This window comes from Mycobacterium paraterrae (assembly GCF_022430545.2).
In the GTDB taxonomy this organism is placed as follows: domain Bacteria; phylum Actinomycetota; class Actinomycetes; order Mycobacteriales; family Mycobacteriaceae; genus Mycobacterium; species Mycobacterium paraterrae.
Genome location: NZ_CP092488.2, coordinates 854,571 through 967,968, shown reverse-complemented (window position 1 = coordinate 967,968; position 113,398 = coordinate 854,571). Strand labels below are relative to the sequence as shown.

At 65.5% G+C, this 113,398-nt stretch carries 108 protein-coding genes, 1 tRNA gene, 2 pseudogenes and 1 riboswitch (1 of these 112 running past the window's edge); of the genes and pseudogenes, 58 read left to right on the top strand and 53 right to left on the bottom strand.

Annotation, left to right across the window (positions count from 1 at the left end):
* Window positions 1-39: 39 nt before the first annotated feature.
* The 12 genes from MKK62_RS04505 to MKK62_RS04450 all read left to right on the top strand — a co-directional run bounded on the left by MKK62_RS04505 (window position 40) and on the right by MKK62_RS04450 (window position 10,731).
* Window positions 40-1,332 (top strand): amidohydrolase family protein, encoded by a 1,293-nt coding sequence (locus MKK62_RS04505; RefSeq protein WP_240262173.1) that lies wholly within the window; start codon window positions 40-42, stop codon window positions 1,330-1,332.
* Window positions 1,333-1,400: 68 nt separating this feature from the next.
* Window positions 1,401-2,579 (top strand): acyl-CoA dehydrogenase family protein, encoded by a 1,179-nt coding sequence (locus MKK62_RS04500; RefSeq protein WP_240263826.1) that lies wholly within the window; start codon window positions 1,401-1,403, stop codon window positions 2,577-2,579.
* Window positions 2,580-3,338: an SDR family NAD(P)-dependent oxidoreductase gene (locus MKK62_RS04495; protein ID WP_240262175.1), complete on the top strand. Its 759-nt coding sequence runs from the start codon at window positions 2,580-2,582 to the stop codon at window positions 3,336-3,338. It begins immediately after the preceding gene.
* Entirely contained in the window at window positions 3,338-4,549 is a 1,212-nt protein-coding gene (locus MKK62_RS04490; RefSeq protein WP_240262176.1) for a CaiB/BaiF CoA transferase family protein, read from the top strand. The genes MKK62_RS04495 and MKK62_RS04490 overlap by 1 nt, the downstream gene beginning before the upstream one ends.
* On the top strand, window positions 4,546-5,361 hold the full coding sequence (locus tag MKK62_RS04485; protein ID WP_240262177.1) for an enoyl-CoA hydratase/isomerase family protein: 816 nt from the start codon (window positions 4,546-4,548) through the stop codon (window positions 5,359-5,361). The genes MKK62_RS04490 and MKK62_RS04485 overlap by 4 nt, the downstream gene beginning before the upstream one ends.
* Window positions 5,354-6,499, top strand: a complete 1,146-nt coding sequence (locus MKK62_RS04480) for a thiolase family protein (protein ID WP_240262178.1) — start codon at window positions 5,354-5,356, stop codon at window positions 6,497-6,499. The genes MKK62_RS04485 and MKK62_RS04480 overlap by 8 nt, the downstream gene beginning before the upstream one ends.
* Window positions 6,500-6,511: 12 nt before the next feature.
* Window positions 6,512-7,660 carry an acyl-CoA dehydrogenase family protein gene (locus tag MKK62_RS04475; RefSeq protein ID WP_240262180.1) on the top strand — a complete coding sequence of 383 codons (1,149 nt, stop codon included), beginning with the start codon at window positions 6,512-6,514 and terminating at the stop codon, window positions 7,658-7,660.
* Window positions 7,661-7,752: 92 nt separating this feature from the next.
* Window positions 7,753-8,358 (top strand): TetR/AcrR family transcriptional regulator, encoded by a 606-nt coding sequence (locus tag MKK62_RS04470; protein ID WP_240262181.1) that lies wholly within the window; start codon window positions 7,753-7,755, stop codon window positions 8,356-8,358.
* The gene (locus MKK62_RS04465) at window positions 8,355-8,861 is read left to right on the top strand and encodes a hypothetical protein (RefSeq protein ID WP_240262183.1); all 507 of its coding nucleotides are present in this window, start codon (window positions 8,355-8,357) and stop codon (window positions 8,859-8,861) included. Before MKK62_RS04470 ends, MKK62_RS04465 begins: the two co-directional genes overlap by 4 nt.
* A gap of 101 nt (window positions 8,862-8,962) precedes the next feature.
* Window positions 8,963-10,246, top strand: a complete 1,284-nt coding sequence (locus MKK62_RS04460; RefSeq protein WP_240263827.1) for a cytochrome P450 — start codon at window positions 8,963-8,965, stop codon at window positions 10,244-10,246.
* Window positions 10,243-10,431, top strand: coding sequence for a ferredoxin (locus tag MKK62_RS04455; RefSeq protein ID WP_240262184.1), 189 nt, complete (start codon window positions 10,243-10,245; stop codon window positions 10,429-10,431). Before MKK62_RS04460 ends, MKK62_RS04455 begins: the two co-directional genes overlap by 4 nt.
* 63 nt (window positions 10,432-10,494) lie before the next feature.
* Window positions 10,495-10,731: a DUF1330 domain-containing protein gene (locus MKK62_RS04450; protein ID WP_240263828.1), complete on the top strand. Its 237-nt coding sequence runs from the start codon at window positions 10,495-10,497 to the stop codon at window positions 10,729-10,731.
* A 19-nt stretch (window positions 10,732-10,750) separates the two neighbouring features.
* Here the strand turns inward: MKK62_RS04450 and MKK62_RS04445 are convergent, their stop codons facing one another.
* From MKK62_RS04445 to MKK62_RS04405, 9 genes are all read right to left on the bottom strand, one after another.
* A complete protein-coding gene (locus MKK62_RS04445) occupies window positions 10,751-11,131 on the bottom strand; it encodes a hypothetical protein (protein ID WP_240262185.1) in 381 nt (126 codons plus the stop codon).
* Between the two features lie 168 nt (window positions 11,132-11,299).
* A complete protein-coding gene (locus tag MKK62_RS04440) occupies window positions 11,300-11,497 on the bottom strand; it encodes a ferredoxin (protein ID WP_240262186.1) in 198 nt (65 codons plus the stop codon).
* On the bottom strand, window positions 11,494-12,699 hold the full coding sequence (locus tag MKK62_RS04435; protein WP_240262187.1) for a cytochrome P450: 1,206 nt from the start codon (window positions 12,697-12,699) through the stop codon (window positions 11,494-11,496). Before MKK62_RS04435 ends, MKK62_RS04440 begins: the two co-directional genes overlap by 4 nt.
* A gap of 99 nt (window positions 12,700-12,798) precedes the next feature.
* Complete coding sequence (locus MKK62_RS04430; protein ID WP_240262188.1) at window positions 12,799-13,590, bottom strand: NAD(P)-dependent oxidoreductase; 792 nt, start codon at window positions 13,588-13,590, stop codon at window positions 12,799-12,801.
* Entirely contained in the window at window positions 13,587-14,405 is an 819-nt protein-coding gene (locus MKK62_RS04425) for an NAD(P)-dependent oxidoreductase (protein WP_240262189.1), read from the bottom strand. The genes MKK62_RS04430 and MKK62_RS04425 overlap by 4 nt, the downstream gene beginning before the upstream one ends.
* On the bottom strand, window positions 14,405-15,232 hold the full coding sequence (locus tag MKK62_RS04420) for an alpha/beta hydrolase (RefSeq protein ID WP_240263829.1): 828 nt from the start codon (window positions 15,230-15,232) through the stop codon (window positions 14,405-14,407). Before MKK62_RS04420 ends, MKK62_RS04425 begins: the two co-directional genes overlap by 1 nt.
* A 38-nt stretch (window positions 15,233-15,270) precedes the next feature.
* Entirely contained in the window at window positions 15,271-16,932 is a 1,662-nt protein-coding gene (locus MKK62_RS04415) for a thiolase C-terminal domain-containing protein (protein WP_240262190.1), read from the bottom strand.
* Window positions 16,914-17,210 (bottom strand): ferredoxin, encoded by a 297-nt coding sequence (locus MKK62_RS04410; RefSeq protein ID WP_240262191.1) that lies wholly within the window; start codon window positions 17,208-17,210, stop codon window positions 16,914-16,916. The genes MKK62_RS04415 and MKK62_RS04410 overlap by 19 nt, the downstream gene beginning before the upstream one ends.
* Window positions 17,207-18,496 (bottom strand): NADH-ubiquinone oxidoreductase-F iron-sulfur binding region domain-containing protein, encoded by a 1,290-nt coding sequence (locus MKK62_RS04405; protein WP_240262193.1) that lies wholly within the window; start codon window positions 18,494-18,496, stop codon window positions 17,207-17,209. The genes MKK62_RS04410 and MKK62_RS04405 overlap by 4 nt, the downstream gene beginning before the upstream one ends.
* A gap of 45 nt (window positions 18,497-18,541) precedes the next feature.
* Between MKK62_RS04405 and MKK62_RS04400 the strand changes: the two genes are divergently transcribed.
* Window positions 18,542-19,009, top strand: a complete 468-nt coding sequence (locus tag MKK62_RS04400) for a hypothetical protein (protein WP_240262195.1) — start codon at window positions 18,542-18,544, stop codon at window positions 19,007-19,009.
* Window positions 19,010-19,014: 5 nt separating this feature from the next.
* On the opposite strand, the gene MKK62_RS04395 is transcribed toward MKK62_RS04400, so the two are convergent.
* From MKK62_RS04395 to MKK62_RS04380, 4 genes are read right to left on the bottom strand one after another with little or no spacing between them, the layout of a single operon-like run.
* Window positions 19,015-19,881 carry an alpha/beta fold hydrolase gene (locus tag MKK62_RS04395; RefSeq protein ID WP_240262196.1) on the bottom strand — a complete coding sequence of 289 codons (867 nt, stop codon included), beginning with the start codon at window positions 19,879-19,881 and terminating at the stop codon, window positions 19,015-19,017.
* A gap of 15 nt (window positions 19,882-19,896) precedes the next feature.
* Window positions 19,897-20,310, bottom strand: coding sequence for a Rieske (2Fe-2S) protein (locus tag MKK62_RS04390; RefSeq protein ID WP_240262198.1), 414 nt, complete (start codon window positions 20,308-20,310; stop codon window positions 19,897-19,899).
* A complete protein-coding gene (locus MKK62_RS04385; RefSeq protein WP_240262199.1) occupies window positions 20,311-21,456 on the bottom strand; it encodes an amidohydrolase family protein in 1,146 nt (381 codons plus the stop codon).
* A 41-nt stretch (window positions 21,457-21,497) separates the two neighbouring features.
* Entirely contained in the window at window positions 21,498-22,589 is a 1,092-nt protein-coding gene (locus MKK62_RS04380; protein ID WP_240262201.1) for an amidohydrolase family protein, read from the bottom strand.
* Between the two features lie 322 nt (window positions 22,590-22,911).
* Here MKK62_RS04380 and MKK62_RS04375 point away from each other — a divergent pair, with 322 nt between their 5' ends.
* Together MKK62_RS04375 and MKK62_RS04370 are read left to right on the top strand one after the other, a co-directional pair.
* Window positions 22,912-23,922, top strand: a complete 1,011-nt coding sequence (locus MKK62_RS04375) for an acyl-CoA dehydrogenase family protein (protein WP_240262202.1) — start codon at window positions 22,912-22,914, stop codon at window positions 23,920-23,922.
* Window positions 23,906-25,084 (top strand): acyl-CoA dehydrogenase family protein, encoded by a 1,179-nt coding sequence (locus MKK62_RS04370; RefSeq protein ID WP_240262203.1) that lies wholly within the window; start codon window positions 23,906-23,908, stop codon window positions 25,082-25,084. The genes MKK62_RS04375 and MKK62_RS04370 overlap by 17 nt, the downstream gene beginning before the upstream one ends.
* A gap of 2 nt (window positions 25,085-25,086) precedes the next feature.
* Here the strand turns inward: MKK62_RS04370 and MKK62_RS04365 are convergent, their stop codons facing one another.
* From MKK62_RS04365 to MKK62_RS04345, 5 genes are read right to left on the bottom strand one after another with little or no spacing between them, the layout of a single operon-like run.
* Window positions 25,087-25,518, bottom strand: a complete 432-nt coding sequence (locus MKK62_RS04365; RefSeq protein WP_240262204.1) for a hypothetical protein — start codon at window positions 25,516-25,518, stop codon at window positions 25,087-25,089.
* Window positions 25,519-25,560: 42 nt separating this feature from the next.
* Window positions 25,561-26,916: a cytochrome P450 gene (locus MKK62_RS04360; RefSeq protein WP_240262208.1), complete on the bottom strand. Its 1,356-nt coding sequence runs from the start codon at window positions 26,914-26,916 to the stop codon at window positions 25,561-25,563.
* Complete coding sequence (locus tag MKK62_RS04355; RefSeq protein ID WP_240262210.1) at window positions 26,913-27,116, bottom strand: ferredoxin; 204 nt, start codon at window positions 27,114-27,116, stop codon at window positions 26,913-26,915. The genes MKK62_RS04360 and MKK62_RS04355 overlap by 4 nt, the downstream gene beginning before the upstream one ends.
* An 8-nt stretch (window positions 27,117-27,124) precedes the next feature.
* Complete coding sequence (locus MKK62_RS04350; protein WP_240262211.1) at window positions 27,125-27,997, bottom strand: mycofactocin-coupled SDR family oxidoreductase; 873 nt, start codon at window positions 27,995-27,997, stop codon at window positions 27,125-27,127.
* A gap of 41 nt (window positions 27,998-28,038) precedes the next feature.
* Entirely contained in the window at window positions 28,039-28,740 is a 702-nt protein-coding gene (locus MKK62_RS04345; RefSeq protein WP_240262212.1) for an SDR family NAD(P)-dependent oxidoreductase, read from the bottom strand.
* 256 nt (window positions 28,741-28,996) lie between these two features.
* Here MKK62_RS04345 and MKK62_RS04340 point away from each other — a divergent pair, with 256 nt between their 5' ends.
* The 10 genes from MKK62_RS04340 (at window position 28,997) to MKK62_RS04295 (ending at window position 41,360) form a co-directional block, all read left to right on the top strand.
* Complete coding sequence (locus tag MKK62_RS04340) at window positions 28,997-30,514, top strand: aldehyde dehydrogenase family protein (RefSeq protein ID WP_240262213.1); 1,518 nt, start codon at window positions 28,997-28,999, stop codon at window positions 30,512-30,514.
* Complete coding sequence (locus MKK62_RS04335) at window positions 30,514-31,722, top strand: CaiB/BaiF CoA transferase family protein (RefSeq protein ID WP_240262214.1); 1,209 nt, start codon at window positions 30,514-30,516, stop codon at window positions 31,720-31,722. The genes MKK62_RS04340 and MKK62_RS04335 overlap by 1 nt, the downstream gene beginning before the upstream one ends.
* 149 nt (window positions 31,723-31,871) lie before the next feature.
* Complete coding sequence (locus MKK62_RS04330; RefSeq protein WP_240262216.1) at window positions 31,872-32,684, top strand: MlaE family ABC transporter permease; 813 nt, start codon at window positions 31,872-31,874, stop codon at window positions 32,682-32,684.
* 16 nt (window positions 32,685-32,700) lie between these two features.
* Entirely contained in the window at window positions 32,701-33,567 is an 867-nt protein-coding gene (locus tag MKK62_RS04325) for an MlaE family ABC transporter permease (protein WP_240262217.1), read from the top strand.
* A 12-nt stretch (window positions 33,568-33,579) separates the two neighbouring features.
* A complete protein-coding gene (locus MKK62_RS04320) occupies window positions 33,580-34,767 on the top strand; it encodes an MCE family protein (RefSeq protein ID WP_240262218.1) in 1,188 nt (395 codons plus the stop codon).
* A complete protein-coding gene (locus MKK62_RS04315) occupies window positions 34,764-35,807 on the top strand; it encodes an MCE family protein (protein WP_240262220.1) in 1,044 nt (347 codons plus the stop codon). Before MKK62_RS04320 ends, MKK62_RS04315 begins: the two co-directional genes overlap by 4 nt.
* Entirely contained in the window at window positions 35,807-36,925 is a 1,119-nt protein-coding gene (locus MKK62_RS04310) for an MCE family protein (protein WP_240262221.1), read from the top strand. Before MKK62_RS04315 ends, MKK62_RS04310 begins: the two co-directional genes overlap by 1 nt.
* A complete protein-coding gene (locus MKK62_RS04305; protein ID WP_240262222.1) occupies window positions 36,922-38,346 on the top strand; it encodes an MCE family protein in 1,425 nt (474 codons plus the stop codon). Before MKK62_RS04310 ends, MKK62_RS04305 begins: the two co-directional genes overlap by 4 nt.
* Window positions 38,343-39,653, top strand: a complete 1,311-nt coding sequence (locus MKK62_RS04300) for an MCE family protein (protein WP_240262223.1) — start codon at window positions 38,343-38,345, stop codon at window positions 39,651-39,653. The genes MKK62_RS04305 and MKK62_RS04300 overlap by 4 nt, the downstream gene beginning before the upstream one ends.
* Window positions 39,654-41,360: an MCE family protein gene (locus MKK62_RS04295; RefSeq protein WP_240262225.1), complete on the top strand. Its 1,707-nt coding sequence runs from the start codon at window positions 39,654-39,656 to the stop codon at window positions 41,358-41,360.
* Window positions 41,361-41,384: 24 nt separating this feature from the next.
* Here MKK62_RS04295 and MKK62_RS04290 read toward each other — a convergent pair whose 3' ends face one another.
* The 3 genes from MKK62_RS04290 to MKK62_RS04280 form a co-directional block, all read right to left on the bottom strand.
* The gene (locus MKK62_RS04290) at window positions 41,385-41,912 is read right to left on the bottom strand and encodes an Rv2253/PknI dimerization domain-containing protein (protein WP_240262227.1); all 528 of its coding nucleotides are present in this window, start codon (window positions 41,910-41,912) and stop codon (window positions 41,385-41,387) included.
* Between the two features lie 100 nt (window positions 41,913-42,012).
* Window positions 42,013-42,633: an Rv1363c family protein gene (locus tag MKK62_RS04285; protein WP_240262228.1), complete on the bottom strand. Its 621-nt coding sequence runs from the start codon at window positions 42,631-42,633 to the stop codon at window positions 42,013-42,015.
* A complete protein-coding gene (locus MKK62_RS04280; protein WP_240262230.1) occupies window positions 42,630-43,355 on the bottom strand; it encodes an Rv1363c family protein in 726 nt (241 codons plus the stop codon). The genes MKK62_RS04285 and MKK62_RS04280 overlap by 4 nt, the downstream gene beginning before the upstream one ends.
* A 192-nt stretch (window positions 43,356-43,547) precedes the next feature.
* Here MKK62_RS04280 and MKK62_RS04275 point away from each other — a divergent pair, with 192 nt between their 5' ends.
* Complete coding sequence (locus MKK62_RS04275) at window positions 43,548-43,913, top strand: hypothetical protein (protein WP_240263830.1); 366 nt, start codon at window positions 43,548-43,550, stop codon at window positions 43,911-43,913.
* Between the two features lies 1 nt (window position 43,914).
* On the opposite strand, the gene MKK62_RS04270 is transcribed toward MKK62_RS04275, so the two are convergent.
* Together MKK62_RS04270 and MKK62_RS04265 are read right to left on the bottom strand one after the other, a co-directional pair.
* Window positions 43,915-45,015: an NAD(P)H-dependent amine dehydrogenase family protein gene (locus tag MKK62_RS04270; RefSeq protein ID WP_240262232.1), complete on the bottom strand. Its 1,101-nt coding sequence runs from the start codon at window positions 45,013-45,015 to the stop codon at window positions 43,915-43,917.
* A gap of 30 nt (window positions 45,016-45,045) precedes the next feature.
* Complete coding sequence (locus MKK62_RS04265) at window positions 45,046-45,831, bottom strand: spirocyclase AveC family protein (protein ID WP_240262234.1); 786 nt, start codon at window positions 45,829-45,831, stop codon at window positions 45,046-45,048.
* Between the two features lie 172 nt (window positions 45,832-46,003).
* On the opposite strand from MKK62_RS04265, the gene MKK62_RS04260 reads away from it, so the two are divergent.
* Together MKK62_RS04260 and MKK62_RS04255 are read left to right on the top strand one after the other, a co-directional pair.
* Entirely contained in the window at window positions 46,004-46,657 is a 654-nt protein-coding gene (locus tag MKK62_RS04260; protein WP_240262235.1) for a TetR/AcrR family transcriptional regulator, read from the top strand.
* A gap of 16 nt (window positions 46,658-46,673) precedes the next feature.
* A complete protein-coding gene (locus tag MKK62_RS04255) occupies window positions 46,674-47,876 on the top strand; it encodes a cytochrome P450 (protein ID WP_240262236.1) in 1,203 nt (400 codons plus the stop codon).
* 18 nt (window positions 47,877-47,894) lie between these two features.
* Here MKK62_RS04255 and MKK62_RS04250 read toward each other — a convergent pair whose 3' ends face one another.
* A complete protein-coding gene (locus MKK62_RS04250; RefSeq protein ID WP_240262237.1) occupies window positions 47,895-49,190 on the bottom strand; it encodes a cytochrome P450 in 1,296 nt (431 codons plus the stop codon).
* A 205-nt stretch (window positions 49,191-49,395) separates the two neighbouring features.
* Between MKK62_RS04250 and MKK62_RS04245 the strand changes: the two genes are divergently transcribed.
* Window positions 49,396-49,986 carry a TetR/AcrR family transcriptional regulator gene (locus MKK62_RS04245; protein ID WP_350355746.1) on the top strand — a complete coding sequence of 197 codons (591 nt, stop codon included), beginning with the start codon at window positions 49,396-49,398 and terminating at the stop codon, window positions 49,984-49,986.
* Between the two features lie 5 nt (window positions 49,987-49,991).
* Here the strand turns inward: MKK62_RS04245 and MKK62_RS04240 are convergent, their stop codons facing one another.
* Window positions 49,992-50,411 (bottom strand): Rv2576c family protein, encoded by a 420-nt coding sequence (locus tag MKK62_RS04240; protein ID WP_240262239.1) that lies wholly within the window; start codon window positions 50,409-50,411, stop codon window positions 49,992-49,994.
* A 227-nt stretch (window positions 50,412-50,638) separates the two neighbouring features.
* Here MKK62_RS04240 and MKK62_RS04235 point away from each other — a divergent pair, with 227 nt between their 5' ends.
* Genes MKK62_RS04235 through MKK62_RS04220 form a run of 4 tightly spaced genes read left to right on the top strand, consistent with a single transcriptional unit; the run spans window position 50,639 to window position 54,089 of the window.
* On the top strand, window positions 50,639-51,829 hold the full coding sequence (locus tag MKK62_RS04235; protein ID WP_240262240.1) for an amidohydrolase family protein: 1,191 nt from the start codon (window positions 50,639-50,641) through the stop codon (window positions 51,827-51,829).
* A gap of 43 nt (window positions 51,830-51,872) precedes the next feature.
* Window positions 51,873-53,276, top strand: coding sequence for a FadD3 family acyl-CoA ligase (locus tag MKK62_RS04230; protein ID WP_240262241.1), 1,404 nt, complete (start codon window positions 51,873-51,875; stop codon window positions 53,274-53,276).
* Window positions 53,277-53,281: 5 nt separating this feature from the next.
* Window positions 53,282-53,902, top strand: a complete 621-nt coding sequence (locus tag MKK62_RS04225) for a fatty-acid--CoA ligase (RefSeq protein ID WP_240262242.1) — start codon at window positions 53,282-53,284, stop codon at window positions 53,900-53,902.
* Window positions 53,903-53,912: 10 nt separating this feature from the next.
* Complete coding sequence (locus tag MKK62_RS04220) at window positions 53,913-54,089, top strand: (2Fe-2S)-binding protein (RefSeq protein ID WP_240262243.1); 177 nt, start codon at window positions 53,913-53,915, stop codon at window positions 54,087-54,089.
* Here the strand turns inward: MKK62_RS04220 and MKK62_RS04215 are convergent.
* Complete coding sequence (locus MKK62_RS04215; protein WP_240262244.1) at window positions 54,086-55,741, bottom strand: alpha-keto acid decarboxylase family protein; 1,656 nt, start codon at window positions 55,739-55,741, stop codon at window positions 54,086-54,088. The two genes, MKK62_RS04220 and MKK62_RS04215, sit on opposite strands and share 4 nt — an antisense overlap.
* 67 nt (window positions 55,742-55,808) lie before the next feature.
* Between MKK62_RS04215 and MKK62_RS04210 the strand changes: the two genes are divergently transcribed.
* The 5 genes from MKK62_RS04210 to MKK62_RS04190 all read left to right on the top strand — a co-directional run bounded on the left by MKK62_RS04210 (window position 55,809) and on the right by MKK62_RS04190 (window position 59,380).
* Entirely contained in the window at window positions 55,809-56,255 is a 447-nt protein-coding gene (locus MKK62_RS04210) for an SRPBCC family protein (protein ID WP_240262246.1), read from the top strand.
* Window positions 56,252-57,325 carry a CaiB/BaiF CoA transferase family protein gene (locus MKK62_RS04205; RefSeq protein ID WP_240262247.1) on the top strand — a complete coding sequence of 358 codons (1,074 nt, stop codon included), beginning with the start codon at window positions 56,252-56,254 and terminating at the stop codon, window positions 57,323-57,325. The genes MKK62_RS04210 and MKK62_RS04205 overlap by 4 nt, the downstream gene beginning before the upstream one ends.
* 40 nt (window positions 57,326-57,365) lie before the next feature.
* A complete protein-coding gene (locus tag MKK62_RS04200; RefSeq protein WP_240262248.1) occupies window positions 57,366-57,821 on the top strand; it encodes an SRPBCC family protein in 456 nt (151 codons plus the stop codon).
* Between the two features lie 60 nt (window positions 57,822-57,881).
* Window positions 57,882-57,952: transfer RNA gene (locus MKK62_RS04195), tRNA-Cys, on the top strand.
* 417 nt (window positions 57,953-58,369) lie between these two features.
* Window positions 58,370-59,380: a GGDEF domain-containing protein gene (locus tag MKK62_RS04190; protein WP_240262249.1), complete on the top strand. Its 1,011-nt coding sequence runs from the start codon at window positions 58,370-58,372 to the stop codon at window positions 59,378-59,380.
* Between the two features lie 34 nt (window positions 59,381-59,414).
* Here MKK62_RS04190 and MKK62_RS04185 read toward each other — a convergent pair whose 3' ends face one another.
* Window positions 59,415-60,845, bottom strand: a complete 1,431-nt coding sequence (locus MKK62_RS04185; RefSeq protein WP_240262250.1) for a WS/DGAT/MGAT family O-acyltransferase — start codon at window positions 60,843-60,845, stop codon at window positions 59,415-59,417.
* A 49-nt stretch (window positions 60,846-60,894) separates the two neighbouring features.
* Between MKK62_RS04185 and MKK62_RS04180 the strand changes: the two genes are divergently transcribed.
* Window positions 60,895-61,344 carry an SRPBCC family protein gene (locus MKK62_RS04180; RefSeq protein ID WP_240262252.1) on the top strand — a complete coding sequence of 150 codons (450 nt, stop codon included), beginning with the start codon at window positions 60,895-60,897 and terminating at the stop codon, window positions 61,342-61,344.
* Here MKK62_RS04180 and MKK62_RS04175 read toward each other — a convergent pair.
* Window positions 61,316-62,485 (bottom strand): pyridoxal phosphate-dependent aminotransferase, encoded by a 1,170-nt coding sequence (locus MKK62_RS04175; protein ID WP_240262253.1) that lies wholly within the window; start codon window positions 62,483-62,485, stop codon window positions 61,316-61,318. The two genes, MKK62_RS04180 and MKK62_RS04175, sit on opposite strands and share 29 nt — an antisense overlap.
* Window positions 62,486-62,716: 231 nt before the next feature.
* On the opposite strand from MKK62_RS04175, the gene MKK62_RS04170 reads away from it, so the two are divergent.
* Window positions 62,717-63,928 carry an acetyl-CoA C-acetyltransferase gene (locus tag MKK62_RS04170; RefSeq protein ID WP_240262254.1) on the top strand — a complete coding sequence of 404 codons (1,212 nt, stop codon included), beginning with the start codon at window positions 62,717-62,719 and terminating at the stop codon, window positions 63,926-63,928.
* A 2-nt stretch (window positions 63,929-63,930) separates the two neighbouring features.
* Window positions 63,931-66,075 (top strand): 3-hydroxyacyl-CoA dehydrogenase NAD-binding domain-containing protein, encoded by a 2,145-nt coding sequence (locus MKK62_RS04165; protein WP_240262255.1) that lies wholly within the window; start codon window positions 63,931-63,933, stop codon window positions 66,073-66,075.
* Window positions 66,076-66,111: 36 nt separating this feature from the next.
* On the opposite strand, the gene MKK62_RS04160 is transcribed toward MKK62_RS04165, so the two are convergent.
* Both MKK62_RS04160 and MKK62_RS04155 read right to left on the bottom strand, forming a co-directional pair.
* Window positions 66,112-66,699, bottom strand: coding sequence for a class I SAM-dependent methyltransferase (locus tag MKK62_RS04160; RefSeq protein ID WP_240262257.1), 588 nt, complete (start codon window positions 66,697-66,699; stop codon window positions 66,112-66,114).
* A gap of 59 nt (window positions 66,700-66,758) precedes the next feature.
* Window positions 66,759-67,058 (bottom strand): hypothetical protein, encoded by a 300-nt coding sequence (locus MKK62_RS04155; protein ID WP_240262258.1) that lies wholly within the window; start codon window positions 67,056-67,058, stop codon window positions 66,759-66,761.
* Window positions 67,059-67,278: 220 nt separating this feature from the next.
* Between MKK62_RS04155 and MKK62_RS04150 the strand changes: the two genes are divergently transcribed.
* Window positions 67,279-68,268 carry an LLM class F420-dependent oxidoreductase gene (locus tag MKK62_RS04150; RefSeq protein WP_240262260.1) on the top strand — a complete coding sequence of 330 codons (990 nt, stop codon included), beginning with the start codon at window positions 67,279-67,281 and terminating at the stop codon, window positions 68,266-68,268.
* On the opposite strand, the gene MKK62_RS04145 is transcribed toward MKK62_RS04150, so the two are convergent.
* The 4 genes from MKK62_RS04145 to MKK62_RS04130 are packed head-to-tail and all read right to left on the bottom strand — an operon-like array spanning window position 68,265 to window position 71,114.
* A complete protein-coding gene (locus tag MKK62_RS04145) occupies window positions 68,265-68,558 on the bottom strand; it encodes a putative quinol monooxygenase (protein ID WP_240262262.1) in 294 nt (97 codons plus the stop codon). The genes MKK62_RS04150 and MKK62_RS04145 overlap by 4 nt on opposite strands.
* A 2-nt stretch (window positions 68,559-68,560) precedes the next feature.
* Window positions 68,561-69,553 carry an ABC transporter substrate-binding protein gene (locus tag MKK62_RS04140; RefSeq protein ID WP_240262263.1) on the bottom strand — a complete coding sequence of 331 codons (993 nt, stop codon included), beginning with the start codon at window positions 69,551-69,553 and terminating at the stop codon, window positions 68,561-68,563.
* A 38-nt stretch (window positions 69,554-69,591) separates the two neighbouring features.
* Window positions 69,592-70,323, bottom strand: a complete 732-nt coding sequence (locus tag MKK62_RS04135) for an ABC transporter ATP-binding protein (protein WP_240262265.1) — start codon at window positions 70,321-70,323, stop codon at window positions 69,592-69,594.
* Entirely contained in the window at window positions 70,320-71,114 is a 795-nt protein-coding gene (locus MKK62_RS04130; RefSeq protein ID WP_240262267.1) for an ABC transporter permease, read from the bottom strand. Before MKK62_RS04130 ends, MKK62_RS04135 begins: the two co-directional genes overlap by 4 nt.
* 167 nt (window positions 71,115-71,281) lie before the next feature.
* Between MKK62_RS04130 and MKK62_RS04125 the strand changes: the two genes are divergently transcribed.
* The gene (locus tag MKK62_RS04125; RefSeq protein ID WP_240262268.1) at window positions 71,282-71,701 is read left to right on the top strand and encodes a Zn-ribbon domain-containing OB-fold protein; all 420 of its coding nucleotides are present in this window, start codon (window positions 71,282-71,284) and stop codon (window positions 71,699-71,701) included.
* Between the two features lies 1 nt (window position 71,702).
* Window positions 71,703-72,848: a thiolase family protein gene (locus MKK62_RS04120; protein WP_240262269.1), complete on the top strand. Its 1,146-nt coding sequence runs from the start codon at window positions 71,703-71,705 to the stop codon at window positions 72,846-72,848.
* 33 nt (window positions 72,849-72,881) lie between these two features.
* On the opposite strand, the gene MKK62_RS04115 is transcribed toward MKK62_RS04120, so the two are convergent.
* Together MKK62_RS04115 and MKK62_RS04110 are read right to left on the bottom strand one after the other, a co-directional pair.
* Window positions 72,882-74,531, bottom strand: coding sequence for a DNA repair helicase XPB (locus MKK62_RS04115; RefSeq protein ID WP_240262271.1), 1,650 nt, complete (start codon window positions 74,529-74,531; stop codon window positions 72,882-72,884).
* A 30-nt stretch (window positions 74,532-74,561) separates the two neighbouring features.
* Window positions 74,562-76,811 carry a helicase-associated domain-containing protein gene (locus tag MKK62_RS04110; protein WP_240262273.1) on the bottom strand — a complete coding sequence of 750 codons (2,250 nt, stop codon included), beginning with the start codon at window positions 76,809-76,811 and terminating at the stop codon, window positions 74,562-74,564.
* An 86-nt stretch (window positions 76,812-76,897) separates the two neighbouring features.
* Between MKK62_RS04110 and MKK62_RS04105 the strand changes: the two genes are divergently transcribed.
* Window positions 76,898-77,098 (top strand): hypothetical protein, encoded by a 201-nt coding sequence (locus MKK62_RS04105; RefSeq protein WP_240262275.1) that lies wholly within the window; start codon window positions 76,898-76,900, stop codon window positions 77,096-77,098.
* A gap of 27 nt (window positions 77,099-77,125) precedes the next feature.
* Here MKK62_RS04105 and MKK62_RS04100 read toward each other — a convergent pair whose 3' ends face one another.
* A complete protein-coding gene (locus tag MKK62_RS04100) occupies window positions 77,126-78,127 on the bottom strand; it encodes a transglycosylase family protein (protein ID WP_240262276.1) in 1,002 nt (333 codons plus the stop codon).
* 10 nt (window positions 78,128-78,137) lie between these two features.
* Window positions 78,138-78,320, bottom strand: a riboswitch (cyclic di-AMP (ydaO/yuaA leader).
* Window positions 78,321-78,606: 286 nt separating this feature from the next.
* The gene (locus MKK62_RS04095; protein ID WP_240262277.1) at window positions 78,607-79,020 is read right to left on the bottom strand and encodes a YccF domain-containing protein; all 414 of its coding nucleotides are present in this window, start codon (window positions 79,018-79,020) and stop codon (window positions 78,607-78,609) included.
* A 155-nt stretch (window positions 79,021-79,175) separates the two neighbouring features.
* Between MKK62_RS04095 and MKK62_RS04090 the strand changes: the two genes are divergently transcribed.
* From MKK62_RS04090 to MKK62_RS04080, 3 genes are all read left to right on the top strand, one after another.
* Window positions 79,176-79,586 carry a cold-shock protein gene (locus tag MKK62_RS04090; RefSeq protein WP_067332259.1) on the top strand — a complete coding sequence of 137 codons (411 nt, stop codon included), beginning with the start codon at window positions 79,176-79,178 and terminating at the stop codon, window positions 79,584-79,586.
* A gap of 100 nt (window positions 79,587-79,686) precedes the next feature.
* Window positions 79,687-80,691, top strand: a complete 1,005-nt coding sequence (locus MKK62_RS04085) for a glutathione S-transferase family protein (protein WP_240263831.1) — start codon at window positions 79,687-79,689, stop codon at window positions 80,689-80,691.
* A gap of 16 nt (window positions 80,692-80,707) precedes the next feature.
* Window positions 80,708-80,872 carry a hypothetical protein gene (locus tag MKK62_RS04080; protein ID WP_240262279.1) on the top strand — a complete coding sequence of 55 codons (165 nt, stop codon included), beginning with the start codon at window positions 80,708-80,710 and terminating at the stop codon, window positions 80,870-80,872.
* Between the two features lie 4 nt (window positions 80,873-80,876).
* Here the strand turns inward: MKK62_RS04080 and MKK62_RS04075 are convergent, their stop codons facing one another.
* Window positions 80,877-81,359, bottom strand: coding sequence for a DUF2771 domain-containing protein (locus MKK62_RS04075; RefSeq protein ID WP_240262281.1), 483 nt, complete (start codon window positions 81,357-81,359; stop codon window positions 80,877-80,879).
* Entirely contained in the window at window positions 81,356-83,092 is a 1,737-nt protein-coding gene (locus tag MKK62_RS04070; protein WP_240262283.1) for an MFS transporter, read from the bottom strand. Before MKK62_RS04070 ends, MKK62_RS04075 begins: the two co-directional genes overlap by 4 nt.
* Before the next feature lie 88 nt (window positions 83,093-83,180).
* On the opposite strand from MKK62_RS04070, the pseudogene MKK62_RS04065 reads away from it, so the two are divergent.
* A pseudogene (locus MKK62_RS04065) lies at window positions 83,181-83,960 on the top strand (DUF3027 domain-containing protein); the annotation flags it as partial.
* A gap of 191 nt (window positions 83,961-84,151) precedes the next feature.
* On the opposite strand, the gene MKK62_RS04060 reads toward MKK62_RS04065, so the two are convergent.
* Together MKK62_RS04060 and MKK62_RS04055 are read right to left on the bottom strand one after the other, a co-directional pair.
* Window positions 84,152-84,607, bottom strand: a complete 456-nt coding sequence (locus MKK62_RS04060; RefSeq protein ID WP_240262285.1) for an SRPBCC family protein — start codon at window positions 84,605-84,607, stop codon at window positions 84,152-84,154.
* A gap of 8 nt (window positions 84,608-84,615) precedes the next feature.
* On the bottom strand, window positions 84,616-84,882 hold the full coding sequence (locus MKK62_RS04055) for a DUF2530 domain-containing protein (RefSeq protein ID WP_240262287.1): 267 nt from the start codon (window positions 84,880-84,882) through the stop codon (window positions 84,616-84,618).
* Between the two features lie 107 nt (window positions 84,883-84,989).
* Between MKK62_RS04055 and MKK62_RS04050 the strand changes: the two genes are divergently transcribed.
* The 3 genes from MKK62_RS04050 to MKK62_RS04040 all read left to right on the top strand — a co-directional run bounded on the left by MKK62_RS04050 (window position 84,990) and on the right by MKK62_RS04040 (window position 86,623).
* Entirely contained in the window at window positions 84,990-85,421 is a 432-nt protein-coding gene (locus tag MKK62_RS04050; RefSeq protein WP_240262289.1) for an Rv0880 family HTH-type transcriptional regulator, read from the top strand.
* Window positions 85,418-86,236, top strand: a complete 819-nt coding sequence (locus tag MKK62_RS04045; RefSeq protein WP_240262291.1) for a TrmH family RNA methyltransferase — start codon at window positions 85,418-85,420, stop codon at window positions 86,234-86,236. Before MKK62_RS04050 ends, MKK62_RS04045 begins: the two co-directional genes overlap by 4 nt.
* A 120-nt stretch (window positions 86,237-86,356) precedes the next feature.
* The gene (locus MKK62_RS04040) at window positions 86,357-86,623 is read left to right on the top strand and encodes a DUF2537 domain-containing protein (RefSeq protein ID WP_240262293.1); all 267 of its coding nucleotides are present in this window, start codon (window positions 86,357-86,359) and stop codon (window positions 86,621-86,623) included.
* Here MKK62_RS04040 and sepH read toward each other — a convergent pair.
* Window positions 86,620-87,405 carry a septation protein SepH gene (sepH, locus tag MKK62_RS04035; protein WP_240262295.1) on the bottom strand — a complete coding sequence of 262 codons (786 nt, stop codon included), beginning with the start codon at window positions 87,403-87,405 and terminating at the stop codon, window positions 86,620-86,622. The genes MKK62_RS04040 and sepH overlap by 4 nt on opposite strands.
* A gap of 122 nt (window positions 87,406-87,527) precedes the next feature.
* Window positions 87,528-88,646, bottom strand: coding sequence for a phosphoserine transaminase (serC, locus tag MKK62_RS04030; RefSeq protein ID WP_240262297.1), 1,119 nt, complete (start codon window positions 88,644-88,646; stop codon window positions 87,528-87,530).
* A 197-nt stretch (window positions 88,647-88,843) separates the two neighbouring features.
* Here serC and MKK62_RS04025 point away from each other — a divergent pair, with 197 nt between their 5' ends.
* Both MKK62_RS04025 and MKK62_RS04020 read left to right on the top strand, forming a co-directional pair.
* A complete protein-coding gene (locus tag MKK62_RS04025) occupies window positions 88,844-89,887 on the top strand; it encodes an AurF N-oxygenase family protein (RefSeq protein ID WP_240262299.1) in 1,044 nt (347 codons plus the stop codon).
* 5 nt (window positions 89,888-89,892) lie between these two features.
* Window positions 89,893-91,584, top strand: a complete 1,692-nt coding sequence (locus MKK62_RS04020; protein ID WP_240262300.1) for an FAD-dependent oxidoreductase — start codon at window positions 89,893-89,895, stop codon at window positions 91,582-91,584.
* Here the strand turns inward: MKK62_RS04020 and MKK62_RS04015 are convergent.
* Both MKK62_RS04015 and MKK62_RS04010 read right to left on the bottom strand, forming a co-directional pair.
* Window positions 91,581-92,718, bottom strand: a pseudogene (locus MKK62_RS04015) (citrate synthase 2). The gene MKK62_RS04020 and the pseudogene MKK62_RS04015 sit on opposite strands and share 4 nt — an antisense overlap.
* A gap of 73 nt (window positions 92,719-92,791) precedes the next feature.
* Entirely contained in the window at window positions 92,792-94,039 is a 1,248-nt protein-coding gene (locus MKK62_RS04010) for an HNH endonuclease signature motif containing protein (RefSeq protein ID WP_240262302.1), read from the bottom strand.
* A gap of 77 nt (window positions 94,040-94,116) precedes the next feature.
* Here MKK62_RS04010 and pdxH point away from each other — a divergent pair, with 77 nt between their 5' ends.
* Entirely contained in the window at window positions 94,117-94,776 is a 660-nt protein-coding gene (gene pdxH / locus MKK62_RS04005) for a pyridoxamine 5'-phosphate oxidase (protein ID WP_240262304.1), read from the top strand.
* Here the strand turns inward: pdxH and MKK62_RS04000 are convergent.
* Complete coding sequence (locus MKK62_RS04000; protein WP_434085070.1) at window positions 94,773-105,524, bottom strand: BTAD domain-containing putative transcriptional regulator; 10,752 nt, start codon at window positions 105,522-105,524, stop codon at window positions 94,773-94,775. The genes pdxH and MKK62_RS04000 overlap by 4 nt on opposite strands.
* A gap of 182 nt (window positions 105,525-105,706) precedes the next feature.
* Between MKK62_RS04000 and MKK62_RS03995 the strand changes: the two genes are divergently transcribed.
* Window positions 105,707-106,999 (top strand): citrate synthase, encoded by a 1,293-nt coding sequence (locus tag MKK62_RS03995; RefSeq protein ID WP_240262307.1) that lies wholly within the window; start codon window positions 105,707-105,709, stop codon window positions 106,997-106,999.
* 55 nt (window positions 107,000-107,054) lie between these two features.
* Here MKK62_RS03995 and MKK62_RS03990 read toward each other — a convergent pair whose 3' ends face one another.
* Together MKK62_RS03990 and MKK62_RS03985 are read right to left on the bottom strand one after the other, a co-directional pair.
* Window positions 107,055-108,572, bottom strand: a complete 1,518-nt coding sequence (locus MKK62_RS03990; RefSeq protein ID WP_240262308.1) for a phytoene desaturase family protein — start codon at window positions 108,570-108,572, stop codon at window positions 107,055-107,057.
* Window positions 108,573-108,575: 3 nt separating this feature from the next.
* Window positions 108,576-108,824 (bottom strand): DUF2630 family protein, encoded by a 249-nt coding sequence (locus MKK62_RS03985; RefSeq protein ID WP_240262309.1) that lies wholly within the window; start codon window positions 108,822-108,824, stop codon window positions 108,576-108,578.
* A gap of 31 nt (window positions 108,825-108,855) precedes the next feature.
* Between MKK62_RS03985 and MKK62_RS03980 the strand changes: the two genes are divergently transcribed.
* On the top strand, window positions 108,856-109,218 hold the full coding sequence (locus MKK62_RS03980) for an FKBP-type peptidyl-prolyl cis-trans isomerase (protein ID WP_240262310.1): 363 nt from the start codon (window positions 108,856-108,858) through the stop codon (window positions 109,216-109,218).
* A 4-nt stretch (window positions 109,219-109,222) separates the two neighbouring features.
* On the opposite strand, the gene MKK62_RS03975 is transcribed toward MKK62_RS03980, so the two are convergent.
* The 3 genes from MKK62_RS03975 to MKK62_RS03965 form a co-directional block, all read right to left on the bottom strand.
* Window positions 109,223-110,566 carry a HAMP domain-containing sensor histidine kinase gene (locus MKK62_RS03975; protein WP_240262311.1) on the bottom strand — a complete coding sequence of 448 codons (1,344 nt, stop codon included), beginning with the start codon at window positions 110,564-110,566 and terminating at the stop codon, window positions 109,223-109,225.
* Between the two features lie 13 nt (window positions 110,567-110,579).
* Complete coding sequence (gene prrA, locus MKK62_RS03970) at window positions 110,580-111,290, bottom strand: two-component system response regulator PrrA (protein ID WP_240262312.1); 711 nt, start codon at window positions 111,288-111,290, stop codon at window positions 110,580-110,582.
* Window positions 111,291-111,403: 113 nt separating this feature from the next.
* Window positions 111,404-112,543 carry an FAD-dependent monooxygenase gene (locus tag MKK62_RS03965; protein WP_240262313.1) on the bottom strand — a complete coding sequence of 380 codons (1,140 nt, stop codon included), beginning with the start codon at window positions 112,541-112,543 and terminating at the stop codon, window positions 111,404-111,406.
* Window positions 112,544-112,644: 101 nt separating this feature from the next.
* On the opposite strand from MKK62_RS03965, the gene MKK62_RS03960 reads away from it, so the two are divergent.
* Window positions 112,645-113,196, top strand: coding sequence for a TetR/AcrR family transcriptional regulator (locus tag MKK62_RS03960; RefSeq protein ID WP_240262314.1), 552 nt, complete (start codon window positions 112,645-112,647; stop codon window positions 113,194-113,196).
* Here the strand turns inward: MKK62_RS03960 and MKK62_RS03955 are convergent.
* Window positions 113,182-113,398, bottom strand: the final stretch of a protein-coding gene (locus tag MKK62_RS03955; RefSeq protein ID WP_240262315.1) for a carboxyl transferase domain-containing protein. Its footprint extends 1,268 nt past the window's final position; only the last 217 of its 1,485 coding nucleotides appear in the window; its start codon lies beyond the right edge, outside the window — the gene reads right to left on this strand; the stop codon is at window positions 113,182-113,184. The two genes, MKK62_RS03960 and MKK62_RS03955, sit on opposite strands and share 15 nt — an antisense overlap.

Below are 113,398 nucleotides of genomic sequence, written 5' to 3'. Positions count from 1 at the left end.
GGTGGGCCCCGAAACGCCCCCGACGGAGAGGACCGGGCAGTGAACAAAGACGACATGATCCTGATCAGCGTCGACGACCACACGGTCGAGCCACCCGACATGTTCAAGAATCACCTGCCGAAGAAGTACATCGACGATGCGCCGCGGTTGGTGCACAACGAGGACGGGTCCGACACCTGGCAGTTCCGCGACACGATCATTCCGAATGTCGCGCTCAACGCGGTCGCCGGTCGTCCCAAAGAGGAGTATGGAATCGAGCCGCAGGGCCTCGACGAGATCCGCCCCGGTTGCTACAACGTCGACGAGCGGATCAAGGACATGAACGCCGGCGGAATCCTCGCGTCGATCTGCTTCCCGTCCTTTCCCGGTTTCGCCGCGCGCCTGTTTGCCACCGAAGACCGGGACTTTTCTATCGCGTTGGTGCAGGCCTACAACGACTGGCACATCGAGGAGTGGTGCGGCGCCTACCCGGCCCGCTTCATCCCGATGGCGATCCCGGTGATCTGGGATGCCGAAGAGTGCGCCAAGGAGGTGCGACGGGTCGCCAAGAAGGGTGTGCACGCGCTGACCTTTACCGAGAACCCGGCAGCGATGGGCTACCCCAGCTTCCACAACGAGCACTGGAAGCCACTGTGGGAAGCGCTGGTCGACACCAACACGGTGATGAACGTCCACATCGGATCCTCGGGTCGGCTGGCGATCACCGCCCCCGACGCGCCAATGGATGTGATGATCACGCTGCAGCCGATGAACATCGTCCAGGCGGCCGCGGACCTGTTGTGGTCGCAACCGATCAAGGATTACCCGGACCTGAAGATCGCGCTGTCCGAAGGCGGCACGGGGTGGATCCCGTACTTCCTCGAGCGTGCCGACCGGACCTATGAGATGCACTCGACGTGGACGCATCAGGACTTCAAGGGCAAGCTGCCCAGCGAGGTGTTCCGCGAGCACTTCCTGACCTGCTTCATCAGCGACAAGGTCGGTGTCGCCCTGCGCAACGAGATCGGCATCGACAACATCTGCTGGGAGGCCGACTACCCGCACAGTGACTCGATGTGGCCGGGAGCGCCGGAGGAGTTGTGGGATGTGTTGTCGCTGAACAACGTGCCCGACGACGAGATCAAGAAGATGTCGTACCAGAACGCGATGCGCTGGTACTCCTTCGACCCGTTCAGCCACATCACCGAGGCCCAGGCTACCGTCGGGGCGTTGCGCAAAGCCGCTGAAGGACATGATGTTTCGATCCAGGCGCTGTCCAAGCACAAGCACGAGACCGCCAGCTTCGCGGACTTTGCGGCCAACGCCAAGGAACTGACCGGCAACAAGGACTGACACGCCACCGGTCCCTCTTGCCGGTGCCGAATTGATTCGAAGGAGATTTAGCAGTGGCCGGCGGTGGGATGAGCTTCGAGCTGACCGATGACCAGGAACTGATCCGCAAGTCCGTCGCCGAGTTGGCGACGAAGTTCGACGACCAGTACTGGATGGAAAAGGATCTCGCGCACGAGTTTCCGCAGGAGTTCTACGACGCGATAGCTGCGGGCGGCTGGCTGGGTATGACGATCCCCGAGGAATACGGCGGCCACGGACTCGGGATCACCGAGGCGACGCTGTTGCTCGAGGAGGTGTCGCGGTCGGGTGCGGCCATGAACGGCGCCAGCGCGATCCACTTGACGATCTTCGGCATGCAACCGGTCGTCAAGCACGGTTCGGAGGAGCTGAAGGCCAGGACGCTACCGCGCATCGTCAACGGCGACCTGCATGTGTGCTTCGGCGTCACCGAACCCGGCGCCGGCCTTGACACTTCGCGTATCACGACGTTCGCCAAGCGCGAAGGCGACAACTATCGGATCAACGGCCGCAAGGTCTGGATCTCCAAGGCGTTGGAGTCCGAGAAGATTCTGCTGCTGACTCGCACCGAGACGCCGGCCGACTTGGAGAAGCGCGGCGCGAAGAAGACGGACGGCATGACTCTGTTCCTCACTGACCTCGACCGTGACCGCGTCGACATCAGACCGATCAAAAAGATGGGTCGCAACGCGGTCAGTTCCAACGAGGTGTTCATCGACGACCTGATCGTGCCGGTCGAGGATCGTGTCGGCGAGGAAGGCAAGGGATTCAAGTACATTCTCGACGGCCTCAACCCCGAGCGGATGCTGATCGCCGCGGAGGCGCTAGGCATTGGCCGCGTTGCCCTGGACAAAGCCGTCAAATACGGCAACGAGCGGGTCGTTTTCAACCGACCGATCGGCATGAACCAAGGCCTGCAGTTCCCGCTGGCCGACTCGCTGGCCCGCCTCGACGCCGCGGAACTCGTACTGCGTAAGGCCACCTGGCTCTACGACAACGGCAAACCCTGTGGGCGTGAGGCGAACACCGCCAAGTACCTGTGTGCCGACGCCGGGTTCGGGGCGGCCGATCGGGCACTGCAGCTACACGGCGGGATGGGCTACTCGGAGGAGTACCACGTGTCGCGCTACTTCCGCGAGTCGCGGCTGATGAAGATCGCGCCGGTGAGCCAGGAGATGATCTTGAACTTCCTCGGCGAGCACGTGCTGGGAATGCCGAGGAGTTACTGAATGTCGTCGCTATTCGACCTCAGCGGGCGCTCGGCGCTGGTTACCGGGTCGGGCACCGGCATTGGTGCCGCCGTCGCCGCAGCGCTGGCCGCGGCCGGGGCCGCTGTCCTGGTCAGTGACGTCGACGCCGACGCCGCTTCGGCTGTCGCCGAACGCATTTGCACGGCCGGTGGTAACGCTGAGAGCGTGGCGCTCGACGTGCGCGACCGGTCGGCTGCCGAGGCTGCGGTGGCGCAGGCCGCCGCACTGTCCGGAGGCGTGCTGAACATCCTGATCAACAACGCCGGGGTGACCGCACCCGGGATGTTCGCCGACCTCACCGACGAAAGCTTTTACAAGGTAATCGACATCCACCTGATGGGCGCGGTGCACTGCGCCCAGGCCGCGCTGAAGTCGCTGCCCACCGACGGCACCGGGCGCATCATCAACGTCGTCTCGTCGGCCGGGATCACCGGCACGCTCGGTCAGGTCAACTACTCCGCTGCCAAGGCCAGCATCATCGGATTCACCAAGTCGTTGGCGCGCGAACAGGCACGCAACAACATCATGGTGAATGCGCTTGCGCCGCTTGCGGCGACGCGTATGACCGAGACCATCCGCACCAACGAGAAGTTTGCGGCCAACATGATGAACCGCATCCCGTTGAAGCGCTGGGCCGAACCGGAAGAGGTTGCCGGCGCCTTCGTCTTCTTCGCCTCCGACGCCGCGTCTTACATCACCGGTCAGGTGTTGCCGGTCGACGGCGGCATGGTCATGTGATGCCCGAGCAGCAGGGGCCGCTGACGGGCATCACTGTGGTGGCCCTCGAGCAGGCGGTCTCCGCGCCGATGTGTACCAGGGTGCTGGCCGACTTCGGTGCGCGAGTCATCAAAATCGAGAATCCCAAAGGCGGCGATTTCGCCCGTTACTACGACGAGGTCGTCAACGGCCTTGCCGCGCATTTCGTGTGGGCGAACCGCGGTAAGGAGTCGGTCACCCTCGACCTGAAAACCGAGGCGGGGCTGGACATCCTGCACCGCCTGCTCGACCGTGCCGATGTCCTGGTGTCCAATTTGGCGCCCGGTGCGGTCTCACGGCTCGGAATATCGGCCGCCGATCTCGAACAGCGCCACCCGAATGTCATCGCGGTCGAGATCGACGGCTACGGACCCGGTGGACCGCTGTCGCACAAGCGCGCGTACGACCTTCTGGTGCAAGCGGAATCGGGCACGTGCGCGATCACCGGCTATCCGGGCATGCCGGCCAAGCCCGGCCCGGCGATGGCCGACATCAGCACAGGGCTGTACTCGGCGCTGTCGATTCTGGCGTTGCTGTATTCGCGCGACGCCCAGTCGGCGCCGGCGTCGCATGGAAACACGGTCGGGCTCAGCCTCTTCGACACCATGATGGAGTACATGGGCTATCCGCTTACCTACACCCAGCATTCCGGTGTCGACCAGCAACCGTTGGGTGTGGGTTCGCCGGCGGTGGCGCCCTACGGCGCGTATCGCACCTCGGACGGTCAGACGGTGGTCCTGGGAACCACCAACGACGCCGAGTGGCAACGGCTTTCACGCCAGATCATCGGACGCGAGGATCTCGCCGATGACCCGCGGTTCGCCAACAATTCCGGTCGCTGCGCGCATCGCGGTCTCCTCGACGAGGCTATCGGCGCCTGGTGTGCACAGCACGACCTGGACCATGTGCAAAAGACCGCGGACGATGCCGGCATCGGCAATTCTCGCTACAACCTACCCAGCGAAGTGCTGGAGCACCCGCAGTTGAAGGCGCGCGACCGCTGGCGTCGGGTCGACACGCCCGCCGGCCCGATCCAGGCGTTGTTACCGCCACCGGTGATCGCTGGTTACCAGGCTCCGATGGGTGCGGTGCCCGGGCTGGGACAGCACACCGATGCGGTACTCGCCGAGCTCGGCATCGACGACATTCAAGGTCTGCGAGATCTAGGCGCCGTCGGACCGGCGTACTCATGAGCGGCGGCGCCGAAGACTCGGCACTGCTGTGCAGTGATCGCGACGGGGTCCGGACGCTGACCCTGAACCGGCCGCATCGCAAGAACGCGATCAACCGGGAGCTGTGGATCGCATTGGCGCAAGCTCTCATTGATGCCGACCGGGACGTCGGCGTGCGCGTTGTTGTGCTCACCGGGGCCCAGGGAGCATTCTGCTCTGGCGCTGACATCTCGGCGCCGGACGACAGCCATCCCGTCCATAAACTGCAACGCCTGACCGACGTCGCCCTGGCATTGCACGAATTGTCCAAGCCCACGATCGCGAAGGTCAACGGCGTGGCGGTCGGCGCGGGCTGGAACTTAGCGCTCGGGTGCGACTTGGTGGTGGCCAGCCCCAATTCGTCTTTCTCGCAAATCTTTTCCAAACGCGGGCTATCGGTCGATCTCGGCGGTTCGTGGCTGCTGCCGAAGATCGTCGGCCTGCAACAGGCCAAGCGTCTGGTGTTGCTGGCCGAGACCATCGACGCTGCGGAAGCCCAAGCGCTGGGACTGGTGACCTGGACGGTCCCGGCCGAGGAGATCGACCTCTTCGTCGACGGGATCGCAGACCGGCTGGCCTCGGGGCCGCCGATTGCGTTGGCGCACAGCAAGGCACTGCTGAACGAGGGGTCGGACAGGACTTTGCGCGACGCACTGGCTAACGAGGCCCGTGCCCAGGTCGGTAATTTCGCCACAGTCGATTCGGCGGAGGCGTATGCCGCTTTCGCGGCGAAGCGCGACCCGTCGTTCACTGGGCAGTGGGCGGTTAACAGAGCGGAGCAGAACAATGCGTGAAACGGTCATCGTCGAGGCGGTTCGGACACCCGTCGGCAAGCGCAATGGTGGGCTGTCGGCGATGCACGCCGCGGACCTGTCGGCAGTGGTCCTCAACGAACTCGTCGAACGCACCGGTATCGACCCGAACGTCATCGACGACGTGGTCTGGGGCTGTGTGTCGCAGGTCGGCGACCAGTCCAGCAACATCGGGCGGTACGCGGTGCTGGCCGCCGGCTGGCCCGAACACATTCCGGGCACGACGATCAACCGCGCGTGCGGCTCCAGCCAGCAGGCGCTCGACTTCGCGGCGCAGGCGGTGATGTCCGGCCAGCAGGACGTGGTGGTGGCCGGCGGTGTCGAGGTGATGAGCCGGGTGCCGCTCGGGTCGGCCCGGGCCATTGGCCAACCATACGGTCCCAAAGTCCTTGCACGATACGATGATTTCTCGTTCAACCAAGGCATCTCGGCGGAGATGATCGCCAAGAAATGGGGCTTTTCCCGCGCCCAGCTCGACGAGTATTCCGCGCTGTCCCACGAACGCGCCGCGGCCGCGCAGGACAACGGCGCCTTCACCAGTCAGATCGCCCCGGTCTTTGTCGACGACACCGCCGTCACCGCCGACGAAGGTATTCGGCGCGGCACGTCGGTGGAGAAGCTGGCCGGTCTCAAGCCGGCTTTTGACGAGGCGGGTGTGATCCATGCGGGCAACTCATCACAGATATCCGATGGCGCAGCCGCTTTGCTGGTGACGACGTCGGACATCGCGGTGGAGCTCGGCCTGACGCCGCTGGTCCGATACAACGCCGGCGCGGTGACCGGCGCCGACCCGGTGCTGATGCTGACCGGTCCGATCCCAGCGACCGAAAAAGTCCTGGCCAAGGCCGGCGTGTCGATCGACGACATCGGCGTGTTCGAGGTCAACGAAGCTTTCGCCCCGGTTCCGTTGGCCTGGCTGGCGGAAACCGGCGCCGATCCGGAGCGGCTGAACCCCCTCGGTGGCGCCATCGCCTTAGGCCATCCGTTGGGCGCATCGGGTGCGGTGCTGATGACTCGAATGGCGCATCATATGCGCGACAACAACATTCGTTACGGGTTGCAGACCATGTGCGAAGGCGGCGGCACCGCCAATGCCACCATTGTCGAACTCGTCGCCTGACAAGGGGACGTCGTGCGTAGGGACCTGTTCACCGAAGACCACGAGGCGTTTCGCGAACTCGCACGCGATTTCATCGAGAAGGAGGTCGTGCCCGCCTACCCGGAATGGGAGAAGGGCGGCCGCATGCCGCGCGACGTCTTCGAGAAGATGGGCGCCCTCGGGATGCTCGGCATGGCCATCCCTGAGGAGTACGGCGGCGGGGGCATGCCCGACTACCGCTACAACGTCGTGCTGCAGGAGGAGGCGGCCAAGGCGCTGGTGACGCTGTCCACGGTCCGCACCCAACTCGAAGTGATCCTGCCGTACTTCCTGCACTACGCGAACGAAGAGCAGCGCAAGCGCTGGTTCCCCGGCCTTGCCGACGGCACGCTGCTGACCGCCGTCGCGATGACCGAACCGGGCACGGGCTCGGATCTGGCTGGTATGCGCACGACGGCCGTGCGTGACGGTGACCACTGGATCGTCAACGGCGCCAAGACATTTATCACCGGCGGCATGCAGGCCGACCTCGTCATCGTGGTGGCCCGCACCTTCACCGATCCCGACAACCGCCGCAAGGGCCTGACGCTGCTGGTCGTCGAAGACGGCATGGAAGGCTTCACTCGCGGCCGCGAGCTGGAGAAGATGGGCTGCAAAGTCCAGGACACCGCCGAGTTGTCGTTCGTCGACGTCCGCGTCCCGGCTGAAAACGTGCTCGGCGAGGAAGGCGAGGCGTTCGGCTACCTCGGCCACAACCTTCCGCAGGAACGCCTGACGGTCGCGGTCGGGTCGGTGGCACAGGCCCGCTCCGCGATCGCCGCGGCGATCGCTTACACCAAGGACCGCAAAGCTTTTGGTCAGCCGGTCGCGTCGTTCCAGAACACCAAGTTCGAAATGGCCGCCTGCTCAACCGAAGTCGAGGCCGGCCAGGCGATGCTGGACAGGGCCGTCGCACTGCACGTCGAGGGCGAGCTGTCGGCCGCCGACGCGGCGCGGGTGAAATTGTTCTGTACCGAGATGCAGGCCCGGGTGGTGGATCGCTGCCTGCAGCTGTTCGGCGGCTACGGCTACATGATGGAGTATCCGATCGCGCGCCTGTACACCGATGCACGGGTGGCGCGGATCTACGCCGGCACCAGCGAAGTCATGAAAGTCATCATCGCGAAGTCGCTCGGCCTCTAGCCCGCCGAAATTACATCGACTGAGACCCTTGTCACACCCGGCCCAACCAACCTACTGTGTGTTCAGTTGGTTGGTTGGGACGAAGGAGTCCGGTGCCCGAGACACGGCCGTATGACTCGCTGCGGGCCAAAGGCGAGGATCGCAAACAGCGCATCCTGGCCGTGGCGCAGCGGTTGCTGACCCGCAACGGGTGGCGCAACACGACGCTGGCCCAAATCGCCGGCGAGGCCGGGGTCAGCCCGGCGGGCCTGCTGCATCACTTCGAATCAAAAGAGCAGCTGTTGCACGCCGTCCTCGACATCCGCGATGCCGACGACGACTCACATGCCGACCGGGCCGGCGACCTCATTTCGGAGCTCGCCGCGGTGGCCGACCGGTTCTACCGATCGCCCCAGCTGGTCGGCACCTACAGCGTGCTGCTGGCCGAGAACGTCGACCCTGACGCGCCGCTGCACGACCGCCTGGTCGCGCGCTACCAAAGCGCGACCGACATCATCACCGAACTCATCCGGCGAGGTCAGCGAGCCGGCCAGTTCCGCATGGACATCGATGTGACCGTCAAGGCAACGCAAATCCTTGCCTTCATCACCGGAATGGAGACGACATGGCTGATCAATCCGTCGATACCGCTGACCGAGGTCTTCAAGGAGTACTCGGAGTCGTTGGCGCGGGACCTGGCGCCGCCGACCCCGGAGTGAGATACCGGCTCGACGTCGTCGCGGGTGACGTCGCCGACGTCGTGAGATTCGCCGGTGGCTGGCTGTTCGACAGGGCGATGGCCGGTTGGGACGTGACCGTGCTGGTCGCCGATTATCCCGACGACCGGCCCCTGCAGATCCTCGGCGTGCAAACCCTCGATCTCGAGTACGCGCTCGCGAGCGCCGGTCACCGGCCACCCCCGCAGACCCTGGCCGCGGCGGCCGACCTGTTCGACTGCGATCCGCGGGTGAGGCAGGGCGTGCTGCAGGCGCTCGACCAGGGCGCCACCGAGGTCACGCTGTGGGGACGGACGTGGCCGGTCGAGCTGGACTCGCACATCGACCTGGTCGAGCACCGGCTCAGCGCGGCAGCTCAAGCGTTCAAGGGGCAGGCGCTCGCGGCAGCCGGGCTATCGGGCACCGACGTTGGCAGCATCGAACTATTTCGTAGCCGGGTGGTGTCGAGCCCATCGGCGCAGGCCGATCTCATCCCGGCGGGCTGAGCCGCGCCCGGACCCGCGTTGACGTCGCGGCATGCGCTATGGAAACCTAATATCCATCTATGAGAGGCGCATTCTCACTGGCGAGATTGGAACGGTGCGACATGGTGAATGACTTCACCGAAAAGGATTTCTTCCGCGGCAGCGATCTGATTGCGGATCCCTACCCCTACTACGAGGCGCTTCGGCAGCAGTGCCCGGTGACGAAGGAAAAGCACCACGACGTCACGATGGTGACCGGCTGGGAAGAAGCCTGCGCCGTCCTCAACGACCCCGACACGTGGTCCTCGTGCAACTCGGTGACCGGACCGTTTCCCGGGTTTCCGGTGAGCCTCGACGGCAAGGGTGACAGCGACATCACCGAGCTGATCGAACAGCATCGGGACGAGTTGCCGTTCAGCGACCAGTTGCCGACTCTCGATCCGCCGACCCATACCAATCACCGTTCGCTGCTGATGCGGCTGATCACACCCAAGCGCCTCAAGGAGAACGAGGACGCCATGTGGGTGCTGGCGGACCAGGCTCTCGACGGCTTCCTGGCGCCCGGCCGCGGCGAGTTCATCAAGGGCTTCGCCAGCCCGTTCACTCTGCTCGTGATCGCCGACTTGCTGGGTGTGCCGATGGAGGATCGGGACAAGTTCGTCAACGGCATCCGCGATCACTCTGGCGGTGGCGTCGGCGGCACCGGTAAGGAGTCACTGGCTCACAGCCCGCTCGAATTCCTTTACGGCCTGTTCTCCGACTACGTCACGGACCGCCGCGCCAAACCCCGTGAGGACGTGCTCACCGGACTGGCCACCGCGACCTACCCGGATGGCTCGACGCCCGACGTCGGAGACGTGGCTCGCGTTGCAGCCAACGTGTTTTCGGCCGGACAGGAAACGACCGTACGTCTGCTGGGCGCGTCATTGCAGACGCTTGGCGAGCGCCCGGACATCCAGGCGCAGCTGCGCAAGGACCGCAGTCTGTTGCCGAATTTCATCGAGGAGTCGCTGCGCCACGAGAGCCCGGTCAAGGGCGACTTCAGGATGAACCGGCGGCCGGTGACCGTCGGCGGAGTCGACCTGCCCGCCGGAACCACGGTGATGATCGTGCAGGCCGCCGCCAACCGCGACCCACGCCGGTTCGACGACCCCGCCACGTTCGACCCGGCCAGAAAGAATGCGCGGCAACATATTTCGTTCGGCCGCGGAATCCACAGCTGCCCCGGGGCACCCCTGGCGCGCGCGGAGACGCGGGTGGCGCTGGAGCGGCTGCTCGATCGGACATCCGACATCCGGATCAGCGAAGAACACCATGGGCCGGTCAATGACCGTCGCTACCAATATGTTCCGACCTACATCCTGCGCGGGCTGACCGAACTCCACCTGGAGTTCACGCCCGCATGAAGGTATGGGTAGACGACCAGCGCTGTCGCGGCCACGGGATGTGCCTCACGCTGTGTCCGGAGGTATTCAGTCTCACCGACGACGGCTACGCGGTCGCCGTCGATTCGGAAGTACCCGCGGACTTGGAATCGGCCACCCACGAAGCCATCCAATGCTGCCCCGAACAAGCCATCAGCGAGAAATAGGAGAACCCAGCTGTGCCAAAGGGATACGTCATTCTCACCGAGGCCGTCAAAAACCCGGAAGGCATGAAGGCCTACGCCAAGGCGGCCGGTGGGGCGATGGGCGGGGTCAACGTCCTGGCCGTCGACACCAAGCCGACGACCTTGGAAGGCACCTGGCATGGCGACCAGACCGTGGTGCTGGAGTTCGACTCGGTGGAGGCGGCTCAGGCGTGGTACGAGTCGGACGCCTACCAGGCCGCGGCGAAGCTGCGCCAGGCCGCGGCCGACTGCAACGCCGTCATCATCTCCGGATTCGCCTGAGCTGCAACCGTTACGTGCGTCAGTACACGCCGATCTCGTCGCAGATAGGCGGGATGATGATCAACGCTCCGCGAGGCGTGCAGAAGGGGTGTGGCGGCTTGGGCGGCGGGGGTGGCGGCGGCGTCAGCATCGGCGCCGGGATGTCGGCCGAGATGAAACTGTCCAACGGATTTCCATGAAGGTCGACGATCCGGACGTTGCCCTTACCGAACGGCACCTCGTACCAGGTGTGGCACACGCCCATATTCCACTGAATGTTGCTGAACGGCAGTGCCTGCCCGGGACACCAGGAATGCGGCTGCGCGGCGAAGGGATCGGCTTGGGCGACCCCAGTAACCAGCCCCGCGCCGGCGACAGCCAGGCTGCCCGCGAGCAGTGATCCGGCGATTGCTTTCTTCATAACGGTTCCTTTCGTTTGCATGACACGAAAGGTAAAAGCGACCGCTTGATGAATCCTTAATGTCGTCGGTAGCTCGCGAGACTGGGGGCACCTCCCGCTTGCGGGGGACAGCCATGGCTGTGGACAGGGCCAGCACAACGACCCGGGCTTCTGTTCGGCGGCAGGGATTTACTCGCTGATCGAGATGGCCTGTCGCGGGCATTGACGAATCGCGTCGAGCACCCGGTCTTCGTTCTCGGGCGTGACTTCGTCCTGCAGGATCGTCAACGTGTCGTCGTCCTCGAGCCGGAACGCTTCTGGCATGACACCCATGCAGACGCCGTTGCTCTCGCACAGACCCCAGTCGACTTCGATCTTCTTCGTCATCGCATCACCTTCACCGGGACATTCAGCCAACCCGCTACGTTTTGCATGGTGACGCGCTTGCAGCCGTCCCACTGCACCTCGTAGCGGGGCATGAAGTCGAGCAGCTTCTCCAGCGCGACACGGCTTTCCATTCGGGCCAGCGCGGCGCCCAGGCAACTGTGAATGCCGTAGCCCAGACCGAGGTGTTGTGCCTCGGTCTGGTCGCGGTCGATGTTGAAGGTTTCGGCGTCGGTGAACGCGTCCGGATCGCGGTTGGCGGCTGCGTTCATCACGAACACCGGCTTGCCGGGTGGAATTGTGCCGCCGCTGGTGTGGGCCTCTTTGAGGGTGTAGCGGACGTTGTACTGCACCGGCCCTTCGTAGCGCAGTAGCTCCTCGATGGCCGCCGGTACTTTGCTGCGATCGTCCAATAGCTTCTGCCACTCGCCGGGGTTACGGGCGAAAATCACTGCGGCGCTACCGATCAGCTTGGTGACCGTCTCGGCGCCCGCGCCGCCGAGCAGGGTGGCGAAGCTGGTGATCTCGATGTCGTCCAGGCGACGCATCGTTCCGTCCTCACCGGGAATCTCGGCCGCGATCAGCCGGCTGATCATGTCGTCTTGCGGGTTCTGCCGACGTTCACCGATCAGCCCGTAGTAGTACATCGCGGTGTCGACGTTGGCTTGCATGCCGGCTTCGCTGGTTTCGATCTGGCCCGGCTCGCGACTGAGGCTGATGTCGATCCAGTGCCGCACCTGCTGGCGGTATTCCTCTGGCACCCCGGCCATCCTGGTGATGACCTCGACCGGGAACGGACCGGAGAAGTCCTGCACCACGTCGAAGTTGTCGGGATCGACCGCGGACAGATACTTGTCGGTCACCTCGTGCACGTCGTCGAGCTGCGACTGGATGGCGCGCGGCGTGAAGGCCTTGTTGAGCAGGCTGCGCATGGCACGGTGGTCCGGCGGATCCATGAAGATGATCGACCGCATTTCCGGGGACAGGCCCTTGCGCACCATGGCCAGGTCGCAACCCCGGCTCGACGAGTACGTCTCATGGTCCTTCAGCGCGGCGGCGACGTCTTCATGACGCGTGATGGCGTAAAAGTCTTCCTTCTCGTCGTAATAGAGCGGGGCGTCCTCGCGCATTCGGCGATAGATGTCGAACGGGTTTGTGAAGAACTCTTCGGAGAACGGATCGAAGACAACCTTTGTCTTGGTCATGACACCCTCCTCACCGCCCACTGAGCGGCGTACAGCGTTACGACGGAATGCTCGACTGTAACGCTAACGGTAGACGCTTCGTCGCGGGCCGGAAAGGTCTTATCCGGGCCGCGGAATTGCGAAGTCGATGATGTGGTCCAAGGCACCGAGGTCGCTGCCCAACTCCGACGCGATCTGCCTGATCACCGCGACGTCCTTGCCGACGAATTCGCCTGCGGTCGCGATGAATGCCGTCACCGATCCGCTCGCCGCGGCGATGTCGAGCACCCGGCTCGCTGCGCTGCCGTGCCGGAGCGCGGTGAGCAGGTCGGATTCATCGACGCCGAGCCGTGACGCCAACCCGACGGCGGTGGCCAGCAGCCCGATGTGGGCGGCAAACAACGCGTTGTTGACCAGCTTCACGTTCCGGCCGGCGCCCAGCGGTCCGACGTGCAGGATCGGGTTGCCGTAGCAGCCCAGCACGGGCCGGATGTTGGCCACCGCGTCGTCGGCGCCGCCGACGAACAACGTCAGTTGTCCGGTCGCAGCGTTGTGGGGTCCACCGCTGACGGGAGCGTCGACCACTTCGATGCCACGCTCGGCGATGGCCTGGGCAGTGCGCGGGCTTCCGGTGGTGTGCAGCACCAGGGTGGACCCGCGCGGCATCGATGCGGTCAGGTCACCCGCCAGGCAGACGTCGCGGACCTGGTCGTCGCTGAACAGGCAGACCACCACCACCTCTGCCGCGGCGCAGACGGCGGCGATGTCGTCGACCGCGTCGGCGCCCAATTCGGTGATCGCCGCGCGCTTCTCGTCGGATCGGCCCAGCGCGCTCACCTCGTGGCCGGCGTGCGCCAGGCGGCTGATCATCGGGCGGCCCATTCGTCCCGCGCCGATGAATCCGATTCTCACCGTGGGTGTTCCATGAGCACCAGCGTGGCGTCTGCGGTGTCCAGCACGACACCGCCAGCCGCGTTTGCAGTGTCCGCGACGTCGGCGATCAGGCGGACGTCTTTTTGCAACAGCGAGCCGGCCATGGCGGCCAGCCGAGCCAAGCCAGCGGTATCGCCGCCGAGAACGTTGAGCGCGAAACTGTTTCCGCTGCCGCGAGAAATCACCTCGGTGAGCCGCCCGGGCCGGACGCCGAGCGCTTCGCCGAGCGCCAACATGGTGGCCGCGGTGCCTAAATTGGCGGTGAACAACAGGTTGTTCAGCAGCTTGGTGGTCTGCCCGGAGCCCAGTGCGCCCAGGTGCACGATCGGGTCGGCGTAACTGGCGAACACCGGACGACACCGTTCGACGACCTCGTCCTCGCCGCCGACCATGACGAGCAGCTTGCCCTCGGCCGCCGCGGGCGCGCCGCCGCTCACCGGAGCGTCGATCACCGAAACGCCCTGTGCATCAGCCTTTTCGGCCAACTCGCGGCACGTCGCCGGATGCACGGTGCTGTGCACGGCGATCACCCCACCCGGTTTGAGCCCGGCCAGCACCCCGCTATCACCAGTGACGACGTCGACGACGTCGGCATCGCCGACCACGCACAGGCAGACCAGGTCGCTCGCGGCGGCAAGCTCGGCCGGTGATTCGGCAACCGAGGCGGCAGTGTCAGCGAACGGCTCGAGAGAAACCGCTCGGCGCGCCCACAGCGTGGTCGGGAATCCGGCTTCGACGATTCGTCTCGCCATTGGGGCGCCCTGGCTGCCAAGGCCGATGAACCCGACGTCCATCAGTGCGTCCCCACGGTGTTCACGCATTGGTCGGCAAACGCGAAAACCGTTGAATGGTAGGCCGCGGCAGTGTGGCCGACGCTGATGTTGTGGCCCGCACCAGCTTGCTCGTTGATTTCAAACCGCGGCGCCTGGGTGAACAATGAGGCGATCTCGGCTTGCGCGTCGGCATCGCACTGCCAGACCTTCTCGTGTTCGGCAATGCTGAATTGCACGGGAATCCGCACGTTCGGGGCCAGCGACGGGAAGTCCTGACGAGCCCAGTTCGATACCATCTTGTCTTCGTAGGGTGGTGCACCCGGGTAAACGGTTGCACCACGAAGCATTTCGGCCGGGTACAGCTCCGGTGGATGCCATAACAGTTCGCGCATCCCGGACGGGCGGTGCTCACGGGTCGCGGTCTTGAGAATCTCTCGCGCCGCGGGATGGTAGCGCCGGCCGGTGCCGGCCAGCTCCATGCCGATCAGCCCGGCGCGCTGCTCGTCGGATCCCTCCGCGGCCATGCGTATGGCGAGTTCACAACCCCCGGAGTGTGCCATCAGGAAAAGGCCAGCGCCGCGAGGCCTTTCACCTAGAACCTTGTCCACCACCCCGTAGGTCAGCCGTATCCGCTGCTTGGGTTCCGCGACCGCATCGGGGTAGGCGGCGGAGCTGCCGTAACCAGGTCGGTCGATCGCCACCACCGTGAATCCGTGCTGGGCGCCGCCGCGCAGCAGCGACAAGTCGGGGTGACCGGGGCAGTCGAAATACAATGCGGTGGTGCCTCCGCCGTGAATCGCGACGATCACCGCCCGCGGGTCCGGCACCTCTGCCACCAAAGCGGACATCGGCACGCCGTCCACGATGACCAGCCGCGGCTGCACGGTCACCGATCGGCCCGCAACAGCATTACCCCGCTCGGCGTCAGACCGCCGCTGCTGACCACACCAACGCGGGCATCGGCGACCTGTCGTTCCCCGGCCTCGCCGCGCAACTGGGTGATCGCTTCATGCATGAGGCCCATGCCGTGGGTGCGGCCGTGCGACAGCTGACCGCCGTGGGTATTGAGCGGCAACTGGCCCTCGCGAGAGATGTTCTTGCCGCCATCCAGAAATTCTTTCGCCTCGCCGATGCCGCAAAATCCGAGCGCTTCGATCCACGACAGGCAGTTCATTGTGAAGCCGTCGTAGAGTTCGGCCACGTCGACGTCGCTTGGCGTCAGAGAGGTGCGCGACCACAGGTGTGCGGACTGACCCAGCACCTGTGGCTCGTGGGTCAATGTGCTTTGATCCCAATCGATTCGCTCGATGATCTGGGTGCCGACGGCCTCGACGTAGACCGGCGGCTTGGCGGTGTCTTGTGCGGCGTCGACTGCCGACACGATCACCGCGACGGCGCCGTCGCACGGTACGTCGCAGTCGTACAACCCGAACGGCGAGGTGATGGGACGCGCACCGAGGTAGTCGTCCATGGTCATCGGTGTGCGGTACACCGCTGTCGGGTTGAGTTCGGCATTGGCGCGCTGGTTCAACGCGATCCAGCCCAACGTCTCCTTCGTTGTGCCGTAACGGTGGAAGTGACGCTGGGCGTTCTGCGCCAACGTGTGTGCCGCCGAGGTGGCGCCGAACGGCATGAGCCAGTCGGCGCGGCGGCCGCCCGACGGGACGATCTTGCCCTGCTTCATCTGTTCGTTGAACGTGGCTTCCCACAGCGTCCGGAAGCACAGCACGTGACGGGCCAACCCGCCCGCGACGGCGAGCATCGCGGCGATCACCGAACCACCGGGGCCGAAGGTCTCCATGCCACCGTTGTGCCACACCGGGCGGATGCCCATCGCGGCTTCCAACGTGGTGACTCCGCCCTCGGTGAAGCCACCGAAAAAGCCGCCCCCGGGATACGTTGAGAGACCGTCGATGTCGTCGATGGTCAGCCCGGCGTCGACGATCGCTGCCTCGCAGGCCGCGACGGTCAGCGACAGCGGCGGCACCATCAACCGCCGCCCGATCTCCGACATGCCGATGCCGGTCAGCGCCACCTTGTCTTCGAACTTGTCGGCGGTCAGCATGGGTCGGACGTATTCGCCGAAGCGCTGCGGCTCGATCTCGTCGACAGGCAATTCAGCGGGCTCGGCGCCCGCGACGAGACGGAATAGGGGCAGCCAGACATCGTCGTCCTGCTCGAAGACCACCTCCACCTGCTGGCCCAACTCGAGTTGTGCGGGATCACAGTCGATGATGTTGGTGGTCAACCGAACTCGGGGGTCCTCGGCAATCGCGACCTGCGCGACGACATACGGTGCGGGCAGGCCGGGCAGGCTGAATCGCTCGTTGAGCGTGAACCCGGCCAGGGTCGCGCGACCGGACACGGCCCGAACACCGAGGTTGTGCGATCGGCAGTATCGGCAGACGGGTGCGGGCGGGTGGATCAGTGCACTGCAGTCGGTGCATTCCTGCAGCCGCAGCTTCCCGTCCGCGCCCGACTTCCAAAAGAACTCGTTGTCGTCGGTGAGCAACGGCAGCGGACGTCCGGTCAACGGGTGAACCCCCACTCCGCTTCGTTGTCTTCGGTTTTCAGGTGCTCGGCAGCATCGTCGGCGCCCACCGAACGCTGATGCGGCTCGGTGTCACGGTGCTCGCCCCATTCGGTGATCGCATGCACCGGGCAGTCCAGCAGCGCCCGCATCACGGCATCGCGATCGCCTTCGGTGACATCGCCGGAGCCTTCCAGCGATGCGTATCCCCAGTCGTCGAGGGAGAAGTACTCCGGCGCGTGCTTGGCGCACAGGCCGAACCCGTCGCAGATCGTGCGGTCCAGACGAATCCTCACAGCGCCTCCACCTGGTAGGGGCGCTCAGCCGTGAATGCGCCCGATTGGCATGTCGCACAAGCGTTGTCGAGGTGGGCCTGAACGAGGTCGGGAAAGTGCGCCAGCAGGGTTGCGGCGATGTTAGTGGCAGCATCCAGCGTTGCGCATGCGCCGCGCCCGCGCAGCACGACCGACCAGCGGCGCAACCGGGCCACGTCCTCGACGGTGGCGACTCCGTCGCGTAACGCGCCGGCGACCGCGGCCATTGCCGCGGTCCCGTTGAAGCAGGAGCCGCATTGTCCGGCGTTCTCGCGGTCGAAGTAGGCCAGCACCGAGGCCGCGACGGCGAGCGGGCAGTCGTCGGTGATCACTGTGACCGCGCCGTTGCCCAGACCGCTACCCAGGTCGCGCAACGTCTCGTGGTCCAGCGTGATATCGAGCACGGTGCGGTCCAGGAGGCCGGCGAAGTAGCCGCCCATCAGCACGCCGCGCACGGAGTCGGTTGAAACACCGTGTAGTGCAAGCAGGTCAGTGAACGGCAGGCCGTGAGGCACCTCGTACAGCCCAGGCGGACGGCTCGCTCCGGTCACCGTCAGCAGGAAACTACCCGGGGATGCGGACGTCCCCAGCGAACGGAACTCCGCGGCCCCGTTGCGCTGCACGAACGGCAGGGCCGCCAGCGTCTCGACGTTGCTCACCAGCGTCGGCAGGCCACCGACACCTTCCTGAAAAGGCCGCGGCGGCTTGTCGGTCGGTTTGGCTGGGCCCCCGTTGAGCGCCCGGACGGCAGCCGTTTCCTCGCCCGCGACGTAGCCGGACTCGACCATGCGCACCTCTACGCTAATGCCGCCGAACACATCGGGTCCGAGCTCGGCCAGGGCAGCTTCGACGCTGTGCGCCGACTCCGCATCGGACACATAGGCATACGTACGGTCGGCGGCAACCATCAACGCCGCAAGCCGCAGACCATCGACGATCAGGTGCGGACGATGCCGTAGCAGCCATCGGTCCTTGATCGAAGCCGGTTCTCCCTCTTCGCCGTTGGCGACCACGGCGGCGCCACCCGCGGCCCGCCCATTGTCGCGGACGGTGCGCGCCTTCACCGCGAAAGGAAAACCGGCGCCGCCACGACCGAGGAGGCCGCTTGCCTCGACCTCGTCGAGCAGTTGATCGGTCCCCGCGAGCGGCTGGTACCCGCCCGTCGCGTGGTAGGCGGCGCGATCTTCTCGGTCCCCGACGGTCAGCAGGCGCGGTGTGAATCCCGCTGACGTGCCGAGGGTGATCGCCGGTGCGGCGCTGGTCTCCATCAGTGGACCCCCGAGGTTTCAGCTGATCGAGTTAGGCTTGCCGACATGCGAACCGCAGTCGCGCGCGTCAACGTCGACCCCGACAATGCGCTGACTCCGTTGCAACTAACCGAGGGCATGGCGGCGCTCCTCAACTATGTCGGTCGCGACGGCGTCACCGAGAAGGACCTCGGCGCGATGCCCGCCGGTCGCCGTGAGGTGGAGTTGTTGATCAGCTCTGAAGACGCAGAATCCGCCATGCAGTCGGCGATTGACCTGTGTAGCAAAGCGTTTGGCACCGAACCTGCTGCGGGGGTGGTCACCTTCGTCAGCCGGGGGACCGATGACGACGCGCACGGCGTCCTGGCCGGGTTCGGCCTCAGCGGTGACATCGTCCGCACACCGGGCGACGACGGCTTCGACATCGTCGACGTGACGTTGCGCGAAGACGACCTCGACCGCATCCCGGAAAGCCGGGTCCACACGGCGCTCGAGGCGTCGCTGAACTGCGAGGTCCGCATCCACACGGTGTAGCTGCATCACGACCCCAGGAACTTCAGGATGTCCGGCGCCGCCTGCACCCATGTGTCGAACATGTTGAAGTGCTTCACTTTGCCCTGCGCCCGTGCCTCGGACGCGCGTTCCCAGGCGTCCTCCGGCCACGGCGGGTCGATGAGCGTGGATCCCTTGATCAAGCAGCTGACTTCCAGCGACGTCCGTTTCGGGTGATCCAAGTCGTTCTCCCCGCCACGAATGATCAACGTGGGGACCTTGATTCGGTCGAACATCTCGTCGTCGACACCGGGAATTGTCTGACCCGGCTTGGAAACGAACGCGTTGAGCCAGCGCAGCATCAACTTGAGGAACTCGCCGGAGTCGAACGCGAGCAAGCGCTTCTCGTTGGCCGGATTCTCCTCGATGCGCTCGCGCCATTCCGGAACCTGGACCACGCCGTCCATACCGGTGCCGCGCACGGCCAGGATGCTCGGGATGATGTAGTACGAGCCAAGCACGAACGAGCCGTAGATGCCGCCGACGATGTTCCACACCACCAGCTTCTGCACCAGTTCGGGGTAGAGCATCGTGGTCAGCATGGAATCCCTTGCGCCGCCCGATCCGCCGGCCAGGATGCACCGGTCGAATCCCAGACCCGTCACCAGCTTGTGCAGCGTCTCGGCGCGCATATGCGATTCGCTCTGCCCATAGAACTGGACGTCCGATGCGCCGCAGTTCGGCCTGTCCCACAACAACACCCGGTAGCCGCCGGCCACCAGCGCTTCGGCCAGCGGGCGCAGCCCGGGAATCTCCTTGCTGAACCTGCCGCCGGGGGTCAGCGCGATCAAATTACCGGAATCACCGAGGATTTCGTAGACGACATTGCCACCGTTAACCTCGATCGAAGCCACAGATTCTCCTATCGATCAGGCCTGTACCAGGACGTCGTTGCCGACGACTCGTACCGGATAGGTGCGGATGCTCCACTCCGGCTTGACCGCGGTCGTGCCGGTCGCCAGCTCGAAACCCCATTGGTGCCAAGGACAGTAGATGTACTCCTTATCACGCACCATCACCGCGTCCCCCGGCGCGGTCTCGTCCACGACCGTGAGTCCGCGTGCCCGACCCGAACACAGCGGACCGCCCTGATGCGGGCAGTAGTTGGCGATCGCGTAGAAGGTTCCGTTGACGTTGTACACACCGACGCCGTGGCGGCCGATCGGGACCAATTTGTGCTTACCTGAGGGGATTTCGTCGACGGTTGCCACGACGTGCTCACGGCCCTGGGCGAGTCTGGGCTGGCCCAGCGGTGAATCGGGCCGGGTGGTTTCGTCAGGCACTCAGAGCACCCGGACCTGGCCCTCGAGGACGGGAACCGTCTCTGGAAGGTGGTATGTCGCAATGCCGTTCTTGTACATGACCGCATCCCGCGCGTGCTTGGGCAGATGCTTGACCAGCCAACGCGGGTCATCGAAGGTCCAGTGCGGGTAATCCGACGAGAACAGCAAGATCTTCTCGCACTCCATCCATTCCAGCGCCCGGGTCAACTCCGTCTTGTCCTCGGGGTAATCCAGTGGCTGCGTGGTGAACTTGATGTGCTCCTTGACGTACTCCGACGGCTTGCGCTTGATGTCGAGCCATGACTTGCGCGCGTCGTAGATCGCGTCCATCCGCCACATCAGCGGCAGGATCCAGCTGAACGCATGCTCGACGAACACGATGCGCAGCGTCGGGAACCGGTCGAAGACGCCGTCGAAGATCAGGCTCATCACCTGGTTGGCGGCCAGCAGGGAGTACGTGACCATGAAATCGTGGTTGTAGCTCGGATAGCCGACCGGGGGAGCCGGCAGCTCCTCGAAGTGACTGCGGGACAGGTGGCAGCTCACCGGCATGTCGTGCTTGGTGGCGGCGGCCCAGATCGGATCGTATTTCGGGTTGCCCCAGGGCGGCCGCGGCTCGGCCTTGATCAAAATCTGCGCCATGTAAGGATGGCCCGCCCACTTCTCGATCTCGCGCACCGACTCCTGGGGCTCCTCGATGGCCGCGCAGATCGAGCCGCGCCACCGCTCGTGCCAGTTGTTGTGGCTGTCGAGCCAGTGGTGAGCCTGCCATTCGTTCAACGCGGCCGACATTGCGTGCTGCGCCTCGGGCAGTCGCGCCGGGTAGGCCGCGGGCTCGAGGATTGCGATATCGGCTCCCGCTTCCATGATCAGCTGCCGGAAAGCCATATCCGGGTCGCTGCAAGCGAATTCACCGTCCGGAGGGAAGGCGTCGGTGCGCATCGCGTAGCTGTGCGCGTAGTCCGGGGCGTCGTAGTAGATCTGCTCACCGACTTCGCGGTTGAGGAAGTATTTGCTGCGCCACGGCTCCGGGATGTACTGGATCAGCTCGCCGCGTCGCGGTGCGGGGTGGACATCGGAGTCGACGCAGCGAACGGCGATGCGCTCCGCGGCCGGAACGCGCTCCTGCGAATGGGTCAGCGTCATATCGATCTCCTCGCTCTCCGGCGGTTCTGTCTATTCTGCGACTAGCCGGCCGCGAGATCGGCCGAAACGTCGATCCCGTACAGGTTGGCCGCGTTGCGCCAGCACACCTTCTCCCGTTGTTCGGAAGACAGCGCCTTGGGCAGTCTGTGGATGTCGCCGCATTGCCAGTGCGGGTAACTGGAGCCGAACATCACCATGTCGTCCTTGCCGGTGAAGCCGAACCACTCACCGGCGAAATCGGTGTCGCCGGGCCCGTCGAGGCTGCCTTGCACGAAATAGATGTGCCCGGGCAGATAGTCGCTCGGGATCTTTGGCGCCCATGGCGTCTGTTCGAGGTGTGGACGGCCGAAGGTGTCCATCCGCCAGATGAATGGCGTGATGAAGTCGGCGGCGCCGTCGCCCCAGACGAATTTCAACGTGGGAAAACGTTCGAAGACGCCTTCGGCGATCATGTTCATCTGGTGATACAGGTAGTTCAGCGCCATGAAGCTCACGTAGTGCTCGTAGACGCGGGTGTTGCCGTTCGGTGTCGGCGGATTGGCGATGCCCGAACCGACCTCGATGTGCGCCGCGACCGGCAGACCGGCATCAGCGGCGGCTTCCCACAACGGCCAGAACTGCGGCTTGCCGTACACCTCACGCGACTGCAATGGGACGCCGATCTGGACGACGCGCGGGTGCGAGCGCCACTTCTGGATCTCTTTGAGTGACCCCGCGATGTCGTCGGGGTTCACCCGGATGGTGCCGCGGAATCGATCGCCGAATTCGCTGTGCTCCAGCCACTTCGACACCATCATCTCGTTGTGTGCGGCGTGCAGCGCGGTGCCCAGGTGGCGGTCCGGCATGATGCCGCGTGCCATCGGGTGCAACACGGCGACATCGACGCCGCGGTTCGAAAACAGTTCGTTACCAACGAAATCCGGGTCAGAGCCTGGGTACTGGCGTTCCGGGCCCCGGGTCTTCGGGGCGTATTCGCCGCCCGGAGCGCCATACCAGTCCATTTCGTAGTCCGGAAAGCCGCGGCTCTTGAACGGCTCACGCAGAACGGAGCGCAGTTCTTTGTTTGATGAGAAGAAGATGTGCACGCTGGCGTCGATCAGTGGTGTGCGCGTCCCGTCTGGGTGCTCGATCACCTGAACCGCCTTCCGCGAGTGGACCGACTGCGTCCCGTCTGCTAGCCAAACTAACATCGCCGTTCACCGCTATTCAACGGGTTTCCCGTAAGCATTTCGATTACCCATCGTTCCTGATAGGAGCCGCATTCGGGATGTGCAGATGTGAGCGATGTTCTTGCTCAGCGATAATAGCATTCTCACTGCTAATCGACGGCGATCGGGACGCCGGCCGCCTACTCGACAGCCTGGATCGTGATCCGGCGAAGCTCGGCGAGATTGTCACTGTGCTATTAAGAGAATAATATTCTCACAGCACGTTGACGATCTAAGGAGTGGCGGAATGCTGCTGGAATTCGACGCTGATCAGCGGCTCTGGCAGGAAACCGTCCGGGACGCCGTCGGCAAGCAGTGCCCACCGGCGCTGGTCAGGGCAATCGCCGAGGACGGCGTCGACCCGGCGCCGGTTTGGAAGGCCTACGTCGAGCACGGCTGGACCGACATGAGCGACCCCGATAACGCCGTTGAATTGGCCATCGTTCTCGAAGAGCTCGGGCGCGCCACCGACCCCACACCGTTCCTGGCGACAATGACCCAATTCGCGCCGCTGGCCGGCGATCGCTTCGACCCGCAGGCGTCCGGGACCGCCGTCTACACCGGAATCACTGTGCACCGGGATGGCGAGGACTGGGTTCTGGACGGCACTGCCCGGCACGTGCTTGACGGCGACCGGGCCCAGTGGCTTGCCGTGGTGACCGATGCCGCGGTGTTCATCGTCAACGCCGACGACGCGGGAGAGCGGCTGTCTCGGCGTCGCAGCGCCGTACTCGACCCCGTGCTGCATATTGCGGACCTGACCTTCAACGGACTGCGGTTGCCGGATTCCGCGCGGGTGCGGGTCGACACCGACCGCGCTCACCACGTCGCGCTGATGGGTATGGCGATGACGATGGTCGGTGCCTGCCAACGCATTCTGGACCTGGTCCTCGACCATGTGCGCAGCCGGCACCAGTTCGGGGTGCCCATCGGATCGTTCCAGGCCGTCCAGCACAAGGCGGCAGATATGCATGTTGCGATCGAACGCGCCCGAGCGCTTGCCTACTATTCGGCGCTGACCATCGCCGGTGACGACCCGCGACGTCGACTGGCCGCCGCGATGGCGAAAGCGGGTGCGGGCGAATGTCAGTCGCTGGTCTTCCGACACGGCTTACAGCTGTTCGGCGCGATGGGATTCACCTGGGAGAACGATCTGCAATTCGCCCTGAAGCGGGCCAAGGCCGGCGAGCTCATGCTGGGCGGTACCGCCGAGCACCGCGCAAGAGTCACCGAGGAGTACCGTGCAGCTCACCTTTGATCCCGATGTCGAGGCGTTCCGCGACGAGTTCGTCGCCTTCCTCGACGAGCACGCTCCCGCCGCCGCGGCCGAAGCCGTCGAGCGGCCGAAATCGGTGTCGCACATGCCGGATTGGGCGCGTCGCTGGCAGCGCCTGTTGTTCGACCACGGGTGGTTGCTGCCCACCCAGCCACCGGAATTCGGCGGCCGTCATGCCACCGTTCTGCAGCAGTATGTGTATTTGGAGGAGCTGTGCAAGCGGCGGATCTACCACAGCTTCAACCCCCAGGGCGTCAATATCGTTGCCGCATCGCTTATTTCGTTCGGTAGCGACGAGCAGAAGCAGCGCTGGGCGGTGCCGATTCTGCGTGCCGAGATCACCGCGTCGCTTGGCATGAGCGAACCGAGTGCCGGATCCGATCTGGCCTCGCTGCGGACGAAGGCGGTGCTCGACGGCGACCACTTCGTGGTCAACGGCCAGAAGGTCTGGACGTCGGGCGCTCACGACGCCGACGTGCTGTTGACCTTCGTGCGCACCGACCCAGATGCGCCGAAGCACAAGGGGATCAGCGCACTGGTGATCCCCACCGACACCCCAGGCGTCACCCGCCGCCCGTTTGCCGACATCTGTGGCCAGGACAACCTCGACTTCAACGAGGTGTTCTTCGAAGACGTGAAGGTGCCGGCGGAAAACCTCGTCGGGCCGCTGAACCAGGGCTGGGGTGTCGCCAACGGCTCACTGGGACACGAGCGCACGATGATGTGGCTCGGCTTTGCTGATCGGCTGGACAACGTCATCACCGACTTCCACCCGTCGAACTCCCTCGAGCGTGACCAGTACGCCACCGCGATCATGGACCGACAGGCGCTTCGCTTGCTCGGATCGGTGGCGCTGGCACGAGCAGCCCGAGGGGAGGAGGACGTGCCTGCGCTGTCGGTGCTCAAGCTACTCGGCTCGGAAGCCGAGCGGCAAGCATGCGAAAACGCTTTGTCCGCAGCGGGATCCGGCGGTCTGATCCATCCGGCGCTCACCGGACCTTACGAGCCGATGAACCTCGACCATTACTTTGGCAGCTGGTTCGAGCGCTATGCCCGCAGTTTCTCCGGAACCATCGCCGGTGGGACCTCGGAGATCCAGCGCAACATCATTGCTCAGCGGGTACTCGGCCTGCCGTCTCGCTGACTTTATTCACGGACGAGGTTGAACGGCCAGCTGGCGGTGCCGCCCGGGCCGTTGCCGCAGCTCTTGTCATAGGTGGACGTCACCGAACCGCTGAGGGATACCGCGTCCCAGGTGTAGACGTCGTGTGAGGGCAGGAAGTAGACCAGGCAACGCACACCGTCGGGGACGTCGACGGTCATGGTGTACGTGCCGTTCGCCAGGTGTGCTTCGGAATACCACGGGGTCGCTTGGCCATTGGGCCTGGGCTGGGCCTGGTCCCGGAGGCAGTCGTCAGGGTGACCGGGCTCGCATGGACGCAACGCCCAGATCCACGAGTGACCGGGGTCGCGCGGGCTCTCCACCCGGTAGTTGCCATACGGCATGTGGGCATGCGCCACCGGCGACAGTGTCACGCTCGCCGCCACCAAAGCGCCGCTCAACGCCAACGACTTCACCTCGTGCCCCTTTGCGTCCGTGGGCCGAATATAGGCCGATTTTCAGTCGATGACCGCGGTTTCCTTGCGCTCGGTGATCGGGCGGGCCAGTTCCTGCTCGTCGCAGATCCTCTGCAGCTTCTCCAGCGTCTCGTCCAAGCCCGCGCCCAACCGCTTGCCGGGGGTGAAGGTAGCCGGCAGGTGGCGCATGCCCTGGATGACGCCGATGGTCTCGTAGTGCACAGTGCCCTCGGGGTCGCACTCGTAGTCCGGCATCCGGTCCAGCACCGCGGTCAGCATCGACTTGAACACCGTCCGCGCGACGTTCGAGCCGATACAACGGTGCACTCCCAAGCCAAAGCTGAAATGCCGGTTGCCTTTACGGTCGAGAATGATTTCGTTGGGTTCGTGGAACACCGAGGGGTCGCGGTTGGCCATCGCCCACGAGATCCACAGCCGCTCACCCTCTTTGAACTGCGTCCCTTCGAGTTCGACGTCGTCGGAGAAGGTGCGGCCGTCGCCCGGGGCGGGCGTGTAGTAGCGCAGGAATTCCTCGGTGGCGGAATCCAGCAAGGTGTCCCGCTCGCGGCTGAGGCGCTCGCGTTCGTCGGGATGCTGCGACAGCCACTCCATCGAGTGCGCGGTCAGCGCGGTGGTGGTGTCGAATCCACCTCCGATCACCAACCCGAGGTTCCCGAGGATTTCTATGTCCGGTGCGGGCTCACCGTCGATGCGCATCTGCAGCAGTCCGTTGACGATACCGGGACGGGGATTCTCCCTGATCTCAAGCATGTTGGTCAGAAGATCCAGCCCCATCTGCCGGTGCATGGCGACGACCTTGTCGATGTCGGGAGAATGCTCCGGGGTGTATACCGATGCGTGCACCGGTTCGCTGTAGATCGCCCAGTTCTTCAGCGGGATACCGAGCATCGCCAGTGTCAGCACCGCGGGCACGATGTTGGCCAGGTCGTCAACAAAGTCGATCCGGCCTTGCTCGATCTTCTCGTCGAGACACGCGCGGGTCACGTCGTCGATGAACGGTACCCAGCGCTTGACCGCGGCCGGTGACAGGTACGGGTTGAGTACGGTGCGGTAGATCCGGTGCTCGGGCTCGTCCATCTCGAGGATGCCGCCGCGCACACCGCTCGCTCGCTTGGCCTTCGGGATCGAAATGCCTTGATAGCCCTTGCGTTCTCCGTTGACGTCGTGGTCGTTGGACACGACCGGGCAGCGGGCGAGTTCGAACACCGCCTGGCTGCCGCCCGCCACCCAGTGGCCGTCATAGGTGTCGGTCCACGCAACCGGGCATTTCTCGTGGATCTCTTCGGTGATCTTCTCGAACTGCTCCCGATACTCCGGGGTGTGCCGGTCGAAGTGGTAGCGGTTCTTCTTGCGCTCGATATCGTCGTCGACGGTCATGCGCTCGTCTCCGTGATGAGAATCGCCTGCTCGGGGCAGGACTGTGCCGCTTCGCGAACGGCGGATTCGTGTTCTGCCGGAACGTCTTCCGCCACCGCTGAGGCGTGACCCTCGATGTCGTCGAGCTCGAAGGACTCGGGCGCGATCATCGAGCACAGCGTGTGGCCCTGGCAACGGTCTGAATCAACCCGAACTTTCATGGATTTCCTTACGCACGGTAGTCGTACCACTTGAGGTAGCCGCCGGCATCTACCCGCAGCTGCAAACCAGTCACATACCTGGCCTCGTCGGAGGCCAGCCACAGCACGGCATTGCTGATGTCCTCCGGCTCGACGAACGGAATTTTCATCGCCTGCTGCACCCCGAAGACCGGTTCGGCGTCGGCACGAGTCGGGTTCTCGAGATCAGGCCGGAACGAGCGGTACATCGGCTCGCTTTGCAGCATGGGCGTATTCGTGTTGGTCGGATGCACGACGTTGGCGCGGATGCCGAACGCCGAGAGCTCTGTCGCGAGGTCGTGGACGTAGCTCGACAGCGCGCGCTTGGAGTGCACGTAGGCCATGCCGCCCGGGTCTTTGCCCGGATTGTCCTTCTTCGAGGTGTCCATCAGTGCCGCGGTCGAACCGGTCGCCACGATCGATGCGCCCTCGCGGAGGTGGGGCAATGCCACCTGGATGGTGTTGATCGTGCCGATCAAGTTGGTGTTGATCACGTCCGTCCAGGCCTGCAACGGGGGCTGACCCTTCATGCCGGCCACACCGGCCGCGGTCACGACGATGTCCAGCTTGGCGAAGTCGGCGAGCCCGCGCTCGAGTGCCGTCTGCAGCGCCGCGGTATCGCGCACGTCGGCCTGCGCGGTCACGACTCGTTGGCCGGTCTTTTCGATCAGCCGGGCGGTCTCGTCGAGATCCTCGGGGCCGGCCATCGGATAACCGATGGTGTCGATGTCGTGGCAGATATCGACCGCGATGATGTCGGCGCCCTCTTCGGCCAGCCGGACTGCGTGACAACGGCCTTGACCCCGACCCGCGCCCGTCACGAACGCGACTTTGCCCGCTACCCGGCCCTGCGTTTCTCCCACAACTTCTCCTCTTGGATACACAACTGAAAATCGTTGGACCACTAAGTGTTTCGGCCGCCGTTGACGCCCAGGATCTGACCGGTGATGTAGCCGGCCTCCTCGGAGATCAAGAAGGCACACGCAGCGGCGATGTCCTCGGGCTTGCCGATGCGGCGCACCGGCGTTGCGGCGATGGTCTTTTCGATGTCGCCGAGGTTGCCGCGTCGCTCGGCGCTGCGCAGCATCGGGGTGTCGATGAAGCCCGGCGGCACCGCGTTGACGGTGATGCCGTTCGGCCCATATTCCAGCGCCAGCGCCTTGGTCAGGCCGTTGACGGCCGATTTGGCCGCGACGTAGTGCGTCATGAAGGGCGCGCCGGAATGCGTGCTGGAGGAGGAGATGTTGACGATGCGACCCCAACCGGCGTCGAGCATGTCCGGCAGCACGGCCTGGATCATGTGGAAGACGCCGTTGAGGTTGACGTCGATCACGCGCTGCCAGTCCGCGAACTCGATGTGGGCGAAGCGCTTGAACCCGTCGAGTCCGGCGGCGTTGACCAGCACCGTGATCGGTCCGACCGCGTCGCGGATGCCGGCCAGCGCGGCGTCGATCTGTCCGCGGTCGGTGACATCCGCGGTGAACGCGAGTTCGGTGTCCGACGGTGTGAGGTCTAGGGTCGCGACTCGGTAGCCGTCCTTGCGGAGACGCTCGGCCACGGCCAGGCCGATTCCGGAGCCGCCGCCGGTGACGACAGCCGTCCTCATCGGGTCACCGGGGCAGGGACCGTATGGCACACAAAGAATCTCCCTTCCGAATGCGAGAACCTTACTCTCGCATTGTTGCCACTCGCAAGACGGCTCAGAAACCTGCTTCTGCCTGCGGCAACGTCGTTACACAAGGGTGCGCATATCGCGCACGAGTATGGCGGTCTCGTTTCTTGCGTTTGGTTGAATTCTCGTTGTTGGAATGTAAGATTCGCCCGGGATGAGAATGCAATTATCCACGTGTTGAGGAGCGAAAATGCCACCGCAGGATGCCGCCATTGCCACCGTGGGCACTCGGCCCTCGACGGATAGCGAGCCGAACCGGCGGCTGCTGATCGACGGTGAGCTCGTCAACGCCGAACACGTCTTCGCATCGGTCAACCCTGCCACCGGTCAGGTCATCGGGCATGCCCCCGACGCCGGCATCGCCGAAGCGCAGCGGGCGATAGCCGCTGCGCGACGAGCGTTCGATACCACCAACTGGTCGACCGATGCCGAATTCCGGATCCACTGCCTCGACCAGCTGCACCAAGCGCTGCTCGACCACGCCGAGGAGCTGCGCGAGCTGACCATCGCCGAGGTCGGTGCGACCCGCGCACTCACCCAGGGCGCGCAGCTCGACGAGCCGATCAAGATCGTCCGCTACTACGCCGACGTCCTGCGCGACTACTCGATGAGCGAAGAGCTCGGAGAGATCGAGTCCCGGGGCATACGCCACCGGCGCTGGGTAGAGAAGGAAGCCGCCGGCGTGGTGGGCGCGATCATCGCCTACAACTACCCGAACCAGTTGGCACTGGCCAAGCTGGCTCCGGCACTCGCGGCGGGGTGCACCGTCGTCCTCAAGGGGGCGCCGGACACCCCGCTTGTCACGCTGGCGCTCGGCGAGCTGATCGCCGAACACACCGACATCCCGCCGGGCGTGGTCAACGTGCTCAGCTCGTCGGATTCAGCAGTCGGTGAGGCGCTGACCACCAGCCCGCAGGTCGACGTCATCACCTTTACCGGGTCGACGCCGGTCGGGCGCCGGATCATGGCCGCGGCGAGCGAGACGGTCAAGCGGGTCTTTCTCGAACTCGGCGGGAAGTCGGCGGCGATCCTGCTCGACGACGCCGACTTCGCCGGCGCCAGCGTCTTTGCGGCGTTCTCGATGGTCACCCATGCCGGCCAGGGTTGCGCGTTGACGTCAAGGCTGCTGGTGCCCAGGACTCATCACGACGAGATCGTCGAGTTGATCGCGCAGAACTTCGCCCACGTCAGGCACGGGGATCCGGCCGACCCGAAGACGTACATGGGGCCGCTGATCAACGAACGCCAGCGCGACAAGGTCGACGACATGGTGCAGCGCGCGATTGCCGACGGCGCGACGCTGGTCACCGGTGGTAAGCGCCTGGACCCCGGCTACTTCTATGCGCCCACACTGCTCACCAACGTCGACCCCGACAGCGAGATCGCGCAGCAGGAAATCTTCGGACCGGTGCTCGTCGTCATCGCCTTCGACGATGACGACGACGCCGTGCGGATCGCCAACAACTCCATCTACGGCCTGGCCGGCGCCGTGTTCAGCGCGGACCAGGATCGGGCGTTGTCGGTCGCGCGCCGGATCCGCACCGGCTCGTTCTCGATCAACGGCGGCAACTACTTCAGCGCCGACGCGCCGTTCGGTGGCTTCAAGCAGTCCGGCGTCGGCCGCGAGATGGGCGTCGCGGGTCTGGAGGAATTCCTGGAGCGCAAGACCTTCGCCGTCCCGGCCGGTAGCGGCGAGGGCGCGGCCTGATGGCGGGGCCGCTGGAAGGCATCCGCGTCCTGGAGGTCGCGATGTACGGGTTCGTCCCGTCCGCGGGCGCCGTGCTGGCCGAGTGGGGCGCCGACGTGGTCAAGGTTGAGCACGCGGTGACCGGCGACCCGCAGCGCGGTCTGCGGCAGACCGGTCTGCTGCGCGTCGAGGGCGACCCCAACCCGAACATCGAGCACGCCAACCGCTGCAAGCGCAGCATCGGCCTGGACATGTCGGTGCCTGAGGGCAAAGAGGTGCTCTACGAACTGGCCCGCCGCTCCGATGTTTTCCTCACCAGCTTCCTTCCCGGTCACCGGAAGAAGTTCGGCATCGACGTCGACGACATCCGTACGGTCAACCCGAACATCGTCTACGCCCGAGGCAGCGCCCTAGGTCCACGCGGCGCGGAGTCGGAAAAGGGTGGCTATGACATGACCGCGTTCTGGTGCCGTGCCGGAACCGCCGCCACCATCACCCCGCCCGGCACCGAGGGCATGGTCGGTCCTCCCGGACCGGCCTACGGCGACACCATCTCCGGAACCAACCTGGCCGGCGGCATCGCCGCGGCCCTGCTCAAACGCGAGCGCACCGGCGAACCGTCTGTCGTCGACGTCTCGCTGCTGGGCAGCGGGTTATGGTCGATGGGGCACACCGTTGCCCTGACCATGCACCTGAACGAGCGCATGGAAGCCTTCCCGCCCGGGGTGCACGGATCACCGATCAATCCGTTGGTGGGCCTGTACGCGACATCGGACGGCCGCTACATCTCCTTCGTGATGATGCAGGCGGGCAAGTTCTGGGCCGACGTCTGCCGGCACATCGACCAACCCGAACTGGCCGAGGATCCCCGGTTCGACACCGGCGAGAAGATCGCTGCCAACACCGCCGAGGCCGTCGAGATATTGAGCAAGGCAATCGCCACGCGCACGCTGGCGGAATGGAGCGAGCGCTTCGCCACCCTCGCCGGCCCGTGGGCGCCCGTGCAGGACACGTTGCAGGCCGCCGGCGACGCTCAAATCCGGGCCAACGAATATCTGGTGCAGGCGGGCGAACTCGAATTGGTCGCCAACCCGGTGCAGTTCGACGTGGCCGCTCCGGTCTCGGGACCGGCGCCCGGATTCGCCGAGCAAACCGACGACATCTTGCAAGAGCTCGGGCTGGACTGGGACCGCATTATCGAGCTCAAAACTATCGGTGCCGTCACTTAATTCGGAGGTCCCCCGGTTGTCAATTTTCACTCCCGCCGCACACGGCATGGGTCATAATCGCCGGACGCTTCGAAAAGTGGGAGTCGTCCGGCCCGTCCTACTCGAGAGCGTGGGATCACGCGAACGATACGGAGAAACGGTGGCGTCCGATGGCGACTAAGGGTGCGGAGCGCTGGTCTACCGGGATCAGCTTGCCCAACGGCATTTCCGGTGCGGCGCAAGCGATCGGCGGGCTGTTTGCTATGAGCGCCGATGCGGTGAAGTTCGCGTTTCGCCGGCCGTTCCAGGGGCGTGAATTTCTCGAGCAGTCGTGGTTCGTCGCGAGGGTGTCGTTGGCGCCCACGTTGCTGGTCGCCATTCCGTTCACGGTGCTCGTCAGCTTCATCCTGAACATCCTGCTGCGAGAACTGGGCGCCGCCGACCTCAGCGGTGCGGGAGCGGCATTCGGCGCCGTCACCCAGCTCGGACCATTGGTAACGGTGTTGATCGTGGCCGGTGCCGGCGCCACGGCGATGTGCGCGGATCTCGGTTCACGCACCATCCGCGAAGAGATCGACGCGTTGGAAGTGCTTGGCATCAACCCGGTTCAGCGCTTGGTGACGCCGCGGATGCTCGCCGCCGGCCTTGTTGCACTCTTGCTCAACAGCCTGGTTGTCATTATCGGAATCGTTGGCGGCTACGTGTTCTCGGTCTTCGTGCAGGACGTCAATCCTGGCGCGTTCGCCGCGGGGATCACGTTGCTGACCGGGGTGCCCGAGGTGATCATCTCGTGCGTCAAGGCGTCGTTGTTCGGCCTCATCGCCGGTCTGGTGGCGTGCTATCGGGGACTGACTATCTCCGGGGGTGGCGCCAAGGCGGTGGGTAACGCCGTCAACGAGACCGTCGTCTATGCGTTCATGGCGCTGTTCGTCGTCAACGTGGTCGTCACCGCCGTCGGCATCAGATTCAGCATGAAGCAATGATGTTGAGGCAGAACCCATGACTGTGCTGAAGACGCTGAGGGCCACCTACCCCCGTGCGTTCCGCGTGCTCGGTCAGTGGCGCCGTCCCATCGGCACCCTCACCTCGATCGGCGACCACGCCGTGTTCTACGGCAAGGCGTTGGCAGCGATACCGTTCGCGGTCACTCGCTACCGACGGGAGATCATTCGACTGGTCGCCGAAATCAGCATGGGCGCGGGCACGTTGGCGATGATCGGTGGAACGGTGGTGATCATCGGCTTCCTGACACTGGCCGCCGGCGGCACCCTGGCGGTGCAGGGTTACAGCTCGCTGGGAAACATCGGCATCGAGGCGTTGACCGGATTTCTGGCGGCCTTCATCAACGTTCGTATCCTCGCGCCGGTGGTCGCCGGAATCGGTTTGGCGGCCACCTTCGGGGCGGGCGTGACCGCGCAATTGGGCGCCATGCGGATCAGCGAAGAAATCGACGCGCTGGAGTCGATGGCGATTCGGCCGATCTCGTATCTGGTCAGCACGAGGATCGTGGCGGGCATGCTGACGATCACGCCGCTGTACAGTATCGCGGTCATATTGTCGTTCCTGGCAAGTCAATTCACCACGGTGGTGTTGTTCGGGCAGTCAGGCGGCCTCTACGACCACTACTTCGACACTTTCTTGAACCCGATCGACCTGTTGTGGTCGTTCATGCAGGCGGTGTTGATGGCCCTCGCCGTTCTTCTCATGCACACCTACTACGGGTTTTTCGCCTCCGGCGGCCCCGAAGGTGTCGGGGTTGCCACCGGCAACGCGGTGCGTACGTCGCTGATCGTCGTGATCTCGGTGACGCTGTTGGTGTCGCTGTCGATCTACGGCTCAAACGGAAACTTCAATCTCTCGGGATAGGGAACACACGCCATGCCCCACAACGGGATACGCGCGCTGACGGGTCTGGTGACCGTCGCGGTTCTCGCCGCGATTGTTGCGGTCGCCGTGGGCTTGTTCCAGGGCAGCTTCACCCAGAGCGTTCCGGTGACCGTGTTGTCGTCACGCGCCGGCCTGGTGATGAACCCGGACGCCAAGGTGAAAATGCATGGTGTGCAGGTCGGCAAGGTCGATTCGATCGACTCGCGGCCCGACGGTCAAGCCGTGCTGCACCTGGCGATGTACCCGTCCGAGATGCATTTGATTCCGGCCAATGTGCTCGTCGACCTGACGCCGCCAACGGTGTTCGGCGCCAAGTTCGTCGAGCTGGTCCCACCGGCTGAACCCTCGGCCCAGGCCCTGCACGCCGGTCAGGTGCTCAACAGCCAACACGTCACCGTCGAAGCCAACACGGTGTTCAAACAGCTGACGTCCGTGCTGAATACGCTCGACCCCGCGAAGCTGAACGAGACCCTTGGTGCTGTCTCGCAGGCGCTCAGCGGCCGGGGGGAGAAGATCGGTCAGGCGTTCAGCGACCTCGACAACTTCTTGGCGAAGTTCCAGCCGAGCCTGCCCGCGTTGAGCAACGACATCGCGATGTCGGCGCCGGTCTTCCACGCCTACGGCGATGCGTCGGCGGATCTGCTGAAGACGCTCAACAATTCGGTGCAGATCAGCAAGTCGATCGTCGACGAGCAACGCAACCTCGACGAGTTGCTCATCAGCGCAATCGGTTTGGCCAACGTCGGTAACGACGTGCTGGGCGCCAACCGTAAAGCGTTGACGAACGTCTTTCACCTGCTGGCGCCGACCACCGATCTGCTCAACGAATATGCCCCGGCGCTGACTTGCGCCATGCAGGGCGACGCCGTTCTCGCGAAGGCACCGCCGCTGCCGGAACCAAGCATCGCGATTTCAGCCAGCCTCACGTGGGGTACCGAACGCTACCGATATCCGGCCAACCTGCCCAGGGTCGCCGCGACGGGCGGTCCGCACTGCATGGGTCTTCCCCACCTTCCGTTCAACAGCACGGCCAAGGTCCTCATCGCCGACACGGGAGCGAACCCGGCGGGATATGGAAACCAGCAACTGCTGCTCAACTTCGACGGCCTCAAGCAGTTGCTGTATGGGCCAATCGACGGCCCACCCCGCAACCCCGCACAGGTCGGACAACAGGGATGAGGGGCTCACTGCGTGCCACGCTGATCAAGTTCGGCGCCTTCGCCGTCGTGATGTCGGTGCTGACCGCCTTCTTGTTCTTTACCTTCGGGCAGTACCGCACCGGCGCGGTCACCGGTTATTCGGCGGTGTTCAACGACGCGTCGCGGTTACGGGCCGGGGACTCGGTGCGCGTTGCCGGTGTACGGGTCGGCACCGTCAACGACGTTTCGTTGCAACCGGACAAGAAGGTCGTAGTGAAATTCGACGCCGACCGGTCGGTCGCTCTGACCGACGGCACCAAGGCGGCGGTTCGCTACCTCAATCTGGTCGGCGACCGTTACCTCGAATTGGTCGACGGTCCGGGATCGACCAAGCGGCTGCCTGCCGGGGGGCAGATCGCGCTGAGTCACACGGCTCCGGCGCTCGACCTCGATCTACTGCTGGGCGGGCTGAAACCGCTTATCCACGGGCTGAATCCACGGGATGTCAATGCGTTGTCGTCGGCGCTCCTGGAAGTATTCCAAGGCGAAGGCGGTACCTTGCAGTCGCTGTTCAACAAGTCGACCTCGTTCACGAACACATTGGCCGACAACGACCAAACGATCGAGCACCTGATCGACAACCTCAACACCGTGGCCGAAACCCTGAACAAAGATGGCGGCCAGTTCTCTGGGGCGATCGACCGCCTCGAAAAGCTGGTCACCGGATTGGCCAACGACCGGGACACGTTCGGTCCTGCCATCGACGCCCTGAGCACCGGTACGGTCACGCTGGCGGACCTGCTGGGTAAATCACGGAAACCGTTGGGCGCCACCATCGAGCAGCTCCATCGGTTGGCGCCGAACCTGGACGACGACAAGGACCGCCTCGACGCCGCGTTCCAGAAGGCACCCAGGAACTATCGAAAGCTGGTCCGGCTCGGCGTTTTCGGCGCCACCATCCCGTACTTCTTGTGCCAGATCACGCTTCGGGGCACCGACCTTCAGGGCAAGACGGTCATCGCACCCTGGTTCCGGTCCGATGCGCAGCGGTGTGAAGAACCGGATCCGGAGGGGCACTGATGCTGAAGTACCGCGGCGCCGCGTTGATCAAGGCCGGATTCATCGGCTCCGTCCTGATCGCGATGGTGATCCTGGTGGGGTTGTCACCCGACCGCATTCTGTCGTTGGCCACCGACGTTCGTTACCAGGCGATTTTCTCCGAAGCGGGCGGCCTCGCCGTCGGCAACGCGGTAACTGTCTCCGGGATCAAAGTCGGGACGGTGTCGGATGTTTCGCTGCACAACGGCGACGCGCTGGTCACCTTCATGATGAAGGGCAGTGTTCCGCTCGGCAAAGACACCAGCGCGCACATTCGCACCGGCACCCTGCTGGGCGAACGCGTGCTGACTTTGGAGTCATCCGGCAGTGGCACGATGCATCCGCTCGATGTGATTCCGATTTCGCGCACCTCGTCGCCGTATTCACTGACCGAAGCGGTCAGTGACTTTACGGCCTACGCGGACCAGACAAACACTGCGACGTTGAACCAGTCACTCGAGACCTTGTCGACCACGCTCAACCAGATCACCCCACAGCTGGGACCGACCTTCGACGCGGTCACCCGGTTGACGCGAAGCCTCAATGCCCGCAACACGAGCCTTGCCGACTTGTTCAAGAGCGCCAGTTCCGTCACCGGAATCCTGTCCGAGCGCAGCCAACAGGTGAACAGGCTGATCCTCAATTCTGACGATCTGCTGCAGGTCTTGGCCGGACGCCGGAACGAAATCGTTCAACTGCTGGCTGCGACGTCGAACGTGTCCAAGCAGCTATCCGGATTGGTGCATGACAACGAAAGCAAGTTGGCGCCGGCGCTGCAGAAGCTGAACTCGGTGACCGCGGTGCTGGAAAAGAACCGGGACAACTTCGAGAAGGCGTTACCCGGCCTCGCCAAGTTCGAAATCACTGTTGGCGAAGCCATCTCCAGCATGTACGCCTACTCCGCTTTCGTTCCGAACTTCCTTGTGCCACAAATCTTCCAACCCTTCCTCGACTACCTGTGGGGATTTCGGACATTTGACACCAGCAAGGGCCCGGGTTTCCCGTCACCGGTACCGCGGTCGTTGGTTCCGCAGTTGTACAACGGAGCTCCGGAGTGCCCTGGTTGTACCCTGGGTGGTCGGATCGGGGGTGGGCAATGAGCCCTGGTATCCCGCGCAACCGGCTCACCGCGGTCGCGGGGGTCGTACTCGCGATACTGCTTCTGGGTGGGGCGGCCTTCGTCGTCCGGCAGATCTTCTTCGGCCCGAAGACGATCACCGCGTACTTCACGTCGGCCACCGCGATCTATCCCGGCGACCAGGTGCGAGTTTCCGGCGTCAAAGTCGGCACGATCAAATCCATTGAACCGCAGGGTACAAAGGCAAAGATGACGTTGCACGTCGACCACGACGTGCCCATCCCCGCGGACGCGAAAGCGGTGATCGTCACCCAGAACCTGGTTGCCGCCCGCTATGTCGAACTCACTCCGTCGTATCGCAGCAGCGGCCCGGTGATGGCCGATGGCGCGGTGATCCCGGTCGACCGGACGGCGATTCCGGTGGAGTGGGACGAGGTCAAGTCGCAATTGATGCGATTGGCAACGGATTTGGGCCCGAACGCCAAGGTGACGACACCTGCGGTATCTCGTTTCATCGACAGCGCCGCCAACGCGCTGTCCGGTGACAACGGTGACAAGCTGCGTCAGACACTGGCCCAACTGTCCGGGGTGGCACGGACCATTGCGAACGGCAGCGGCAACATCGTCGACATCATCAAGAACCTGCAGACGTTTGTTACCGCGCTGCGCGACAGCAACATTCAGATGGTGCAATTCAACAATCGGCTGGCGACGCTCACCAGCGTCGTGGATGACAACAAGTCGGATCTGGATGCGGCGCTGAACGACCTCTCGAGCGCGGTGGGCGAGGTGCAGCGCTTCATTGCCGGAACGCGCGACGAGACGAGCGAGCAGATCGATCGGCTCGGCAAGGCAATTCAGCCCCTGGTGGATCAGCACATGGCGCTGGAGAACATTCTCCACGGCGCACCAACCGCGCTGAGCAACTTCTTCAACGACTACAACGCCGATACCGGAACGATCGTGGGCGGGTTCGGGATCATGGACTTCGCCAATCCGGTCGCGTCGGGATTGATAGCCCCGATTCCCATCCCCGGGTGTGCGCAGGTGCAGGCGATCGAAAACGTCACCGCCACCGAATCAGGCAAGCTGTGTGCGCTATTCCTCGGGCCCGGGCTGCGGGTGCTGAACTTCAACAGCCTGCCGATCCCGATCAACCCGTTCATTCAGAAGGGGATTGACCCGGCAAACGTCGAGTACACCGAAGACCGGCTGGCACCAGGCGGCGCGGGCCCCAAGCCCGGACCGCCCGAAACCCTGCCCGCGATATCGGCGTACACCGGTCTGAACGGTGACTCGGTGGTGCCCGGACCTGCGCCGTCGGTACCGCTGCCACGGATACCAGGCGCCGCGATGCCCGAACCCCCACCGCCGTCCACACCGGTGCCGCCGCCGCCGAGCCTGCCCGGCATGCTTCTGCCGGCCGAAGCGGGGCACCCATGACCCCCACTCGACGTGTCGTGCGGCGCGTGGCCGCCATCGGATGCTGCGTGATGCTGATGAGTACCGGGTGCGCTTTCCACGGTCTCAACTCGCTGCCACTACCCGGAGCCGTGGGACGTGGGCCGGACGCAGATATCTATCACGTTGAACTGTCGAATGTCATTACCATGGAATCGAATTCGCCGGTATTGGTCGGTGACGTCGTAGTCGGCAGTGTCGGCCCGATGACGGTGAAAGACTGGCATGCCGACGTCGAGATCTCGGTCAAGCACGACCTGGTCATCCCGGCCAACGTCGAAGCCAGCGTCGGCCAGACGAGCCTGTTGGGCTCCATGCACCTGGAGCTCAATCCACCGCTCGGACAGCCCGGCGTGGGCCGGCTTCGGCCGGGCGCCACCATCCCGCTGAGCCGATCATCGACCTACCCCTCGACCGAACAGACGCTGTCGTCGCTGGCGCTCGTCGTCAACGGTGGAGGACTCGGGCAGATCGGCGAGATCATCCATAACTTCAGCGCGGCGCTGGCGGGCCGTGGCGGCGCTGTCCGCGACTTGATCAACCGCTTCGACACGTTCGTAGGGACGTTGGACGAACAACGCGACAACATCGTCGAGTCGATTCGGGCCTTGGACCAGATCGGCGGCACCTTCGCGGCTCAGCGCGACGTGATCACGCAGGCACTGCGCAAAGTTCCACCCGCACTTGATGTGCTGATCAAGGAGCGGCCGCGGCTGACGGCGGCGCTGGATGCGTTGCGCAAGTTCAGCAACACAACCACGGGCCTGATCAACGACACTCAGGCTGACTTGGTCAGGAATCTGAACAATCTGGGTCCGACCGTCAAGGGACTCGCCGACGTCGGACCGGATATCGATTCGGCGCTCGCGGCGTTGACGGTCTTCCCGTTCACCCAGAACTTCGTCGACCGCGCCGTGCGCGGCGACTACTTCAACCTGCACGTGCAGTTGGACCTGTCGATTCCTCGCCTCAAGCGAGGACTGATGCTCGGGACGCATTGGGGGCAAGTCGGCGAACAGCAGATACCCGCGCCGGGCGATCCGCCGTACCTGCAATACACCCGCGACCCGTTGCACGCGGGCTTCGGGCCGCCGCCCGGTAGGCCAGGGACCGCTCCTGCACCCGCTGGCGTGCCGCCGGCGGGCCCCCAGGCCCCGCCGCCGCCCGGAGCTGCTCAGCCGAATCTCCAATTCAGTGCGCCGCTACCCGGCCCGGCCGCGCCGGCACCGGGATACGGTCCGCTACCCGGACCCGCGCCGAATGCCGCAGCGACGGAGGGGAGCAGGTAGATGCTGACGCGCTTCATCCGGATCCAGCTGCTGCTCTTCACCGTCGTGGGCATCGTCGGCGTGGTCGCCATGGTGCTGTTCTACATCCAGGCACCGATGCTGCTCGGTATCGGCCGGATGACCGTGACGGTCGAACTGCCCGCTACCGGCGGGCTGTACCGGTTCTCCAACGTGACCTATCGCGGAGTGCAGATCGGCAAGGTTACCGGTGTGTCGCTCACCGCGAAGGGCGCAAAGGCGACGCTGTCGATTGACAGCTCCCAGCGAATCCCGGCGAACCTGAAAGCCGATGTGCTCAGCGTCTCCGCGGTGGGCGAGCAGTACGTGGATTTGCAACCGCGCACCGATTCGGGACCGTACCTGCACGATGGCTCGGTAATTGCCATGCACGACACCACGATTCCGCAAGCGGTCGGGCCGATGCTCGACCAGCTGAGTGCCTTGGTGAAGAGCCTTCCGCAGAATAAGATCGGCCAACTGCTAGACGAGTCCTTCAGAGCGTTCAATGGGGCCGGCTACGATCTCGGGTCGCTGACCGAGTCGACATCGCGAATCTCGGCTGACTCCAACAACATTGTCGACCGGACCCGCTCCCTTACTGAAGACTCGCAGTCGCTGTTGAACGCACAAGCGCAAACAACGGGCTCCATCCGGACGTGGGCACGCAGCCTCGCCGGGATCTCGGATGTGCTGAACAACGACGACTCCAAGGTTCGAACTATTCTGCACGAGGGACCCGGCGCGTTGGACGAGGCGTCGCGGCTCTTTCAGCAGATCAAGCCGACGCTGCCGGTGCTGCTTGCCAACCTGACCACGATCGGACAGATCGGCGTCACCTACCATCCGTCGATTGAGCAGCTGCTGGTGTTGTTACCGGCTTCGGTTGCCTACGAGCAGACCGCCGCGCCACAAAACTGGCCCGACGGGCAGGCCCGGGGTGACTTCGCGCTGACCATCGATGATCCGCCCATCTGCACGGTCGGCTTCCTGCCGCAAAGTCAATGGCGATCGCCGGCTGATCTCAGCGACATCGACACCCCGGACGGTTTGTATTGCAAATTGCCGCAGGATTCGCCGCTGGCGGTACGGGGCGCTCGCAACTACCCGTGCATGGGACACCCAGGTAAGCGCGCGCCCACTGTCGAAATCTGCAACAGCGACAAGCCGTACATGCCGTTGGCGATGCGTCAGCATGTGCTTGGCCCGTCTCCCCTGGATCCCAACCTATTGGCGCAGGGCGTCCCGCCTGACGATCGGGTGACCGCCGACAAACGGATCTTTGGCCCGGTCGAGGGAACACCGCTGCCGTTGGGCGCCGTTCCGCGCGGAGCACCGCCGGGACCGCGGGGAACGAACCCACCACCGGGCACATTAGGCGCTGCCGCGCCGCCGGCACCGTCGGCAGCCAACATGTCCACTCAGGCGGGCGATTTCCCGTCGATTGCGCCGCTCGACGTGGCGCCGCCGGCTGCCGTGCGTCGGCCGTCACCGCCACCGAAGCCGCCGGCCGTGATCGACGGTGGCGGTTCGCATGCGGCCCCGAGTTCGTTCGAGGGCAAGGGAATTCAGCCCGTTCCGCCAGTCGCTGTCGCCTCGTATGATCCGCGGACCGGTCGCTACATCACCTCGGACGGCAAGTACTTCCAGCAGTCAAACCTGGCAGCACCGACGGCGCCGAAGAAGTGGCAGGACCTGTTTCCGACATAGCGTCGGCCACCAGACGACGGCCGATCAGCCGATCTTGTCCAGGCGCATCGGCATCTCGATGTTGAGCCATTGGTTCTGCCCGCAGGCGCCACTCGGTCCGGTTGTCTTGTTCTTACCGGCCATCACCGGTGATCCAAGTTTGAGGTCACCGCTACCGTCGGGATCGACGGGATAAAAAGTGAAGGTCTGCTTGCCGGTGAACGCGGTGCCGTCTTGGCAACGTTCCCAGTTCGGAACTTCATGTTTTGCTAACCAGACGGAGCCATCACGTAGGTAGAGATGGGTTGACCAGCCCTCGTCGCTTTTCAGCGTGCCGTCGCATTCTTGATAGCTAGAGCAGGTCGAGCTGAGCGTCCAGGTCTGGACCGTCGTCGGCTCCCCGTTGTACTGATCGTTGATCTTGGCCCAGTTACCGATCGACGTGACGCGGTAGGTCCCGTTGATCGCGATGTCTTCCTTTGTGTAGGCCCGGGCCGTGGATGCGGGACCCAGAACACCGATGGCTGTGGTAGCCAACAGCGTTGCTAGGACAGCGGTTTCACGTGGTCGCATCGTCTACTCCTCGAGGCCACCGGTAGCGGCATTCTCGCCAGATGAGACTAACACCGCACGGTGTCGGCCGACACGGCTTCGGACGAGAAGGTTGTGCTGGTCAGACCACCGGATCCAATTTGGAAATCAGCCACGAACCACCGACTTTTGTCAGCGTGATCCGCACGCCGCTCGGGGTGATCAGCGGTTGTGGTTTGTCCTTGCTGACGGTGGTCTCGTTCAGGAAAAGCAGGACGACGGCCGAGTCCGGATGCAGTTCTGACACCGCCGCTCTCACTACCGCAGCGGTCTGTGTGAGCTGCTTCTTCTGCACCGCGGGCACGACGAAGTCCTTGGTGAACTTGTCGTAATAAGCCAGGAAATCACCAGTCAGGTGCGACCGCGCCTTGGTGAAGTCGCGATCCATGCTGTCGCTCGAATATGACAGCGCCGCAACGGCACCGTCCGAGGCGGCCTGTATTGCACGCTGCGCTGCGGCCTCGTCGATCTTTCGGTCGGGCAGGTAACGGGTGAAGAACAGGGTGACGACGAGTCCCACTGCGACAACGACCGATGCCGTCAGGAGAACCGGTCGCCAGTGCACCAGCACGCTGGTGACCGCGCGGTCGATCACGCCGGTGGTCTCTGGCGATGAATCGATGCCGGATTCGGCGGCGGTTTCCTGCGCGTCCGACTCTTCCGCGACGGTGTCGTCGTCGAGCGACGAAGATTCGGAACTCATTGGACAAAGTCGAGTTTCGACATTTTGAGCCGATCCCCGTCCCTCTCGATGTTGACACTGATTCGCCAAAACACCGACGGCCGTTGAGATTTGTCGGCGTTGACGGTGTCGGACTTCGCCACCACCAGGACGACCGCGGAATTGCCGGTCATCGACTCGACCGCGACGTCAGTCACAGTGGCCTTCGTGGTGATCTGGGCATCTTGGGCATTCTTGACCATGTAGCCCGACGTCGCCTGGAGTTGGCTCTTCAGCGCGCCGGTGGAGTCGTCGATGGTGCGTTGCAGGTTCTCCGCCGCGCGCGATGGATCGATCGTCATCAGCTCGGTGACTTCGTCGCGTGCCGCCGTGGCGTACTCCACCGCGCGCTGCTGGCGTTGCATCAGCTCGCGGTGCTGCCACTCGATGACAGCGCTGCCCGCCAGCGAGGCCAGCACGAGCGTGATCGCGAAGCCGACGCCCGTGGCTTTCCACGACGGCCGGTGAAATTTCCGCGACCATCGCGGTCGCCGTCGCCAACGTGCCGGCGTGAGTGCCTCGTCGTCGTCAGTCTCCGTCGGCTCGTCACCGGATTCGGCCTCGGCTTCGGCTTCGCGGCGGAGTTCGGCGGCCCGGGCGCGGGCCGCCGCGGCACGCTCCTCGGCGCGAGCCAGCTCGTCTTCTGCTTCCGCGAGCGGGTCCGGGGCTTGCGTGCTGGAGGGGTCGCGGTCGGAGTCCGTCACTGGTCTCGGGCTCGTTCCGGGCTGCACACGGAGAACCACGCTATCACCCAAAGCTGCAGGCCCGGTGCGCAGAGAGCGCGCGAGAACGCCGTCGGCGGAACCGTGAATTCAGTTATCCGAAGAAGAGAATTTTCGTATCGCCCGTGCCAAAATGTCCTGGTGCGGTACGTCGTGGCAGTGGTCGCTGCGCTGATGGGAATCGGCGCACTCGTGCCGCCGACGGCCGCAGCCGGGCCGACCGTCTGCGACTACCCGGCCTGTACGCCCGGCATCGCCCCAAACATGGTGCTGGGCGCCCCGTGCGAGAACACCACCTACTACGCCTTCGGTGTCTCCGGAAGTTACGCCCCCGCCACCCAGCCCGGGCGACTGATGTTCTGCGGTTCGCCCCGCCGGTACCAGCCGCGCTGGTTCCGCTCACCGCCGATGGCCGGCATCAAGGAAGAAAACACCGACTGCCACACGTTCATGAACTATGTCGCGCAGGCGCCCGACGGTCTGTTCCTGATTTGCATCGCGCAAGAAGGCCACGCGTTCTGGACCCGCGCCGACACCTGAGTCACCGCGTTACGAAGGCATTGCGCGGGATCGTCAGCGGCAAATCCACCGAACTGAGCAAACCCGGTTCTGCGGCAACGACATACGGTACGGCGTTGACCACCCGCATTGCGGTCGCCACCATCGCGCCCGCGCCGGACGTCATCCCCGCGATCCCGGCCCGCTGCGGGTCGCGCAGTGTCGCCGCGAGCGTGCAGTCGATGTCCGGATCGCCAGTGATCTTCACGCGGTAGGACAGGTCGCCGATGCCGGTCGGCCAATCCGGCGCAACGTCGTGGGCCAACCGGGTGACGTGCTCGATGACGATCGCTTCACGGTCGTCGACCACGCCGATCGCCTGCATGCGGATGGCCCCACACGTCCCGGCCTCGACGGTCCCCATGGCGACGTCCAGCGTTCGGTCGGTCGCGGCGCGGTCGAAACCCTCACGCACTTCTTGCAATTCGACCCCGAGTGCGTCGGCGACCAGCCGGATCTGACCCTGCCATTCGCCCGCGATGGCGCCGGGGTAGCTGATCCACGGCTGATAGTCCAACGGTTGGCCGAAGCCCAGTCCGTTGATCATGATGTCGGGCACGCCGTAGTCGTCGTACAACCCGATCTCGAAAGCATGGATCTTCTCGATCTGCGACGACTGGGTTGACAGCACCAGCGGCAGGTAATCGGCGGCGAAGCCGGGTTCGATGCCCGAGGCGTACAGCGATGCCTGACCCTGCTTGGCCGCCGCGGCGAGTTGATCGCGCCATTCCGCCGGCTCGTACAGGTGTGGATTGACCAGTCGGGTGGTGCTGGTCGTGACCACGTTGAGGCCCGCTTCGAGTAGTTTTACGTAGTCCGGGATGGCCAGGGCGTCGCGCTCCGGGCCGCTCGCGGCGTAGATGACGCAGTCGGGCTTCAGGGCCATCAACGCGTCGGCATCGTCGGTCGCGGCGAGGCCGATCGGTTCACCGTTGGCAAGTTCGCCGGCGTCCTTGCCGACCTTCTCGGGCGAATGCACCCACACGCCAACGAGTTCGAGGTCGGGCCGGCGCTGGATGGCGCGAATGGCGATCGATCCGATGCCGCCGGTGGCCCAGACGACGACGCGATGCTGATGTGTCATGGGTATTTCTCCTTGCCTTGATGACGCTGCCTACTTCGGCTGATTCGGGATGCCGGGGAATAGCTGGCCTGGAGGCTCAACGCTCACCCAGCCGCCCAGCTTGGTGATCAGATGAGGCGCGAAAACGGCGCCGTAGAGCAGGTTTCCGACCAAGATGACTGCGACGACGGACAGCGTCGCCGCCTGCAGCGGGGTCTTCGACCGCTTGGCCGCCCACATCTCAAGGACGTTGCGTCCGTCGCCGTCGGTTCGCCCCAGCAGGTAGGTGAAGACCATCATCTGGATGGCCATGGCCAGCGCGTCGTACAGCGGGTACTGGTGAATGGTCCCCTCGCGGATAGCCAGACCCGGAATGACCCGGCCGTAGTAGAAGACACCGAGTTTGGCGCCGAGGAAGCCGTTGAACAACAGTGCCCAGGTAAAACCGACGAGCAGGCCGACAGTCAGCAACGTCTGGGGCCGGCGCCACCCGAAACGCTTGATCAGCCATCGGCCGAGCGCGGTGGCCGTGAAGGCCGGTAGCACGAAGTACGAGATGTAGCCGATCGGGACGAACAGTGGGAGTCCGCCCCAGGTCATGTTGAGCGGCCACCACGACGGCATCCGGGGGAGGGCGGCGGGGAACTGCGCATACATCGCCCAGTCGTAGGGCGCCTCGATCCACGAAAATGACATCGCCGAAATACACAGCAGGAGAAGGGGATGCATGCGGCGTTGTCGAACACTCAAGTACACGGCCAATGCGGTGAACGAGACGCCGCCGACGAGAGCGAAGGCGCTGCCCACCTGAATGGCCGGAGTCATCTGGTCACTCATCGGCGAGCTTCCGGGTCGAACCGCAGCACCAGGCCGAAGATCAGCACCACCAATCCGAACAACGTGCCCAGCATGATCAGAGCGCCCACGTGGACCATCCTTTTCGAGACTTCATCGGCTCTTTAGGTAGTGAATACTATCCTAATTGGATAGCACATACTATCCTCAATTCGTGTCTCAGCGATCAGCTGCCAAACCGCGCACCGCCGCCGCGCCCCTACGACGGCAGCGTGGCGAGCCGCGTCGGCTCTTGCTCGATGCTGCTCGCGAGCTGTTCGGCCGCCAGGACTATCGCAGCACCACCACCCGCGAAATCGCTTTGGCGGCAGGCGTTACCGAGCACCTGCTGTTCCGGAATTTCGGCAGCAAGGCCGCACTGTTCCGGGAGGCGCTGGTGCTGCCTTTCACCAGCTTCATCGATGAGTTCGGTAGCACCTGGCAGTCGGTCAACCACGCCGAGGCCGTCGAGGAGGAGCTTGCCGGCCACTTCGTCGGTCAGCTCTACGACCTGTTCGTCGAACATCGGGGTCTGCTGCTGACCCTGATGGCCGCCGAGGCGCTGAGCGACGAGGAGTTGGCCGAGGCGGGGATCGACGACGTCAAGCGGGCGCTGCAGGTGCTGGGCCGAATCAGCGCCGAGGGCATGAATATTCGCGGGCTGCAGTCGGATCACCCCGACCTGCCGGCGCACTCCACGGTCGCGATGATCGCCGGCATGGCGGCGCTGCGATCGACCTACTTCGGCGTCACGCCGCCGTCGCGAGAAGTGATTATCGACGAGCTCGTGCAGGCGATCCTGCACGGCTTCCTGCACCGCAACGATTGAAGGGTCCCGACAGCACATGCCAGACACCGAAACCGTCGAATTGTATTACGACCCCTACGATCCCGATATCGACGACGATCCCTATCCGGTGTGGAAGCGGATGCGCGAAGAAGCACCGCTGTATTACAACGAGAAGTACAACTTCTTCGCGCTGAGCCGCTATCACGACGTGGCCCGCGAGCTGCACAACTGGCAGACGTATCGCAGCGGTCGAGGCACCACGGCCGACATCTTGTTCAACAACATCGAAGTGCCGCCGGGCATTCTGCTGTTCGAAGACCCGCCGCTACACGACCTGCATCGCAAGTTGCTGTCGAAGGTATTCACCCCGCGGCGAATGCTCGCCGTCGAGTCCCTCGTCCGTGACTTCTGCATCGGTGAGCTGGATCCCCTGGTCGGCTCCCAGGGATTCGATTTCATCGCCGACCTCGGCGCGGTGCTCCCGATGCGGACGATCGGTTACCTGTTGGGCATTCCGGAAGAGCACCAAGCCGCCATCCGGGATCGCAACGGCGCGTTCATCGACGTCACCAAGGGCGCGGGACCAGAGGCGGTGAGCCAGAAGATTTTCGAAGACACCATTACGATGTTCGCCGAATTCATTGAATACCGTGCCGAGCATCCCTCCGACGACCTGATGACCGAACTACTCGCCGCGGAGATCGAGGAGGCCGACGGCACCCGTCGGCCCCTGTCGCGCACCGAGGTGCTCTCCTACACCGCGATGATCGCCGGCGCCGGCAACGAGACCACGACTCGATTGATCGGCTTCATGGCGCAACTGCTGTCCGACCACCCCGACCAACGCCGAGAGCTGGTGGCCGACCGGTCGCTGATACCCGGCGCCATCGAGGAGTCGTTGCGCTACGAGCCGCCGTCGCCGGTGCAGGCCCGCTACGTCGCGCACGACGCGGAGCTCTACGACCGCACGATTCCGGAGGGGTCATTCATGTTGCTGCTCAACGCCTCTGCGAATCGTGACGAGTCTCAGTTTCCCGATGCCGACCGATTCGACATCCACCGGCGCGGCAGCCACCTGAGTTTCGGGCAGGGCCTGCATTTCTGCCTGGGTTCGGCGCTGGCCCGACTGGAAGCCAGGGTGGCCTTCGAAGAGGTGCTCACCCGGTGGCCCGACTGGGATGTCGACTACGCCAACGCCGAACGGGCACACACCGCCAGTGTTCGCGGCTGGGCCCGCCTACCCGTGTTCACCGGGTAGTGGAACCAAATTTTGCGATCAGCCCACCGGCGCCAGTGCGGGCCGCGGCGTGAACGTCAGGTGCAAATCCGACAGGCCCCGCAGGATGTAGGTCGGCTCGAAGGTGTAGCGGCGCTGGTCGATTGGGCCATGCTGTGTCTCGCTGATGGAGATGTCGGACATCCGGTCGAGGATGCGCTCGATCGAGACGCGGCCTTCGACACGCGCCAGCGGTGCGCCCGGGCAGGAGTGCACGCCGCGGGCGAACGCCATGTGCTCGCGGACGTTTTTGCGGTCGATCCGGAATTCGTGTGGGTCCTCGAATCGCCGCGGGTCGCGGTTGGCCGCACCGGGAAGGATCATCACGATGGTGCCGACCGGGATGTCGACACCGCCGATGGTGGCCGACCGCAAGGCGAGCCGCGAGTCGCTCTTGACCGGGCTCTCCATCCGCAGCGACTCCTCGATGAACGCGGGGATCAGGCTGCGGTCCTCGCGAAGGCGCTGCTGAACTTCGGGCCGATCGCCGATCGCCTGCAGCGCGGCCGACAGCAACTTAGCCGTGGTCTCCTGCCCCGCGGCGAAAAGGAATGTCGCCGAACGGCTTACCTCGATGACTTCCGGCGTGGAACCGTCGGGATACTTGGCCGTCGCCAACGACGTCAGCACGTCGTCGCGCGGGGAGCTGCGGCGATCCTCGATGTAGGAGCAGAACTTGTCGTCGAGCCACTCCAGCGGATTGACCCCGACCGATTCGAGGTCCAGGGCGCCCACCCGCGCACCGGGACGATCGGCGCCCAGCACCGTTCGGAACTGCTTGTGGTCTTCCTCCGGGACGCCCAGCAGGTCCGCGATCACCAAGGTGGCGAACGGCTTTGAGTATTCGGCGATGAACTCGCACTCGCCGTTGCCCAGGAATTCGTCGAGCTGACGGTCGGCCAACCGCCACATGAACTCCTCGTTCTCCTTCAGCCGGCTCGGCGTGAGCAACCGGCTCAGGATCGACCGTGCCTTGGTGTGGTCGGGCGGGTCCATGGTGACCATGTGCTCGAACATCGGGAACTGGCTGCGGTGTGCCTCGACGTGCGCGGTGAGATCCTCACAGTCGACCTCGAACGGCAGCGGCGGAAACGGCCCGCCGAGCGCAACGCAATTAGAGAAGGTCTCCGGGTCTTTGTAGACCGCGTTGGCCTCTTCCCACCCCGTCACCGCGACGACGTTGTGGTGGGGCAGTTTGTGCACCGGGTTTTGGCTGCGCAGGTAATCGAAGTAGGGGTGCGGGTCGGGAACCAGCGACGGGTCGGTGAAGAAGTCGATCGTGTCGTAGGTGCTCATGGTGTTACGCGCCTCCCGAGGCTGTTTTACCCGTGGTGTGTGGGCGGCCAGATGCCATGCCGCCCGGGACTGAATTCGGCAAATAAGCGGAACTTGCTGAGCACCTGCTTAGCATGGCGCTAATGTCGTGGTCAAGGCGAGAAGGCGGCCCGACGCTACGATCGTTCATGTTCAGCAAATTTCGTCGAGAGTGTGGAACAACGGCATGACTTCGGCCCGCAGGATCGGCGCCCCGGACGCCAAGAACCGCGGGGTGCTGCTCGACGCCGCCGAGCAACTGATGCTCGAAGAGGGTTATGCCGCAGTGACTTCGCGCCGCGTCGCCGAACGGGCCGAGCTCAAGCCGCAACTGGTGCACTACTACTTCCGCAACATGGACGAGCTGTTCCTGGCGGCGTTTCGTCGCCGCGCCGAAGAAGGGCTTGAAGTGCAGGCGCAGATGCTGCGGGCGCCGCAGCCGTTGTGGGCGCTGTGGCGGTTCAGCACCGACCCGGCGGCCACCGCAATCACGATGGAGTTCATCGCGCTGGCCAACCACCGGAAAGCATTGAAAGCCGAAATCGCCTATTACGCCGAGCGTTTTCGCGAGGAGCAACGCAAGGCGCTGACGACGATCCTGGAGGGTTACGGGGTCGACCCGGCGACATTCCCGCCGCTGGTGTGGTCGGTGCTGATGACCAGCGTGTCCCGCGTTCTGGTGATCGAGCAGGCCCTCGACATGTCCGCCGGCCACCGCGAGACCATCGAGATCGTCGAGGCCTACCTGCGCAACCTCGAGGGAGATCCGCAAATCTAGCGCGCTCACCAGGAGCGCAGCGAACAGAGCGTGCCCTTGGGGCCGTCGTTGGATACGACGACCTTTCCGTCGACGACCAATGCGCAGTGGAACATCGGGGTGCCGGGTTCGGTGCCGGTGCTGACCACGACCATGGCGTAGTTGTTGGGGTCGGTGAGCATCACCGGCGGTGACGTCCACGGATGCCCTGGACCGATGTCGGCCTGCACGTTGGGCGTGTACTGGTACGGATTGTGGCTGTAGTCGGAGTACTTCGGCGGCTGCTGGTCGAGGTAGTAGATGTCGGCCCAGATCGGGTTCGCCGCGGTGACGACATACCTGACGTCGTGGGCAACCGGGTCGTCGGCCAACGACGGCGCCGCGGTGGCGGTCGCGGTCACGGCTGCCACCGCCACGGCAAGCGCGGCTCCACCGATGGTTGTCATACGTTCCTCCGGCCGCCCGCGGATACGTGGCGATAGTGGCATTCTCCGCAGCGGAGAATAGCATCACCGCTGCCTTAGTTACGACACTAACGTTTGCCGGTCGGCGGGTTGAGCCAATGCGCAATATTCACCAGCAAGTCCGCGCAGGGCGCGTCCGAGGGGGCCGAGGGCATTGCGATAACACGGCTGTGAGAATATCATTCTCACAAATTGTGAAGGAGGATTTCATGGGGCAGCTGTCGCACAGAGTGGACGTCCCGTTCCCGATTTTCGACGCGGACAACCATCTCTACGAGCCGCCGGAGGCGCTCACCAAATTCCTGCCCAAGGAGTACAAGGACTACGTCCAGTACGTGCAGATCAACGGGCGCACCAAGATCGCCATCCGCGGCCAGATCAGCAACTACATCCCGAACCCGACCTTCGAGGTCGTCGCCCGGCCGGGCGCCTGGGAGGAGTACTTCAAGTACGGCAACCCAGAGGGCAAGACCAAGCGCGAGTTGTTCGGTGAGCCGATGCGCGCGATCCCGGCGTTCTTCGAGCCCGGGCCGCGGCTGGAGACGATGAACGAGCTGGGTCTGGACAAGACGCTGATGTTTCCGACGCTGGCCAGCCTGCTCGAAGAGCGGTTGCGTGACGATCCGCTGGCGATTCACGTCCTGGTGCATGCGCTCAACGAATGGCTGGACGACGTCTGGGGCTTCAACTACCAGAACCGGATCTTCACCACGCCGGTCATCACCCTGCCGATCGTCGAGAAGGCGATCGAGGAGTTGGAGTGGGCGGTCAAGCGCGGCGCCCGCGCCATCCTGGTCCGGCCGGCACCCGTGCCTGGTTACCGCGGTCCGCGCTCGTTCGCGGTGCCCGAGTTCGACCCGTTCTGGGAGCGCGTTGTCGAGCACGACGTGCTGGTCGGCATGCACTCGAGCGACAGCGGCTACTCCCGCTACACCTCCGAGTGGGACGGCGCCGATCAGGAGATGCTGCCGTTCCAGACCAACGCGATGGGCATCCTGAACGAGTGGCGGCCGATCCAGGACTCGGTCGGCTCGTGGGTGATCCACGGCGCGCTCTACCGCCACCCGAAGCTCAAGGTCGCGATCGTCGAGGCCGGCTCGAAGTGGATGACCCCACTGCTGGACGGTCTGGCCGAGGTCTTCCGCAAGGCCCCGGAGGCGTTCCCGAGCGACCCGGTCGAAATGGTCAAGAACCGGATTCACGTCAGCCCCTTCTTCGAGGACGGCATCGACGACCTGGTCAACCTCGTCGGCGTGGACCAGGTGCTGTACGGCTCGGACTGGCCGCACCCCGAGGGGTTGGCGGAGCCGACCTACTACATCGAGGCGCTGTCGCACCTCAAGCCGGAGGACCAGGCAAAGATCATGGGCGGCAACCTCGGTCGACTCGTCACGGTCTGACAGGGACGGCGCCCTGAGTAGTCCGTGGCAGACCATCCCCGAGATGGTCACGAGCGCGGCGGACCGGTTCGGCGACGCGGAAGCTGTCGTCGACGGTCCGCTGCGCTTCACTTTTCGCCAGATCGTCGACCGAATCCGTTGCGCGGCAGGCGCGTTCGCTGACCTCGGAGTCGACAAAGGCGACCGGGTCGCGCTCTGGGCGCCGAACTCGGCGAACTGGATCATCGCGGCGTTCGGCATCATGACGGCCGGTGGCGTCCTGGTGCCGGTCAACACCCGCTTCAAACCCGACGAAGCAGGCGACATCATCACCCGGAGCAACGCCAAGGCCGTTCTGGTGCAGCAGGGATTCCTCGACCAGGACTACACCGCACCCGCCGGCATCCCGGTCCTCGACCTCGGCTCCGACTTCCTCTCCAGCGGTGCGCCTTTCGAGCGTCAGGTCGACGGCGCCGACGTCTCCGACATCATCTTCACGTCGGGCACCACAGGTCGCCCAAAGGGAGCGATGATGAACCATCGCCAGACGCTGCGGATGTACGAGGAGTGGGCGACGCTCGCGGATCTGCGCGAGGGCGACCGCTATTTGATGATCAACCCGTACTTTCACACTTTTGGTCTCAAGGCGGGCCTGATCGCGTCGTTCCTGCGCGGTGCGACGATGCTGCCGCTGCCGGTATTCGATCTCGAATCTGTCGTGAATATTGTTGCACGCGAGAAGATCTCGATGCTGCCCGGCCCTCCGACGATGTATCACTCGTTGCTGACGGTCGATGACAAAACCAAGCTGTCCTCGCTGCGGGCGGGCGTGACCGGTGCCGCCGACATTCCCGTCGAGCTGGTTCGGCGCATTCACGACGAATTGCCGTTCGAGACGCTGATGACGGGCTACGGCCTCACCGAAGCCGGCAACGTGACGCTGTCGCGGCCCGGCGACTCCTTCGAGGATGTCGCCACCACCGCGGGTCTGCCGTGCAAGGACGTCGAGGTGCGCATCGCCGACGACGGCGAAGTTCTGGTGCGCGGCTATGGCGTCATGCAGGGCTACCTCGACGATCCCGAAGCCACGGCCGCGGCCATCGACGACGCCGGCTGGCTGCACACCGGGGACCTGGGCAGTTTCGACAACTCGGGCCGGTTGAGGATCGACGGGCGTAAAAAGGACATGTTCATCGTTGGCGGGTTCAACGCGTACCCGGCCGAGATCGAGGGTTTTATGCTGGAGCACCCGGCGATTGCGCAGGTCGCTGTGATCGGTGTGCCCGACGAACGGCTCGGCCAGGTAGGAAAGGCCTTCGTGGTGCCGAAATCTGCGGTGTCGCACGAGGATTTGATGGCGTGGTGTCGCGACCGGATGGCTGGATTCAAGGCTCCCCGGTACGTCGAGTTCCTCACGAGCTTGCCGCTGAACGCGACTGGGAAGGTGATGAAGGACCAGCTACGGTGAGCGCGGTGGACTCCCATTCGCATTCGCTGGTGATCGCGTCCGACTACCGCGTGCCGGACCCCGGGCAGGTCTGGCCGTTGCTCACCCGGCGCAGATCGGCACTCGCGGACATCGGCGCGCACCACGTGCTGCTGTACACCTCGACGCACGATTACGGCCGCGTGCTGGTCACGATCGGCGTGCGCAGCCGGGAGCCGATCGTGGAGTTGCTGCGTTCACGGGTCTTCTTCGAATGGTTCGACGCGGTCGGCGTCGACGACATCCCGGCCGTCTTCGCCGGCGAGATCGTCGAGCGGTTCGGGTCGGGGGCACGTTCGGAACAATCCGCCCCGGGCGTGGTGGTCGCAGCCATCTCGTCGGTCGACAGCGTTCCGGTGCTGACTCACGAAATCCGCAGCGCCTCAACCAGATTTGAGGCTGCTGGCATCCGCGAGACACGGCTGTTCCAGGCCTTCGACGACAGCCATGAAGTGATGATCCTCCAGGAACTCGACGACGAGGAGCACGCGCGGAGCTGGATCGATCATCCCGACACCGCCGCACCGTGGATCGACGGGGCCGGCCGCGGCGCCTATCCACCGGTGTTCGTCGGCACGTTTCACGACATGATGCGGATCGACGAGTAAGCCGCCGCTCGTGTTCGTCTGTTTGTGCAACGGGATTACCAGCCAGGTGGTGGCTGACGCCATTGCCGGTGGGGCGTCGACAACTAATCAGATCGCCGCGGCCTGCGGGGCCGGCGCCGAATGCGGGCGCTGCCGCCGCACCCTGCGCAAACTGCTCGGCCCGCGAACGGGGACCGAACGAAGCTAACCGAGATCGGAAACCAAGTCGGTGAGCAGATCCGGGACGTCCAGGCGCGGCACCACCGCTTCAATCAGCACCATCCGGTCTTGGTGTTCGGCGGCCGCGCGAAACGCGTCGTCGAGTTCGCCGTAGGTCTCGGCGCGAAACGTCAGATGGTTCGTGACGCCGAGAGCGGTGGGAATGTCGGCCCAACTCCATCGAACGATGTCGTTGTAGGGGGCGGTCTTCCCGTGGATCATCCGCTCGATGGTGTAGCCGTCGTTGTTGACGATCACGACGACCGGGGACAGGCCCTCCCGGGAAAAGGCGCCCAGCTCCTGCACCGTCAGCTGCGCGGCGCCATCACCGATCAGCAGCACCGGCCTCCGATCACGCTGCGCCAGGCCGGCGCCGAGGGTGGCCGGCAGCGTGTATCCGATCGAACCCCACAGCGGTTGGCCGATGAACGTGACGCCCTGCGGCAGCCGGTGGGTGGCCATCCCGTAGAACGACGTGCCCTGATCCGCGAGCACCACGTTGCCGGGCGTCAGCGCCTCACAGAACCTGTCCCACAACACTTTCTGGTTCAACGGTTCGTCGCGACCCGGTGTCACCGCCGGTGGGACGTCGGAGCTCGACACCACGGCGGGGGAGCGGATACCACGCTCGGAGAGGATCGCGGTGAGGGCCTCGAGGGCGGCATCCATTTCCAGCGGCGCGAAGACCTGGCTGCCGACCGTGCTCTGCTGCGGTCCGACGTCGATCGTGCGGGCCGGGTCGATGCGCTGGCTGAAGAAACCGCTGACCATGTCGGTGAACACCACACCGGCGGTTACCAGCACCGGCGCCTCTTCGATCGCCGCCCGCACCGGGTCGGCGCTGGCCGCGCCCGCATAAATGCCGAGAAACTCCGGTGCGCTCTCGTCGACCAGGCTCTTCCCCCACATCAGCGTGGCATGCGGAACGACATCCGCGGCCAGCAGCTCCTCGAGCTTGTCGACGGCGTTCAGCCGGTGCACCAACAGGTCGGCCAGCACCGTCAGCTGATGGTCTGCGATGAGAGTGCTTGCGGCTTCGGTGAATAAGGCCAGCGCCCGCGGGCTGGTCCCGCCGGTATAACGCGGCAGCGGTGCGCTGGGCGGCTCGGTCTCGAAGCGGGCCACGTCGGTGGACAGCAGCAAGTAGCCCGGCTGGCGTTGCTCGCGGACCTCGGACAGCACCCGGTCGATCTCCCTGGTCGCGGTGGCCGGCATGAGATTGGCTTGCGCGCAGGTGAATTCCCGGCTCACGCGCAGGAAGTGCTCGAAGTCGCCGTCGCCCAACGAGTGATGCAGCGCCCGGCGGGTGCCCTGTGCGTCCTTGGACGGCCCACCGACGATGTGCACGACCGGCACGTGCTCGGCGTAACTGCCCGCGACGGCGTTGGCCGCCGAAAGCTCACCCACGCCGAAAGTGGTTACCACCGCCGACATCCCACGCAGACGGCCGTACCCGTCGGCGGCATAGCCGGCGTTGAGCTCGTTGGCGTTACCCACCCAGCGGAGCTTCGGGTGGGCGACGATGTGGTCGAGGAATTCCAGGTTGTAGTCGCCGGGTACACCGAACACCTCGGTGACGCCGAGTTCAGCCAGGCGGTCCAGCAGGTAGTCGCCCACGGTGTAGGAAGCAGCTGCGGTCACGACGTTGACGCTACGCGTGTGCGGTCGAAACCGCCCTTCGCATGGCGTGTCTCGCTATGGTCCGGTGATGGCAATCAACGAAACCCGCGAAATCGTCATCGAGGCGACCCCCGAGGAGATCCTCGATGTCATCGGCGATATGGACACGGTCACCGACTGGTCGCCGCCTCACCAAAGCGCCGAGGTTCTCGAGGAAGACAAGGACGGCCGGCCGCTGAAGGTCAAGATGAAGGTGAAGGCCGCGGGCATCACCGACGAACAAGTGATTGCCTACACATGGGGCGAGAACAAGGTCAGCTGGACGCTGGTCAGCTCCGGTCAGCAACGCTCACAGGACGCGTCGTACACGCTGACGCCCGACGGCGACAAGACCAAGGTCGTCTTCGCGATCAGCGTCGACCCGGTGGTGCCGCTGCCCGGTTTCGTCATCAAGCGGGCGATCAAGGGGACCGTCGACACCGGCACCAAAGGCCTGCGCGATCAGGTGCTGAAGGTGAAGAAGGAGAGCGCTTGACCGGGCCGCTTGCCGGGGTACGGGTGATCGAGCTCGGCGGCATCGGCCCGGGTCCTCATGCGGCGATGATTCTCGCCGATCTGGGCGCCGACGTCGTACGGGTCCGTCGCCCCGGCGGACTGATACTGCCCGCCGAGAATCTCGACCTGTTGCACCGCGGGAAGCGAATCGTCGACCTGGACGTCAAAGCCAACCCGCAGCAGCTGCTGGATCTGGCGGCCAAGGCCGACGTGCTGCTCGACTGCTTCCGGCCTGGCACCTGTGAGCGGCTCGGCATCGGGCCGGACGACTGCACGGCGGTCAATCCGCGGCTGATCTTTGCCCGCATCACTGGCTGGGGGCAGGACGGGCCGCGGGCCAGCACCGCCGGTCACGACATCAACTACCTGTCGCAGACCGGGGCGCTGTCGGCGCTGGGCTACCGCGACCGGCCGCCGATGCCGCCGCTGAACCTGGTCGCCGACTTCGGCGGCGGCTCGATGTTCGTGTTGCTCGGCATCGTCTCGGCGCTCTACGAGCGCGAGAAGTCGGGCCGAGGGCAGGTGATCGACGCGGCGATGGTCGACGGGGTCAGCATCCTGGCCCAGATGATGTGGACGATGAAGTCGACCGGCGCGATGCGCGACGAGCGTGAGTCGTTCCTGCTCGACGGCGGCGCGCCGTTCTATCGCTGCTACGAAACAGCCGACGGCAAATACATGGCGGTCGGCGCCATCGAGCCGCAGTTCTTCGCGGCGCTGCTGGCCGGTCTGGAGCTGTCGGCCGACGACGTGCCGGGGCAGTTCGAGATCGCGGAGTTCCCGCGGATGTTCGACGTCTTCACGCAGCGGTTCGCCGGCAAGACCCGCGACGAGTGGTCGGCGATCTTCGACGGCACCGATGCCTGCGTGACGCCGGTGCTGACGTGGAGCGAGGCCGCCGTCGACCCGCACCTGGCCGCGCGTGCGACGCTGGTCAACGCGCACGGCGCCGATCAGGCCGCCCCTGCGCCGCGGTTCTCCCGCACAGCGCCGGCTGAAGTCGGGTCGATTCCCCAGACCACCACTCCGCTCGACGAAATCGGCTGGTAATCGGCGCATTTACGGCATTGGCTTGCTAGCTTGGTCGATAGTGGCCGTACGAGCATCGCGCGAGATCGTCATCGACGCGCCGCCGGGGGTGATCCTGGAGGCGTTGGCTGACGTCGGCTCGCTGTCGTCGTGGTCGCCGGTGCACAAGCGGATTCAGGTGCTGGACTGGTACTCCGATGGCCGCCCGCATCACGTCAAGGCGACCATCAAGATCTTCGGGCTCGTCGACAACGAGATCCTGGAATATCACTGGGGTCCCAACTGGGTGGTCTGGGATGCCGGCGATACGTTTCAGCAGCGTGGCCAGCACGTCGAGTACAACCTTCAGCCGGTCGGCGTCGACCGGACCCGGGTGCGTTTCGACATCACCGTCGAGCCAGCCGGCCCGGTGCCGGCCTTCGTGGTGCGTCGAGCCAGTGAGATCGTGCTGGATGCCGCGACCGAAGGCCTTCGCGAACAGGTGATGTCGAATTTCGGTTCGGGACAGCGGACATAGCATCGCGCCGAGCCAAACGGTGGCCCCCGACCGGACTGCGCTGGCACGGTATGTCCTCATGCGGGTGTGGCTGAGCGGCTAGGCAGCGGCCTGCAAAGCCGTACACACGGGTTCGAATCCCGTCACTCGCTCTCATTTCACGATCGAGAGCGGTTCTACCCGTAATCGCGCACTAGGCGGCCGCAGAACGTGTCCGACCACGATCATGTGTTGCACCGAATTCACAGCGTGTTGGCAGCGGGCAGCTGGCTCATTCGCCGCGACAGGCGTCCACTCGAATGGAATTGTTCGCGTCGGGCGCAAATTTTCAAATTTGTCTGCCGTCAACAATGTTCACGGCGGGGAGTAAGAGGAGCACCTGAGTGGCACCCGATCTGGGCGGGGGCAGTCATCTGCCCTCAGGCCCGGCCCAAAAGCGTGCCATTCGCGGGCGACCCGTCGTGGCGGCGTTGATCGCTGCGTGGGCGGAGCCCGACTAGTTCGAATGGATCACCGCTTTCCTGCATGAGCGTGGGTTGCTGCTGTGGGCACAGCGAATGATGTCGGCGGTGGCGGCGTCAGCAGCTGTCATCCCGGTGACGGTGTTGGTCTGCGAACGGCGGCCGTGGGCGTTCCTGGCCGCCCAGTTGGCCGGCCTAGCGCTCGCCACGACGATGGCCGTGTTCTGGTGGACCCGCTGGCCGAGTCGCCGACAGTCACAAGCCGCGGTCCTGACGGGTTTGACGTGTATTGCGGTGTGGAGCCAAGCGCAGCGCAACATCGAAGAATCAGTACCGATATGCATGGCCGCTGCCATCACCGGCGGCTACATCGCCTTCTACCACGGCGCACGACTCATGATCGTCAATCTCGTTGTCGCACTTGGGTTGAACGTGGCGACGGTGGTCCGGCTCGCTGGTGCCACCGAGATCATGACCGCCGCCCGAGCGTTCTGGTTGATCTGGTTCTTCAACTTGGCAGTCCCATTGGCGGCGTGGGGAGCGGTGCGCGCCATTCGCGCCTATGTCAGCCGCTCCAACGAGGATCCACTGACCGGCCTGTTGAACAGACGCGCATTCACCCCGGCTGTGCTCGCCGACCTCACCTTGGGAGCGGTTGACGCGGATGACCATCTGACGCTGGTGATGGTGGATCTCGACAATTTCAAAGGCATCAACGACAACTATGGACATGTCACCGGCGATAAAACGCTGGTCGCCGTTGCCGATCTGCTGCGGCGCAGCAGCGCTGCGGGGGTTCCCATCTGTCGAGCCGGCGGAGAAGAATTTCTTGTCGCGCTCATCGGCGAGCCGCGCCGATCCGCAGCGTGGGCTGAGGACCTCTGCCGCCAGACCGCTACTCTGACGCCGCCCATAACCGCGAGCATTGGCACAGTGGGTATCGCCCTCAGCCGTGCGCCACAGCCGGCGACCGTCGATTTCGTGGAACGCCTCATTCAACAGGCCGACCAGGCGATGTACACGGCAAAGCGTCGCGGCGGCAACCACGCTCGTCACGCCTCAGCGGACACGATCTCAGAGCGACAGCCGCGTGGCGGCGCTGACCAGGACGGAAGGTGACCGGCGCCGCGGCCTGAACAATCGCTGCCCGCGCTCACCTTGCGATCGAGAGCAATTCCTTGAACGCGTGCTCCATGCACTCGGCGTAGTTGCTCGGATCGGGCAGCGCGTCACGATCCGCGGTGGCGCTGATCGACAGGACGCCGTTGTAGCTGGCCACGACGTGGATGAGGTTCATTCCGCCGATCAGTGGCCCCAGACCGGCCGCGCGCAGAAGTTGTGCCTTGCAGAAGTACAGCGGCACGGGAGGGCCCGGAACGTTGGTGACGGTGGTGTTGGCGACGTTCGGTCCCGAGAACGGAAGCACGCTGGCCGCTTTCGCCGCCACCCCGAGTAGCGCCGTCGGCACCGTGCCGATCAGCTCGATGATCTGACTCTGCGCCGACCGGTCCGGTGCCGAGCGGCTGCCCTGCGTCGACTCGGTGATCGTGGCGAGCCGGATCAGCGGGTCGGCGATGTCGGTGCCGAGCGATTGCAACCGCCCGAACAGCGCGTTTCCGTGGGTGGCCTCGTCGGCGTTACGCAACGACATCGGACACGCCGCGACCAGCGACTCGTCCGGCAGTTCGCCGTGGCCGTCCAGGTAATGCCGAAGAGCGCCGCCGACGTAGGCCAGCGCTACATCGTTGACCGTCGCGCCCGGCACCCGCGCCTTGATCCGTTTGAAGGCGTCGAGGTCGTGGAAGCGTGCCTCGAAAACCCGGTGTGGCGAGACTGATTGGTTGAATCGGGTCTTGGGTGGAAACGATGGCGCGCCGATATCGGGGATCTTGGACATGCGGCTGATCAGCTTCACCGGCATCCCGGCGAGCCCCAGGGCTGCCTTCGGTGCGTGCGACGCCAGCACCGCTCCCGCGCGCAGCGGGTACGTCAACGCCTTGAACGCCGTACGAGACAAGAGGTCCGCGGTGGTGGGCGGCGGCGCGGCTTGCCACGGCCGGTCGGGTGGCGCGGGACGCGGACTGTCCGGCGCCAAGTCATGCAGGGCCGCGATCATCTGCACGCTCGCCATCCCGTCGACCGCGCAGTGGTGCAGTTTCAGCGCCATCGCGAACGAGCCGTTCGGCACGCCGGGCACGGCGTTGAGGCCTTCGATGACGGTGATCTCCCACGGCGGCCGGCGCAGGTCGATCTGCCGACCGTGCAGCCGGGCGACCTGAATGCACAGTTGTCGCCAATCGCCGGGCTGGGGCAGGCCGATGTGCCGGACGTGGTACTCCAGGTCGAAGTTCGGATCGTCAACCCAGTACGGACGATCAAGCCCGACCGGAGTCTCGGCGAGGCGTCGCCGGAACACATTCGCCAGATGCAGCCGCGCGTCGAGCTCCTCGAGGATGCCCTTGAAGGTGACCCTGCCGCCCGGCGCAGTTGACGGATCGTAGATCAGCAGAAGCTGAATTTGGAGTGGGGTGGCGGGATTCTCGGCTCGCAGCAACATGTCGTCGGTCCAACTGAGTTGCTGCATTTTCCAAACAGTAGGCCTCTGGGCAGACGGCGTTGCTAGTTTGCTCGTAGTGGCCGTACAAGCATCGCGCGAGGTTGTCATCGATGCGCCGCCGGACCTGATTCTGGAGGCGCTGGCTGACGTCGGCTCGGTGCCGTCCTGGTCGTCGGTGCACAAGCGGGCCGAAGTGATCGACCGCTACCCCGACGGCCGACCCCACCACGTCAAGGTCACCATCAGGGTCTCCGGCATCGTCGACACCGAAGTGCTCGAATACCATTGGGGCCCGGACTGGGTGGTGTGGGACGCCGGCAAGACGTTGCAGCAGCACGCTCAGCATGTCGAGTACACGATGCAGCGCGAAACCGAGGACCGCACCCGGGTGCGCTTCGAGATCACGCTGGAGCCGTCGGCGCCTATTCCCGAGTTTCTGGTCAACCGGGCGCGGAAGAAAGTCCTCTACGCCGCGACCGAAGGGTTGCGGCGCAAGGTCATGGCCTTAGTTGCCGAAGTCGGCTGATCGCCTCGTCGAGGGTGTCGTCGCGTTTGCAAAAGGTGAAGCGCACCAAATGATTCCATGTTGCGAAGTCGTCGGCGTCGGGATCGCAGAACGCCGTCATCGGGATCGCTGCCACCCCGACCTTTTCGGGTAGGTCCGCGCAGAACGCGGTGCTGTTGTCATAGCCGAGCGGACGCGGGTCGGCGCACAGGAAATAGGTGCCCGCGCTGTGCAGCACCTCGAACCCGATCTCGGTCAGACCGCGCGCGAGCCGGTCCCGCCTGCCCTGCAACGTGTTCCGCAGGTCCTCGACCCAGCCGTCCTCGGTGTTGAGGGCGTCGGCCACCGCCGGCTGAAACGGCGCGCCCCCGACGTAGCTGAGGTACTGCTTGGCCGCCCGGACACCCTGGATCAACTCGGCCGGGCCGCACGCCCAGCCGATCTTCCAGCCGGTGCAATTGAACATCTTCGCGGCGCTGGAGATCGTGACGGTGCGCTCTGCCATCCCGTCGATCGCGGCCAGCGGCAGATGCTCGCGGCCGTCGAATACCAGATGCTCGTAGACCTCGTCGGTGATGACCAGCAGGTCGGCGGCGACCGCGACCTCGGCGATCGCCTGCAGTTCGGCCGCGCGCAGCACGGTGCCCGTCGGGTTGTGCGGTGTGTTCAACATCAGCGCCCGGGTGCGGGGTGTCACCGCCCGCCGCAGCGCGTCGACATCGAGGGCGAAGTCGCGGCCGTCGGGCACTAGCGGGACGACGACCCGCGTGGCGCCGGCCACCGCGACCACCGGGGAGTAGGAGTCGTAGAACGGCTGGATCAGGATCACCTCGGAGCCGGGCTCGACGAGACCGAACACGGCCGCCGCGATCGCCTCGGTGGCGCCGACGGTGATCAGCACTTCGGTCGCCGGGTCGTAGTCGACGTGGTATTTCCGCTTGCGCTGAGCGGCGACCGCCTCGCGCAGTGCGGGGATGCCGATGCCGGGCGGATATTGGTTGACGCCGTCGGCGATCGCGTCTTGGGCGGCTTTGAGCATGGCGGGCGGGCCGTCCTCGTCGGGGAAACCCTGCCCGAGGTTGACCGCGCCGACCCGCGCGGCGAGCGCGGACATCTCAGCGAACACCGTGGTGGCGTACGGCTGCAATCGCTTCACCGTCATGAATGACGAGCTTAAGCGCGGTGAATTAGGGGCGATGGCGCGAGACTGCGGCCAGACGCAGGGTCGGTGCCGAGAACGCGGCTGGACGCAGGTTCGGCGCTCGGGACTCGGCGGACCCGGGCTCCCAACCAACAGGTTGGCCGGGTCTTTTGTTAGGGTGGCGTGCGGAGGACTAGCGTCGCCAGCGACGGACCCCAACCCCAACACAGTTGTCGAAGAGGAACCCCACTCATGTCCGAAGAAGCCTTCATCTACGAGGCCATCCGCACGCCGCGCGGCAAGCAGCGCAAGGGCGCGCTCAACGAAGTCAAGCCGGTGAACCTGGTCGTCGGCCTGGTCGAGGAGCTGCGCCGCCGCAACCCAGACCTGGACGAGAACCTGATCAGCGACCTCATTTTGGGCGTCGTGTCGCCGGTCGGTGACCAGGGCGGCGACATCGCCCGTACCGCGGCGTTGGTTGCTGGGCTGCCGGAGACCACCGGTGGTGTTCAGCTCAACCGCTTCTGCGCATCGGGCCTGGAGGCCGTCAACACCGCCGCACAGAAGGTGCGTTCGGGTTGGGACGACCTGGTGTTGGCCGGTGGTGTGGAGTCGATGAGCCGGGTTCCGATGGGCTCCGACGGCGGCGCCTGGGCGACCGACCCGGAGACCAACTACCGCCTCGGCTTCGTCCCGCAGGGCATCGGCGCCGATCTGATCGCCACCATCGAAGGCTTCTCCCGCGAGGACGTCGACCGCTACGCGCTGCGCTCGCAGGAAAAGGCGGCTGCCGCGTGGTCGGGCGGCTACTTCGCGAAATCGGTTGTGCCGGTTCGTGACCAGAACGGCCTGACCATCCTCGACCACGACGAGCACATGCGTCCCGACACCACGCTGGAGGGCCTGGGCAAGCTGAAGACCGCGTTCGACGGGATCGGCGAGATGGGCGGCTTCGACGACGTGGCGCTGCAGAAGTATCACTTCGTGGAGAAGATCAACCACGTCCACACCGGCGGTAACAGCTCTGGAATCGTCGACGGCGCCGCGCTGGTGCTGGTCGGTTCCGAGGCTGCCGGCAAGTCGCAGGGCCTGACCCCGCGCGCCCGCATCGTCGCGACCGCGACCAGCGGTTCTGACCCGGTCATCATGCTCACCGGCCCGACCCCGGCCACCCGGAAGGTGCTGGACCGCGCCGGCCTGACGGTCGACGACATCGACCTGTTCGAGCTGAACGAGGCCTTCGCCTCCGTCGTGCTGAAGTTCCAGAAGGACCTGCACATCCCGGACGAAAAGCTGAACGTCAACGGCGGCGCCATCGCGATGGGACACCCGCTGGGTGCCACCGGCGCGATGATCACCGGAACCATGGTCGACGAGCTGGAGCGCCGCAACGCGCGCCGCGCGCTGATCACGCTGTGCATCGGCGGCGGCATGGGTGTCGCCACCATCATCGAGAGGGTTTAACCATGGCAGAGAACACCATTCAGTGGGACAAGGATGCCGACGGCATCGTCACGTTGACGCTCGACGACCCCACCGGGTCGGCCAACGTGATGAACGAGCACTACAGCGAGTCGATGCACAAGGCCGTCGAACGCCTTGTCGCCGAGAAGGATTCGATCACCGGTGTGGTGATTGCCAGTGCGAAGAAGACCTTCTTCGCCGGCGGCGACCTCAAGAGCATGATCAAGCTCGGCCCGGAGAACGCCGGGGAAGCCTTCGACATGGTCGAGAGCATCAAGGCCGACCTGCGTGCGCTGGAGACTTTGGGCAAGCCGGTGGTGGCCGCCATCAACGGCGCCGCGCTCGGCGGTGGTCTGGAGATCGCCCTGGCGTGTCACCACCGCATCGCCGCCGACGTCAAGGGTCTGGTCGTCGGCCTGCCCGAGGTGACGCTCGGTCTGCTGCCCGGCGGCGGCGGCGTCACCCGCACCGTGCGGATGTTCGGCATCCAGAACGCGTTCATGAACATCCTGTCGCAGGGCACGCGGTTCAAGGCCGACAAGGCCAAGGAGATCGGCCTGGTCGACGAATTGGTCGGCTCGGTGGACGAATTGGTGCCGGCCGCCAAGGCCTGGATCAAGGCGAACCCGGACTCGCACGAGCAGCCGTGGGACAAGAAGGGCTACAAGATGCCCGGCGGTACCCCGTCCAGCCCCGCGCTGGCCGGCATCCTGCCGTCGTTCCCGGCCCTGCTCAAGAAGCAGCTCAAGGGTGCCCCGATGCCCGCGCCGCGGGCCATCCTGGACGCGGCCGTCGAGGGCGCGCAGGTGGACTTCGACACCGCCAGCCGGATCGAGAGCCGCTACTTCACCCAGCTGGTCACCGGCCAGGTCGCCAAGAACATGATCCAGGCGTTCTTCTTCGACCTGCAGCACATCAACGGTGGCGGATCGCGGCCCGACGGCATCGCACCGGTCAAGATCAACAAGATCGGTGTGCTGGGAGCGGGCATGATGGGCGCCGGCATCGCCTACGTGTCGGCCAAGGCCGGCTACGACGTGGTGCTCAAGGACGTCAGCATCGAGGCCGCCGAAAAGGGCAAGAATTACTCGGAAAAGCTCGAGGCCAAGGCGCTTCAGCGGGGCAAGACCACCGAGGAGAAGTCCAAGGCGCTGCTGGACCGCATCACGCCGGCATCTGACCCGGAGGCCTTCAAGGGCGTCGACTTCGTCATCGAAGCCGTCTTCGAAAACCAAGACCTCAAGCACAAGGTGTTCCAGGAGATCGAGGACATCGTCGAGCCCAACGCGCTGCTCGGATCCAACACCTCGACGCTGCCGATCACCGGTCTGGCGACCGGCGTCAAGCGTCAAGAGGACTTCATCGGTATCCACTTCTTCTCGCCGGTCGACAAGATGCCGCTGGTCGAAATCATCAGGGGCGAAAAGACTTCCGACGAGGCGCTGGCCCGCGTATTCGACTACACGCTGGCGATTGGCAAGACTCCGATCGTCGTCAACGACAGCCGCGGCTTCTTCACCAGTCGCGTCATCGGCACGTTCGTGAACGAGGCGCTGGCGATGCTGGGCGAGGGTGTGGAGCCCGCCAGCGTCGAGCACGCCGGTTCGCAGGCCGGTTACCCGGCGCCGCCGCTGCAGCTGTCCGACGAGCTGAACCTCGAGCTGATGCACAAGATCGCAGTCGCGAGCCGCAAGGGCATCGAAGATGCAGGTGGCACGTACGAGCCGCACCCGGCCGAGGCCGTCGTGGAGAAGATGATCGAGCTCGGGCGGCCGTCGCGATTGAAGGGCGCCGGTTTCTACGAGTACGTCGACGGCAAGCGGACCCGGCTGTGGCCCGGCCTGCGTGAGACGTTCAAGTCCGGTTCGGCTGACCTGCCGTTGCAGGACATGATCGACCGGATGCTGTTCGCCGAGGCTCTGGAGACCCAGAAGTGCTTGGACGAAGGCGTTCTCACGTCGACCGCCGATGCCAACATTGGCTCGATCATGGGCATCGGGTTCCCGCCGTACACCGGTGGTAGCGCGCAGTTCATCGTCGGCTACCAGGGCAAGCACGGCGTCGGTAAGGAAGCCTTCGTCGCGCGAGCCAAGGAGCTGGCCGAGCGCTACGGCGATCGCTTCCTGCCGCCGGCGTCGCTGACCTAGTTATTCGTCGCGTGAAAGCCCCTGAGCTGCAACGGCTCAGGGGTTTTCGCGTTCGTAGAGGTAGTAGTTCGTCGGCGTCTGCTCTTCGTCGAGTTGACCTTCGCGTCCGCTGGACAGCAACGTCCACCCGGCGCTGAATCGTCGCTGCATCTCGGCGGGCTCGACGCCGCGAACGCCGAATCGGCCGCCGGGCAGGAATGCGGTGATCAGCAGTCGAGCGTGTGGTGCGGCGACGGCGCTGACCTCGCGAACGTAGTGGACGCGATCGCCGTCGCTCAGGTTGTGCAGGCAGCCGTTGTCGACGATGAGGTGGAAATTGTCTCCGACTCCCTCGTGGCTGAGCTTGGTGACGTCGGCCTTGACGAAATTCACCTGCGCCTTGGCCGCGGCGGCCTTGGCCCGTGCCGCGTCGAGGGGCCGGTCGACGTAGTCGACGCCGGTGACCGTCCACCCGTGCTGTGCCAGGTAGATGGATGCGTCACCGGTGCCGCAGCCGAGATCGATGGCGTTACCCGCGGGGAGTTCCTCGACCAGTTTCTGCAACTGCGCGGCGACCGGATGGCCGTCCCAGGGCGTGAACCCGATTCGATACAGGAGGCGAAACAGCGTCTGCTTGAAAGCCATGGGTCAAATGTAGGCCCTCGCATCACAGTGGCCACTTTCGTACCTCGCTGAGGAGGCAGTCAATGTGCCCGCCTCTCCGCGACAACGGCCGATCGCAGCGCCAGCACGCGTTGGTGAATTCGATAATCCGTGGATCTCGGAATGTATCGAGGGCCGTATCGGCCGCGGCCCAGCCGGCGCACCCGTCCGCGCCCGATCTCCCATCGCAAGGCATCCGAGACCACTTTGGATGGCCGACCGCGCACGTAAAAGCCATGATGGGCAAGGCCTTCGATGAGCTCGGCAACGGTGGAGGGTCCTTGGTTAGCCAGGTGAAAGGTCAGCACGTACCGCAACTCGGTACCACGCAAATGTTTCATGGTCGAACCGTCGCATGACATGCCGACAGATCCGCCGTTGTCGCTGCGAGGCGGGCACAGCGGACGCCGCCTGGGCCAGTGACTGGTGTGGCTCGCTATGTTCGCGATGCTGCGACGGGAAAGCACCAATTGCGCTGTTGCATAGGCGGATTCGAGCGCCCCGAATGCTCACCCGGGAGGTTCACCGGCCCGGCGTGCGGCCCGCGCTAGAGTCGGGACCATGCGCTTCGGATTTTTCATCCCACAGGGTTGGCGGTTGGATCTGGTCGGCATCGAGGTCGAGAAGCACTGGGCGGTGATGCGCGATCTGGCCAGTTACGCCGACGACAGCGCGTGGGACTCGGTATGGGTGTACGACCACTTCCACACCGTCCCGATGCCGACGGCTGAAGCGACGCACGAAGCGTGGTCGCTAATGTCGGCTTATGCGGCCACCACGTCGCGGATCAAGCTCGGCCAGATGTGCACGGCGATGAGCTACCGTAATCCCGCCTATCTCGCGAAAGTCGCTGCCACGGCGGACATCGTCTCTGGTGGTCGCGTACAGATGGGCATTGGCGGCGGCTGGTACGAACACGAGTGGAGGGCTTACGGATACGGCTTCCCGTCGGCAGGCGTGCGTCTGGCGCGCCTCGACGAAGGCGTCCAAATCATGCGTGACGCCTGGCGGGACGGCAAGGTCAGCTTCGAAGGCAAGCACTACCAGGTCGAAGGCGCGATCGTCGAGCCAACGCCGTTGCAGGACAACGGTATACCGCTCTGGATTGCCGGCGGGGGTGAGCAGAAAACGCTGCGCATCGCCGCGAAATACGCGCAATACACCAACTTCTCCGGTGAGCCGGCCGCCTTCGCGCACAAGTCGGAGGTGCTGGCCGGCCACTGCCGCGACGTGGGCACCGACTTCGACGCGATCGTCCGCTCGGTCAACGTCAACGCGATCCTGGATCCGACCGAACAGGGCGTCAAGGACCGCGTGCAGCGCATCCGCGACCGCCTCAGCGGCTATGTTCCCGAATCAGCGGCCGACTCGATGCTCGGCAACACCAGCGGACCCGACTCGGCCGCCGGCACCCCGGAGCAGGTGGTCGAGCGGCTGCAGAAGCTGCGCGACCTCGGGTGCGAATACGTAATCTGTTACTTCCCGGAAGCCGCCTACGACCGCTCGGGCGTCGAACTCTTTGAGCGACAGGTCATTCCGGCGCTGAGTTAGACGTCGCTGGGGTTGTACCGGATCTTCACCGGCGGAGCGGCCAACAGCGGCGGAAGTTGGGTGATCTTGCCTTCGCCGGCCCGGAACGCACGATAGGCATCGTCGGCTTCCACCGATTCCCATACCTCGTAGAGCAGCCAGTGCGCTTCGTCGTCGGCGTCGAAGAGTACGTCGGTCCGTAGGTTTCCCTCGAACGCCCGCGTGTCCTGAAGCGCGCGACCCATCAGTTCGCGGCCCGCGGCGACCTGGTCGGGCTTGAATCGAAGCTCCAGCGTCACTATGACCGTCATCGTCATCTCCTCGTGGTCGTCACGTCGTGCGGCCGGTCCGCCAGCACACCGTTGAACCTACGGTCGACCCATTTGACGAAGTCGGGCGCCTCCGGGATTTGGTCGGCAGATGCGAATAGGTCGGCCAGCCGTTGCTCGGCCGCCACCACCTTGTCGTCGAGCGGAACCGGCAGCCGTCGCAATCTGCTCTGGGCGAGAGCAGAGATCGGCAGGCTCATGCCCACCGCGGCGGAGTACTTCCGCGCCCATTCGTCGGGATGGTCGCGCGCCCACTGCGCCGCCCGGTCATATCGCACCAACAGGTCGGCCAACGCGGCGTTGCGCTGCGGATCGTTGAGCGCCTTGGCCGACGCGCTGGCGAACTGGTAGCCGTTGAGGGCCGACCCAAGACTGCGCACCTTCAGCGTCAGATTCGCCTGCGCCGTATAGGGATCCCAGATCGCCCAAGCGTCGCCCTGTCCGTTGGCGAACGCCGACAACGCATCCGCGGGCTGGAGGAACACCAGTTTGACGTCCTTGGGCTTGAGGCCCGCATCGGAAAGATGCTCGAGCAGATCGCCGTGCGCGGCGCTGCCCTTGCCCACCAAGATCGTCTTGCCGCGTAGATCGTTGACGGTGTTGATCGTCGAAGGCGTGCGTACCAGAATCTGCTCGCCGGCTGCCGCGCCGTCCCACACCGCAACCACCCTGGTCTTGGAATTGGCGGCCGCGCCAAAGATCGGCGGCGTATTCCCGGTGATCGCGACGTCGATTCGACCGGCATTCAGCGCCTCGATCTGCGGCGGCCCGAACGTGAACGTCGAGAAGGCGATGCGATACGGCAGGCCCTGCAGTGCATCGGCGGCGCGCAGCAGCGCCTCGGTGCCGCCCTTCTGGTCGCCTACCCGCAGGGTCAGTCCGGACAGCTCAGCGGCCGGCACCGCCGCCGGCACCGCGATCGGCCGCGGCCCGAGCTCCCGCGACACGCAGCCAGTCAGCGCGACAATCAAGGCCAAGATGGCGCCGACATGAAATACTAAGCGCCGCTTGGCGTTCAATGTCGAACGCCGAGCTTGTTCAGCAGCTCGGCCCGGTAGTCGTCGTGGCGGGCGGTGCGCTCAGCAGGCCGCGGCAACTCGATCGTGATCGAGTGGGCCACCCGCCCCTCCTCGAGAACCAGCACCCGGTCGGCCAATTCAATCGCCTCGTCCACGTCGTGCGTCACAAGCAGGACGCCGAAACCGTGGGTACGCCACAGGTCGAGCAGCAGAGCCCGCATGGACAGCCGGGTCAGCGCGTCCAGTGCTCCGAAAGGTTCGTCCAGCACCAGCAGTTGCGGCTCGGCAACCAGTGCGCGAGCCAGCGAAACCCGTTGCGCCTGACCGCCGGACAGTGTCAAGGGCCACGCCTGGGCGTGGTCGCTGAGTCCGATCTCGTCGAGAGCCCGCTCGCAGCGTGCCAGCGCTGCGTCGCGCGACAGCGCAGTGCGGTTGAGCCCGTACCGCACGTTGGTCAGCACGTCGCGCCAGGGAAACAGCCGCGGCTCCTGGAACGCGACCGCGGGCGCGCCGCTCACCTCGCGGGCGCCGGTGTGGTCGTCGGAAAGCCCTGCGAGCACCCGCAGTACCGTCGACTTGCCGCATCCGCTACGACCGACGAGCGCGACGATCTCACCGCCCCGGACCTCCAGGGAGATGCCGTCCAGGATTCGCCGGCCGCCGTAGAACTTCTCGACGTTGCTGAGTTTTCCGACGACGGTCGTTCGTCGCTCGGAGGTGACGGTCATGTGCGATACCTCAGGGCTCGATGCTCTAACGCCCGGACTCCGGCGTCGGTGATGATGCCCAGCAGTGCGTAGACGGCCAGGCAGAAGATGATGATGTCGATGCGCAGGAAGTCGCGCGCGTTGTTGATCAGGTAGCCGATGCCTTTGTCCGCGTTGATCTGCTCGGCCACGATCAGCGTCAGCCAGGCGATCGCCAGCGACTGCCGCAAACCAACCAGCACCTGGGGTGCCGCGCTCGGCAACAGGATGATGCGTAGCCGCTGCCACAGCGAAAAGCCAAGGATGTCAGCGGTTTCCAGCAGTTTGGGGTCGACCTGCCGGATCGCCGAGAAGGTGTTGAGGTACAGCGGGAAGGCGACACCCAGGGCGACGAGGTTGACCTTGGCGACCTCGCCGATGCCGAACCACAGGATGAACAGCGGAATCAGGCCGAGGTGGGGCAGGGCGCGCAACATCTGCAACGGCGGATCCACGGTGGCCTCGACCCACGGTGACAGCCCGACGGCCACTCCGAGAGCTACGCCGGCGAACCCGCCCAGCAGCAGGCCCTCGATCACCCGGACGCCGGACACCTCCAAGGCGTCGAAGAGTTTGCCGTTCTGGACCAGCTGCCACCCGGCGTCGAAGATCAGCTGGGGCGCCGGCAGCACGTCGGCAGGGATGAACCCGACGGCACTCAGTACTTGCCACAGCACGAGCAGCACAACTGGCGAGACCCACCGCAGGATGCTCCAGCGATGGGTGTCCCAGACACGGTTGACTGTCGGCGCCGCCGCGTCGGTGACGGTCATTGCGCCGAGGCTGGCAGAGCTGGTCGCCGCATTGAAGGGTTTGGCTCCGGGTGATGGGAAAGCCCTGCCACAAGCACAAATGAGAATGGGGTTTCCGTATTTGCGGAATGCTGTTGTACGGTTCTGTGAGCGCATTATCGGATGGGCGGCTGAGGGAGGACCCCGCGATGCAGAAGGCAATCGATCCCGGCATCTCGACCTGGCCTGATGAGAGTCCTGAGCTGATCGGCAGCCAATGCGGCGACTGCGGCGCGACAACCTTTCCGATGCAGGATCTCTGCCCGCGATGCAGCCATCCGTCGATGACCGAGGTCAAGCTGCCGCGCACCGGAACCTTGATCGCCTGGACGACGCAGGGCTTTCCGCCGGGTGCTCCCTATGCCGGTCCGACCGGAGACGACTTCGTGCCGTTCGGGGTGGGCCTGGTCCAGCTCGGGGACGTCATCCGGGTCGAGGGCAGGCTGACCGAGAGCGACCCGGCCAAGCTGCGGTTCGGCCAAGAGGTCGAGCTCACCATGATTCCGTTCACCACCGACGCTGACGGCAACGAGATCGTCACGTTCGCCTTCCAGCCGGTAGGAGCTTGAGATGTCCAGTGACGTCGCCATCATCGGTGTGGGCCTGCATCCATTCGGCAGGTTCGACAAGACCGCGATGCAGATGGGCGCCGAAGCCATCCAAGCGGCGCTGGCCGACGCCGGAGTGGAGTGGAAGGACATCCAATTCGGTTTCGGCGGCAGCCACGAAGTGTCCAACCCGGACGCCGTGACGCGGCTGGTCGGATTGACCGGCATCACCTTCACCAACGTCTTCAACGCGTGCGCGACCGCGGCCAGCGCGATTCAGCAGACCGCCGACACCATCCGGTTGGGCAAATACGACATCGGCATCGCGATCGGCCTCGACAAACACCCGCGGGGCGCCTTCACCGACGACCCGGCCAAGCTCGCGTTGCCACAGTGGTATGCCAACAACGGCCAGTTCGTCACCACCAAGTTTTTCGGGATGAAGGCCAACAAGTACCTCCACGACCACAACATCTCCCAGGCGACCCTGGCCAAGGTCGCCGCGAAGAACTTCCGCAACGGCGCGATCAACCCGAACGCGTTCCGCCGCAAGCCGATGTCCGAGGAACAGATCCTCAACTCGACCGTGCTCAACTACCCGCTGACGCAGTACATGTTCTGCGCGCCCGACGAGGGAGCCGCCGCGGTGATCATGTGCCGGGCCGACATCGCGCACACGTTCACCGACAAGCCGGTGTACGTGCGCGCCAGCGAGATTCGCACGCGAACGTTCGGCGCTTACGAGGTGCATGCGACGTTCGCCCCGCTGGACGAAGACGTCTCACCGACGGTCTACGCGGCCAGGGCCGCCTACGAAGCCGCGGGCATCGGGCCCGAGGACGTCGACGTGGCGCAGCTGCAGGACACTGACGCCGGCGCCGAGGTCATTCACATGGCCGAGACGGGACTGTGCGCCGACGGTGAACAGGAGAAGCTGCTGGCCGACGGCGCCACCGAGATCCACGGGTCGATCCCGGTGAACACCGACGGTGGCCTGATCGCCAACGGGGAGCCGATCGGCGCGTCCGGCCTGCGTCAGGTGCACGAGTTGGTACGACAGCTGCGCGGCGAAGCGGGCGAACGCCAAGTGCCGGGCAACCCGCGCGTGGGGTTGGCGCAGGTGTACGGCGCCCCCGGCACCGCGTCGGCCACCATCTTGTCGCTGTAGTCATGTTCTGCCGGCGACCCGCTTGCGATCGCCTCAGATCGCGGGCCCGAGCAGGTCGTCGGCGTCGCGGATCACGTAGCCGTAGCCCTGCTCGGCCAGGAAGCGTTGCCGGTGCGCGGCGTACTCCGCGTCCAGGCTGTCGCGGGCGACCACGCTGTAGAACACCGCGCCGCCGCCGTCGGCTTTCGGTCGCAGTAGCCGGCCCAGCCGCTGCGCCTCTTCCTGCCGCGAACCGAACGTGCCGGAAACCTGCACCGCGACAGACGCTTCGGGCAAGTCGATGGAGAAGTTGGCCACCTTCGACACCACCAGCGTGGTCACCTCACCGCGACGGAAGGCATCGAACAACTCTTCGCGCTCGGCATTCTTGGTCGAGCCTTGGATCACTGGCGCGCCCAGCACCTCTCCGAGCTCTTCGAGCTGATCGAGATACGCGCCGATCACCAAGGTCGGCTCACCGGGATGCTTGTTCAGAATCGATTTGACCACCGCGATTTTCGAGTGGGCGGTCGAGCAGAGCTTGTAACGCTCCTCGGGCTCGGCGGTGGCATAGATCATCCGCTCGTTGTCGGTCATCGTGACGCGGACCTCGATGCACTCCGCCGGGGCGATCCAGCCCTGGGCCTCGATGTCCTTCCACGGCGCGTCGTAGCGCTTCGGGCCGATCAGCGAAAACACGTCACCTTCGCGGCCGTCCTCGCGGATCAGCGTCGCGGTGAGGCCGAGCCGACGCCGCGATTGCAGGTCGGCGGTCATCCGGAACACCGGCGCGGGAAGCAGGTGTACCTCGTCGTAGACGATCAGTCCCCAGTCGCGGCTGTCGAACAGTTCGAGGTGGCGGTATTCGCCTTTGGTGCGGCGGGTGATCACCTGGTAGGTCGCGATGGTGACCGGACGAATCTCCTTGCGTTCGCCGGAGTACTCGCCGATCTCCTCCTCGGTTAGCGACGTCCGCGCGATCAGCTCACGCTTCCATTGCCGGCCGGCGACGGTGTTGGTGACCAAAATCAGCGTCGTAGCGCTGGCCTTGGCCATCGCCGCCGCACCGACCAGCGTCTTGCCTGCGCCGCACGGCAACACGACGACCCCGGAGCCACCGGCCCAGAACGAGTCGGCCGCCATCTCCTGGTAGTCGCGCAGTTGCCAGCCGTCTTGCTGCAGCGCGATCGGGTGCGCCTCACCGTCGACGTAGCCGGCGAGGTCCTCGGCGGGCCAGCCGATTTTCAGCAGCATCTGCTTGACCCGGCCCCGCTCGCTGGGATGCACGACGACGGTGTCGTCGTCGATGCGCGCACCCAGCATTGGCGCGATCTTCTTATGCCGCAACACTTCTTCGAGCACGGCGCGGTCGAGGCTGACCAACGTCAACCCGTGCACTGGGCTCTTGACCAACTGCAGCCGGCCGTAGCGGGCCATGGTGTCGACGATGTCGACCAGCAGCGGTTGTGGCACCGCATACCGCGAGAAGCTCACCAGCGCGTCGACGACCTGCTCGGCGTCGTGGCCGGCCGCGCGGGCGTTCCACAGCGCCAGCGGGGTGATCCGATAGGTGTGTACGTGTTCGGGTGCTCGCTCCAGTTCGGCGAACGGCGCGATGGCCGCGCGCGCCGCACCGGCGAGTTCGTGGTCGACTTCCAGCAGCACTGTCTTGTCGGACTGCACGATCAGGGGTCCGTCAGTCATAACTAACCATTATCCCGAAGCCGGTGACAACTAGTCTTCGTCGGCGGTCATCACCGACGTGATGCGGTGGATTGCGAAGTCACGGGCGCTGCTCGAGGCGGAATCGAACGCGACCAGCTGTCCACCTCTCACCGTGATCGGCGACACCACCCGCTGGGTGGCCACCCCGGCGGCGTCGACGTACTTGATCAGCACGGTGTCTTTCGCCCGCGCCGCCTTCTGGAGCAGCGACATGGCAACCGCCGGGTCGATGCGGACGCTGTCGAACGGAGCGGTCGTCACCTTCCGCAGCACCGCGACCACTGCGCTCAGCGTTTCCCTGCTGGGCTGCTGTGTCGGCCGGTGCGAGCGGTAGCGCGGCGGGGCCGGAACCCGGGCACCGCGCGCGCGGATGTCGACGATGGTGCCGGTCGAATCTTCCGCGGCCGGGGCGAAGCCGGCGTTTTGCAGCGTCGTCAGCACCTCGTTGATCGGAGCCTGCGAGATCGCCACGGTCGGCGCCAGCACGCGCAGCCCGAGATGCTCGGCGGCGGCCGCCGCCTGGGCGAGCAGTGACGGGTCCTCGCATCGCACGAACGACGTGGCCATGCCGATCCGCAATTGGCCGTGCCGGCGTGCGACGTCGTCGATCAGATAGGTCAAGCCCTGCGGGACAGGAGTTTTCGAGTGCTTGTCGAACAATCTGTGCAACTCGTCGGCGGTCTTACCGATGTCGAGAGCATGCCGGATCGAGGCTTCGCTGACCCGGTACACCATCGCGGTGCCGGCGGATTCGACGTTGGCTACCGTTGAGAGTTCTTCGGCCAGTTGGCGTTCCAGGGGCCCGGGCACCACGACGGTCAGGTCGGCCTGCACCAGGAAGTGGTCGATCGGGGTGGGCAGCGCGCGAGCCATCGCCGCGACGACGTCGGCCTCCTCGGCGCCGCTGATGAAGACCCGGCCCGGTGTGCTGAGGGCTCCGCGGCCGACCAGGCCGAGCAGTTGTGCCTCGTCGAGGAGGTCAGCCACCGGCGCGGGCTGCAGTCGCTTGGCCCATCGCGGTCGTCGCCAGATCAATGCCGCCGACGCGGTGTCCTTGTCGACACCGGCGCCTGGCGGAAGCTCGGCCAGCATGCTCAGCAGCAGCCGGCGGTCCAGTGGCGCGGCGGTCGAATACAGCGAATCCGACAGTGCCGCATACGGTTTGGCGTCCGGACCGCGGGTTCCAATCAGCGCCGGCCGGGCCGCCAAGTCCAGCCAGGTGGTGGCCAGCAGGTGCCAGCGTTCAGCGATCGGGGCCTCGGCGAAACGGTCGGCTGCCACCGTCGGCGCCCAGTACGGCGGGTCGCCGGTAGTCGGCGGCGGGTCGGGGAGGCCACTGGCGATCAGGCCCGCGGCGGCGGCCAACTCGAGTACGAGCCCCAGCCGGGACTCCTCGACGCCGGTGATCTTGGCCAGGCGGCGCACTTCGCGCACACCGAGCCCGCCGGTGCGAAGCTCCGAAATCGGTGCGGCGCTCAACGATTCGATGAGCAAGTCGAGTTCCCGCAGCAGGTCGATGATCGCACCCGCAGCGACGGCGTCCGCATCGCCAGCCGTCGTGGTCGACACCACCGGGTCGGGAGCGGCTAGACGCACCGGGCCGGGTTGCTCGCCGCGCATCACCTGGCCGACATGGCGCGGCAGAATCACCGTGTCGGCGTCCACCCGCCGCAGCAACCCGATCGAGATCAACTGCGGCACAGGGCGATCCGCCGGGGCGCCGGGCGCCGCATCGCGGGTGCGTCCCAGCGGGGAACCTTCCAGCAGCCGGTCCAGCAGTTCACGCTGCGGGTCGTCGAGGCCGTCGATCAGCTCGGCGATCTGGTCCGCGCTCTGCGAGGGGTCTTCCAGCGTCACCTGCCCGACGTACCAGGGCAGCCCGCCGGCGGCGTCGGCGGTCACCCGCAGGTCGGTGTCGCCCCAGACCAGCGCGCGCTCCTTGAGAGCCGCGAGCGCATCCAGAACGTCGGCCTCGGGGGCCCGGTCGCCGATCAGCGTGAGCAGTTTGGCGACCGGAACGGGTTCGGTGTCCGCCTGCAGCACCAGCAGCGCGTCGATCACCGCGAGTCGCAGGAAATCCAGCTCGTCGGTGGCGGCCTTCAGCGACTGGCGAGCCTGGGCGCGTGCGGCCAGCGCGGCGATGCTGCCTGGCGGCGGCTGGGCGAGGTCAGGCCGCAGCTCCAACAGACGGATCAATCGGTCGTCGGGCAACTCGGCCAGCCAGGACCCCAGCGGGATGCTCGGGGTGTGTTCGGTCATTGCTGACCAGCGTAAAGCAGGCGAGCGGGTGACCCTTTCGCGTCGATCGAGGGTGAGGCGGGCGCGGGCGCAACGGACCTGTCAGAATGGAGCGCGTGGCTGACAAGAAGGCGCAGAAGACGCGGTATGTCGACAACGGCTGGCCGACGACCAACCCCGACGACCACGCCGTGAGCGAACTGGCAAGCGACCGGACCGGCGCATTGTCGCCGTTTGGCGACTTGGTTTTCCCGCTGCCCGCCGAGGAACTGCCCTACCTGCATCCTGTCACCGACGTCAACCGGTAGGCGGAACACCCGCCGCGCGCTCGCCGGTCAGGCGAGCGACTGCAGTGCGGGGTTCGTGTTCACACTCTGCGACTGAACCGCTTTCAGCAGGTCCTGCAGATAGCTCGGGTCGAGGTTCTGCGGCGGAGCGACTGGCAGCTGGTTGGGATTGATGCTGGGGATTTTCGCCGGGTCGAGCATCGGCGCGAGCTGCGGCGGCACCTGCAAGTCGTGAATCGCCGATCCGGCGGTGGCCGGGTCGATCGGCAGAGCCGGCGCCGGCTCCTGCGGGACCATCGTCCACGAACCCACGGCGTTGGCTTGGTGCACCCCTTCCGGCGCTTCGCCAGTTGGCGCGGGCGCGTCCGCGGCGACCGGCTCGGCCTGTATTGGCGGAGCGGGGTCGGCCGGCGGAGGAGGCGGCGGTGCGTCCGGCGCGGGCGCGTCGACTGCTACGGACTCGGCCTGAACCGGGGCCGGCGGGGGTGGCTCGGGTGCTGGGGGCGGCGGGGGCGAGTCAACCGCAGCTGGCTCGGCTGGGGGTGGCGGGGGCAGCTCCGGTGCGGGAGGCGGAGGCGGCGGGTCGGCCGGCGGCGGGGGCATCGGAGGCTCGAACGCGGGGGGTGGGGGCGCGTCCGGCGGCGGAGCGTCGGGAGCCGGCGCGTCAGCGAGCAGGTTGCGGGGAGTGGCGGCCGACAGGCCCCGTCCGCAAACCGGCCAGGCGCCCTTGCCCTGGGTGGCGAGCACCCGCTCGGCGACGGCGATCTGCTGGTCGCGGGTGGCCTGGTTGGCCGAGGTGGCGTATTCGCCGCCACCGTGAGAAGCCCAGGTGCCTTGCGAGAATTGCAGCCCGCCGTGGTAGCCGTTGCCGGTGTTGATGGCCCAGTTGCCGCCCGACTCGCAGGCCGCGACGCGGTCCCATTCGCTGTCGGGGGCCGCGGCCGCATGGCCGGCCAGAGCGATACCGCCTCCGCCAATGACTGCACCCGTGAAGGCCAGCTTGGCGACGCCGACGGTGGACGTGGTGGGTTTACGGTGACGACCGCTCATAGCCCTTTGGGATTCCTCTCGTATGCGCCTACGAGGTCAGCTGTCGGGTTCGGGCGGAAGAGGTCGCCCGGCCGTCGTGTCTCTGAAGGGAAACGCGTCGGCTTCACCCCAAGGAGCCGCTGGCGGCTCCGGGTTCGATCTCGGCGGACCGTTGGGTCCCCCGCCTCCATCCACGGGTTGGCGTTGCTCGCCTATTGGATGGAGCTCGGCGCTATAGGCGAGAAGGCCCACCGCGCAGGGAGTCTCGGCGGGCCCGCGCACGACGCTAGCGGCTGGCAGCAGCGGAGTCATTTTATGAGCGGAGCAGCGTTTCGCGATTTCCGAGCAGGGAAAACGCCGCTCTGGTCCGCCGTTTTCGCTGGTTAGGCGAGTCGCAATCAGGCCGTTGCCCGGCCGTGATCAAACCGTTATGTGACTGATTTCACAGACGTTTCAGGGATTAATCGCAGGTCACGCGATCGGTCGGTTCGGCGTGAATTTCAGGGTCGTGGAGCGGCGACGGTGCTCCACCCTGCCGCACGCTCGACCGGAACAATGTCCTTGCCGAGTGGCACCAGCGACACGGGGATCAGCTTGAGATTGGCCAGCGCCAGCGGGAGGCCGATGATCGTCACGGCCATCGCCGCCGCGCTCACCAGGTGCCCTATGGCCAGCCAGATTCCGCACAGCAGGAGCCAGATGACGTTGCCGATCACGGCGCCGGTGCCGGTCCCGGGCTTGTCGACGATCGTCCGGCCGAACGGCCACAGCGCATACGACGCGATACGCAGCGAGGCGAAGCCGAACGGGATGGTCACGATCAGGACGAAGCAGATCAAGGCCGCCAGCAAATATCCCAGGGCCAGCCACAGGCCACCGAAAAGCAACCAGATGACGTTCAGAATCAGGCGCATTGCCACCTCCAGCGGTGTTCTCAGCTTAGGCGAGAAACTCGCACGCTCAGCCCGCGGTGTTCCGAGTAGGATCGGTCGTCATCGCGTCCTGCGCAGGCGGGGCGCTTCGTTGTGTAGACATAGATCGTCATTCGTTAGACAAGCAGGTGAGTCCGGTGCCGACTGGCAAGGTGAAGTGGTACGACGCTGAGAAGGGATTCGGCTTCCTATCCCAGGAAGACGGTGAGGACGTCTACGTCCGTTCCTCGGCGCTACCCGCGGGCGTCGAAGGCCTCAAGGCCGGACAGAAGGTCGAATTCGGTCTCGCGTCCGGGCGGCGGGGTCCGCAGGCGTTGAGTCTCAAGCTCATCGACCCCCCGCCGACGCTCAGCAGCCGTCCCCGCCGCGAGGGTCCGGCGGAGCACAAGCACAGCCCCGACGAGCTGCACGGCATGGTCGAGGACATGATCACGCTGCTTGAAGGCACTGTGCAGCCCGAGCTGCGCAAGGGCCGGTACCCGGACCGCAAGATCGCCCGCAAGGTGTCCGAGGTGGTCAAGGCCGTAGCCCGCGAACTGGACGCCTGAGCCCTCAGCGTGTACCGCGCAACGTAACGGGGAACAGTCCGAGAGGGCCGAGCGGTCCCGCTGATTCCCGATCGTGGGCGCACACCTGACGGAGGTCGACATCGCTTCCTACATCGCCGAGGCCGGCGAGTTCACCCGTGACACCAAGTACATCGAAACCCGCATCACCGCCGACGGTCGCGACGGTTATCCGGTGGAGCCGGGCCGCTATCGGCTGATCGTCGCGCGGGCCTGCCCGTGGGCCAACCGGGCGATCATCGTCCGGCGTCTGCTCGGGCTGGAGGACGTTCTCTCCATCGGGTTTTGTGGGCCCACGCACGACGAGCGCAGTTGGACCTTCGACTTGGACCCCGGCGGTGTCGACCCGGTGTTGCAGATCCCTCGGTTGCAGGATGCCTATTTCGCGCGGTTCCCCAACTATTCGAAGGGCATCACCGTGCCTGCGATTGTCGACGTGCCGAGTGGGGCAGTAGTCACCAATGACTTCCCGCAGCTGACGCTGGACCTGTCCACCGAGTGGACGGCCTATCACCGGGACGGCGCCCCACAGCTCTACCCCGAATCGCTGCGGGACGAGATCGACGAGGTCAATCAGCGGGTGTACAGCGAAATTAACAACGGCGTCTACCGGTGCGGGTTCGCCGGCTCGCAGGAGGCTTATGAGTCCGCCTACGACCGGTTGTTCGCCGCGCTGGACTGGGTCAGCGATCGGCTGTCAGGACAGCGGTTCTTGGTGGGGGACTCGATCACCGAGGCCGACGTGCGGCTGTTCACGACGCTGGCCCGCTTCGACGCGGTCTATCACGGGCACTTCAAGTGCAACCGGAGCAAGCTCGCCGAGATGCCGGTGTTGTGGGCGTACGCGCGAGATCTGTTCCAAACGCCGGGATTCGGTGACACCACCGACTTCGTCCAGATCAAGCAGCACTACTACATCGTGCACAAGGACATCAACCCGACCGGGATCGTGCCGAAGGGGCCGGATCTGTCCAACTGGCTCACACCACACGGCCGGGAAACGTTGGGCGGCAGGCCCTTCGGCGACGGGTCGCCACCCGGTCCGACTCGCCCGGGCGAAGAAGTGCCGGCCGGTCACGGCGCCTAGCAACGAAAGGATTCTCGTGGAAAAGCACACTGACGACTCGGACCCGATTCCGGAGGACGCCACCGAAGCCACCGAATACCAGCGGGAGGAGCAAGAGTTGCTCGATCACCAGAACGAAGATTCACAAGCACCGGGTGTCCAGCAGTCCCGCGACGACATCGCCGACGAAAGCTCGCGCTAGCGCGTCAGCTCCAGACCGTGCGCACCGACCACTCGGCGTGCGGGATGCCCTGCACCTCGCCGTTGGGGTCGACGAACGCCGTCATCAGTTGCACCGCGATACCGGTCAGCCGCCCGTGGTGCGGGTCGACGGTGGGGATGGTGACCGCGAGTCGACTGCCGGGCCGGTAAAACGTCGTCGCCGGAACGGTGGAGTCCTCGTAGACGGTGAGCAACCACCACGGCGCCTGTCCGATCGACGTGGACACCGAAAGCTGAACGGGCGAGCGCGAATTCACCGGTAGCTCGCCCTCGGTCTGCGGGTTCTGGCAGTCCGTGAGGTCGACGACATTGCAGTACCGGTAGGGGCCGACCCGGACCAGGTGGCCGCCGGTGTACGCGCTGATCTGCGGGCGTTGCGGCCCAGGCGCGCGGATCAGTGCCCACGCGCCAACTCCGGCGCCCACCGCCAGTAGCGCGACAACTGCAAGCAGCACAAGCCTTTTCACGCTCGGGGTACCGTCGCGGCGTTGTGTGTGCCGTCGCCTTCCTGCTCCACCATCACCGGGCGGTTGCCACCCAGACCGGGAATCAGCGAGTCGCCGTGGAAACTGACGACGGTCTGTGCCAGACCCAGAATCAGCACCGAGGTGACGACGCTGAACCCGATCCACAGGTCGGTATAGAGCAGCACGCCCATCGCGCCGCCGAGCACCCACGCCAGTTGCAGCGTCGACTCCGACCGGCCGAACGCCGACGCGCGGGATTCCTCGGGCAAATCGTCCTGCAGCGACGCGTCCAGGGCGGCTTTCGCGATCGCGCTGGCGCCCGAGGTCACCAGAGTCGCGATCGCGACCATCAGCTGGGTGCCTGCCACCGCCGCGGCCAGCGCGACGCCGGTCACAGCCAGGGCGCAACGCAACACGAGCACGGCGGGCCTACCCAGCCGCAGCCGGGCACTGGTGAAGTTGCCGGCGAAATTGCCGATGGCGGCCGCCGCGCCGATCATCCCGAGCATGGCGAGCTGCTTCCAGCCGTTGGCCTGATGCGCCTTGGCCACGAACGCCGGATACAAGAACAGGAAGCCGACCATGACCTTGATCGTGCAGTTGCCCCATAGCGAGGTGATGATGTTGCGGCCCAGCGGTTGTCGCAGCGCGCCGCTGGCCCGCCGGACCTCCTCCGGCCAACTCCGTCGCTGCTGGCCCTGCCGGTAGCTCAACGTGGCCGGGATTTCGCCCGCGGTCACCTCGACCCAGCGTGGGATGCGCATGGACAGCACCGCGCCCGCCACGGTGACAACGACAACCACGTACAGCGCGCCGGGCAATTGGAGCAGGCGGTCGCAGGCGTACTCGATGCCGCCGGCGATGCCACCGCCGACAATGGTGCCGCCCAGCAGGCCGAACATGGTCAACCGCGAGTTCACCCGGACAAGGTCGATGGTTGGCGGCATCACCCGTGGCGTCACGGCGCTGCGCAGCACGCTGAACGACTTCGACAGCACCATCATCATCAGCGCGCAGGGATACAACACCCACGACTGGTAGCCGCCGGTGGCGGCGTCGTAGTTGGCGATAAGTACCACGGCCAGCGCCGTACGCAACGCGAACGAAGCGGCCAGCGCGACCCGGCGACCGTGCTGAAGCCGGTCCAGGGCCGGCCCGATCAGCGGGGCGATCACGGCGAAGGGCGCGATCGTGATCAGCAGGTAGAGCGCGACCCGGTCCTTGCTCTCTCCGGTGGCCGCGGCAAAGAACAGCGTATTGGCCAGGGCGACCGCCATCGCGGCGTCGGTGGCGAAGTTCGCGACGACCGGCCACGTCAATGCGGTCAGCCCGGACTTGTCGGCGCCGTCGGCGGTCGCGGCCCGCTGCACGAGGTCGTACATCCGCGAACCCATTTCCCGGCTGCGTTGGGCGGCGGCCCGGGTGACGGTGATCCGCTCACCGGTGGGACTGTTTCGCGGTGCCTCACGGCGCTGGGCATCACCGTCTCGGTTCAGTGGGGGCAGGTACCGGTTGGCGCTGGGCATTGCCGGTCCGTTCGGCGACGATGCAGAGCGCGGAGCGCGATGAGGAGGAGGCGAACCATCAGTCCGCCGTTGCGGGGGGCGGTATTCGGGCTCTTCGGCGGGGTAGTTGGCCATACCCGGATGTTCGCCTGATGAACCGGCGCGAACACGTGGGCTCGGTGCCGAGGGTCGCCTCGCATCGGAGTGGTCGCCACGCCGTCCAGCCATACGTCGATTCTCACCCATAGCGGCTGTGGTAGTCCGCAGGCGACCGGTGTGGCCGGGCATCGCATATGTGCGGCAGAATTGGAGGCCCATGGAAACGACGGACGACGTGACATCGACTGCGACCGAGTGGTCTCCCGAAATGGCGGCGATTCTCACCGGCGCGGTCGACTTGGCGCGCGCGGCGATTGTCGAGGGCAGTGGTGAGGACGCCGTCGGCGACTACCTCGGCGTCGGCCCTGAAGACCAGACCAGTGCCACGCACCGTTTCCTGGCCCACCTGCCGGGCTACCAGGGCTGGCAGTGGGCGGTCGTGGTGGCCAGCTATCCCGGCGCCGACCGCGCGACGGTCAGCGAGGTGGTGCTGGTCCCCGGACCGGAGGCGCTGCTGGCCCCGGAGTGGCTGCCGTGGGATCAACGCGTCCGGCCCGGCGATTTGAGTCCAGGGGACCTGCTCGCCCCGCCGTCGCAGGACCCACGGCTGGTGCCTGGCTACCTCGCGTCGGGTGACCCCCAGGTCGACGAGACCGCCGCCGAGATCGGGCTGGGCCGTCGCCAGGTGATGAGTGCCTGGGGTCGAGACGAGGCCGCGCAGCGGTGGCACGACGGGGACTACGGTCCCGGCGCGCCGATGGCGCAGTCCACCAAGCGAGTTTGCCGCGACTGCGGATTCTTCCTGCCCCTGGCGGGTTCGTTGGGAGTGATGTTCGGCGTCTGTGGCAACGAGATGTCGGCCGACGGGCATGTCGTCGACTTCGAGTACGGCTGCGGCGCGCATTCCGATACCCCGGCTCCGGCGGGTAGCGGCTCGCCGATGTACGACCCGTACGACGACGGCGTGCTCGACGTGAGTGAGAAGCCCGCCGAAGCGCGTGCCTTCGAGCCGTCCGAGGAGCCCGAGACACCAGTTGAACCAGGGGAGACTCCTGATTTTGACGAGCCCGCCGACCCCGAGGCTCCGGCGCACAGTGAGACGCCCGCTGACCCCGAGGCTCCGGCGCATACCGAGACGCCCGCCGATCCGGAGGCTCCGGCACATTCCGAGCCGCCGGAGGAGTCCGACTAGCCGCGCTCTGCCGCGGCCTTGATCTTGGCCAGCGAGGCGTTCATCCCGTCGACCAGTTCGCGTTCGAAGCTCTCGGTCCCGCCCATCAGCGCGTTGACGCCCACACTGGACAGCGGCTTGACCCCGTTCTCGGCGTGCCGGCTCTCGATCACCCTGGTGCCGCCGGGGATCGGCTGCAGCTCGTAGCTCCACACGGTGTTGTTCATGTTCACCCGGAAGGCCAGCTTCTGCTGCTCGACAAGCTCGACGACGGTGGATGTCGTCGGCCAAACCATCAGTTTGCGCCGGTTGAGGTTGAAGGTCCGGGTGCCCGGACGGACTTGGCCCAGCGGGCGCATCCAGCGGCACTGCGGGCTCCATTCCGGCATCCGACGGAAGTCGCTGATCAATGCCCACACCGTCGACACCGGCGCATTGATATCGACCTGGGCCTGCAAGAGCGGCGCTGCCATGATCTCTCCTAGAGCTTCGGGATGAGTCCGGTTTGCGCACCGCGCGCGCCTCGACGGGCGGCCCCGCGCTGCAGCAAGAAGATCGACGTCCCCAGTACGCCGACGGCCAGCCCGGCCAGCGTCAACGGGCGCCACGTGGACAGCGCCGGCGTGAGGAAGGCGACTACGGCGGCGACCAGCCAGGCCAGCGCGCCGATCGCAATGACCGGCCACGGGTCCAGCAACGCAGCAGGTAGCGGTGGCGGCTCGATGCTGTCGGCAGGCTCGTCGGACATCGTGATCAAGATAGCTTGACGACGATGCCGGCGGGGAGAGACCGCCGCAGCCGGCTTCTGGGTGGTTCGATGTTCAGGTTCCGCCGTTCTGTCGTACCCTTCGCGCTGTGATCGATGGCGATAGCCGGTTGGCCAGCGACCTGTCGCTGGCGGTGATGCGGCTCTCCCGGCAGCTGCGGTTCCGCCGCCCGCAGTCCCCGGTGTCGCTGTCGCAGCTGTCGGCACTGGCGACGTTGGCCAACTTCGGACCGATGACACCCGGCGCGTTGGCGATCCGGGAACGGGTGCGTCCGCCGTCCATGACGCGAGTGATCGCCTCGCTGGCCGAGATGGGCTTTGTCGACCGCGTCGCCCACCCCGACGACGGCCGGCAGGTCCTGGTGTCGGTGTCCCAGGCCGGGGCCGAATTGATGGAGGCCGAGCGCCGGGCCAGCCAGGAATGGCTCACGCAGCGCCTGGAAACGCTCGGCGTCGCCGAACGCGACACGCTGCGGGTGGCTGCCGACTTGATCTTGGCATTGGTTGACGAAGGCCCTTGACTGTCAACGTCATCGACATCGGCGACCCAGATGATGAGCGGCTGGACAACTTCCGCGATCTGAACAGCATCGACAGGCGTCCCGATCTGCCCAGCGGCAAGGGGCTGGTGATCGCCGAGGGGGTGCTGGTAGTGCAGCGGATGCTGGCGTCACCCTTCACGCCGCTGGCATTCCTCGGTACCGACCGCAGACTCCTCGAGCTCCAGGCCGACCTTGACGGCAATCCCGCTCCCTACTACAGGGTTTCGGCCGAGGTGATGGCCGACGCGGTCGGGTTCCACCTCAACCGTGGGGTACTGGCCGCGGCCCGTCGTGAACCCGATCGCAGCGTCGTCGACGTCGTGCGCGACACCCGGACCATCGCGGTGCTCGAGGGAGTCAACGACCACGAGAACTTGGGGTCGATCTTTCGCAACGCGGCCGGCCTCGACGTCGACGCCGTGGTGTTCGGCAGTGGTTGCGCCGACCCGCTGTATCGGCGCGCGGTACGCGTGTCGATGGGGCACGCCCTACTGGTGCCGTTCGCCCGGTCGACCGACTGGCCTGCGGACCTGAAAGTCTTGCAGCAAAGCGGTTTTCGGCTACTGGCCATGACGCCCGGTGCTGATTCGCGAACGCTGCCCGAGGCGATGGCAACAGTACGGAGCGAACGGATCGCCATCTTGGTCGGCGCCGAAGGGCCCGGCTTGAGCCATGCCGCGATGAAGGCCAGCGACATACGGGTCAGAATTCCGATGTCGCGCGGCACCGACTCGCTCAACGTCGCGACCGCCGCGGCGCTGGCCTTCTACGAGCGGGCCCGGGCCGGGGCTTGATGGCCCGACTCCTCCTCATCGCGCTCCGCGCTCTGCATCGTCGTCGGGCTAAGGTCTGATTGCCCGACTCCTTCTCATCGCGCTCCGCGCTCTGCATCGTCGTCGGGCTAGAGTCTGAGTGTGACAGACGAATCCACCCCGTGGGCAACGGGTTTGACCGTCGCGGGATTCGTCGCCGCTGCCACCGGCGTGGCCGTCGTGGTGCTCAGTCTCGGGTTGATCCGGGTGCATCCGCTCTTGGCCGTGGGGCTCAACATCGTTGCGGCAGGCGGATTAGCCCCCACGCTGTGGGGATGGCGGCGCACCCCGGTGGTGCGCTGGCTGGTGCTCGGCGGCGGGGTCGGTGTCGCGGTGGCGTGGTCGGCGCTGGTAGTGATGGCCCTCTAGCGCTGGCCGCTGGAGCGGACGCCCAGTAGTACGTCCTCCCATGCCGGCACCGCTGGTTTCCCACGGCGGGCCCGATTGGGTTCGGCCTTCGGCTCGGGCTGTTCCGTGGTCTCTTCGACCACAGGCTCCGGGGCGGGCTGCGGCTCGTCGAAGTCCAGCTGGGCGACGGCAGCCACCGGACGCAGCAGCGGACGGTCGAAATCGGGATCGATCAGCTCCCGTGCCGCGTCGTCCACGGCGGTGACGGTCCCGCCGTGCGACCCCGGGCAGTACCGGAAGTGCGCGACGTTGTCCGAGCGCCCCACCTTCCAGGCCAGCTGCACGGTCCAGCGACCGTCCTCGTTGCGCCACGCGTCCCAGGCCGTGCCGTCTGGGTTGAGGCCCCGGCCCACCAGCGACGACGTGACCGTCTCGAGCAGCGTCAGCACCGAGGGCCCGTCGGAGAGGACGGGGTGCGCGGCGGTAGCCAGCTCGGCGGCGCGGGCGCGCTCCAGCAGCACCGGGTGCGCGAATCGCTCGACCTTGGCGATGTCGACGCCTGCCGACTCGGCGAGTTGCTCGACCGACGCGCCAGCGCGAATGCGGGCCTGAATCTCCTTGGGACGCAACATGCTGCTGACCTCGATGTCGATGTGGGTTTGGTTAACCCGGGCTCCGTCGCCGCGGACCGCTGCGCGCAGTCGGTCGTCGACGCGAATCCTGTATTTGTCTCCCGCGTTGTCGCCCTCGCAGAGGATGTGCCTACCGTCGAGATCGAGTCCGACGATCTTGAGTTCCCGCATGGTGTCTCCTCGCAGGTTCCTCGCAGACCAGCGCGTCAGGCCTGTCCTCGCGCACTGTAACGCAGGCAGCGTCGACCGCCGGTGTGGACACGCGGCGATACCTGGGCTTTTCTGGGGGCGGGCTAAATCCGCTCGACCACCCAGTCGATGCACTCGGTGAGCGCGCTCACGTCGTCCGGCTCGACGGCCGGGAACATCGCCACCCGCAACTGGTTGCGACCGAGTTTGCGGTAGGGCTCGACATCGACGATCCCGTTGGCGCGCAACACCTTGGCGACCGCGGCGGCGTCGACGTCCTCGTTGAAGTCGATCGTGCCGACCACCTGGGAGCGCAGCTTGGGATCGGCGACGAACGGCGTGGTGAACGAGCGGTCGGCCGCCCAGCCGTAGAGTCGGCCGGACGAATCCGCGGTGCGCTTGACGGCCCAGTCCAGGCCGCCATTGCCGTTGAGCCAGTCGAGTTGCTCGGCGAGCAGCACCAGCGTCGCGATGGCCGGGGTGTTGTAGGTCTGGTTCTTGAGGCTGTTCTCGACGGCGATCGGCAGCGACAAGAAGTCGGGCACCCACCGGTTGGACGCCGCGATGGCCTCGACCCGGGCCAGCGCGGCCGGGCTCATGATCGCCAGCCACAGACCGCCGTCGGAGGCGAAGTTCTTCTGCGGCGCGAAGTAGTAGGCGTCGGTGTCGGTGATCTCGACCGGTAGGCCGCCCGCGCCGGACGTGGCGTCGATGACCACCAGCGCGTCGTCGGCATCGCGCGGCCGGACGACGGGCACCGCGACACCTGTCGAGGTCTCGTTGTGCGCCCAGGCGATGACGTCGACGGTCGGGTCGCTCTGGGGTTCGGGTGCGCTGCCGGGGTCGGCCTTGATGATGATCGGGTCGCCGACGAACGGGTTCTTGGCCACCGCTGAGGCGAACTTCGAGCTGAACTCGCCGTAGCTGAGGTGCAGTGACCGCTTGTCGATCAGCCCGAAGGCCGCGGCGTCCCAGAACGCCGTGGCGCCGCCGTTGCCGAGTATCACCTCGTATCCGTCGGGCACTGTGAAGAACTCACGCAGGCCGGTGCGTACCCGCCCGACCAGGTCTTTGACCGGCGCTTGCCGATGCGAGGTGCCGAACAGCGGGGCGGCACTGCCGGACAGGGCCTGCAGTTGCTCGGGTCGGACCTTCGAGGGGCCGGATCCAAAGCGTCCATCGCCGGGTTTGAGGTTGTCGGGGATCGTGAGCTGGTCAGCCATATTGACCAGGTTAGTGACCGGCCGGACGCCGCGATCAAGCGGTCGGTGCTGGCCCGCGCATGTGATCGAGGTCACAGTGCACACATGTTCACGGATAGACCACACCGGGCATTTCAGGTCTAGTAAGTTCCCGATACCTTGAGTACTGTGTTGGACACAGCACGTCCAAATGTAAACCTCACTGGGGAGGCCAGGGCATGACTCAGACAGCGACCGCGCACAAGCCGGCCAGGACGAAGATGATCCGCCGGTGGCGCCGCAACATGGACGTCTTCGACGACACCAAGTACGTGGAGATGCTGAACACACTGTCCGAGGGGTCGGTGCGTCGCAACTTCAACCCGTACACCGACATCGACTGGAACTCCCCGGAGTTCGAAGTGATCCCGGACGACCCGCGCTGGATCCTGCCCAAGACCGACCCGCTGGGCATGCACCCCTGGTACCAGTCGCAATCGCGCGAGCGGCAGATCCAGATCGGCATGTGGCGTCAAGCCAACGTCGCCAAGGTCGGCCTGCACTTCGAGTCGATCCTGATCCGCGGCCTGATGGAGTACGCGTTCTGGGTGCCCAACGGCTCACCGGAATACCGATACTGCCTGCACGAGGCCGTCGAAGAGTGCAATCACACGATGATGTTCCAGGAGATGGTCAACCACATCGGCGCGGACGTTCCCGGCATGCCGCGACTGCTGAAGTGGATCCAGCCGCTCATTCCGCTGGTGGCCGGGCCACTGCCAATCCCGTTCTGGTTCGGCATCCTGGCCGGCGAGGAACCGATCGACCACACCCAGAAGAACGTTCTGCGCGAGGGCAAGGAGCTGCACCCCATCATGGAGCGGGTGATGGCAATCCACGTGGCCGAGGAGGCTCGCCACATCTCCTTCGCCCACGAATACCTACGCAAGCGCATTCCGGAGCTGCCGCGACGCAAGCGCTTCTGGCTCTCGCTCTACGTCCCTGTGGTGATGCGGGTCCTGTGTTCGGCGATCATCGTGCCGCCCAAGGCCTTCTGGCAGGAGTTCGACATCCCGCGTGAGGTGCGTAAGCAGGTCTTCTTCAAGTCGCCGGAGTCACGTCAGATGCTGCGCGACATGTTTGGTGACGTGCGGATGCTCTGCGCCGACACCGGGCTGATGAACCCGTTGGCCAAGCTGATCTGGCGGATCTGCAAGATCAACGGCAAGCCGTCGCGCTACCGCAGCGAGCCGCAGCGTGAGCACCTGACGGTCGCCGCCTAGAACTTATGCCCCACGTCATCACCCAGTCGTGTTGCAGCGACGGGTCCTGTGTCTATGCCTGCCCGGTGAACTGCATCCACCCGTCACCGGACGAACCGGAATTCGCCTCGGCGGAAATGCTGTACATCGATCCCGTCGCGTGTGTGGACTGCGGTGCATGCGTCAGCGCGTGCCCGGTCGGGGCGATCGCGCCCGACTCGCGATTGACGATCGATCAGCAGCCGTTCATTGCGCTCAACGCGCTGTTCTACGAGCCGGTGCACGCGGCTCGTCCGGCCGACAAGAAGCTGCCGCCGACATCCAAACTCGCACCGGTGATTCCGGCGCCGGAAATACACGGCAACCACAACGGACCGTTGACGGTGGCGATCGTGGGATCCGGGCCCGCGGCGATGTACGCCGCCGATGAACTGCTGACACAGCCCGGTGTACGGGTCAACGTCTTCGAAAAGCTGCCCACCCCTTACGGATTGGTGCGTGCCGGGGTGGCCCCGGATCATCAGACCACCAAGCGGGTCACCAAGCTTTTCGATCGGATTGCCCGTCGCCGCGAGTTCCGCTTCTACCTCAATGTCGAGGTGGGTGATCAGCTGAGCCACGCCGACGTGTTGGCGCACCACCACGCGGTGATCTACGCCGTCGGAGCGCCTAACGACAAGCGGCTGGACATTGACGGGATGGACCTCCCCGGCACCAATACCGCAACCGAGTTGGTGGCGTGGATCAATGGGCACCCCGACTACGTCGACTTGCCAGTCGATCTCGGCCATGAACGCGTGATCGTCATTGGCAACGGGAACGTGGCGCTCGACGTGGCACGCGTGTTGACCGCCGATCCCGACGAACTGGCGCACACCGACATCGCCGACCACGCGTTGGCTGCCCTGCGCGAGTCGAAGGTGCGCGAGGTGGTGGTCGCCGCCCGACGCGGACCCGAACATTCGGCGTTCACCCTGCCGGAGCTGATCGGGCTGACCTCATCGGCGGAAGTCGTTCTCGGCGAGGCGGATCGCGGGGCGGTGCGGCGTGGGCTGGCCACCGCCACCGACATGCTGACCAAGCAAAAGCTGGAGGTGCTCAGCACCCTCGGTCACGCCGAGAATCCGGCGATGTCGCGGGCCCGAATCCGGTTGGCTTACAACCTGACTCCGCAGCGCGTGCTGGGTCAGCGGCGAGCGAGCGGAATGGAGTTCGCCGTCACCGGCACCGACGAGGTGCAGACCATCGACGCTGGACTCGTATTGACGTCAATCGGCTACCACGGCAAGGCCATTAAAGACCTGCCGTTCGACGACGAGGCCGGCGTGGTGCCCAACGACGGCGGCCGCGTCACACAGGCGGAGGGGGCCTACGTCGCGGGATGGATCAAACGCGGTCCGACCGGCTTCATCGGCACCAACAAGTCGTGTGCGGCACAGACCGTGCAACGACTGGTCGACGACTACAACGCCGGCCTGCTGCGCGACCCGGTCGCAAAGCCCTCGGCGCTGGACCGGCTCGTCCGGCAGCGTCAGCCGCAGATCGTTGATGCCAAGGGATGGCGGGCCATCGACGCCGCCGAGATAGCCCGCGGCGAAGTGGCCGACCGGCCACGCGTCAAGTTCACCTCGGTCGCCGACATGGTCGAGGTCGCGGCTGCCGCTCCGGCGCCGTCGCTGCGCAGTCGCGTGGTGGAACGCATTCGCGAATTGGCTTAACCCTCAGCCGGGTTGACCTCGGCCCAGCCTTCGACCGATTCCGGGCTCCGCGGACCGGGTCCGACGTAAATAGCGGCCGGGCGAACCAGTTTGCCCAGCCGTTTCTGCTCGAGGATGTGCGCGCACCAGCCCCGCAGTGCGGCCGCAGGTGAACATCGCCGGCATCATCCGGGCAGGGACCTGAGCGAAGTCGAGGATCACCGCGGCCCAGAATTCGACGTTGGTCTCGATCGCGCGGTCTGGACGCCGCTCGCGCAGCTCGGCCAGCGCGGCTTGCTCGACGGCCGCGGCGACCTCGTAGCGCGGCGCATTCAGCCGCTTGGCGGTCGCGCGCAGGACGCGGGCACGCGGGTCCTCGGCGCGATACACCCGGTGCCCGAAGCCCATCAGTTTCTCGCGGCGATCCAAAATTCCCTTCACCAGCCCGCGCGCATCGTCGGTCCGCTCGACCTCTTCGAGCATCGGGAGCACCCGGGCCGGCGCACCGCCGTGGAGGGGGCCGCTCATCGCACCGACCGCCCCGGACAGCGAAGCCGCGACGTCGGCACCGGTGGAGGCGATCACCCGGGCGGTGAAGGTGGACGCGTTCATGCCGTGCTCGGCGGCCGAGACCCAGTAGGCGTCGACGGCCTCGACGTGCTTCGGATCCGGCTCACCCTGCCAGCGCGTCATGAAACGTGCTGTGACCGTTGGGCATTCGTCGATGAGCCGCTGCGGAACCGCGGGCTGGTAGATACCGCGAGCGGACTGCGCGACGTAGGACAGCGCCATCACCGACGCGCGGGCCAACTGGTCGCGGGCGGTGTCGTCGTCGATGTCGAGCAGCGGCTCGTAGCCCCAGATCGGCGCCAGCATCGCCAGGCCGGCCTGGACGTCGACGCGGACGTCGCCGCTGTGGATCGGCAGCGGGAACGGCTCGGCGGGCGGCAGCCCGTTGCCGAACTTTCCGTCCACCAGCAAAGCCCAGACGTCACCGAACGTGACGCGCTGAGCCACCAAGTCTTCGATGTCGACACCGCGGTAACGCAGGGCGCCGCCGTCCTTGTCAGGCTCGGCGATCTCGGTGGTGAACGCCACCACGCCCTCGAGTCCGGCAACGAAATTCTCCGGGACCTTGTCCGAGATGACAGTCATATGCGGATTCTCCCACGGCGGTCTAGGCCGTTTGCTACCGGTCGGTAACCAACGCCTCGGCTGCAGCCCGGGTTCAGTTGAGTGTGGGTGGTGGTTGGGGTTCGAAGGGGTCGTACCACCACCAGTCGGCGCGCTCGCCGGTCGGTCCCGGGTAGGGCGGCACCGCGGGTGGCGATGTGGTTGGTGGGCGCGCCAGCGATCCGGGATTGAGCTGTTGTCCGTCTTCGTCGGTAACGGTGACGTTGGTGGCGGGTCCGCTGATCGTGATGGCGCCTTGGTGGTGCAGCCGGTGGTGATAGGGGCAGAGCAGGACCAGGTTGGGTAACTCGGTGGGGCCGCCGTCTTCCCAGTGTTGGAGATGGTGGGCGTGTAGCCCGCGGGTGGCGCCACAGCCGGGGACGGCGCACATGCGGTGCCGATGTTCGAGGGCGCGGCGCAGTCGCCGGTTGATCAGCCGGGTGGTTCGCCCGGCCCCGATGGGCCGCCCGTCTCGTTCGAACCAGACTTCGGCGGTGGCGTCGCAGGTCAGGTATTGGCGCTCGGCGTCGGAGAGCAGTGGTCCCAGGTGCAGTGCGGCGAGGCGTTGGGCGATGTCGAGGTGGACCACCACGGTGGTGTGCTGGCCGTGCGGGCGGGCGGCGACTTCGGTGTCCCAGCCGGCCTCGACTAGACGCATAAACGCATCGAGGGTGCCCGGCATCGGAGGTCGCTGCTCGGTGGCGTGAGCGGCGTTGTCGTGGTCGCGTTTCCACGCCGCGACCAGCGCGTCGCGATGCGAGGCCAGCGCGGCGTCGAACTTCGCGGCGTCGTGGTGGGGGAGTTTGATCCGCCACCAGCTGAATCGCTCATCGCCGCCGTGGGTGATCGAGGGCTCCGGCGGTGGGCCGGGATCGGGGTCGGGCCGGGGTTCGAGCTTGACCGCGGTGCGCAGCTGGTGGACCGACGCCACCGCCGCCAGCTGCGCGTAATGCTCGTCAGAACCTTCCCCGGCGCGGGCGGCGATGACCCCGACCTGATCCAGCGACAAACGTCCTTCGCGCATGCCGGCCGTGCAGCGGGGAAACTCCTCCCTGCGATGCGCCACGGCACTGATGGCATGGGCGTTGGCCGACGAAAGACCCAATTTCCAGGCCACCAACGCCGCGATCGACCGCGCACCGGTGGCTCCCCACAATTCGTCACGATCGATCTCGGCGACGATGTCCACGATGCGGCCGTCGATCGCGTTGCGCTGACCGGCTAATTCCGCCAACTCCTCAAACAGCACCTCAAGGCGACCCACACGGTTTGCGGCTGCCGGAGGCGAGGCGATCGAGGACATGACGTCATCATCGCAGTCACCCCCGACAAATTCGGGTGCCCGAATCGTCGCTGGTGAACGCGGGTAACGTCGGTGCAATGGCGGGACCCGACAACGACCACCTGGCCGCGATGCGTAAGGAGTACGGCTCCAAGGAGCGCGACGGCAGCCCCGACCTCGATGTCGACTGGCTCGACGACGGCTGGCTTGCGTTGTTGCGCACGTGGATTGGCGATGCGGAGCGGGGGGGCGTGGCCGAACCCAACGCGATGGTGCTGGCCACCGTCAGCGAGGGAAAGCCAGTCACTCGGTCGGTGCTGTGCAAAGGCGTCGACGAAGACGGCATCGTGTTCTTCAGCAACTACGACTCGGCGAAAGGCAACCAACTGGCCGCGACGCCGTTCGCGTCAGCCACCTTCCCGTGGTACCTGCTGAACAGGCAGTTCCACATCCGCGGTCCGGTGACCAAGGTCGAGCCCGAAGCTACCGAGGCCTATTGGAACAACCGTCCGCGCGGCTCGCAGCTCGGCGCGTGGGCGTCGCACCAGTCGCAGCCGATCGCGTCGCGGGCCGCGCTCATCGACCAGCTGGACGAAGTGACTCGGCGTTTCGCCGACGAGGAGAAAGTTCCGGTGCCGCCCAACTGGGGCGGGTATCGCATCGCCCCCGACGAGGTGGAATTCTGGCAGGGCCGAGAAGACCGGCTGCACAACCGAATTCGCGTCATCGGCGGGCGTATCGAACGTCTACAACCCTAAGGTCGATCGAGCTCGTCGAAGCGGGCGAGCGCGGCGTCGAGGTCGGCTTCGTCGAAGGCTTCGCAGCGACTCAGCCGGTCGTCCTCGAACATCATTATGTCGATCAGCCGCCACTCTACGTCGGAACCCTCTTCTGAGGTTGCACGAGCCACAACGCTGACGACTGCCCCGATGCCGCTAAGCCGGTGCACCGCCTCGACGTACATGCGGACGTGGGGTGTGAGTTCCAATGCGGCGGAGAGCAATGCGGCTGCGTCTACGGCCTCGATCGATATAAGCGGTCGACGATCGATGAAAACCGCATTCGGGGTCGTCGCGGGAATCTCGTGCCGGTTGATCTTGGCGAATGTCCCGGCAATCGCCGACCAAGTGTGTGTATGCGCGGCCGCTTCGCCGGCGAGGTAGCGATGGTCAAGCTCGGCGAGGGCGGCGTCGATGTCGTCGGCGTCGAACTGGATGTGTGCCTTGATCCGATCGTCGGCGTCGAGCTCGGCGATGATGAGGCCCTCGGAGACGAACTCCCCGTTGCTCGGGTCGCGGTTCGGCGAATGTCTCCGAGTCAGGACGAGGCGCTCCCCTCGGGTCGCGATGACGGTCAACGTTGTGTCTTGAGCAGCTGAAATCTCGGCCAGGACTTGCATATTCGCGACCACGACATCGCGACCGTCCCAGAATCCGACATTCGCCACGTTGCGCCGAGTGTCATCGATGAAACTTTCTTCGGCAAGTATTTCGGCCATCACCGTCCAGTTGCGGGCACCCCAGTATGCAAAGAAGCGGTGCTCTACCTGGCTGGCCGCATTCTCCAATCGCGTTGTCCGCGCGTGCATTTCATCGAACCGCCCGACCGCGACGTCAAGCTTGGCCTCGTCGAAGTACTCGACGCGGCTGAAGGCCTGCCCTTCGACGATTGCCATGCCAATCATCCGCACTTCGGCGTCAAGACCGCCTTCCGTGGTCGCTTTCACCACGTGGGTGACGACGGCTCCGAGTTCGTCCAGCCGGTGCACAGCTTCGGCATAGAAGCTGGAGGACGAAGTGATGTCCCACAACGCCCTTAAAGACGCGGCCAAGTCAACGCCATCGCTCGACACGAGCGCTCGATGATCGATGTGAACGTGATCCGGGGTCGTCGGGGGAAATTCGCGTCGATTGGAAAGTGCGTAGCCCTCCGTCATCACCGACCAGACGTCCGCGTGGGCCGCCGCTTCGCCAGCGACATAGCGAGCGTCAAGCTCAGCGATGGCCGCGTCGAAGTCATCGAGGTCGAGGGCGAGACGCGCGACGATTCGTTCGTCGGCATCGATCTCAACGATGCCGAGCACCTCGGTAACAATCTCCTCAAGGCCCTGATTGCGGATTGAGAAGCGGTCGCGACTCAGGGCCAGGCGCTCGCCGCGCGTCGCGATAACCGTTGATGTAATTGCCGAGAGCCCGAAGGCGGCCGACGCCTGCATGCTTGCGATCGTGGCAGCTCGACCGCGTCGTAACCCGGCGTTTACCACTCGACGACGATCGTCGTTGAAAATGTCATCGGCCAGCATGTCCGCCACGACGTCCCAGTCGCGGGCAACGTAGCGTGCCGAAAACTGTTCGAACACTTGACTTGCTGTGTTTTCCAACCGCCGAAGCTGCTGTTGCAGTTCGTCAAACCGCGCGAGTGCTGCGTCCAGATCTGCCTCATCGAAAACTTCGAGGTGACTGTGAAGCCCGCCCTCCACCGTGGCAAGCAAAATCATTCGCAATTCGGTGTCAAGGCCTTCGTGCGTAGTCGCTTTCACCACCTGGGTGACGACCGCTCCAAGCTCGCCCAGTTGATGTACCGACTCGTAGTAGACGCTGAAGGCCGAAGTGATGTCCCATAAGGCACCTATAGATGCGGCGAAATCGACGCCGTCGATCGCCACAAGCGGTCGATGGTCGATGTAAACGTGATCCGATGTCGTCAACGGAAGTTCGTGCCGATTGGCCCGGGCGCAGCCCTCTGCAATCACCGACCATGTGCACGTGTAGCTGGCTGCTTCGCCAGCGAGGTACCGGGCGCCGAGTTCGGCGAAACCCGCCTCGAAGTCGTCAGGGTCGAAAATCACCACCGTGGCGGTCTGGCCGTCGTCGTTGATCTCGTAGACATGGAGGGCTTCGACTTTGAATGCCTGAGGCGACTGCTCTCGCTCGGAGAGGTGAAATCGGGTGAGGGCGAGACGCTCGCCCCGGGTCGCTATGACTGTCGCGGTCGCGTTCGAGAGTCCAGCGTTGATGGTCGCCCTCAGGTCTTCGATGACAGCTTCCCGGCCGCGCTCAAGACCGGCATTTATACCGCGTCGGCGATCGTCCACGGAGATATCAGCGGCCAGTATCTGCGCCATAGATTCCCAATCTCTGTCCGCAAAGGCCGTCGAAAAGCGTTCGGCTGCTTGGCTTGCCGTAGTTTCGAACCGCGCCGGCCGACTGAGTTCGTCAAACCGGGCCAGTGCGGCGTCGAGGTCTGCTTCGTCGAACAGCTCGGAACGCTTGATCTCATCGCCTTCGTACATTGCGAGGTCGATCGTGCGCCATTCGGCGTCGAAGCCTTGATGTGAGAGCCCATTCACCACCTGGGTGACGACCGCTCCTATTTCGCTTAAGCGATGAACGTTTTCGATGTAGATACCGGATTGTGGCGAGAGATCCCACGTCGCGCGAAGGTATGCGCCGAGATCACCGGCCGCGATTGGTGCAAGCTTCCGGTGATCGATATTCACCCAGTCCTGCGCAGTCGGTGGGAGTTCGCGCCTGTTGAGCGCCGCGTACGCGCGCGTGACGCGAGACCACGTGTGCGCGTAGGCGGCCGCTTCGCCCGCCAGATAGAGGGCATCAAGCTCCGCGATGGCTGCGTCGAAGTCTTCGAGGTCGAAGGCGACGTGGGCTGCCACCCGCCCGTCGACGTCGATCTCGAATACGCCGAGTGCCTCGCTGTAGAACGCCTCGGGCCGCTGGTCTTGACCTGAGTACCGAAAACGACAGAAAGCGAGGCGATCTCCGCGAATCGCGATGACGGTCATCGCTATGCGGCGTGCGCCCAAGTCCGCGGCCGTCTGCACACCCCCGACCACCGCGTCGCGACCGCGCCGCATGCCGGCGTTCGCGACTCGGCGACGATCTTCGTCGACCACGTCCGTCGCCATCACCGTTCCCAGCGCCGCCCAGTCGCGTGCGGCGAAGTACGCGTGTACGCGGTTCAACGTCCGCGTTGCCGCGTTTTCCAGCCGCGGCTCCGACCGGGTGAGCTGATCGAATGTTGCGAGAGCTGTCTCTAGGTCTTTCTCGTCGAATACCTCGCTACGGGCGACCATTTCGCCGTCAACCGTCATCAGGATGGCGCCGCGCCAGTCGGCGGTGAAGCCCTCGTGTGATTTTCCTTGTCCAGTCCAGGTGAAAACCGCGCCGAGATCGTTCAAGCGATGTGCTGTCTCGATGTAGATATTGAGGATTTGGTCGAGGTCCCAACCAGCGCGGAGGTATTCGATGCCTTCGCCCGGCGCAAACGCCGCCACGCGCCGATGGTCGATACTCACCACATCCGGTGTCGTTGGGGCGAGTTCGCGCCGATTGTGCGCAGCAATGGCACTGGCGATCACCGACCACACATGCGCGTGGGCCGACGCTTCGCCGGTGAGAAAGCGGGCATCAAGTTCGGCAATGGCGGCGTCCATGTCGTCGGCGTCGAACACGACGACCGCTGCCATCCGGTCATTGGCATCGATCTCGACGAGCGCGAGCATCTCGATGCGGAATGCGTCGGGCCGTTGGTCGGGTCCCGAGAATCGGTAATGACTTAGGGCGAGACGCTGTGCGCGCGTCGCAATGACCGTTGATGTCACATTCTCGGATCCGACAACCGCGTATGAGTGCACGCCGATTTCGGCATCTCGACCCTGCAAGTTCCCCATGTTCACGACTCGACGCCGATCTTCGATCGAAAAGCCATCGGACACCATCGCGGCCATTGCGTCCCAGTCGCGGGCGGCGAAGCACGCCTGAAAGCGCGTATCCACTCGGCTTGCCGTGTTCTCCAAATGCGTTGTGGGCCGGTTTAGCTCCTCGAACGTGGCAAGCGCCGCGTTCAGGTCTGCCTCGTCGAAGAATTCGCTGCGATTGAAGAGGTCGCCGTCGAGCGTCATGAGATGGATTTCGCGCCACTCCGCCTCGAAGCCCTCTTGTGAGGTCCCACGGAGCGCGTGAGTGATGACGGCGCCGAGATCGCTCAACTGATGCACGGATTCGATGAGGAAGCTGATATCCGGGATTTGGCTCCAGGCGGCGCGGGTGTAGGCCTTGACGTCCCCGGCCGCGAACGGTGTCGTACGCCTTCTGTGGTCAACGTTGACGAAGTTTGTCGTTGTGCCGGGGATTTCACGCCGGTTCAGCGCGGCGTAGCAACCCGCGACTATCGACCAGGCGTTCGCGTGGTCGGCCGCTTCCCCGGCCAGGTAGCGAGCGTCAAGCTCGGCGATCGCGGCATCGAAGTCATTGAGGCCAAACGTGACGATCGCGGCGATCCGCTCGTCGGCGTCGATCTCGTAGATGCTGAGGACATCGACGTGAAACGTCTCGGGTGGCTCGGCGCTACCCGAGTATCGGGCACGGCAAAGGGCGAGGCGTTCGCCGCGTGTTGCGATAACGCTCGACGCTACCTTGTTGGCCCCTACGTCCGCGTTGGCGCGTGCATCTTGGACCGCCGCATCCCGGCCACGCCGAATTCCTGCGTTCACTACTCGGCGGCGATCGTCGAGGTAAATGTCGACGGCTTGTAGTTGCGCCATCGCATCGAAGTTGCAGGAACCGAAATACAACAAGAAGCGTTCGGCCACTTGGCTTGCCGCGTTTCCCGACCCTGGAGTGGGCCTGCTGAGCTGATCGAACCGCGTGATCGCCCTGTCGAGGTCGGCCTCGTCGAAAAACTTGTAGCGCTCAACCAGCCCGCCGCTGACCATGAAGAGGCTAGCTATACGCCATTCGGCATCGAACCCTTCTCGTGACGTCAGCTTCGCCACATGTGTAGTGACCGCGCCGAGGTCGGTCAGCCGATGAACGGTCTCGATATAAATTCGGCCCCCTGGTGTATCTTCCGACGCCGCCTGGAGGTGCGCCATCAGGCCGCCCGACCCGATCACTGCGAGCGATCGATGGTCGACGTCGACCAAGTTCGTTGAGGCCAAGGGCATTTCACCCCGATTCAACGCGGCGAATACCTCGGCTATCGCCGACCACACCTCAGCATGGACGGCTGCTTCCCCGGCGGCGTAGCGCGCATCGAGCTCCTCGAGGGCGGAGTCGAAATCGTCGGCGTCGAACATGACGTGGGCTAAAATCCGATTGTCGACGTCAATCTCGACAACGCCGATCACGTCACTGGAAGGCTCGGTTCCGTCGTGGAATGACACGGAGTGACGACAGAGGACCAGGCGTTCGCCGCGGGTTGCAATGGCGGTCGGCGTGATGTCTAGCATCCCAAAGTCGGCAAAAGAGCGCATGTTCGCGATTTCGGCATCTCGCCCACGCCGGACCCCGGCGTTCACCACCCGTCGACGATCGTCGGTCACAAAATTGTCAGCCAGTGTCTCAGCCATCACGTCCCAGTCGCGGGCGGCAAAACGCGCAAGGTAATCCTTGAGCACTAGGGTTGCCGCATTTTCCAAACCTGGTGTCGGAAGGCTGAGCTGATCGAATCTCTCGAGCGCCCTGTCGATGTCCGACTCATCGAACAGCTCACAGCGGCTGAGCAGCTCGCCTTGGATTGCGAGAAGGAAGACTTCGCGCCACTCGGCGTCGAATCCGTCTCTTGAGCTTCCACGCGTGACATGGGTGACGACCGCTTCGAAGGTATCCAGCCGATGGACCGCCTCGATGTAGGTACGGTCTTGTTGTTCTAGATCCCAGGTGGCGCGGAGATATGCGATCAGCTCACCGGGCGCGAATTTTGTGCCCTGGCGGTGGTCCATGCTCGCGAAGTCCGTTGTCGTCGGAGCGATCTCGTGTCGGTTGACTGCCGCGTAGGCACCCATGATGACCGACCATGTGTGCGCGTAGGGCGCCGCCTCGCCGGCGAGGTAACGGGAGTCGAGCTCCGCGATTGCAGCCTCGAAATCGTCGGCATCAAAATGCGTCCTGGCGACAATCATCCCGTCGGCATCGACTTCGGTGATTGACAATGCGTCAACAATCAACCCGCCGGCGTCGAATTTATCCGGCCGCGCGTCGCTGCCCTCTAACCGTAGGTGGCTCAAGCACACACGATCGCCGCGCAGCGCCAGCGGCGTGCAAGTGAATCTTTCGCCCCCTAAGTCGGCGATAGCGCGGATACTGGTGAGTTCTGCCGCGCGGTCGTTGCTCTGTCGGCGAACCCCTTTTCGGCGGTCTTCCACCCGGATGTCGTCTGTGAGCAGCGCGCCGATCTCATCCCAGCGCCTCTCCGCAAAGAGCTCTTCAAATCGGTCGTCGGCCCGAGTCGCGGAGTTCTCGAGCCACCGTGTCTGTGATTGTTCTTGCTCGAATCGTATGTGCAGGGAGTCGAGTTCGGCGACCGCTGCGTCGATGTCTTCGACGTCGAACCACACCTGTGATGCGATCCGGCCCTCTTCGTCGATGCTGTATAGCTGTAGATACTCATCGCGTGGCGCACCAGGACTCGTATCGGCGGTGCCCGCCACCAAACGAGCGAGCGCTAGCCGATCGCCTCGGGCGGCGATAATGACGTGGTCGACCCGCGTCGCGCCCGTCTCGAAATCGCGCCTATTGCCACTTCGTACCACGGCTGACGGCGCCTTAAAGCCGACGACCTTCCGGCGGCTCTCGACCGAGGCTGTGGGCGCGAACAGCCGCTCCACCTCATCCCAGGCGTTGCGATGAATTGCATCCATCACGCGTTCGCCCACCCGCACGGCCGCGTTGTCCGGCTTGACGCCCGGCGCTTCGGGTGGAGCCGGGACGCTTGGGAGATCGCGTTCACCCAGTAAGCTCCGTGCCCTTTCCGCAAGTGCCGCAGCCCCTTTCCGCTCGTAGAGATTCGCCGCCTGTTCGGCGGTTGCGCGGGCTGCAGTGTCGTCACCGGCGGTGCTCAAGACCGTTGCCAGCGAAAGACATGCGTCTCCGTGGTCGACCAACGCATCGGTCCGCTCGGCCAGAGCCACAGCAGCCTCGGCAATCCGACGGGCCTGGTCGTGATCACCGCGGCGCGACAGCAGCTGCGCCCGCAGCGTGCGCCATGCGATCGCGGGCTTAAGCGCGTGGCCAGCGAGAAGCTGACTCTCCGTACATAATTCGTCTGCCTCGGCTTCCCGGTCCAACGCGAGGCAGGCGCGGCCCAGCAGCGCGGCCGTCTCGGCGGTATCAGCGTCGAGCCCCATCCGGCGAAAACCGTTATAGGCCTGACGCAGATGCGGCTCGGCGGCAGCAGGATCGCCTGCGACGAGTTCGACGATGCCCGAGAACTGCTCGACTTCGACAAGGGCGTGGCGCAGGCCGAGTTCGGTGACCGTGCGCCGAGCCGAGTCGATCATCCGCCGCGCCGCCTCGGCGCGGCCACGGAAAGCCTCCAACACGGCCTGGCATCGCGTCGACGTCGCCTCGACCGCTGGCGAATCGGTGGTAATCCGCAGCAGCCGAACCACGTCCAGACACCGCCCGCCTGCACGCGGAACCGGGTTGGGCCCCCAGAGCGCCGCCAGCGGTGCGCCCGCTAAGACCGCGTTCACCCGGCGGTGTTCACCAGCGCGCCGTGCCGCGGTCAACGCGTCGTCCAAGGCGATTTCGCAGTCGCCGACCCTACCTAGGCGGGCAAGGCACGTCGCTCGCACGGTGTGCGCCTTCGCTTCTCCTGCGGCGTCGTTCAATTCGGCCAATGTGCTGGCCGCCGCCGCCAGCGCCGTCTCGATCTCATCCAGTCGCTCAGGATGCACCAGCATGGCGAGTTCGCCGTCGAAGCACGTCGCCCATGCCGCTAGCCGGGCGGAATCGGCTGTGGCTCTTTGCAATTGCGCCACCGCGCCCGTTGCCGTAGTCACGTCACCTGCGGCCAGGAGAGCCTCGCAACGCGCAACCAATAGATCGGCGACCTGATCGTCGCGGTCGGGCAGCTCGTCGTCGATCTCCTCCAGCGCGTGCAGTGCATGATCGTAGAGGTCGGCCGCGCCCTCGTAACCGAGGCGGGCCATCGCCTGATCTGCTGCACGCCGGCAATAGTCGACGGCCTTGGCAGCGTTACCCGCCCACGCGCATTCGAAGTAGTGGTAGGCCAGATCAGCCAGCAGCTCATCGTCGGCGCCGGACCGAGTCTCCAGCGTCACGGCGATGCGTTGGTGCAGCCGCAGGCGCCGCACCGAAGGAAGCTCAGCGAGCAGCGACTGCCGGACGATGGCGTGGTTGAAGCGGTATCTACCACCGGGCTCTTCGATGACGAGGCCGGCCTTGCACGCCTCGTCGAATGCGTCGACCAGATCCTCGTCGACCACCTGTTCGACGAGGTCGACTGAGAATCGGCTGCCGACAACTGCAGCCGCGGCGAGCGCTGTGTTCGTCTCCACTGAAAGCCGGGAGAGGCGGCGGCTCACGGTTTCTCGGACGCCCTGCGGCAGGGTGCTCGGGTCCCATACGCCGCCACTCTCGTCGACATGGCGTAGCGCCTCGATGAGGAAGAACGGATTGCCGCCGGTGACGGAGGCCAAAGCCCGGGCCAGCTCTTCGTCGTCGTAGCCGGCCTCGGCGACGTAGGTGGTCACGTCGTTCTCGTCGAGACCTCCGAGCTGAATGCGACAGGCAGTGCCGTCGCGGTGGAGGTCGGCGAGCATCGCCGCCAGAGGGTGCGTACGGTCCAGGTCGGTGCCGCGGTACGTTCCGACGATCTGCATGCGGGCGTGGTCACCAAAGCGCAGGAGATGACGCAGCAGAAGCAGTGTTGGCTTGGCGGCCCAGTGCAGGTCGTCGAGGATCAAGACGACCGGTGAGCTAGCGCAGGCGAGTTCGCACACCGCAACGACTGCGTCGAATAAGGCGTAGCGTTCGGTATCCGGGTCGGAGCGGGTCGGCGCGGCCAGATCGGGCAACACATCGGTCAATCCGGGAACCAGCGCCAGTAAAGCTTCCACGCCGCGCAGCCCCCGAAGGCCTTTGCTGGCTAAGCAGGGCACCAGCGAACGCAGGGCTTCCGCGAACGGCTGATACGCCGCACCGAGGTCCTCGTCACAGCGGCCGTAAATCACCAGTGCGCCTTGCTCGTAGGCCTGCCGGGACCATTCGCCAGCCAGTCGCGTCTTGCCCACGCCGGGTTCGCCCGCGATCAGCGCGGCGTTCGTGCCACCGGCGAGCGTGGTCTGCCACACGGAAAAGAGCTGGCCCAGCTCGTGCCCGCGGCCGACAAACGGCCCGTGGCCAGCGAGCACCGCGGGCAGGCTCGGTCGCTCGATGGGCGCTTCCGGAGCGACTTCTTGGCGATGGTCGTCAGCGGTCTCTAGGCGGAGCTCGAAAACGTGCTCGGGGCGCGTCAGGTTCTTGAGCTGGCGCATCCCCAAATCGATGAGCAACACGTCGTCGGGCAGAGAGTCGATGACCAGCTCGGCGGTCGCACCCGAACACAGGATTTGGCCACCCTCGGCCAGCGATCGCAAGCGCGCGGCCCGATTGACCGCTCGACCAAAGTAGTCGCCGTCACGCAGCTCGGCTTCACCAGTGTGCAGTGCCACCCGCACACGCATGGGCTCGCGCAACGCCCATGGCTCGTGGACGATCGCGTCTTGCAGCTCGATAGCGGCGGCCGCCGCCGCGGAGGGCCGGTCGAAGACCGAGAACGTCGCGTCACCCTCGCCGCGGGTCTTGATCAGCAGTCCGCCACGTGAGGTGACGACCCGCTCGACGAGTTCGTCGTGGCGCGCCAGCGCGACTCCCATCGCGGTGGCGTCCGCTTCCCAAGCGACGGTCGAGCCCTCGATGTCAGTCAGGAGGAAGGTGACGGCGCGGGTCACCGCTGGAAGGTTCCGTGCCGCGGGGACATCAAGCGAGGCATCCTGCGCGACGATCGCGGCCTCGATTCGCCGCAGCTCCGGTCCGGGATCGACCCCGAGTTCGTCGGCAAGGAGCGATCGCGCCCGTTGATAGGCGGCAAGGGCTTCGCCCTGTCTGCCAGCCCGATACAGGGCGCGCATCAGTTGCCCCCAACGCCTTTCACGCAGGGGCGCTTCCGCAACCGCTGCCTCGAGATCGCCGATGACTTCCGCGGCGCGACCGGTCGCGAGCAGCGCCTCGGCTCGATCCTCCACGAGCGCGGCGTGGCCTTCGACCCAGCGCGTCTTCTCAGATCTTCCGCGGTGGCCATCGGGCAGTTCGGGGATACCGCGCCATAGCGCAAGCGCTTCATCGAAGCGGGCGACGGCTCGGCTGCTGTCGCCGGCCGCGGCGGCATCACGTCCCAGTCGGGCCGCCGCTTTGTACCGTGCGGCGTCGACGTCGCTGTCGGCCAGCGTCCAGCCCGATCCCTCGGTCAAAACAAAGCCGTCGCCGAGGGCGCGGCGCAGTAATGAAATGTGGGTTTGCAGGGCCTTGGCGGCGGTCCGCGGCGGATTTTCGCCCCAGAGCAATTCGACGAGTGTGTCGGCCGACACAACCGACCCGCTCTGCAACCCAAGCATCGTCAGGATCGCGCGCGGTTTGGTGCCCGGCACGGCGACGGGCACCCCGTCTTGTCGGACCTGAAGAGGTCCCAAAACCCCCAGCTCCACGGCTTGAAGCGTAGTCACGTACCCGATCGTCCGGGTGGGGATTCAACAGGCAGTCAAGATCGAGTAAAGCCGAGTAATCGGCGACCTCACCCCCGGGCAGGCAAGCCGCCGCTGTAACGACTACCTTTGCGCTTAGGCAACCAGCCGGGCCAGCATTCACACGCAAGCGCAAAGGGGTTCCCGTGGCCGCAACCGACGACTCCGCCACCCTCAAATACCCGGGTGGTGAGTTGGACCTGGAAATCGTCCACGCCACCGAGGGTGCCGACGGCATTGCCCTGGGTCCGCTGTTGTCCAAGACGGGCTACACGACCTTCGACAACGGCTTCGTCAACACCGCGTCCACCAAGAGCGCCATCACCTACATCGACGGTGATGCCGGCATCCTGCGCTACCGCGGCTACCCGATCGAGCAACTGGCGGAGAAGTCGACCTTCATCGAGGTCAGCTACCTGCTGATCAACGGTGAGCTGCCGAACAAGGAACAACTCGAAGAGTTCACCGAGCAGATCCAGCGGCACACCATGCTGCACGAGGACCTGAAGCGGTTCTACGACGGTTTCCCCCGCAACGCCCACCCGATGCCGGTGCTCTCCAGCGTGGTCAACGCGCTCAGCGCCTACTACCCGGACTCGCTGGACCCGGCCGACACCGAAGAGATCGAGCTGTCCACCATCCGGCTGCTGGCCAAGCTGCCGACGATCGCGGCCTATGCCTACAAGAAATCGGTTGGCCAGCCGTTCCTCTACCCGGACAACAAGTTGACGCTGGTGGAGAACTTCCTGCGGATGACGTTCGGTCTGCCCGCCGAGCCCTACGAGCCCGACCCTGAGATCGTCCGGGCCCTGGACATGCTGTTCATCCTGCACGCCGACCACGAGCAGAACTGTTCGACGTCGACCGTGCGGCTGGTCGGCTCGTCTCAGGCCAACCTGTTCACCTCGATCTCCGGTGGCATCAACGCGCTGTGGGGCCCGCTGCACGGCGGCGCCAACCAGGCCGTGCTGGAGATGCTCGAGCAGATCCGCCAGAGTGACGACGACGTGGCTGAGTTCGTGCGCAAGGTGAAGAACAAAGAAGAAGGCGTGAAGCTGATGGGCTTCGGCCACCGGGTCTACAAGAACTACGACCCGCGCGCCCGCATCGTCAAGGAGCAGGCCGACAAGATCCTGGGCAAGCTGGGCGGCGACGACGAGCTGCTGAACATCGCCAAGGAACTCGAAGAGGCGGCGCTCACCGACGACTACTTCATCGAGCGCAAGCTGTACCCGAACGTCGACTTCTACACCGGCCTGATCTACCGGGCGCTCGGCTTCCCGACCCGGATGTTCACCGTGCTGTTCGCGCTCGGCCGGCTGCCCGGCTGGATCGCGCACTGGCGCGAGATGAACGGCGAGCCGAGCAAGATCGGCCGCCCGCGTCAGATCTACACCGGTTACACCGAGCGCAAGTACCCCACGATCGACGCCCGCTAGGGAGCCGTGGCGATCGCAAGCGCGGCGTAGCCGGGCGAAGCGGGTCCGCCACCACCTAGAGCAAGCCGAGCACTGCCATCGCGGCGTTGTGGCCTCCGATACCGGAGACCGCTCCGCCACGCCGGGCCCCCGACCCGCACAACAGGATTCGCTCATGTGCGGTCGCCACGCCCCACCGCCGTGCCGGGGTGTCCAAGGGATCGTCGTCGTCGGCGAACGGCCAGGCCAATCCGCCGTGGAAGATGTTGCCGGCGGTCATGCCCAGCCGCCGTTCCAGGTCCGTCGTGGTGGTCGTCTCGATGCACGGCGAGCCGTTCGCGTCGGCCATCACCAGGTCCTGGATAGGTTCGGCCAGAACGGAATTGAGTGATTTGAGGACGGCGTCGGTGAGCGCCTCGCGGTCGAACAATGGGTGCGGGGTATGCAGGCCGAACACCGTCAACGTCATCGCCCCCGACTCGCGCAGCGCCGGCGACACGATGCTCGGGTCGGTCAATGAGTGGCAGTAGATCTCGCACGGCAGCGGGTCGGGCAGCACGCCCGCCGAGGCCCGCGAGTAGGCGCTGTCCAATTGCGTCCAGGTCTCGTTGACGTGGAAGGTCCCGCTGAAAGCCTGTGCTGGCGAGACGTTTTCGTCCCGCAATCGCGGCAGCCGGGTGAGCACCATGTTCACCTTCACCTGGGCGCCCGGCGCCGAGGCCGGCGCGGGTTCGCCGAGTAAGCCCGCCAACGTGGTCGGCGTGACGCCCGACAGCACGAAGCGAGCGCGTACCAGGTGTTCGTCGTCGCCGCGCCGGTAGCGCACCTCGCCGCCCGGTGTGATCGCGTAAACCTCTGCGCCGGTGACGATGTCGGCCCCTTCGGCGGCACCGACCAGCGCCGCGCTGACCGCCCCCATCCCGCCGACCGGGACGTGCCAGCCGCCATCGCCGCCGCCGAGCAGGTGGTAGAGAAAGCAGACGTTCTGCTGCAGCGACGGGTCGTCGAGCCGGGCGAAGGTGCCGATCAATGCGTCGGTCGCCACCACGCCGCGCACGACGTCATTGCCGAGCGTCTGGGCGATCACGGCGCCGATCGGCCGTTCGATCATGTCCCGCCAGATGTCGTCGGCGCCGACGGACAGCCGCGCCTGCTCGCGGGTCCGCAACGGCTCCAGCAGCGTCGGCCACAGTCGACAGGTCACCACCCGGCAGCGCCGATAGAGCTCGGCAAAGGCGCGCTCGTCGTCACCCGCGCCGATCGCGCCGAACGTCGATTCCCGGCCGACCAGCAGGCCGGTGCGACCCGCGGTGGCCGGGTCGGGGGTGTACGACGAGTACGGCCGCGGCGCCAGCTGGACCGTCGCGCCCAGATCGGTCAGGATGCGGGTCGGCAGCAGGCTGACCAGGTAGGCGTATTGCGACAGTCGCGCCGCGACACCGGGGAAAACCTCGGCGGACACCGCCGCACCGCCTACGTGCGGTAATCGCTCCAGGAGCTGCACGCGCAGCCCGGCACGGGTCAAATACGCGGCGGCGACCAGGCCGTTGTGGCCGCCGCCCACGATGACCGCGTCGACGTCACGCGCAGCCATCGGTCAGTTCAGGTAACCCTCGACCTCGTCGGCGGGCCGCACCGCGGCGTCACCAGGATCGCCGCCGGTCTCGCGCAGCGCGCGGCGCTGCCGCAACAGGTCCCAGCATTGGTCGAGTTGCACTTCCAAGTCGCGCAGCCGCCTGTGCTCCTCGGACTCGTCGATGTCGCCATGCTGGAGCTGTTCGCGCAGCGCCTTCTCCTCGGCGACGAGTTCGTTGATTCGGCTCAAGGCGTCTTTGTCGGTTGTCACCGCACAAGTCTGCCCGATTAGGGTTGGCCCCGTGTCAAGCAAACCTGAGGTTCAGTTTCCCGACGGCCCCGCGCCGACCCAGCTCGTCATCGAAGACCTGACGGTCGGCGACGGTGCCGAAGCCAAGCCGGGCGGCACCGTCGAGGTGCACTACGTCGGCGTCGACTACGAGTCGGGCGAGGAGTTCGACAGCTCGTGGGGCCGCGGCCAATCCATCTCGTTCCCGCTGCAGGGTCTGATCCAGGGCTGGCAGGACGGGATCCCGGGAATGAAGGTCGGCGGTCGGCGCCAGCTGACCATTCCGCCGGAGCAGGCCTACGGGCCGGCCGGTTCGGGACATCAGCTGTCGGGCAAGACGCTGATCTTCGTCATCGACCTGCTCGGCGCTCGCTAGAGCCTCAGCTCGGCGGGGGCAGCTGCAGCAGCAGGCGCGCGCCGCCGAGCGGGCTCTCCTCCAGCGAGGCAACGCCGCCGTGCAGTTGCGCCTGCTGGGCAACCAGCGCCAAGCCGAGCCCGGAGCCGGAGTGCGAGGCGGTCGAGCCGCGGGAGAACCGCTCGAACACGATCTGGCGTTCCTCTTCGGGCAGCCCGCTGCCGTTGTCGTCGATGGCGATCTCGACACCGGCCCGCGAGCTGACCGCCGACAGCTGCACCTTGGTCGCGCCGCCGTGCTTGACGGCGTTGGCGATCGCGTTATCCACCGCAAGCCGCAGACCGGCGGGCAGGCCGACGATGATGCATGTCGGCGACGGCGCCAGCGACACGTCGAGGTCGGGATAGATCCGCATCGCGTCGTGCGCCGCGCGGTCGAGCAGCTCGGTGATGTCGACCGGCACGTGGTCCTCGGACGTCGACAGCTCACCTTGCGCGAGCCGCTCCAGCGCGGAAAGCGTTGCCTCGATTCGCGATTGAGTACGGATCACATCGCTGAGCACTTCTTTGCGCTGCTCGTCGGGAAGGTCCAGGGTGGCCAGCACCTCGAGGTTGGTCCGCATCGCGGTCAGCGGCGTACGCAGCTCGTGCGACGACACCGCGGCGAAGTCGCGCGCCGACGCCAGCGCTTCGAGCGTGCGGTTCTGCTCCTGCCAGATGCGCTGCAGCATCCCGCGCATGGCTTCGGCGATCTCGACGGCCTCGCTGGCGCCACGCACCTGAACCTGCGGGCTCTCGTCGCCCGCGTCGATCGCCCGCGTCTGCTGCGCCAGCCGTTTGAACGGCCGCACCGCGAAAGTGGCAAGCACCCAGGCGAATACCGCCGCCGCGGCAATGGAGAACAGACAGATCAGCAGCACCCGGCGGTGCAGGTTGTTCGTGTCGGCGATGGTGGCGTCGTAGGTGGCGCCGACTTCGACCAGCATTGGGTGCGGCGCCGGGATCGTCACGGAGCGAACCCGGTAGCGCACTCCGTTGACATAGGTGTCGGCGTAACCGGCCGGTAGTTGAGGCAGCGTGACGGTGGTGTTCGAGGTGACCTCGCCGTTGGCATGCCGGACGGTGATGATCGCGTCCTGGTCGCTGGGCGACTTGGGAATTTCGCCCAGTCCACGCGGCAGGAACGGGATTGCGAAGCCGGCTGCCTCGTCGAGGCGGCGGTCCAGCCGCTCCTTGCGGTCATTGGTGATGCCGAACCAGACGACCACGCCGACGATCAGCACCGGGATGGCGGCGCCGATGGCGGTGGCCACCACCACGCGGGCACGCAGCGACGGCGTACGGGTCAAGATCCTCGACAAGAAGTTCATTGCTGGTCTCCCGTCACTGCATACGCAGTACGAATCCCACGCCGCGGACGGTGTGCAGCAGGCGGGGGCCGCCGCCCGCCTCGAGCTTGCGGCGCAAGTAGCCGATGAACACATCGACGACGTTGGTGTCGGCGGCGAAGTCGTAGCCCCACACCAACTCCAGCAGCTGTGCGCGCGACAGCACCGCGGTTTTGTGCTCGGCCAGAACGGCCAGCAGGTCGAACTCCCGCTTGGTCAGGTCGACGTCGACGCCGTTGACCCGGGCGCGGCGGCCCGGGATGTCGACCTCCAGCGGCCCGACGGTGATCGTCTCCGACGACGTCGACGGGGTCGAGCCCTTCCGGCGCAGCAGCGCGCGCACCCGCGCCACCAGCTCGGCCAGCACGAACGGCTTGACCAGATAGTCGTCGGCGCCGGCCTCCAAACCGGCCACCCGATCGTCGACCGAGCTACGCGCCGACAGCACGCAGACCGGCACGTCGTTGTCCATGGCCCGCAGCGCGGTCACCACGCTCACACCGTCGAGCACCGGCATGTTGATGTCGAGCACGATCGCATCCGGCCGGGTTTCGGTGGCGCTGCGCAGCGCTTCGGCGCCGTCGACCGCGGTCGAGACTTCGAAACCGGACAACCGCAGACCGCGCTCCAGCGAGGCGAGCACGTCAGAGTCGTCGTCGACAACCAAAACCCGAGGCGAGGTCCCACCAGCGTCCATGCCGCCCATGATGCCTGATTACCGCCCTTAGCTGTGGGAGCCCTGACGGGAACCGCCGGGTGCCGGGCTCCGGTGGTAGCAGTCTCGCCGCAAAATGTGAAGCGTTGATCCGCCCCGCTCTATCAGCGGTAGACCAAACCCGACAGCCGCCAGGCCAGTTGGGTGCGTACCGGCGGAATGTGGGCTGCGATCCGCATGGCGACATTGCGCACCGGCCGAACCGCCCTGGGCATGGTGGACAACCTGGTCAGCCGTCCCGTCGTCGCCAGCACCTGCTGGGCTATCGGCCGTCGGCCGGCGCTGTAGACGTCCAGGACGTTGTCCGATTCACCGCGAAGAGCCTCAACCAGCGCGTCGTTCAGTGCCATGGCGTCCTGGATGCCGAGGTTCATGCCTTGTCCGCCGGCGGGGCTGTGCACGTGCGCGGCGTCGCCGGCCAACAGCACACGTCCGCGTCGGAAGGTGTCGGCCACTCGGTGATGGATGCGGAAGCGCGATCCCCACACCAGCTCGGTCGCGACGGTCCGCCCGGGCCCGAAGCCCCGGGCGTCGAGGACGCCCTGGACGAACTCGAGCGACGGCACCTCCGGAGCGTTCGCGCTGGGCGCCACGATGCGATGGATCCGTCCTGGCAGCGGCGCGAGCACCGTCAGGCCGTTCATCGCATAGAACAAGATCACTTCGTCGTCGGGCACTTCACCGGCCAGCCGGACGTCGGCCAGCGCGAACGACTCGGCGTATTCGCTTCCGGCGAACCCGATTCCAGCCCGCTCGCGAACCGTGCTGTGGCCGCCGTCGCAACCGACCACATACCGTGCCCGGACGGTGTCGCCGTCGGCGAAGGTGGCCGTGACGCCGTCGCGGTCCTGTGCAAGCCCGATCAGCTCCTTGGGGCGCAGTACGGCGCCGCCGAGTTCGGTGAGTCGCTCGGCGAGCATCGCCTCGGTGTCAGCCTGCGAGATCATCAGCGTGTACGGATAGGCGGTCGGCAGCCCGGTGAAATCGACCGGCATCAGGATCCGCGCTCCCTGCCTGACGGTGAACCGAGGGGACACGAGTCCCGCCTTGACCAATCGCCGCGACACGTCGACCCGTTCGAGCACCTCGAGGGTGCGGGCGTTGACCGCCGCGGCGCGCGAGGTGTGGGCCGCGGCGGGCTGCCGATCGACGAGGGCCACCTGCACGTCGTTCGAGATCAGGGCGGTGGCCAGCGCCAAGCCTGTCGGGCCGGCGCCGACGACGAGAACATCGACGTCGTTCATGGGATCCTCCATCTCCAAAGTCAACGCTTGTTGGCATCGCTGGTGACATCGTGCGCTGATCCGAAGATTCTGTCAACAGTTGTTGGCCTACAGTTGTTGGCATGCGGAGGAGTTCCGAGGACACCAAGGCGGCGATCCTGGCGGCGGCCCGTGAGCGTTTCAGCACGGCCGGATTCCAAGCCGCCACGATTCGCGCGATTGCGGCCGACGCCGGGATCGACCCGTCGATGGTGATGCGTTACTTCGGTAACAAGGACCAGCTGTTCGCCGCCGCAGCGGAATTCGACCTGAGGTTTCCCGATGTCACCGCCCTGGATCCCGCCCAGGTGGGCCGCACGCTGGTCGGCCATTTCCTCGAGCGATGGGAGGGCGATGAGGCGCTGGTGATCCTGCTGCGCTCCAGCGCCACCAACGCCGAAGCCGCGCAACGGATGCAGCACATCTTCTCGAGCCAGCTGCAGCCACAGGTTGCCCTACTAATACCGGCCGAGGAGTCGTTGACGCGATCGGGCCTGATCGCCACCCAAATACTCGGTTTGGCCTTATGCCGCTTCGTATTGCAGCTTCCCCCTGTCGTCGCCATGAGCCGTGAGGAGATCGTCGACTGGCTGGCCCCCACGATTCAGCGCTACCTCGGACTACCGGGAGGCTGAAGGCAGTCCGATGTCGCGATAGCGCCGCAGGCGGGCCGCCGTTCGCGCGGAGTCCGGCAGGCCGCGCAGTGCGGCCAGCTCGACGGCGATCGCGGCGGACAGTCGGGTGGAGAACTCGACCGGTTCGTCGGCGGCGTCGGGATGCTCGGGGACCACGGCGTCGACGATCCCCGAGGCCAGCAGATCGACCGATCGGATCCCT

What these genes read in the sequence shown, in the direction of transcription:
- MKK62_RS04500 (WP_240263826.1), top strand. Translation starts at nt 1,401, where the DNA reads ATGAGCTTCGAGCTGACCGATGACCAGGAACTGATCCGCAAGTCCGTC.
- MKK62_RS04495 (WP_240262175.1), top strand. Translation starts at nt 2,580, where the DNA reads ATGTCGTCGCTATTCGACCTCAGCGGGCGCTCGGCGCTGGTTACCGGG.
- MKK62_RS04490 (WP_240262176.1), top strand. Translation starts at nt 3,338, where the DNA reads ATGCCCGAGCAGCAGGGGCCGCTGACGGGCATCACTGTGGTGGCCCTC.
- MKK62_RS04485 (WP_240262177.1), top strand. Translation starts at nt 4,546, where the DNA reads ATGAGCGGCGGCGCCGAAGACTCGGCACTGCTGTGCAGTGATCGCGAC.
- MKK62_RS04480 (WP_240262178.1), top strand. Translation starts at nt 5,354, where the DNA reads ATGCGTGAAACGGTCATCGTCGAGGCGGTTCGGACACCCGTCGGCAAG.
- MKK62_RS04460 (WP_240263827.1), top strand. Translation starts at nt 8,963, where the DNA reads ATGGTGAATGACTTCACCGAAAAGGATTTCTTCCGCGGCAGCGATCTG.
- MKK62_RS04455 (WP_240262184.1), top strand. Translation starts at nt 10,243, where the DNA reads ATGAAGGTATGGGTAGACGACCAGCGCTGTCGCGGCCACGGGATGTGC.
- MKK62_RS04450 (WP_240263828.1), top strand. Translation starts at nt 10,495, where the DNA reads ATGAAGGCCTACGCCAAGGCGGCCGGTGGGGCGATGGGCGGGGTCAAC.
- MKK62_RS04445 (WP_240262185.1), bottom strand. Translation starts at nt 11,131, where the DNA reads ATGAAGAAAGCAATCGCCGGATCACTGCTCGCGGGCAGCCTGGCTGTC.
- MKK62_RS04440 (WP_240262186.1), bottom strand. Translation starts at nt 11,497, where the DNA reads ATGACGAAGAAGATCGAAGTCGACTGGGGTCTGTGCGAGAGCAACGGC.
- MKK62_RS04435 (WP_240262187.1), bottom strand. Translation starts at nt 12,699, where the DNA reads ATGACCAAGACAAAGGTTGTCTTCGATCCGTTCTCCGAAGAGTTCTTC.
- MKK62_RS04425 (WP_240262189.1), bottom strand. Translation starts at nt 14,405, where the DNA reads ATGGACGTCGGGTTCATCGGCCTTGGCAGCCAGGGCGCCCCAATGGCG.
- MKK62_RS04420 (WP_240263829.1), bottom strand. Translation starts at nt 15,232, where the DNA reads ATGTCCGCTTTGGTGGCAGAGGTGCCGGACCCGCGGGCGGTGATCGTC.
- MKK62_RS04405 (WP_240262193.1), bottom strand. Translation starts at nt 18,496, where the DNA reads ATGGAGACCAGCGCCGCACCGGCGATCACCCTCGGCACGTCAGCGGGA.
- MKK62_RS04400 (WP_240262195.1), top strand. Translation starts at nt 18,542, where the DNA reads ATGCGAACCGCAGTCGCGCGCGTCAACGTCGACCCCGACAATGCGCTG.
- MKK62_RS04385 (WP_240262199.1), bottom strand. Translation starts at nt 21,456, where the DNA reads ATGACGCTGACCCATTCGCAGGAGCGCGTTCCGGCCGCGGAGCGCATC.
- MKK62_RS04375 (WP_240262202.1), top strand. Translation starts at nt 22,912, where the DNA reads ATGCTGCTGGAATTCGACGCTGATCAGCGGCTCTGGCAGGAAACCGTC.
- MKK62_RS04360 (WP_240262208.1), bottom strand. Translation starts at nt 26,916, where the DNA reads ATGACCGTCGACGACGATATCGAGCGCAAGAAGAACCGCTACCACTTC.
- MKK62_RS04355 (WP_240262210.1), bottom strand. Translation starts at nt 27,116, where the DNA reads ATGAAAGTTCGGGTTGATTCAGACCGTTGCCAGGGCCACACGCTGTGC.
- MKK62_RS04345 (WP_240262212.1), bottom strand. Translation starts at nt 28,740, where the DNA reads ATGAGGACGGCTGTCGTCACCGGCGGCGGCTCCGGAATCGGCCTGGCC.
- MKK62_RS04340 (WP_240262213.1), top strand. Translation starts at nt 28,997, where the DNA reads ATGCCACCGCAGGATGCCGCCATTGCCACCGTGGGCACTCGGCCCTCG.
- MKK62_RS04335 (WP_240262214.1), top strand. Translation starts at nt 30,514, where the DNA reads ATGGCGGGGCCGCTGGAAGGCATCCGCGTCCTGGAGGTCGCGATGTAC.
- MKK62_RS04330 (WP_240262216.1), top strand. Translation starts at nt 31,872, where the DNA reads ATGGCGACTAAGGGTGCGGAGCGCTGGTCTACCGGGATCAGCTTGCCC.
- MKK62_RS04325 (WP_240262217.1), top strand. Translation starts at nt 32,701, where the DNA reads ATGACTGTGCTGAAGACGCTGAGGGCCACCTACCCCCGTGCGTTCCGC.
- MKK62_RS04320 (WP_240262218.1), top strand. Translation starts at nt 33,580, where the DNA reads ATGCCCCACAACGGGATACGCGCGCTGACGGGTCTGGTGACCGTCGCG.
- MKK62_RS04315 (WP_240262220.1), top strand. Translation starts at nt 34,764, where the DNA reads ATGAGGGGCTCACTGCGTGCCACGCTGATCAAGTTCGGCGCCTTCGCC.
- MKK62_RS04310 (WP_240262221.1), top strand. Translation starts at nt 35,807, where the DNA reads ATGCTGAAGTACCGCGGCGCCGCGTTGATCAAGGCCGGATTCATCGGC.
- MKK62_RS04305 (WP_240262222.1), top strand. Translation starts at nt 36,922, where the DNA reads ATGAGCCCTGGTATCCCGCGCAACCGGCTCACCGCGGTCGCGGGGGTC.
- MKK62_RS04300 (WP_240262223.1), top strand. Translation starts at nt 38,343, where the DNA reads ATGACCCCCACTCGACGTGTCGTGCGGCGCGTGGCCGCCATCGGATGC.
- MKK62_RS04295 (WP_240262225.1), top strand. Translation starts at nt 39,654, where the DNA reads ATGCTGACGCGCTTCATCCGGATCCAGCTGCTGCTCTTCACCGTCGTG.
- MKK62_RS04290 (WP_240262227.1), bottom strand. Translation starts at nt 41,912, where the DNA reads ATGCGACCACGTGAAACCGCTGTCCTAGCAACGCTGTTGGCTACCACA.
- MKK62_RS04285 (WP_240262228.1), bottom strand. Translation starts at nt 42,633, where the DNA reads ATGAGTTCCGAATCTTCGTCGCTCGACGACGACACCGTCGCGGAAGAG.
- MKK62_RS04275 (WP_240263830.1), top strand. Translation starts at nt 43,548, where the DNA reads ATGGGAATCGGCGCACTCGTGCCGCCGACGGCCGCAGCCGGGCCGACC.
- MKK62_RS04270 (WP_240262232.1), bottom strand. Translation starts at nt 45,015, where the DNA reads ATGACACATCAGCATCGCGTCGTCGTCTGGGCCACCGGCGGCATCGGA.
- MKK62_RS04265 (WP_240262234.1), bottom strand. Translation starts at nt 45,831, where the DNA reads ATGAGTGACCAGATGACTCCGGCCATTCAGGTGGGCAGCGCCTTCGCT.
- MKK62_RS04255 (WP_240262236.1), top strand. Translation starts at nt 46,674, where the DNA reads ATGCCAGACACCGAAACCGTCGAATTGTATTACGACCCCTACGATCCC.
- MKK62_RS04250 (WP_240262237.1), bottom strand. Translation starts at nt 49,190, where the DNA reads ATGAGCACCTACGACACGATCGACTTCTTCACCGACCCGTCGCTGGTT.
- MKK62_RS04245 (WP_350355746.1), top strand. Translation starts at nt 49,396, where the DNA reads ATGACTTCGGCCCGCAGGATCGGCGCCCCGGACGCCAAGAACCGCGGG.
- MKK62_RS04240 (WP_240262239.1), bottom strand. Translation starts at nt 50,411, where the DNA reads ATGACAACCATCGGTGGAGCCGCGCTTGCCGTGGCGGTGGCAGCCGTG.
- MKK62_RS04235 (WP_240262240.1), top strand. Translation starts at nt 50,639, where the DNA reads ATGGGGCAGCTGTCGCACAGAGTGGACGTCCCGTTCCCGATTTTCGAC.
- MKK62_RS04230 (WP_240262241.1), top strand. Translation starts at nt 51,873, where the DNA reads ATGGTCACGAGCGCGGCGGACCGGTTCGGCGACGCGGAAGCTGTCGTC.
- MKK62_RS04210 (WP_240262246.1), top strand. Translation starts at nt 55,809, where the DNA reads ATGGCAATCAACGAAACCCGCGAAATCGTCATCGAGGCGACCCCCGAG.
- MKK62_RS04185 (WP_240262250.1), bottom strand. Translation starts at nt 60,845, where the DNA reads ATGCAGCAACTCAGTTGGACCGACGACATGTTGCTGCGAGCCGAGAAT.
- MKK62_RS04175 (WP_240262253.1), bottom strand. Translation starts at nt 62,485, where the DNA reads ATGACGGTGAAGCGATTGCAGCCGTACGCCACCACGGTGTTCGCTGAG.
- MKK62_RS04170 (WP_240262254.1), top strand. Translation starts at nt 62,717, where the DNA reads ATGTCCGAAGAAGCCTTCATCTACGAGGCCATCCGCACGCCGCGCGGC.
- MKK62_RS04165 (WP_240262255.1), top strand. Translation starts at nt 63,931, where the DNA reads ATGGCAGAGAACACCATTCAGTGGGACAAGGATGCCGACGGCATCGTC.
- MKK62_RS04160 (WP_240262257.1), bottom strand. Translation starts at nt 66,699, where the DNA reads ATGGCTTTCAAGCAGACGCTGTTTCGCCTCCTGTATCGAATCGGGTTC.
- MKK62_RS04155 (WP_240262258.1), bottom strand. Translation starts at nt 67,058, where the DNA reads ATGAAACATTTGCGTGGTACCGAGTTGCGGTACGTGCTGACCTTTCAC.
- MKK62_RS04150 (WP_240262260.1), top strand. Translation starts at nt 67,279, where the DNA reads ATGCGCTTCGGATTTTTCATCCCACAGGGTTGGCGGTTGGATCTGGTC.
- MKK62_RS04145 (WP_240262262.1), bottom strand. Translation starts at nt 68,558, where the DNA reads ATGACGGTCATAGTGACGCTGGAGCTTCGATTCAAGCCCGACCAGGTC.
- MKK62_RS04135 (WP_240262265.1), bottom strand. Translation starts at nt 70,323, where the DNA reads ATGACCGTCACCTCCGAGCGACGAACGACCGTCGTCGGAAAACTCAGC.
- MKK62_RS04130 (WP_240262267.1), bottom strand. Translation starts at nt 71,114, where the DNA reads ATGACCGTCACCGACGCGGCGGCGCCGACAGTCAACCGTGTCTGGGAC.
- MKK62_RS04125 (WP_240262268.1), top strand. Translation starts at nt 71,282, where the DNA reads ATGCAGAAGGCAATCGATCCCGGCATCTCGACCTGGCCTGATGAGAGT.
- MKK62_RS04120 (WP_240262269.1), top strand. Translation starts at nt 71,703, where the DNA reads ATGTCCAGTGACGTCGCCATCATCGGTGTGGGCCTGCATCCATTCGGC.
- MKK62_RS04115 (WP_240262271.1), bottom strand. Translation starts at nt 74,531, where the DNA reads ATGACTGACGGACCCCTGATCGTGCAGTCCGACAAGACAGTGCTGCTG.
- MKK62_RS04110 (WP_240262273.1), bottom strand. Translation starts at nt 76,811, where the DNA reads ATGACCGAACACACCCCGAGCATCCCGCTGGGGTCCTGGCTGGCCGAG.
- MKK62_RS04105 (WP_240262275.1), top strand. Translation starts at nt 76,898, where the DNA reads ATGGAGCGCGTGGCTGACAAGAAGGCGCAGAAGACGCGGTATGTCGAC.
- MKK62_RS04100 (WP_240262276.1), bottom strand. Translation starts at nt 78,127, where the DNA reads ATGAGCGGTCGTCACCGTAAACCCACCACGTCCACCGTCGGCGTCGCC.
- MKK62_RS04095 (WP_240262277.1), bottom strand. Translation starts at nt 79,020, where the DNA reads ATGCGCCTGATTCTGAACGTCATCTGGTTGCTTTTCGGTGGCCTGTGG.
- MKK62_RS04070 (WP_240262283.1), bottom strand. Translation starts at nt 83,092, where the DNA reads ATGGCTGGACGGCGTGGCGACCACTCCGATGCGAGGCGACCCTCGGCA.
- MKK62_RS04060 (WP_240262285.1), bottom strand. Translation starts at nt 84,607, where the DNA reads ATGGCAGCGCCGCTCTTGCAGGCCCAGGTCGATATCAATGCGCCGGTG.
- MKK62_RS04055 (WP_240262287.1), bottom strand. Translation starts at nt 84,882, where the DNA reads ATGTCCGACGAGCCTGCCGACAGCATCGAGCCGCCACCGCTACCTGCT.
- sepH (WP_240262295.1), bottom strand. Translation starts at nt 87,405, where the DNA reads ATGCGGGAACTCAAGATCGTCGGACTCGATCTCGACGGTAGGCACATC.
- serC (WP_240262297.1), bottom strand. Translation starts at nt 88,646, where the DNA reads ATGGCTGACCAGCTCACGATCCCCGACAACCTCAAACCCGGCGATGGA.
- MKK62_RS04025 (WP_240262299.1), top strand. Translation starts at nt 88,844, where the DNA reads ATGACTCAGACAGCGACCGCGCACAAGCCGGCCAGGACGAAGATGATC.
- MKK62_RS04020 (WP_240262300.1), top strand. Translation starts at nt 89,893, where the DNA reads ATGCCCCACGTCATCACCCAGTCGTGTTGCAGCGACGGGTCCTGTGTC.
- MKK62_RS04010 (WP_240262302.1), bottom strand. Translation starts at nt 94,039, where the DNA reads ATGTCCTCGATCGCCTCGCCTCCGGCAGCCGCAAACCGTGTGGGTCGC.
- pdxH (WP_240262304.1), top strand. Translation starts at nt 94,117, where the DNA reads ATGGCGGGACCCGACAACGACCACCTGGCCGCGATGCGTAAGGAGTAC.
- MKK62_RS03990 (WP_240262308.1), bottom strand. Translation starts at nt 108,572, where the DNA reads ATGGCTGCGCGTGACGTCGACGCGGTCATCGTGGGCGGCGGCCACAAC.
- MKK62_RS03975 (WP_240262311.1), bottom strand. Translation starts at nt 110,566, where the DNA reads ATGAACTTCTTGTCGAGGATCTTGACCCGTACGCCGTCGCTGCGTGCC.
- prrA (WP_240262312.1), bottom strand. Translation starts at nt 111,290, where the DNA reads ATGGGCGGCATGGACGCTGGTGGGACCTCGCCTCGGGTTTTGGTTGTC.
- MKK62_RS03965 (WP_240262313.1), bottom strand. Translation starts at nt 112,543, where the DNA reads ATGAACGACGTCGATGTTCTCGTCGTCGGCGCCGGCCCGACAGGCTTG.
- MKK62_RS03960 (WP_240262314.1), top strand. Translation starts at nt 112,645, where the DNA reads ATGCGGAGGAGTTCCGAGGACACCAAGGCGGCGATCCTGGCGGCGGCC.